The 115,343-nt window shown below is 63.1% G+C and carries 99 protein-coding genes, 1 pseudogene and 2 riboswitches (1 of these 102 running past the window's edge); of the genes and pseudogenes, 35 read left to right on the top strand and 65 right to left on the bottom strand.

Annotation, left to right across the window (positions count from 1 at the left end; all coding sequences use genetic code 11):
• On the top strand, positions 1 to 881 hold the final stretch of the coding sequence (locus BX592_RS23900; RefSeq protein WP_134195197.1) for a YadA family autotransporter adhesin. 949 nt of this gene lie to the left of the window's left edge; 881 of the gene's 1,830 nt are visible here — the last part of the coding sequence; its start codon lies beyond the left edge, outside the window; it ends in the stop codon at positions 879 to 881.
• A gap of 143 nt (positions 882 to 1,024) precedes the next feature.
• On the opposite strand, the gene hrpA is transcribed toward BX592_RS23900, so the two are convergent.
• Positions 1,025 to 5,398: an ATP-dependent RNA helicase HrpA gene (gene hrpA / locus BX592_RS23895; protein ID WP_134195196.1), complete on the bottom strand. Its 4,374-nt coding sequence runs from the start codon at positions 5,396 to 5,398 to the stop codon at positions 1,025 to 1,027.
• Between the two features lie 23 nt (positions 5,399 to 5,421).
• On the opposite strand from hrpA, the gene argA reads away from it, so the two are divergent.
• The 4 genes from argA (at position 5,422) to proP (ending at position 9,428) form a co-directional block, all read left to right on the top strand.
• On the top strand, positions 5,422 to 6,801 hold the full coding sequence (gene argA, locus BX592_RS23890; protein WP_134195195.1) for an amino-acid N-acetyltransferase: 1,380 nt from the start codon (positions 5,422 to 5,424) through the stop codon (positions 6,799 to 6,801).
• 45 nt (positions 6,802 to 6,846) lie between these two features.
• On the top strand, positions 6,847 to 7,122 hold the full coding sequence (locus BX592_RS23885; protein WP_134195193.1) for an oxidative damage protection protein: 276 nt from the start codon (positions 6,847 to 6,849) through the stop codon (positions 7,120 to 7,122).
• Positions 7,123 to 7,139: 17 nt separating this feature from the next.
• The gene (locus tag BX592_RS23880; protein WP_134195191.1) at positions 7,140 to 7,496 is read left to right on the top strand and encodes a hypothetical protein; all 357 of its coding nucleotides are present in this window, start codon (positions 7,140 to 7,142) and stop codon (positions 7,494 to 7,496) included.
• Positions 7,497 to 7,958: 462 nt separating this feature from the next.
• On the top strand, positions 7,959 to 9,428 hold the full coding sequence (gene proP / locus BX592_RS23875; protein WP_134195188.1) for a glycine betaine/L-proline transporter ProP: 1,470 nt from the start codon (positions 7,959 to 7,961) through the stop codon (positions 9,426 to 9,428).
• Between the two features lie 32 nt (positions 9,429 to 9,460).
• Here the strand turns inward: proP and BX592_RS23870 are convergent, their stop codons facing one another.
• The 7 genes from BX592_RS23870 to BX592_RS23840 all read right to left on the bottom strand — a co-directional run bounded on the left by BX592_RS23870 (position 9,461) and on the right by BX592_RS23840 (position 14,168).
• Positions 9,461 to 9,859: a PRC-barrel domain-containing protein gene (locus BX592_RS23870; protein WP_377681653.1), complete on the bottom strand. Its 399-nt coding sequence runs from the start codon at positions 9,857 to 9,859 to the stop codon at positions 9,461 to 9,463.
• A gap of 142 nt (positions 9,860 to 10,001) precedes the next feature.
• Entirely contained in the window at positions 10,002 to 10,502 is a 501-nt protein-coding gene (locus tag BX592_RS23865) for a metallophosphoesterase family protein (protein WP_134195184.1), read from the bottom strand.
• 6 nt (positions 10,503 to 10,508) lie between these two features.
• Positions 10,509 to 11,084 carry a TMEM175 family protein gene (locus tag BX592_RS23860; protein ID WP_134195181.1) on the bottom strand — a complete coding sequence of 192 codons (576 nt, stop codon included), beginning with the start codon at positions 11,082 to 11,084 and terminating at the stop codon, positions 10,509 to 10,511.
• Between the two features lie 76 nt (positions 11,085 to 11,160).
• Positions 11,161 to 11,541 carry a cupin domain-containing protein gene (locus BX592_RS23855; protein ID WP_243849702.1) on the bottom strand — a complete coding sequence of 127 codons (381 nt, stop codon included), beginning with the start codon at positions 11,539 to 11,541 and terminating at the stop codon, positions 11,161 to 11,163.
• Between the two features lie 17 nt (positions 11,542 to 11,558).
• Positions 11,559 to 12,959, bottom strand: a complete 1,401-nt coding sequence (locus BX592_RS23850) for an FAD-containing oxidoreductase (protein ID WP_134195179.1) — start codon at positions 12,957 to 12,959, stop codon at positions 11,559 to 11,561.
• A 201-nt stretch (positions 12,960 to 13,160) separates the two neighbouring features.
• Positions 13,161 to 13,364 carry a hypothetical protein gene (locus tag BX592_RS23845; protein ID WP_134195177.1) on the bottom strand — a complete coding sequence of 68 codons (204 nt, stop codon included), beginning with the start codon at positions 13,362 to 13,364 and terminating at the stop codon, positions 13,161 to 13,163.
• Positions 13,365 to 13,547: 183 nt separating this feature from the next.
• Positions 13,548 to 14,168: a glutathione S-transferase family protein gene (locus BX592_RS23840; RefSeq protein ID WP_134195175.1), complete on the bottom strand. Its 621-nt coding sequence runs from the start codon at positions 14,166 to 14,168 to the stop codon at positions 13,548 to 13,550.
• Positions 14,169 to 14,297: 129 nt separating this feature from the next.
• Here BX592_RS23840 and BX592_RS35270 point away from each other — a divergent pair.
• A pseudogene (locus tag BX592_RS35270) lies at positions 14,298 to 14,417 on the top strand (DUF4279 domain-containing protein); the annotation flags it as partial.
• A gap of 116 nt (positions 14,418 to 14,533) precedes the next feature.
• Here BX592_RS35270 and BX592_RS23830 read toward each other — a convergent pair.
• Together BX592_RS23830 and BX592_RS23825 are read right to left on the bottom strand one after the other, a co-directional pair.
• Positions 14,534 to 15,637: a hypothetical protein gene (locus BX592_RS23830; RefSeq protein ID WP_134195173.1), complete on the bottom strand. Its 1,104-nt coding sequence runs from the start codon at positions 15,635 to 15,637 to the stop codon at positions 14,534 to 14,536.
• Between the two features lie 292 nt (positions 15,638 to 15,929).
• On the bottom strand, positions 15,930 to 16,217 hold the full coding sequence (locus BX592_RS23825) for a DUF1330 domain-containing protein (protein WP_134195171.1): 288 nt from the start codon (positions 16,215 to 16,217) through the stop codon (positions 15,930 to 15,932).
• Between the two features lie 208 nt (positions 16,218 to 16,425).
• Here BX592_RS23825 and BX592_RS23820 point away from each other — a divergent pair, with 208 nt between their 5' ends.
• Positions 16,426 to 17,106 carry an aspartate/glutamate racemase family protein gene (locus BX592_RS23820; protein ID WP_134195169.1) on the top strand — a complete coding sequence of 227 codons (681 nt, stop codon included), beginning with the start codon at positions 16,426 to 16,428 and terminating at the stop codon, positions 17,104 to 17,106.
• Positions 17,107 to 17,160: 54 nt separating this feature from the next.
• Here BX592_RS23820 and dhaK read toward each other — a convergent pair whose 3' ends face one another.
• The 13 genes from dhaK to BX592_RS23755 form a co-directional block, all read right to left on the bottom strand.
• Complete coding sequence (gene dhaK / locus BX592_RS23815) at positions 17,161 to 18,150, bottom strand: dihydroxyacetone kinase subunit DhaK (protein WP_134195167.1); 990 nt, start codon at positions 18,148 to 18,150, stop codon at positions 17,161 to 17,163.
• 14 nt (positions 18,151 to 18,164) lie between these two features.
• A complete protein-coding gene (dhaL, locus tag BX592_RS23810; protein WP_134195165.1) occupies positions 18,165 to 18,803 on the bottom strand; it encodes a dihydroxyacetone kinase subunit DhaL in 639 nt (212 codons plus the stop codon).
• Complete coding sequence (locus tag BX592_RS23805; RefSeq protein WP_134195163.1) at positions 18,800 to 19,819, bottom strand: ABC transporter ATP-binding protein; 1,020 nt, start codon at positions 19,817 to 19,819, stop codon at positions 18,800 to 18,802. The genes dhaL and BX592_RS23805 overlap by 4 nt, the downstream gene beginning before the upstream one ends.
• A complete protein-coding gene (locus BX592_RS23800; protein WP_134195161.1) occupies positions 19,812 to 20,927 on the bottom strand; it encodes an ABC transporter ATP-binding protein in 1,116 nt (371 codons plus the stop codon). Before BX592_RS23800 ends, BX592_RS23805 begins: the two co-directional genes overlap by 8 nt.
• Before the next feature lie 3 nt (positions 20,928 to 20,930).
• Positions 20,931 to 21,125 carry a hypothetical protein gene (locus BX592_RS23795; RefSeq protein WP_134195159.1) on the bottom strand — a complete coding sequence of 65 codons (195 nt, stop codon included), beginning with the start codon at positions 21,123 to 21,125 and terminating at the stop codon, positions 20,931 to 20,933.
• A complete protein-coding gene (locus BX592_RS23790; protein WP_134195157.1) occupies positions 21,122 to 22,075 on the bottom strand; it encodes a carbohydrate ABC transporter permease in 954 nt (317 codons plus the stop codon). The genes BX592_RS23795 and BX592_RS23790 overlap by 4 nt, the downstream gene beginning before the upstream one ends.
• The gene (locus tag BX592_RS23785; RefSeq protein ID WP_134195155.1) at positions 22,072 to 23,028 is read right to left on the bottom strand and encodes a carbohydrate ABC transporter permease; all 957 of its coding nucleotides are present in this window, start codon (positions 23,026 to 23,028) and stop codon (positions 22,072 to 22,074) included. The genes BX592_RS23790 and BX592_RS23785 overlap by 4 nt, the downstream gene beginning before the upstream one ends.
• Positions 23,029 to 23,099: 71 nt before the next feature.
• Positions 23,100 to 24,431 (bottom strand): ABC transporter substrate-binding protein, encoded by a 1,332-nt coding sequence (locus BX592_RS23780; protein ID WP_134195153.1) that lies wholly within the window; start codon positions 24,429 to 24,431, stop codon positions 23,100 to 23,102.
• Between the two features lie 114 nt (positions 24,432 to 24,545).
• Positions 24,546 to 25,565 (bottom strand): LacI family DNA-binding transcriptional regulator, encoded by a 1,020-nt coding sequence (locus BX592_RS23775; RefSeq protein WP_208327967.1) that lies wholly within the window; start codon positions 25,563 to 25,565, stop codon positions 24,546 to 24,548.
• 221 nt (positions 25,566 to 25,786) lie between these two features.
• On the bottom strand, positions 25,787 to 27,127 hold the full coding sequence (locus tag BX592_RS23770; RefSeq protein WP_134195151.1) for an NAD(P)/FAD-dependent oxidoreductase: 1,341 nt from the start codon (positions 27,125 to 27,127) through the stop codon (positions 25,787 to 25,789).
• Positions 27,128 to 27,304: 177 nt separating this feature from the next.
• On the bottom strand, positions 27,305 to 28,333 hold the full coding sequence (locus tag BX592_RS23765) for a YeeE/YedE thiosulfate transporter family protein (RefSeq protein WP_134195149.1): 1,029 nt from the start codon (positions 28,331 to 28,333) through the stop codon (positions 27,305 to 27,307).
• Between the two features lie 102 nt (positions 28,334 to 28,435).
• Positions 28,436 to 28,891 (bottom strand): DoxX family protein, encoded by a 456-nt coding sequence (locus tag BX592_RS23760; protein WP_208327966.1) that lies wholly within the window; start codon positions 28,889 to 28,891, stop codon positions 28,436 to 28,438.
• Between the two features lie 143 nt (positions 28,892 to 29,034).
• A complete protein-coding gene (locus tag BX592_RS23755; RefSeq protein WP_134195145.1) occupies positions 29,035 to 29,358 on the bottom strand; it encodes a BufA1 family periplasmic bufferin-type metallophore in 324 nt (107 codons plus the stop codon).
• 229 nt (positions 29,359 to 29,587) lie between these two features.
• Between BX592_RS23755 and BX592_RS23750 the strand changes: the two genes are divergently transcribed.
• Positions 29,588 to 30,295: a response regulator transcription factor gene (locus BX592_RS23750; protein ID WP_134195143.1), complete on the top strand. Its 708-nt coding sequence runs from the start codon at positions 29,588 to 29,590 to the stop codon at positions 30,293 to 30,295.
• Positions 30,279 to 31,355: a sensor histidine kinase gene (locus BX592_RS23745; RefSeq protein ID WP_243849701.1), complete on the top strand. Its 1,077-nt coding sequence runs from the start codon at positions 30,279 to 30,281 to the stop codon at positions 31,353 to 31,355. Before BX592_RS23750 ends, BX592_RS23745 begins: the two co-directional genes overlap by 17 nt.
• Positions 31,356 to 31,378: 23 nt before the next feature.
• On the opposite strand, the gene BX592_RS23740 is transcribed toward BX592_RS23745, so the two are convergent.
• Both BX592_RS23740 and bufB read right to left on the bottom strand, forming a co-directional pair.
• A complete protein-coding gene (locus BX592_RS23740; RefSeq protein WP_134195141.1) occupies positions 31,379 to 32,143 on the bottom strand; it encodes an HvfC/BufC N-terminal domain-containing protein in 765 nt (254 codons plus the stop codon).
• A complete protein-coding gene (bufB, locus tag BX592_RS23735; protein WP_134195139.1) occupies positions 32,127 to 32,987 on the bottom strand; it encodes an MNIO family bufferin maturase in 861 nt (286 codons plus the stop codon). Before bufB ends, BX592_RS23740 begins: the two co-directional genes overlap by 17 nt.
• A gap of 205 nt (positions 32,988 to 33,192) precedes the next feature.
• Here bufB and BX592_RS23730 point away from each other — a divergent pair, with 205 nt between their 5' ends.
• The 8 genes from BX592_RS23730 (at position 33,193) to BX592_RS23690 (ending at position 42,743) form a co-directional block, all read left to right on the top strand.
• Positions 33,193 to 34,497, top strand: a complete 1,305-nt coding sequence (locus BX592_RS23730; RefSeq protein ID WP_134195137.1) for a PAS domain-containing protein — start codon at positions 33,193 to 33,195, stop codon at positions 34,495 to 34,497.
• A 715-nt stretch (positions 34,498 to 35,212) separates the two neighbouring features.
• Positions 35,213 to 36,313: a LacI family DNA-binding transcriptional regulator gene (locus BX592_RS23720; RefSeq protein ID WP_134195135.1), complete on the top strand. Its 1,101-nt coding sequence runs from the start codon at positions 35,213 to 35,215 to the stop codon at positions 36,311 to 36,313.
• A gap of 33 nt (positions 36,314 to 36,346) precedes the next feature.
• The gene (locus BX592_RS23715) at positions 36,347 to 37,474 is read left to right on the top strand and encodes an ABC transporter substrate-binding protein (RefSeq protein WP_377681650.1); all 1,128 of its coding nucleotides are present in this window, start codon (positions 36,347 to 36,349) and stop codon (positions 37,472 to 37,474) included.
• Positions 37,471 to 38,295 (top strand): ABC transporter permease, encoded by an 825-nt coding sequence (locus BX592_RS23710; RefSeq protein WP_134195133.1) that lies wholly within the window; start codon positions 37,471 to 37,473, stop codon positions 38,293 to 38,295. Before BX592_RS23715 ends, BX592_RS23710 begins: the two co-directional genes overlap by 4 nt.
• Positions 38,296 to 38,329: 34 nt before the next feature.
• Positions 38,330 to 39,259, top strand: coding sequence for an ABC transporter permease (locus BX592_RS23705; RefSeq protein WP_134195131.1), 930 nt, complete (start codon positions 38,330 to 38,332; stop codon positions 39,257 to 39,259).
• Entirely contained in the window at positions 39,256 to 40,326 is a 1,071-nt protein-coding gene (locus BX592_RS23700) for an ABC transporter ATP-binding protein (protein WP_134195129.1), read from the top strand. Before BX592_RS23705 ends, BX592_RS23700 begins: the two co-directional genes overlap by 4 nt.
• Before the next feature lie 79 nt (positions 40,327 to 40,405).
• Entirely contained in the window at positions 40,406 to 41,233 is an 828-nt protein-coding gene (locus BX592_RS23695) for a phosphodiesterase (RefSeq protein WP_134195127.1), read from the top strand.
• Between the two features lie 307 nt (positions 41,234 to 41,540).
• Positions 41,541 to 42,743: an MFS transporter gene (locus tag BX592_RS23690; RefSeq protein ID WP_134195125.1), complete on the top strand. Its 1,203-nt coding sequence runs from the start codon at positions 41,541 to 41,543 to the stop codon at positions 42,741 to 42,743.
• Positions 42,744 to 42,900: 157 nt separating this feature from the next.
• On the opposite strand, the gene BX592_RS23685 is transcribed toward BX592_RS23690, so the two are convergent.
• The 3 genes from BX592_RS23685 to BX592_RS23675 form a co-directional block, all read right to left on the bottom strand.
• Complete coding sequence (locus tag BX592_RS23685; RefSeq protein ID WP_134195123.1) at positions 42,901 to 43,464, bottom strand: ferritin-like domain-containing protein; 564 nt, start codon at positions 43,462 to 43,464, stop codon at positions 42,901 to 42,903.
• Between the two features lie 80 nt (positions 43,465 to 43,544).
• Entirely contained in the window at positions 43,545 to 43,727 is a 183-nt protein-coding gene (locus tag BX592_RS23680; protein WP_134195121.1) for a DUF1328 family protein, read from the bottom strand.
• A 31-nt stretch (positions 43,728 to 43,758) separates the two neighbouring features.
• Positions 43,759 to 43,935, bottom strand: a complete 177-nt coding sequence (locus BX592_RS23675; RefSeq protein WP_134195119.1) for a DUF1328 domain-containing protein — start codon at positions 43,933 to 43,935, stop codon at positions 43,759 to 43,761.
• A gap of 237 nt (positions 43,936 to 44,172) precedes the next feature.
• Between BX592_RS23675 and BX592_RS23670 the strand changes: the two genes are divergently transcribed.
• Positions 44,173 to 44,313, top strand: a complete 141-nt coding sequence (locus BX592_RS23670; protein ID WP_134195117.1) for an entericidin A/B family lipoprotein — start codon at positions 44,173 to 44,175, stop codon at positions 44,311 to 44,313.
• A gap of 85 nt (positions 44,314 to 44,398) precedes the next feature.
• Here BX592_RS23670 and BX592_RS23665 read toward each other — a convergent pair whose 3' ends face one another.
• The 5 genes from BX592_RS23665 to BX592_RS23645 form a co-directional block, all read right to left on the bottom strand.
• Positions 44,399 to 45,184 carry a DUF4397 domain-containing protein gene (locus BX592_RS23665; RefSeq protein ID WP_134195115.1) on the bottom strand — a complete coding sequence of 262 codons (786 nt, stop codon included), beginning with the start codon at positions 45,182 to 45,184 and terminating at the stop codon, positions 44,399 to 44,401.
• A gap of 450 nt (positions 45,185 to 45,634) precedes the next feature.
• Positions 45,635 to 46,552, bottom strand: coding sequence for an EamA family transporter (locus BX592_RS23660; RefSeq protein WP_134195113.1), 918 nt, complete (start codon positions 46,550 to 46,552; stop codon positions 45,635 to 45,637).
• 493 nt (positions 46,553 to 47,045) lie between these two features.
• Complete coding sequence (locus tag BX592_RS23655) at positions 47,046 to 47,294, bottom strand: pentapeptide MXKDX repeat protein (RefSeq protein ID WP_134195111.1); 249 nt, start codon at positions 47,292 to 47,294, stop codon at positions 47,046 to 47,048.
• A gap of 104 nt (positions 47,295 to 47,398) precedes the next feature.
• Positions 47,399 to 48,181, bottom strand: coding sequence for a molybdopterin-dependent oxidoreductase (locus BX592_RS23650; RefSeq protein ID WP_134195109.1), 783 nt, complete (start codon positions 48,179 to 48,181; stop codon positions 47,399 to 47,401).
• A 10-nt stretch (positions 48,182 to 48,191) separates the two neighbouring features.
• Positions 48,192 to 48,851: a cytochrome b/b6 domain-containing protein gene (locus tag BX592_RS23645; RefSeq protein WP_134195107.1), complete on the bottom strand. Its 660-nt coding sequence runs from the start codon at positions 48,849 to 48,851 to the stop codon at positions 48,192 to 48,194.
• Positions 48,852 to 49,600: 749 nt separating this feature from the next.
• Here BX592_RS23645 and thiC point away from each other — a divergent pair.
• The 5 genes from thiC to BX592_RS23620 all read left to right on the top strand — a co-directional run bounded on the left by thiC (position 49,601) and on the right by BX592_RS23620 (position 56,129).
• Positions 49,601 to 51,532 carry a phosphomethylpyrimidine synthase ThiC gene (gene thiC, locus BX592_RS23640; RefSeq protein ID WP_134195105.1) on the top strand — a complete coding sequence of 644 codons (1,932 nt, stop codon included), beginning with the start codon at positions 49,601 to 49,603 and terminating at the stop codon, positions 51,530 to 51,532.
• A gap of 281 nt (positions 51,533 to 51,813) precedes the next feature.
• A complete protein-coding gene (locus BX592_RS23635) occupies positions 51,814 to 52,026 on the top strand; it encodes a glycine zipper 2TM domain-containing protein (RefSeq protein ID WP_134195103.1) in 213 nt (70 codons plus the stop codon).
• Positions 52,027 to 52,368: 342 nt separating this feature from the next.
• Positions 52,369 to 52,899 carry a hypothetical protein gene (locus BX592_RS23630; protein WP_134195102.1) on the top strand — a complete coding sequence of 177 codons (531 nt, stop codon included), beginning with the start codon at positions 52,369 to 52,371 and terminating at the stop codon, positions 52,897 to 52,899.
• A 372-nt stretch (positions 52,900 to 53,271) separates the two neighbouring features.
• Positions 53,272 to 54,870: an L-lactate permease gene (locus BX592_RS23625; RefSeq protein ID WP_134195100.1), complete on the top strand. Its 1,599-nt coding sequence runs from the start codon at positions 53,272 to 53,274 to the stop codon at positions 54,868 to 54,870.
• 305 nt (positions 54,871 to 55,175) lie between these two features.
• A complete protein-coding gene (locus BX592_RS23620) occupies positions 55,176 to 56,129 on the top strand; it encodes a DMT family transporter (RefSeq protein WP_208327965.1) in 954 nt (317 codons plus the stop codon).
• Positions 56,130 to 56,253: 124 nt separating this feature from the next.
• Here the strand turns inward: BX592_RS23620 and bamC are convergent, their stop codons facing one another.
• Positions 56,254 to 57,525 (bottom strand): outer membrane protein assembly factor BamC, encoded by a 1,272-nt coding sequence (gene bamC, locus BX592_RS23615; RefSeq protein ID WP_134195096.1) that lies wholly within the window; start codon positions 57,523 to 57,525, stop codon positions 56,254 to 56,256.
• 480 nt (positions 57,526 to 58,005) lie between these two features.
• Between bamC and BX592_RS23610 the strand changes: the two genes are divergently transcribed.
• Entirely contained in the window at positions 58,006 to 58,473 is a 468-nt protein-coding gene (locus BX592_RS23610; protein WP_208327964.1) for a DUF2844 domain-containing protein, read from the top strand.
• A gap of 44 nt (positions 58,474 to 58,517) precedes the next feature.
• Here BX592_RS23610 and BX592_RS35045 read toward each other — a convergent pair whose 3' ends face one another.
• Complete coding sequence (locus BX592_RS35045; RefSeq protein ID WP_243849706.1) at positions 58,518 to 58,742, bottom strand: hypothetical protein; 225 nt, start codon at positions 58,740 to 58,742, stop codon at positions 58,518 to 58,520.
• A gap of 31 nt (positions 58,743 to 58,773) precedes the next feature.
• Between BX592_RS35045 and BX592_RS23605 the strand changes: the two genes are divergently transcribed.
• The gene (locus BX592_RS23605) at positions 58,774 to 59,859 is read left to right on the top strand and encodes a DUF3443 domain-containing protein (protein ID WP_341804899.1); all 1,086 of its coding nucleotides are present in this window, start codon (positions 58,774 to 58,776) and stop codon (positions 59,857 to 59,859) included.
• Positions 59,860 to 60,022: 163 nt separating this feature from the next.
• Here BX592_RS23605 and BX592_RS23600 read toward each other — a convergent pair whose 3' ends face one another.
• Complete coding sequence (locus tag BX592_RS23600; protein WP_134195093.1) at positions 60,023 to 61,096, bottom strand: OmpA family protein; 1,074 nt, start codon at positions 61,094 to 61,096, stop codon at positions 60,023 to 60,025.
• An 85-nt stretch (positions 61,097 to 61,181) separates the two neighbouring features.
• Complete coding sequence (locus BX592_RS23595; RefSeq protein WP_166676440.1) at positions 61,182 to 63,134, bottom strand: YadA family autotransporter adhesin; 1,953 nt, start codon at positions 63,132 to 63,134, stop codon at positions 61,182 to 61,184.
• A gap of 385 nt (positions 63,135 to 63,519) precedes the next feature.
• Between BX592_RS23595 and BX592_RS23590 the strand changes: the two genes are divergently transcribed.
• Positions 63,520 to 65,379 carry a glycosyl transferase family 1 gene (locus tag BX592_RS23590; RefSeq protein WP_134195091.1) on the top strand — a complete coding sequence of 620 codons (1,860 nt, stop codon included), beginning with the start codon at positions 63,520 to 63,522 and terminating at the stop codon, positions 65,377 to 65,379.
• Between the two features lie 32 nt (positions 65,380 to 65,411).
• Here BX592_RS23590 and BX592_RS23585 read toward each other — a convergent pair whose 3' ends face one another.
• The 5 genes from BX592_RS23585 to BX592_RS23565 form a co-directional block, all read right to left on the bottom strand.
• On the bottom strand, positions 65,412 to 65,642 hold the full coding sequence (locus BX592_RS23585) for a hypothetical protein (RefSeq protein WP_134195089.1): 231 nt from the start codon (positions 65,640 to 65,642) through the stop codon (positions 65,412 to 65,414).
• A 197-nt stretch (positions 65,643 to 65,839) separates the two neighbouring features.
• Positions 65,840 to 66,439 carry a hypothetical protein gene (locus BX592_RS23580; RefSeq protein ID WP_134195087.1) on the bottom strand — a complete coding sequence of 200 codons (600 nt, stop codon included), beginning with the start codon at positions 66,437 to 66,439 and terminating at the stop codon, positions 65,840 to 65,842.
• Positions 66,440 to 66,591: 152 nt separating this feature from the next.
• Positions 66,592 to 67,359: an amino acid ABC transporter ATP-binding protein gene (locus BX592_RS23575; protein ID WP_134195085.1), complete on the bottom strand. Its 768-nt coding sequence runs from the start codon at positions 67,357 to 67,359 to the stop codon at positions 66,592 to 66,594.
• Positions 67,359 to 68,036: an amino acid ABC transporter permease gene (locus BX592_RS23570; RefSeq protein ID WP_134195083.1), complete on the bottom strand. Its 678-nt coding sequence runs from the start codon at positions 68,034 to 68,036 to the stop codon at positions 67,359 to 67,361. The genes BX592_RS23575 and BX592_RS23570 overlap by 1 nt, the downstream gene beginning before the upstream one ends.
• A 62-nt stretch (positions 68,037 to 68,098) precedes the next feature.
• Positions 68,099 to 68,878, bottom strand: a complete 780-nt coding sequence (locus BX592_RS23565; protein WP_134195081.1) for an amino acid ABC transporter substrate-binding protein — start codon at positions 68,876 to 68,878, stop codon at positions 68,099 to 68,101.
• A 299-nt stretch (positions 68,879 to 69,177) separates the two neighbouring features.
• Here BX592_RS23565 and BX592_RS23560 point away from each other — a divergent pair, with 299 nt between their 5' ends.
• Positions 69,178 to 70,038: an alpha/beta fold hydrolase gene (locus tag BX592_RS23560; RefSeq protein ID WP_134195079.1), complete on the top strand. Its 861-nt coding sequence runs from the start codon at positions 69,178 to 69,180 to the stop codon at positions 70,036 to 70,038.
• Between the two features lie 149 nt (positions 70,039 to 70,187).
• Here BX592_RS23560 and BX592_RS23555 read toward each other — a convergent pair whose 3' ends face one another.
• On the bottom strand, positions 70,188 to 70,370 hold the full coding sequence (locus BX592_RS23555) for a hypothetical protein (RefSeq protein ID WP_377681649.1): 183 nt from the start codon (positions 70,368 to 70,370) through the stop codon (positions 70,188 to 70,190).
• 42 nt (positions 70,371 to 70,412) lie between these two features.
• Positions 70,413 to 71,117, bottom strand: coding sequence for a glutathione S-transferase N-terminal domain-containing protein (locus BX592_RS23550; protein WP_134195077.1), 705 nt, complete (start codon positions 71,115 to 71,117; stop codon positions 70,413 to 70,415).
• A gap of 373 nt (positions 71,118 to 71,490) precedes the next feature.
• Here BX592_RS23550 and BX592_RS23545 point away from each other — a divergent pair, with 373 nt between their 5' ends.
• From BX592_RS23545 to BX592_RS23530, 4 genes are read left to right on the top strand one after another with little or no spacing between them, the layout of a single operon-like run.
• Positions 71,491 to 73,842, top strand: coding sequence for a TonB-dependent receptor (locus BX592_RS23545; protein WP_134195075.1), 2,352 nt, complete (start codon positions 71,491 to 71,493; stop codon positions 73,840 to 73,842).
• Between the two features lie 28 nt (positions 73,843 to 73,870).
• Positions 73,871 to 74,536 (top strand): MotA/TolQ/ExbB proton channel family protein, encoded by a 666-nt coding sequence (locus BX592_RS23540; RefSeq protein WP_134195073.1) that lies wholly within the window; start codon positions 73,871 to 73,873, stop codon positions 74,534 to 74,536.
• Entirely contained in the window at positions 74,533 to 74,934 is a 402-nt protein-coding gene (locus BX592_RS23535) for an ExbD/TolR family protein (protein WP_134195071.1), read from the top strand. The genes BX592_RS23540 and BX592_RS23535 overlap by 4 nt, the downstream gene beginning before the upstream one ends.
• A gap of 51 nt (positions 74,935 to 74,985) precedes the next feature.
• The gene (locus BX592_RS23530; RefSeq protein WP_243849700.1) at positions 74,986 to 75,885 is read left to right on the top strand and encodes an energy transducer TonB; all 900 of its coding nucleotides are present in this window, start codon (positions 74,986 to 74,988) and stop codon (positions 75,883 to 75,885) included.
• Positions 75,886 to 75,902: 17 nt separating this feature from the next.
• Here BX592_RS23530 and uvrA read toward each other — a convergent pair whose 3' ends face one another.
• Positions 75,903 to 81,797 (bottom strand): excinuclease ABC subunit UvrA, encoded by a 5,895-nt coding sequence (uvrA, locus tag BX592_RS23525; protein ID WP_134195069.1) that lies wholly within the window; start codon positions 81,795 to 81,797, stop codon positions 75,903 to 75,905.
• A gap of 812 nt (positions 81,798 to 82,609) precedes the next feature.
• Between uvrA and BX592_RS23520 the strand changes: the two genes are divergently transcribed.
• Positions 82,610 to 82,855 (top strand): hypothetical protein, encoded by a 246-nt coding sequence (locus tag BX592_RS23520; protein WP_134195067.1) that lies wholly within the window; start codon positions 82,610 to 82,612, stop codon positions 82,853 to 82,855.
• 39 nt (positions 82,856 to 82,894) lie between these two features.
• On the opposite strand, the gene BX592_RS23515 is transcribed toward BX592_RS23520, so the two are convergent.
• The 15 genes from BX592_RS23515 to BX592_RS23445 form a co-directional block, all read right to left on the bottom strand.
• Positions 82,895 to 83,809 (bottom strand): ABC transporter ATP-binding protein, encoded by a 915-nt coding sequence (locus BX592_RS23515; RefSeq protein WP_134195065.1) that lies wholly within the window; start codon positions 83,807 to 83,809, stop codon positions 82,895 to 82,897.
• 76 nt (positions 83,810 to 83,885) lie between these two features.
• Positions 83,886 to 84,875 (bottom strand): ABC transporter permease, encoded by a 990-nt coding sequence (locus tag BX592_RS23510; protein ID WP_134195063.1) that lies wholly within the window; start codon positions 84,873 to 84,875, stop codon positions 83,886 to 83,888.
• A 117-nt stretch (positions 84,876 to 84,992) separates the two neighbouring features.
• Complete coding sequence (gene atzF, locus BX592_RS23505) at positions 84,993 to 86,840, bottom strand: allophanate hydrolase (RefSeq protein ID WP_134195061.1); 1,848 nt, start codon at positions 86,838 to 86,840, stop codon at positions 84,993 to 84,995.
• Positions 86,837 to 90,538 carry an urea carboxylase gene (gene uca / locus BX592_RS23500; RefSeq protein ID WP_134195059.1) on the bottom strand — a complete coding sequence of 1,234 codons (3,702 nt, stop codon included), beginning with the start codon at positions 90,536 to 90,538 and terminating at the stop codon, positions 86,837 to 86,839. The genes atzF and uca overlap by 4 nt, the downstream gene beginning before the upstream one ends.
• Positions 90,535 to 91,191: an urea amidolyase associated protein UAAP2 gene (locus BX592_RS23495; RefSeq protein WP_134195057.1), complete on the bottom strand. Its 657-nt coding sequence runs from the start codon at positions 91,189 to 91,191 to the stop codon at positions 90,535 to 90,537. Before BX592_RS23495 ends, uca begins: the two co-directional genes overlap by 4 nt.
• Positions 91,192 to 91,202: 11 nt before the next feature.
• Complete coding sequence (locus tag BX592_RS23490) at positions 91,203 to 91,958, bottom strand: urea amidolyase associated protein UAAP1 (RefSeq protein ID WP_134195055.1); 756 nt, start codon at positions 91,956 to 91,958, stop codon at positions 91,203 to 91,205.
• A gap of 57 nt (positions 91,959 to 92,015) precedes the next feature.
• Positions 92,016 to 92,147, bottom strand: a riboswitch (guanidine-I (ykkC/yxkD leader).
• 394 nt (positions 92,148 to 92,541) lie between these two features.
• Positions 92,542 to 93,444 carry a sugar phosphate isomerase/epimerase family protein gene (locus tag BX592_RS23485; RefSeq protein WP_243849699.1) on the bottom strand — a complete coding sequence of 301 codons (903 nt, stop codon included), beginning with the start codon at positions 93,442 to 93,444 and terminating at the stop codon, positions 92,542 to 92,544.
• 145 nt (positions 93,445 to 93,589) lie between these two features.
• Positions 93,590 to 94,930 (bottom strand): ArsB/NhaD family transporter, encoded by a 1,341-nt coding sequence (locus tag BX592_RS23480; RefSeq protein WP_134195053.1) that lies wholly within the window; start codon positions 94,928 to 94,930, stop codon positions 93,590 to 93,592.
• A gap of 17 nt (positions 94,931 to 94,947) precedes the next feature.
• Positions 94,948 to 95,985 (bottom strand): transporter substrate-binding domain-containing protein, encoded by a 1,038-nt coding sequence (locus tag BX592_RS23475; protein ID WP_243849698.1) that lies wholly within the window; start codon positions 95,983 to 95,985, stop codon positions 94,948 to 94,950.
• Between the two features lie 84 nt (positions 95,986 to 96,069).
• The gene (locus tag BX592_RS23470; RefSeq protein WP_134195051.1) at positions 96,070 to 96,831 is read right to left on the bottom strand and encodes a bestrophin-like domain; all 762 of its coding nucleotides are present in this window, start codon (positions 96,829 to 96,831) and stop codon (positions 96,070 to 96,072) included.
• 400 nt (positions 96,832 to 97,231) lie between these two features.
• Positions 97,232 to 98,155: a transporter gene (locus tag BX592_RS23465; RefSeq protein WP_243849697.1), complete on the bottom strand. Its 924-nt coding sequence runs from the start codon at positions 98,153 to 98,155 to the stop codon at positions 97,232 to 97,234.
• Positions 98,156 to 98,322: 167 nt separating this feature from the next.
• Positions 98,323 to 99,774, bottom strand: coding sequence for a DUF2252 domain-containing protein (locus tag BX592_RS23460; protein ID WP_134195049.1), 1,452 nt, complete (start codon positions 99,772 to 99,774; stop codon positions 98,323 to 98,325).
• A 38-nt stretch (positions 99,775 to 99,812) separates the two neighbouring features.
• Positions 99,813 to 101,543: a SulP family inorganic anion transporter gene (locus tag BX592_RS23455; protein WP_134195047.1), complete on the bottom strand. Its 1,731-nt coding sequence runs from the start codon at positions 101,541 to 101,543 to the stop codon at positions 99,813 to 99,815.
• A complete protein-coding gene (locus BX592_RS23450) occupies positions 101,540 to 102,340 on the bottom strand; it encodes a potassium channel family protein (RefSeq protein WP_208327963.1) in 801 nt (266 codons plus the stop codon). The genes BX592_RS23455 and BX592_RS23450 overlap by 4 nt, the downstream gene beginning before the upstream one ends.
• A gap of 67 nt (positions 102,341 to 102,407) precedes the next feature.
• Positions 102,408 to 103,166 carry a DUF3313 domain-containing protein gene (locus BX592_RS23445; protein ID WP_243849696.1) on the bottom strand — a complete coding sequence of 253 codons (759 nt, stop codon included), beginning with the start codon at positions 103,164 to 103,166 and terminating at the stop codon, positions 102,408 to 102,410.
• Between the two features lie 253 nt (positions 103,167 to 103,419).
• Here BX592_RS23445 and BX592_RS23440 point away from each other — a divergent pair, with 253 nt between their 5' ends.
• Together BX592_RS23440 and BX592_RS23435 are read left to right on the top strand one after the other, a co-directional pair.
• Positions 103,420 to 104,154, top strand: a complete 735-nt coding sequence (locus BX592_RS23440) for a PqiC family protein (RefSeq protein WP_243849695.1) — start codon at positions 103,420 to 103,422, stop codon at positions 104,152 to 104,154.
• Positions 104,155 to 104,298: 144 nt separating this feature from the next.
• Positions 104,299 to 104,417, top strand: a riboswitch (guanidine-I (ykkC/yxkD leader).
• 147 nt (positions 104,418 to 104,564) lie between these two features.
• Entirely contained in the window at positions 104,565 to 105,593 is a 1,029-nt protein-coding gene (locus BX592_RS23435) for an ABC transporter substrate-binding protein (protein WP_134195045.1), read from the top strand.
• A gap of 67 nt (positions 105,594 to 105,660) precedes the next feature.
• On the opposite strand, the gene BX592_RS23430 is transcribed toward BX592_RS23435, so the two are convergent.
• From BX592_RS23430 to BX592_RS23410, 5 genes are all read right to left on the bottom strand, one after another.
• Positions 105,661 to 108,768 carry a bifunctional diguanylate cyclase/phosphodiesterase gene (locus BX592_RS23430; RefSeq protein WP_134195043.1) on the bottom strand — a complete coding sequence of 1,036 codons (3,108 nt, stop codon included), beginning with the start codon at positions 108,766 to 108,768 and terminating at the stop codon, positions 105,661 to 105,663.
• On the bottom strand, positions 108,765 to 109,565 hold the full coding sequence (locus BX592_RS23425) for a substrate-binding periplasmic protein (RefSeq protein ID WP_134195041.1): 801 nt from the start codon (positions 109,563 to 109,565) through the stop codon (positions 108,765 to 108,767). The genes BX592_RS23430 and BX592_RS23425 overlap by 4 nt, the downstream gene beginning before the upstream one ends.
• Positions 109,566 to 109,872: 307 nt before the next feature.
• The gene (locus BX592_RS23420; protein WP_134195038.1) at positions 109,873 to 111,000 is read right to left on the bottom strand and encodes an alpha/beta fold hydrolase; all 1,128 of its coding nucleotides are present in this window, start codon (positions 110,998 to 111,000) and stop codon (positions 109,873 to 109,875) included.
• 213 nt (positions 111,001 to 111,213) lie between these two features.
• Complete coding sequence (locus tag BX592_RS23415; protein WP_134195036.1) at positions 111,214 to 112,836, bottom strand: AAA family ATPase; 1,623 nt, start codon at positions 112,834 to 112,836, stop codon at positions 111,214 to 111,216.
• Between the two features lie 115 nt (positions 112,837 to 112,951).
• Positions 112,952 to 113,638: an alpha/beta hydrolase gene (locus tag BX592_RS23410; protein WP_134195034.1), complete on the bottom strand. Its 687-nt coding sequence runs from the start codon at positions 113,636 to 113,638 to the stop codon at positions 112,952 to 112,954.
• 563 nt (positions 113,639 to 114,201) lie between these two features.
• On the opposite strand from BX592_RS23410, the gene BX592_RS23405 reads away from it, so the two are divergent.
• Positions 114,202 to 115,020 (top strand): hypothetical protein, encoded by an 819-nt coding sequence (locus BX592_RS23405; protein WP_134195032.1) that lies wholly within the window; start codon positions 114,202 to 114,204, stop codon positions 115,018 to 115,020.
• Positions 115,021 to 115,343: the final 323 nt, after the last annotated feature.

Below are 115,343 nucleotides of genomic sequence, written 5' to 3'. Positions count from 1 at the left end.
CGATGCTCGCCAGCGCAGTCGGCAATGTCGCGGCCAACGGAGCGAGCCCATTTTTCGGCGCGGCCGGAGATGCCGCGAGCGAAGCGGCGTTCGCCGGCGGCGCACACTCTATTGCCGCGGGTGCGAGCGCGCGCGCACGCGCGGAGCAAGCGGTCGCGCTCGGCGCCGACGCACAGGCGGATGGGACGAATGCCGTCGCACTAGGCGCGCATGCACAGGCCGCCGGGATGAACGCGGTTGCGCTCGGCGTCCATGCGCGCGCAAGCAACACGAACGCAATCGCAAGCGGCGTCAACGCGAACGCAAGTGGCGCGAACGCAATCGCAACCGGCGCCAACGCAAGCGCCACCAGCACGAACGCAATCGCAACCGGCGCCAACGCAAGCGCCAGCGGCAGCCACGCGCTGGCGCTTGGCGCATCGGCAACCGCAAGCGCCGACAATTCGGTCGCGCTTGGCTACGGTTCGGTCGCCGATCGCGCGAACAGCGTATCGATCGGCTCGCCCGGCAACGAGCGCCGCATCGCACACGTCGCGCCCGCCATCGACGGAACCGATGCGGTCAACCTGAACCAGCTGACCCAATCGATGAACGGCGCGCTCGGCGCCGCCAACCGCTACACCGACGACAAAATCCGTTCGCTACGCCGCGACGCATACGGCGGCACCGCCGCCGCACTCGCGGTCGCCGCGTTACCGCAGGCGATGATGCCCGGCCGCGGCATGGTCGCGCTGGCGGGCGGAACATACGGTGGACAGTCCGCACTGGCGATCGGCGTGTCGCAACTGTCGGACACCGGCCAGTGGGCGGTCAGGATGCAAGGGACCGCGAGCTCGCGCGGCGAAGCAGGTCTCGCGCTCGGCGCCGGCACGCACTGGTAAGCGCGTCCGCGCCCGCCAAAGCCTCGGAGGGATTGGCGGGACAGATGCAGGCATTCCCTCGCGCGCCTGCATCTTTTTGGCGCGATGCCGGCTTTCACGTCCGACGGCATCGCGTCCTTTTTGGCGTGCTTCGCGCCACCGCATCAGCGCTGCATCGATTCCCAGACCTTGTACAGCCGCTTCACCGAAACCGGCATCGGCGTACGCAATTCCTGGGCAAACAGCGACACGCGCAGCTCTTCGAGCAGCCAGCGAAATTCGGCAAGCCGCGCATCGGTGACGCCGCCGCGCTGCGCCAGCGCGCGCTGATAATGCTGCAACAGCGGATGAAACTCCGCGAACTGCCGCGCGTCGCGTGCCGGATCCGCCTTCAGCTTGTCGATGCGCAGACCGATCGCTTTCAGATAGCGCGGGAAATGGGTCAACTGCGAATACGGCGTATCGACGACAAAGCGCTTAACCATCAGCGCATCGAGCTGGCTCTGCAGATCCGCATAGGCAGCCGCGAACGACTTCGCCTGCGCAAGCTTTTTCAGCACGGTCGCGTACTCGTTAAGAATCTGTCCGACCAGCCGCGAGATTTCCTGCGCAAGCAGCGTCAACCGGCTGCGGCCTTCGTCGCGCCGCGCGTGAAAGCTCGCATCGTCGTCGGGCAGCAGGTCTTGCAGGCACGCGCGATCCAGCGCGGTGTCGATCAGTTGATCGCGCAATTCCTCCTGCGTCGCACGCGCGATAAATTGCATCGCCATTTCGCGCAGGCCCGGCAGATTCTTTTCGAGGTATTTGATCGGCTCGCGCAATTGCAGCGCGAACAGTCGCCGCAACCCGGCGCGATGAATCCGCGCGGCTTCGTCCGGCGAATCGAACACTTCGACGTCGCAATGCGTGCCGCGATCGACGAGCGCCGGATAGCCGAACAGCGTCTGCCCGCGACGGCGAATTTCAAGCAGCTCGGGCAGCTTGCCGAAATTCCAGGTCGTCAGGTTTTCATATAGCGCGGTGGCCGGCGCGCCGCTCGCGCCTTGCGGCGCCGTGTGCGGGACCGGCGCACCCGCGCCTGCGCGGCCACCGCCGCCGCGCGCCGCTCCTGATGCACTAGTCGCACCGGCTGCGCCCGGCCCGCTCGGCGAAGCGCCGTAGCCGGAGCCGGCGCCTGGCGCACTTGCCCCGCGCGCGGCACCTGCCGTCGCACCGCGGCTCAACGCATCGCCCGACTGATCGACGAGCGTCGCGTTCGCCGCCAGCTTCTGAAACTGCTGCTGCGCCTCGCCGCCCAACTCCGCGCGCAAGTGCGCAAGGTTGCGCCCCATCGCGAGTTGCCGCCCGTGCTCGTCGATCACCTTGAAGTTCATGAACAGGTGCGCGGGCAAGGTCTCGAGCTTGAAATCCGCCTGCTTCAACGCGACCTGCGTCTCGCCGCGCACGTCGGCAATCAGTGCGTCGACAAGGCCGCCCGCACCGAAGCGCGCGCCGTCGCTCGAACGTTCCGCGAAGCCCGCCGCGTATTGCGGCAACGGCACAACATGCCGGCGCAGCTTCTGGGGCAACGACTTCAGCAGCAGTTGCGCCTTCTCCTTCAGCATCCCGGGCACGAGCCATTCGGTGCGCCGCGCATCGACCTGATTGAGCGCATAAAGCGGCACGGCGAGCGTCACGCCGTCGCGCGGCGAGCCGGGCTCGAAATGATAGGTGAGCGCCATCTCGTTGCCGGCCATCGTCAGGCGCTTCGGGAACAGGTCCGTGGTCACGCCGGACGCTTCATGACGCATCAGGTCGTCGCGCGACAGATACAGCAAGCGCGGTTTGTCCTCCGGCTGACCGAGCTTCTTCAGCTCGTCGCGATACCAGCGCTCGAACGCGGCGCCGGTGTGGATGCCTTGCGGAATCGCGGCGTCGTAGAACGCGAAGATCAATTCGTCGTCGACCAGCACGTCCTGGCGGCGCGACTTGTGCTCGAGCTGTTCGATCTCCGCGAGCAGCTTGCGGTTGTGCGCAAAGAATGCAAGCTTCGTGTCGAACTCGCCTTCGACCAGCGCGCCGCGAATAAACAGCTCCCGCGCGCGCGCCGGGTCCTGCTTGCCGAAGCTGACGCGCCGCCGGTGGTAAATCGGCAAGCCGTACAACATCGCGCGCTCATACGCGCTCACCTGCGCAGCGCGCTTTTCCCAATGCGGCTCGGACAGCGACTTCTTCAGCAGATGCGCGCCGACCTTTTCGATCCATTCCGGCTCGATCTTCGCGATGCCGCGCGCGTACAGCCGGCTTGTCTCGACGAGCTCCGCGGCCATCACCCAGCGCCCGGCCTTCTTCGCAAGCGCCGACCCCGGCCACAGATAGAACTTGATGCTGCGCGCACCGAGGTAATACGGTTCGTCGTCCGCCTTCAGACCGAGGTTGCCGAGCAGGCCGGTCAACAGCGCGAGATGGATCTGCTCGAAGGTCGCGTCGGACTCGTTGAGCCGCCAGCCGTGTTCGCGCACCACCGTCAGCAATTGCGAGTGCACATCGCGCCATTCGCGCAGCCGCAGATGCGACAGGAAGTTCGCACGGCATGCGTCGGTGAGCTGCCGGTTCGATTTCTTATGGGCGATCGCTTCGTCGAACCATGCCCAGATCTTCGGCCACTGCAAGAACTCGGAGCGTTCGTCGGCAAACCGGCGATGGGCCTGATCGGCCTGCTCCTGCGCGTCGATCGGCCGATCGCGCGGGTCCTGCACCGACAGCGCGCTCGCGATGATCAGCACTTCCCGCAACGCCTGCTGATCGCGCGCGGCGAGAATCATCCGGCCGACGCGCGGATCGAGCGGCAGCCGCGCGAGTTCGCGGCCAAGCGGCGTCAGCGCATTGTCGTCGTCGACCGCGCCCAATTCGTTCAACAGTTGATAGCCGTCCGCGATCGCGCGTCCGGGCGGCGGCTCGATAAACGGGAACGTCTCGATCGCCGTCAGATGCAGCGACTTCATCCGCAAGATGACCGCCGCAAGCGACGAACGCAGAATTTCCGGGTCGGTGAAGCGCGCCCGCGCGGTGAAATCGGCTTCGTCATAGAGACGAATGCAAATACCATCGGCAACGCGCCCGCAGCGGCCCGCGCGCTGGTTCGCCGACGCTTGCGAGATCGACTCGACCTGCAGCTGCTCGACCTTGTTGCGATATGAATAGCGCTTCACGCGCGCAAGACCGGTGTCGATCACATAGCGGATGCCCGGCACCGTCAGCGAGGTTTCCGCAACGTTGGTCGCAAGCACGATGCGGCGCGCGTTCGACGGCCGGAACACGCGCTCCTGCTCGGCCGCCGAGAGCCGCGCAAACAGCGGCAGGATTTCGGTGTGCGGCGGATGATGCTTGCGTAGCGCTTGCGCGGCGTCGCGAATCTCGCGCTCGCCGGGCAGAAACACAAGCACATCGCCGGGGCCTTCGCGGCACAGTTCGTCGGCCGCATCGACGATTGCGTCGATCAGGTCGCGATCGGTCTCGCGCTGCGATCTCTGGCGCTCCGGCCGGTCCGGGCGCTCACGCGACAGCGTGCCCTGCGCGGATTTAACCGCCACGCTCTCCTCGGCGACCGGCCGGTAACGCAGTTCGACCGGATACAGCCGCCCGCTCACCTCGATCACCGGCGCGGGCTTGTCCTCGCTGCCGAAATGCCGCGCGAAGCGCTCCGCATCGATGGTCGCCGACGTGACGATCAGCTTCAGGTCCGGCCGCCTCGGCAAGATTTCCTTCAGATAGCCGAGCAGAAAATCGATATTGAGGCTGCGCTCATGCGCTTCGTCGATGATCAGCGTGTCGTACGCCTTGAGCAGCGGGTCAGTCTGCGTCTCGGCGAGCAGAATACCGTCGGTCATTAGCTTGACTGACGCGCCCGGCGCGAGATTGTCGGTGAAGCGCACCTTATAGCCGACTACTTCGCCGAACGGCGTGCCGAGTTCTTCGGCGATGCGCCGGCCGGTTGCGGACGCCGCGATCCGGCGCGGCTGCGTGTGGCCGATCAGCCCGCTGCCGCCCGCGCCAAGCCCGCGCCCAAGCGACAGACAGATTTTCGGCAGCTGCGTCGTCTTGCCGGAACCGGTCTCGCCGCTCACGATAACAACCTGGTGACCGGCGATCGCGCGCGCGATCTCGTCGCGCCGGGCGGACACCGGCAACGCTTCGGGGAACGTAATCGGCGGGACCGGATTCGGTTCGATCACGCGCGGCGCTCGCGCTGCACGCGGCGCTTGCGGTGGGCGCTGCGATTGTGGCTGCGCGCGCGGCTCGCGCGTCGCTTGCGTGTCGCCTGCCCGTTGCTGACCTTGTGGCGAGCTTGCCTCTTGCGGCGGGCGCTGCGCTCGTGGTTGGCGCGCCGCTTGCGCGTCGCGTGGCCCGGGCTGAACCTGTGGCGCACGCGCGTCTTTCGGCGCACGCGGCTGTTGCGGCGGACGTGGGTTGTCGCGCACGTCGCGCGACGGTTCGGGTCCCCGCTCAGGCGTGGTTTTCACGTCAGAAGCGGTGGGACTTTTGGGTACATTCGACATGGGGGCGCATTATAATCCCGGGCATGAATTCCCAAACCGACCTTCACCCCGCATCCGCGAGCGCTCCGGTCTCGTCCGGCGGCGCGATTGCCAGTCCCGCGCAGCATGCGCAATTCGTCGAGTGGATGCGCTCGGTCGCTCCGTACATCCACCGCTTCAACAACAAGACGTTCGTCGTCGGCTTCGGCGGCGAAGTGGTGCATGAGGGGCTCCTCAACGCATTGGTGTCCGATATCGCGCTGCTCCAGGCGATGGGCATCCAGATCGTTCTGGTGCACGGCTCGCGACCGCAGGTCGAAGAGCAGATGAGCCTGCACGGCGTGCAATCCGAATTCTCGCAGGGCATGCGCATTACCGATGCGCGCGCACTCGAATCGGCCAAGGAAGCCGCCGGCGAAGTGCGTCTGGACATCGAGGCCGCGATCAGTCAGGGCTTGCCGAACACGCCGATGGCGCACGCGCACATCAGCGTCGTGTCGGGCAACTTCGTGACCGCGCGGCCGGTCGGCATTCTGGACGGTGTCGATTTCCAGCATACCGGCGTGGTGCGCAAGATCGATGCCGAATCGATCCGCCACTCGCTGGCAAGCCGCAAGCTGGTGCTGCTGTCGCCGCTCGGCTTCTCGCCGACCGGCGAAGCGTTCAATCTGGCGATGGAAGACGTCGCATCGGCCGCGGCGATCGCGCTGCGCGCGGACAAGCTGGTGTTTCTGACCGAGACCGACGGGCTGGTCGAAGGCAGCGAACTGGTGCGCGAAATGTCGCTCGACGACGCGTACAAGCTGCAGGAAAGCGGCGAAGTGCAAGGCGACGCGGCGTTCTATCTGAAGCACTCTATTCGTGCATGCCGTGGCGGCGTCGCGCGCGCGCACATCATTCCTTACGCGCTCGACGGCAGCTTGCTGCTCGAACTGTTCCTGCACGACGGCGTCGGGACAATGATCTCTTACGAGAATCTCGAGAGCCTGCGCGAAGCGACGCCGGACGACGTCGGCGGCATTCTGACGCTGATCGAGCCGCTCGAAACCGACGGTACGCTGGTGCGCCGCGGCCGGCACCAGATCGAGCGCGATATCGACCACTTCTCGGTGATCGAGCACGATGGCGTGCTGTTCGGCTGCGCGGCGCTCTATCCGTACACGCAGGAAAGAATCGGCGAGATGGCGTGCCTGACCGTCGCGCCGGAAGCGCAGAACTCCGGCGACGGCGAACGGCTTTTGCGGCGCATCGAGCAACGCGCGCGCGCCCGCGGCCTGAATCGCATCTTCGTGCTGACGACCCGCACCGAACACTGGTTCCTCAAACGCGGCTTCGTGAAGGCAACGGTAGACGACCTGCCGGAAGACCGCCGCCGCCTCTATAACTGGCAACGCAAGTCGCTCGTGCTGATGAAGCAGCTGTGAGCGTTACCCGCGACCGCCCCCCCTATTTATCAGGAGAAGCACAGCATGGCTCGCATGGTTCAATGCACGAAGCTCGGCAAGGAAGCCGAAGGCCTCGATTTCCCGCCGCTGCCCGGCGAACTCGGCAAGCGGATTTACGAAAGCGTGTCGAAGGAAGCCTGGCAGGCATGGCTCAAGCAGCAGACGATGCTGATCAACGAGAACCGCCTGAACATGGCCGACCCTCGCGCGCGCCAGTATCTGATGAAGCAGACTGAAAAGTTCTTCTTCGGCGAAGGCGCCGATCAGGCGTCGGGGTACGTGCCGCCGTCGCAGGGCTGAGCGCTGCATCGCGTTGCATGGTCGCCGGCCTCTTCTGGCCGGCCGACGGCACCGCAATGGGCCGTGGAGTGTGGAACGCACCTCGCCCGGAAGCCAGCCGCAAACCACATCGAATCCGCGCTCAATGCGCGGATTTTTTTATTTTTTTAGGCCGATACCCCTATGCTGGGGTCGTTCGCGCCACGCCGCTGAAAAAAGCCGCATCCCCCGCCCAGCAACGGATGCAGCGCTTTCAGGCGATCCTTGCCGGACAAGGGGTTTGCGCGATCCTCCGTCATCGTGCTAACATGTTCATCGTTCTAACAGCAAGTCACCTGCATTTCGCCGTTCGCCCCGGAATCGGTGCGTTCTTTGCGCGCCCGCTCGCCGCATAGCCCGCCTCCGGTATCGAATCGTTTTCAACCAGAGGGCTTGTCGGACTTTTCGCCGGACGTCACCGTCCGCGCGCGTCGCAACCGCAATCTGCCGGTTCGGCAAACGGTCCAGCAGTCATTCAAGCCCTTCAAAACAGGCGCATCGCAATTCCGGCACCTGCCGTATTGCACGCGCCATCCTGTATCCGCCCCGCTTCGCGGGCTCTGGTCTCATCGCCAGGCGGATGCAAACCTGCAGCAGTACCTGACCGAGTGCAAGTTCGCGACGACCCGCGACCCACGCGCGCTGACTTTTTGCGCCGCGACCAATGCCGCGATGCGCATCCTGTAGACCGGATTTCCGTGAGATTTGCGCGGGAGTTCCGATGAAGCCGGCCGTCGACGAACACGCACTTCCCAGCAACCGTGGCTGACGCGCATACATGGACACGCGTCAGGCCGCAGTCATTGGAGAGTTTGACTTTGACCGCTTCCAGCAACGGCTTCTGGCGACACAACAACAGCAAAAACAGCCTGTCGCTCGACGACATCACGATCGTCGACAACAGCCTTCTTAAGCGCGCCGTCGGCGCCATGGCGCTTGGCAACGCGATGGAATGGTTCGACTTCGGCGTGTACAGCTATATCGCCGTCACGCTCGGCAAGGTGTTCTTCCCGTTGAGCAGCCCGTCCGCGCAACTGATCGCGACCTTCGGCACGTTCGCCGCCGCGTTCGTCGTGCGGCCGATCGGCGGCATGGTGTTCGGGCCGCTGGGCGACCGCATCGGCCGCCAGCGCGTACTCGCGATGACGATGATCATGATGGCCGTCGGCACGTTCGCGATCGGCCTGATACCGAGCTACACGTCGATCGGCATCCTCGCGCCGGCACTGCTGCTGCTCGCGCGTCTGGTTCAGGGCTTCTCGACCGGCGGCGAATACGGCGGCGCGGCCACCTTTATCGCGGAGTTTTCGACCGATCGCCGGCGCGGCTTTATGGGCAGCTTCCTCGAATTCGGCACGCTGGTCGGCTATATCCTCGGCGCGGGCACGGTTGCGATCCTGACCGCGACGCTGTCGCAGGATGCGCTGCTGTCGTGGGGCTGGCGCGTGCCGTTCATGATCGCCGGGCCGCTTGGCCTCGTTGGTCTGTATATCCGCCTGAAACTCGAAGAAACGCCGGCGTTCAGGAAGGAAGCGCAAGCGCGTGAAGCCGAAGAAAAAGCGCGGCCCAAGCAAACGCTGCGGGAGTTGCTTGCGCAACAATGGCGGCCGCTGCTGCTATGCGTCGGCCTCGTGCTGATCTTCAACGTGACGGACTATATGGCGCTGTCGTATTTGCCGAGCTACCTGTCGGCGACGCTGCACTTCAACGAAACGCACGGCCTGTTCCTCGTGCTGCTCGTGATGGTGCTGATGATGCCGATGACGCTCTACGCCGGCCGCCTGTCCGACACCATCGGCCGCAAGCCGGTGATGCTGTTCGGCTGCGTGGGCCTGTTCGTGCTGTCGGTGCCCGCGCTGCTGCTGATTCGCATGGGCACCGTGCTGCCGGTGTTCGCCGGCCTGATGATTCTCGGTGCGCTACTGTCGACGTTCACCGGCGTGATGCCATCCGCGTTGCCCGCGCTGTTTCCGACCAGGATCCGGTACGGTGCGCTCGCGATCGGCTTCAACGTCTCGGTGTCGCTGTTCGGCGGCACCACGCCGCTGGTGGCCGCGTGGCTCGTCGAGCACACCGGCAATCTGATGATGCCCGCGTACTATCTGATGGGCGCGTCGCTGATCGGCGTGGTGTCGGTGGTCGCGTTGCGCGAGACCGCGAAAAAGCCGCTGCTCGGCTCCGCGCCGTGCGTCGCGACCCGTGCGGAAGCGCATGCGGTGCTGCGCGGCCATCGCGAAGCGGCGGAACTCGAAGAAGCCTATGCGGCGACCGCCGCGGTGCGCGCCTGAGAGAGCATCCTGATGACGATGCACGCCGGAACCTAATCCGGCGTGTACTTGAATTCGGGCATCGCTTCGATCGACTGTTTCGTCGCGTCGGGCAACATCACCTGCTTGTCGCTGATCTGCAGACTGCTGAACGGCACCGCGACGTAGTGCTTGCCCATGCCAAGCACGCCGCCGACCGACAGAATCGCGAACGCATTGTGATCGGACGTCGACAGGATGACATCGTCGATTGTGCCGATGCGATCCTTATCGCGGTTATAGACGGTCGCGCCGGTCAACCTGGAGGCGCGGAACCCCGCGCCCATCTGAACCACGTCGACGCGTGTTTGCGTCACCGATTGCGGCGCGCCCTGCGCGGCGGCGCCCGCTGCCGCACCTATCGCACTCGCGGCGACAAGTGAAGCCACACATAGAGTAATGGGTCGCTGGATCACGGCTCCTCCCTTTGCGTCGGTGCGATCAACACCACGCAATGCTTCAATGACCACGCAACGCGCATCGGCATCGATGCGCGTTGCGTTTTCGATTGATGTCTTTCCAGCAGGGATAGCAATGCGCGTGCCGCGCTCACGCTCACGCGATCAGCGTATGCAGCGTCGCGTGGACCTGCGCGCCGTCGATCAGCAGAAGGCCCGCGGAGATCGGCAGTTTGAAACGCCGCGGCCCTGCGCTGCCCGGGTTCACGAATAGCACGCCATCGCGCTCGTCGATGCGCGGCTGGTGCGAATGTCCGGTGACGACCACACGCACCGGCTCGCGCCGCGCGCCGACATCGGCGATATCGTGCACGACGAGAATCGTGATGTCGTGCACCGTCAGCGTTGCGTGCGTGGGCAACCCGTCGGCCCACGGGCCGAAGTCGTTGTTGCCACGCACCGCGGTGACCGGCGCGATGTCACGCAATGCATCGAGCACCGCCGGCTCGCAAATATCGCCGGCGTGAATGATTGCATCGCAGCCGATGAGATGGCGCAGCGCTTCGGGCCGCACAAGGTTATGCGTATCGGAAATCAAACCGATCCGCGCGACTTTCGACGATGCGGAAAACGAAGCAGCGGAAGACGACGCAGCCATCGCAGGTCACTCCGTCAGCACGCGTTCGATGCGCCGGTCCGGCACCAGCCAGATCGCCGCCATCAATGCGTAGAGCGCGGCGGAAATCCACGGCGCGACGAACGCGAGCGCCGCGCCTGCCAGATACACCGCGACCGATAGCTTGCCTTTGCGGTCGGAGCCCAGCGCGCGCGCGAGCGTCGAATCGGGACCGTGGTGGCGCACCATCACATGTGCAAGAATGAAATACGCAATCGCGCACATCAACAGCACGACGCCGTACAGCGCGGTCGGCCACGCGGCCAGATGACTTTCGCCGAGCCAATGAGTCACCGCCGGCAGCAGCGACAGCCAGAACAGCAAATGCAGATTCGCCCAGAGCGTCGCGCCGTTAACCTTCTGCACGGTATGGAACATATGGTGATGGTTGTTCCAATAGATGCCGACATAGATAAAGCTCAGCACGTACGCGCAGAACACGGGCCCGACGGGCCGCAGCGATTCCAGATCGAATCCTTCGGGCACCTTGAGTTCGAGCACCATGATCGTGATGATGATCGCGATCACGCCGTCGCTGAACGCCTCGATTCGCCCTTTGCCCATCTGCCGGTTTCCTTTATCCCAGTTGGATGACGACGGTGCTGCCCGCACATGGGGCCAGCGCCCGCGCTGCGGCCGATTATCGGCGATCATCCGGGGCTTTGTCGACTTCGGCGGAATAGTGAACCGCAAGCCACACGGTCGGCTGGTCGGGATGCGTCCATGCGACGCGATGGCGACGATGCGCTTCGATCAGCAGATAGTCGCCGGCGCGCATTTCGTGCCGCGCGGCGTCGTGTTCGAATTCGAGCGCGGCGGCGCCCGTCAGCAGCACGACCCATTCGTCACGAGGACTGTCGTACCAGAAGCCGGCCGGGCTCGCATGCGCCATCGACACGATCCGCTCGATGGTCAGATCGCCCCGTTCGGCCAGCACATCGACATGCTCGTGCGGGCCATGTTCGACAGGGCTGAATAAATTGCCGGCGGCGCCGGGCGCAAATCTCGGAGCGAGTTTCACAACGCGCGGCCTCGTCGCTATTCGAGTGGCTTCAGGCCATCGAGTAGTGTCGGCACGAGCTCGCTGACCGTCGGGTGCACATGCATCGCGAATTGCAGCGTCGGATACGGCGCACGCGCGGTCATGATGTCGATAAACGTGTGAATCGCTTCGTCGCCATCCACGCCGTAAATGGTCGCACCGAGAATCTGCTTCGTTTGCGGGTCGACCAGCGCCTTCATGAAGCCGTCGGTTTCGCCTTTTTCGCGCGCGCGGCCGACGCGCGTCATCGGCATCGTCGCGATCAGCGCGGGGCGGCCGGATTGACGAACGTCCGTTTCCGATAGCCCGACGCGCGCGAGCGGCGGATCGATGAACACCGCGGACGCCATGATCCGGTCGTCGACACTGCGCGTGTCGCCATCGAGCAGATTCGCGGCGACGATCAGATAGTCGTCGTACGACGTATGCGTGAACGCGCCACGCCCGTTGATGTCACCGATCGCCCAGATGCCGGGCACATTCGTGCGCAATTGCCCGTCGACCGGAACCGTTCCGCGTGCGTCGACGTGCACGCCCGCCGTGTCGAGGCCGAGGTCGTCGGTATTCGGGCGGCGGCCGGTCGCAAACATCAGATGCGATGCATCGACCGGAATGCCGGACGCGCACGACACACGCGCAGCGGTCGAACCTTCGCCATTCAACGGCTCGATGCGCACGGGCTCCGAGTGGAAGCGACACGCGATGCCCTCGCGCGCGAGCACCTTTTCGACGGCTTGCGCGAAGTCCGCGTCTTCGCGCTGGAGCAACCGCTCGCTGCGCACCAGCACGGTCACGCGACTGCCAAAACGGCGGAACACCTGCGCAAATTCGAGCGCGATATAGCTACCACCGACGATGACCAGGTGCTCGGGCAGTTCGGTCAGATCGAGCAATGTCGAGTTCGTGTAATAGCGAATCCGTTCGAGGCCGTCAATCTTCGGAATGACCGGCCGCGTACCCGTGTTCAGGAAGACTTCATCCGCGCTCAGTTCGGCGCTGACGTTGCCGTCGGGGTCTGTGATCGAGATCGTGCGCGGGCCGGTGAAGCGGCCGTGGCCGGTGAACACCGACACGTTTTGCGCAGTACGCAGCCACTTTTCGACGCCGGTACGCGACTGGCCGATGATGCGATCCTTGCGTGCCTTCACCTCGGCGAGATCAACGGTGACTTCACCGGTCAGCTTCACGCCGTATTCGGACGCGTGGCGCGCGACGTGTGCGGCGCGCGCGCTTGCCACATAAGCTTTGGTCGGCGTACAGCCGACATTCACGCACGTGCCGCCGAACAGTTCGCGCTCGACGATGGCCGTCTTGCGGCCGCTCTTGCCGAGCCGGACGGCGAGCGGCGAGCCGCCCTGTCCTGTACCGATCACGATTGCGTCGAAGTGCTGTGGCATGGCAAATCTCCCAAAGCGCAGTCGAGAATCGGTCATCTTACGCCAGCACGACGAGAATGCCTTTTGAGCGTCGCAACGGCCCATGCCAAAGGCTTTCGCCAATAGAAAACCGGGCGTCGAGGGCCCGGTTTCCATCAGCGGCCGCGCGTTGCGGACGCGGGATGCGGATTTTCGGTTCGGTGTTTGGTCTGTTGGGGGCTCTTAGTGCGGCCGTTCTTCGCCGTGGCACACCATATGGCACATCAACTCGCGCGAGCGCTGCAGCGCCGCGCGTGCGCCGTTGGTTGCGACCAGCACGCCAACTTGCCCGAGGTTGAAGTCCGTCGACACCATCATTTGCATCAGCGACAGCATCGGCAGCACCACTGCCGGATGATAGATCTGCCGCTCGATCAAGGATTTCATGACTGCTCCCAGAGTGCGTCGCAGCCTGTCGGGGGCGCGCCGCTAACTTATTTCCAATGGAAGCAATTTTAGAGATTGGCCACCTGTGGATAAATGGCGCAAATCCGAAGTCACTTGTCGACGGAGGACAACAATCCCGGCACGCGCCCCCGGGCTCGCGTGCCGCAACGCGTTGATGGCTCGCTACTCGAGCGGCGTCTCGACGAACACCGGCAGCGCCTCGGCCCGCGCGGAAAATGCGGCGAGCGCCGGATATCGTGCCGGATCGATCTCGTTCAGCAACATAAACTGGGTGAAGCGCCACGCGACCGCGACCGTGATATCCGGCAGCATCAGGCGGTCGCCGAGCAGCCAGCCATTGCCTGGGTGCGCGGCGACTGCCGTTTCCAGCTGAGCATAAGCGGCATGCAGTTGAGTTCGAACGCGTTCGACCCATGGCTCATGGCGTTTTTCTCGCGGCCGCAGCATATCTTCATACACGTGCTGCATCGTCTTTTCGCATGCGGCAAGCGCGAAGCCGATCAGTTGTAGCGCTTTGGCCCGCGCGACGAGGTCTTCGGGCATCAGCCGCCGCTCGGGCGCGACCTTGTGCTCCAGATAGTCGAGGATCAACGACGAATCGACGAGCATCGTGCCGTCGTCGGTAATGAGCGTCGGCGCCTTGACGATCGGATTAGTCTTCGCGAATTCGTCGAAGTTACGGAAGACCGATAGCGCGCGGTGCTCGTAGGGAAGGCCATACATCGCGAGCGAGATCGCGACGCGACGGACGAACGGGGAATCCATCATGCCGATCAGTTGCATGTTTGCTCTGCTCCTCATCTGGTTGGTTTTCCGATGATTCGTTGTGCACGGGTTGGGCGACGCGGGCGCGGGCGCGGGTGCAGTTACTTTAGACGAATGGAACGCGGGTGGCGAGCGCTCGGATCGACGGTGAAAAGCGACAACCTGGAGCCCCATCTCCGATATCTCGTGCAGCGCTTGGGACTGCCTCGCGATGACCTGCGCGCACTCATCGATCGAACCGGCGCGCAGATGCGTTTCTTCTGCTATTGCGTCTGCATGAACCTACACCGTCCGTCGCCGCGCTGTTTGCGACGGCGAGTAAGCGCGTAAGCGCAGTTACAGAGGGCGCGCGGCGCGACCGCATCGCACCGCGCGTCTCACCCTCAAACCTCGACGTGCGTCGGCTCGAACGACATCGCGCCCGTGCTGCCATCCGGCCGTTTGAACAGCGTTGCGCCGTGGCCTTTCAGATCGCGCAGCGAGATCGACAACGTCTGCGTGAAGCCGATGGTTACGGAGAAACCGCCTGAGGAGGATTCGCCTTGCGTACCGTCCGCCGTTGCCGCACCGCCGTTCGCATCACCCGCTACGTTGCCGGGTTGCACGGCCTTGATCATCTGGCCTAGCAGATCCAGCGCTTCCTGCGTGCTGTGCAGCGTCGGTTGCGACAGACCGGCGAGCAGCGCGCTCAACGTGCTGTTCGCGTCGCTGGACGCCGTCTTGTCGTTGGCCGCGCCGGACTGCGCGGCAGCATTCTGATCCGTGCTTGCATCATTGCTGGCGCCGTTGCCGTTTTTGTTATGGCCTTGGCCGGGCAACAGACTCAAAATGCCGTCCTGCTGCGGTTGAGGCAGCGCCAGCATCGGCAGCGTGAATGCAGCCGGACCGCTGATCTGCGTCACCGTCGTAATTGCGCTGATCTGCTGTTCCTTCAGCGAGATCGATATCTTGCCGGTTGTCGCATCGAACTCGATTGCGACCGAGCCCGAGCGTTCATTCACCGCAACCGACGAAGCCGACATCGTCGTTGAACCGTAACTGGCGGACATCGACGATGCGACAGAAACGGACTCGTCGAAACTCGCGTTGAGATCGACCGGACCGCCTTTGGCCAACTCGGCAACGAAGTCTTTGGTCGCCGCGTCGGCCTGCTGCTGGCTAAAGCCGTTTTGCACGAGAAAGCCGTTGAGCGCGAAGCCCAACTGGGTGCTCGCGGCAGCCGACACCTCGCGCACGCCCGTCGACGGATCGACGGTCGTTGCGCTCTGCACCGCCTGCCCGAATGCCTGCATCAACTGACCGACACTGGCTACCTGCGCCTGCAGCGCAGCGGCGAGTGATGCGGCCAACTGGGAGCCGGGGTCGGCGAGCGTGCCCGCCTGGCTGGATCTGGTCCGATGCGCGTTGGCGGACGAGTCGCTGGGATTCGTCGGAATCAGGGAGCCCAGCAACCCGGTGAGACTACTGCCGCTAATTGGAGTCGACATATCTGGTGATCGGAGGGGGACGTGTCCGGATACCGCCAGCCGCCGCAGGTGGCGAACTATTGGCGTTTGTCTGAAGTTATCGGCAGATTGTTGTGCGTCTTGAGGAGGTTGCGTATTTTGCGGATGGCCGTGCGTCGCGCAACCATCGAGAAATGAGAAGGCCCGCCGAAGCGGGCCTCCGACGGCGATCGCCGACATTTTTGTGTATTGATGTGTATGGTTTTATGGCGAGATTCGGGGGCGGAGGTGCTCCGGCCTCGTCCGGAGAAAGGATTCGAACGCCCGGGCCAGGTCACACGCCTTCGACGAGAACGGCGCGATAGCGTGCGCCCCTGAACCGGTGCTGCGCAACCTGCTGATACGCCGGACTGTCGTACCACGCACGCGCCGCCTCCGTTGACGGAAACTCCACGATCACAACGCCCTCTGGCGCGTCCCCTTCCAGAACCTGCTGAGGACCGTAGGCCGCGAGAATTTTGACCGGATGACCTTTGAAAGTGTCACCTACCTTGCTTTGATAGACGTCCAGTTCAGCCTGATCCTGCGTGCTTTCCTTCGTAAAGACGATATAGGTCGCCATGACATACGCTCCTGCTGCGGGGTGAATGGTCGAACGATTATGCCGAATATCTGATTCCGGCAGGATGCGGGTTGCCGCGGGGTGCCCACACTATTATTGACAGACCTTGTCAACGCGATCTGGATGCTGGTTAATTCTGTCATGGGCGTCAAGCATGGCGCACCGGAAAGACGCGAAAAGGGATTATTCGACTTAAAGGGGTATTGCCATGCACATTGGCTTGATCGGCGGGATTGGCCCCGCGGCGACCGAGGTTTACTACCGCAGGCTGGTGCGCGCCCACGTTGACGCCCAACGTAGACTTTCTCTGACTATCGCTCACGCCGACACCACCGAGTTGGTCGCGAACCTGCAGGCAGGCCGTGCCGTCGAGCAAGCGGCCGTCTTCGCGAGGTACATCGAACAGTTGCGCGCAGGCGGCTGTGAAGCGGCGGCGGTCACATCCATGGGAGGACACTTCTGCATCCGGGAACTGGCGGCCCTCTCCAGCCTGCCGCTCATCAATGCGATCCCTGTGCTGGACGCATGGTTCGCTGATCGGGGTTTGTCTCGTGTCGGCGTTCTCGGAACGCGTGCCGTGATGGAGTCTGGTCTGTATGGCATATCGTCAGCCGAGGTCGTGACGGTCGACCCAGACGAACTCGACCGCGTCCAGGCTTACTACGTCGCGATCGCTGTTGCGGGATTCGCGACGCCGGAGCAGCTCGACTATTTTCACGAGACGGGTCGCAAGCTGTACCGGGATAAGGGAGCCGAGGTCGTTGTTCTCGGAGGGACTGACTTGTCGCTCGCATTTGACGGCAAGGACCCCGGCTACCCGACGGTCGACAGTGCGATCATCCATGCCGACGCCATCGCGCGTGTGGCGATGGACCTGGAGGCGCCCTGACCGGCGGCGCCGCGGGCCGCCGGGGGAATCCCCAGCGATCGGCAGGAGCCCCAGCTACACCCCCCATCGCAGCGACGGCGTATGCACCGGGCTATCCCAATGCTGCGTCATTTCGTCATCCAGCACGCACAACGTAATCGACGCACCGGCCATTTCCAGCGAGGTCGTCAGCGAACCGACCTGCGCGCGAGCGATTTTGAGGTCCCGTTGTTGCAGCCATAGGCGAGTCGAATTGAACAACAGATAGAGTTCACCGAGCGGCGTCCCCCCAAGGCCATTGATCAGCACCAGCAGGTCCGACCCGGCCTTCGGCTTCAGATCGGCGACGATCCCGGTAAGCAGTTCTCCCGCGATCACATCTGCCGCGGCAAAGCGGGCACGCCGCCGCCCTGGTTCGCCATGAATTCCGACGCCAACTTCGATTTCATCGTCGCCGATCTTGAACGTCGGCGTGCCCGCCGCGGGCACCGTGCAGCTCGAAAACGCGACGCCCATGGTCGCGGTCCGATTGTTGATCCGATCGCCAAACGCCTTGCACTGTTCGAGGTCCGCCCCGGCTTCAGCGAGGCTTCCCACCATTTTCTCGACGATCACGGCGCCCGCTACGCCGCGCCGCCCCGTTGTATAGCTGGAGTTTTCGACGGCAACGTCGTCGTTGATCAACACCATCGCATTCGGCAGATCTGACATCTCGGACGCCATTTCGAAGTTCATTAGATCGCCCGAATAGTTCTTCACGATAAACAGCGTGCCCGCGCCCATATCGACGGCCTTTGCCGCCGCCATCATCTGATCGGGCGTCGGCGAAGTGAAAACCTGGCCGGGGCATGCGGCATCGAGCATCCCGTAGCCGACGAAACCGCTGTGCAGCGGCTCGTGCCCCGACCCGCCGCCCGATACCAGCGCGACCTTGCCCGGCTTCAGCGTCTTGCGCCGCACGAATACCTGCTCCTGATTGAGGACCACAAGATCACTGTGCGCAGCGGCGAACCCCGCCAGGCTCTCGGCCAGAAAGTCGTCGACCTGATTGATGAATTTCTTCATGGCTTACGCTCCTTTCACTCTCTGTATTGCGCGAGCCGCGCACATATCGCGCCGATCATCAACTGGCTCGACCGCGCACCAGGATCGATGTGACCGCGCGAGCGCTCACCGAGAAAGGACGCGCGGCCCTTGGTCGCGAGCATGTCACGGGTGGCAAGCATGCCCGCTTCAGCGACCTGTGGTAGTGCATCGAGCACGGCTTCCGGCAAAGCGTTGCTGTCAGCCAGTTCCGCAAAGCGCGATGCGACGGGAATCAGCACGTCCATCATCGTCTTGCTGCCGATGCCCGCCTTGCCGCGCTGCGCAACGGCGTCCACCCCCGCCGCGAAGACCCGCGCGGCGTCCTTCAGGCTCGGAACATCCGCACGATCGGCCGACGCTTTCGCCATCCCATGCAACATCGAAAAGAGCAGCGGGCCCGACGATCCGCCCACCGTCGATAGCAGTTTGGACGCGGCAAGGTCTAACGCGGGGGCCAACGTCATCGCCTCGATTTCGGCACGCATCCCAAGCAATGCGTCGAATCCGCGTAGCAGGTTAAAAATATGATCGCCGTCGCCAATCTGCTGATCGAGCAAGGTGATTTCGTCGGTATGTTCCTTCAACGTCGCATTCGCAGCCTCGATGCACGCCATAACCGTTTTGCCGTTCATGCCGGAATCCTCCTGCCGTCGGAACCGAAGTAGAGAAGGCTGCGCGGCGGTAGCGATGCGCCGACCGTTTGCCCAGGCACAAAATTGCGCTCGGTCATCGTCGTCGCGGCGATCGCGGTGCCTTCGCGATCCAGAATCAGCAGATGTCGAAGCGGCGAATACTCGAGTACGCGGAAGTTGAGCACATCGCGCGCATCCAACGCGTGCAGAACGATATCTTCCGGACGGATCGCGACCGTCGACGTACCCTCCGGCAAAGCGGCGAAATCGAACAGCGTCGCGGGCAGCACATTGATCGGCGGAGAGCCAAGACGCTGTGCCGCGCCAAGGGATGCCGGATTGCCATACACTTCGCGCGGCGTGCCCATCTGCACAATGCAGCCATGTTCCAGGATGCCGATGCGATCGGCCAGCGTCGTCGCCTCGACCTGATCGTGCGTCACGTAGACGATCGTCGCGCCGATGGTCCGATGCAGCCGCTTCAGTTCGATGCGCATTTCCTCGCGCAATTTCGCGTCGAGCGACGACAACGGCTCGTCCATCAGAAAGACTTTGGGCTGGCGCACCAGCGCGCGCCCGATCGCCACCCGCTGCATCTCGCCGCCCGACAGATGCGTCGCCATGTTGCCGAGCTTCGACTCCATATGCAGCATCTGGGCCACCTCCTGCACGCGCGCGGTCACTTCCGCCTCGCGCAGGCGCCGTCGCGGCGAACGCAATGGAAAAGCGAGATTTCCAAAGACGGTCAGATGCGGATACAGCGAGTACTGCTGGAAGATAAACGCGACGTCGCGATCCGCGGGATGCGCATCGGTCGCCGCTTCGCCATCGATGAAGATCGCGCCTTCGTCGGGCCGTTCGAGTCCGGCAATCAGCCGCAGCGTCGTCGTCTTGCCGGCGCCGCTCGGCCCGAGCAATACGACGAATTCGCCCTCCTTCACGTCGATCGACATCCTGTCCACTGCGACGATATCGCCGAAACGCTTCGTCACCTGTTGCAAGCGGATCTCAGACATAAGCGCCTCCATTGCCGTTGCCATTGACGACCATCTGGCGCGCGGCACCCGGCAGCAGCTTGCCGCTGGCTGCGTCATAGACCAGCGTGTGTTCCTTGCGAAAGGACAACCCGACCTGCGACCCGGCCGCCCGCCCGTCGCTTTTGCCAACTCTCACGCGGACAATGCCAAGCGCCGTATCGACGACGAGAATCTGATGCGAGCCAAGATACTCGTCGGCAATCACGCAGCCACGCAAAGGACCCCGCTCGTCGAGCAGGATGTGCTCGGGCCGGATGCCCAATAGCGCCTTGGCTGCGGACGCGTCGACACGTGGTACCGGCACCCATGCGCCGCCTAGCGAGACCCGTTCCGCACCCGCTTCGACGCCGGTGTCAACGGCCAGAAAGTTCATCGGCGGACTGCCAATGAAATTGCCGACAAACACCGTGGCGGGAAAATGATAGATCTCGTGCGGCGCCGCGGACTGCAGGACTTCGCCCTGATTCATCACCACCACATCGTCGGCCATCGCCATCGCTTCGCTTTGATCGTGCGTCACGTAGACGGTCGTCGCGTTCAGCGCGTTATGCAGTTTTCGTAGTTCGAGGCACATCAGTTCGCGGAAATCGGCATCGAGTGTGCCGAGTGGTTCGTCCATCAGAAAGGCCTTCGGATGTCGCACGATTGCACGACCCAGCGCGACGCGTTGACGGTCGCCGCCGGACAGTCCGCCGGTTTTGCGGTCGAGGATCGATTCGATGCGTAGCATCCGGGCGGCGGATTCAACGCGCGCGGCGATCTCGCGACGCGAAATGCCTTCGTTTTTCAGCGGAAACGCGATGTTGTTGCGCACACTCATATGCGGATAGAGCGCGAACATCTGGAACACGAATGCGATGTCGCGCTGACGCGCGCGCAATGTGGTGACGTCTTCGCCGTCGATACGGATCTGCCCCGACGTCGGTAGCTCGAGTCCGGCGATCATGCGCAAGGTGGTGGTCTTGCCGCATCCGGACGGTCCGAGCAACACGACAAAGCGACCGGTGCTTACCGTCAGATTGGTATTGCGCACGGCCGTAAAGTCGCCGAAGCGCTTGTGCAGATTTGAAAGAACGATCGTCGACATGGCTCAGTCCGGAAAGTGACTTGTCACGACGAACGCCAGCGCGCCCACCAGGATGACGGGAAACGACCACGTATAGAGAGCGACGGTGAACGGTTGAACCAGCATCGCGATGCCGACGCCGATCAGCACCGTCGAAGCACCTTCGCAGTAGCGCCGGCGAAATAGACGCCGACGTGGCAGGGTCGATTGCACTTTCATTTGCGCACCGCTCCGAAAGTGATGCCGCGCAACAGGTGCTTACGTAGCACGACGGTAAAGAACAGGATCGGCAGAACAAACAAGGTCGTCGCGGCCGCGACGGCCGGCCAGTCCTGGCCGCCCTCGCCGATGATGAACGGAATGAATGGCGGCATCGTCTGCGCGTCGCCGCTCGTCAGCAGTAATGCAAACGCGTACTCGTTCCACGCGAAGATCAGACAGAAGATGGCGGTGGCCGCAATGCCGGTGATCGCTTGCGGCAGCACCACCTTGATAAACGCCTGCAGACGCGTGTAACCGTCGACCAGCGCGGCTTCCTCATACTCGCGCGGGATCTCGTCGATGAAGCCCTTGAGCAACCACACGGCCAGCGAAACGTTGACCGCCGTGTACAGCACGATCATGCCCAGATAGCTGTCCGCCAGACCAAGTGCGCGGTACATCAGATAGATTGGAATCGCGACGGCAATCGGCGGCATCATCCGTGTCGACAGAATGAAGAACAGCAGATCGTCGGCCATCGGTACTCTGAAGCGCGAGAATGCATACGCCGCGAGCGTGCCGAGAAATACCGCGAGAAACGTCGAGCCGAAGCCGATGACGAGCGAATTGATAAAACGAGGCACAACCTTCGACGGCCCGGCGATCACCAGATTGCGCTTGCGCACATCGCGGTCATACCAGGTCTGCGCGGGTGGCAGGCTCGCGATGAACTCCGGCGTCTGCCGCGAACGGATCGTGAACAGATTCACGTAGCCTTCCAGTGATGGCTGGAACATCACGACGGGTGGATAAGCAATTGCGTCCTCCTGAGTCTTGAAGCTCGTCAGGATGATCCACGCGATCGGCAATGCCGCGATCAGCGCATACGCGATCACGACGACAGCGGCGAAAGTCTTTCCGCGCGGCGAAGCCGCCACCACGGATTGTTGAAGGGCAAGGTCTGTCATCGCTGTTTCACCCTGTTCAGTGCCTTCACATAGATATTCGCGGCGCCGAATACGACGACGAACAGAATGATGGCGAGCGCGGACGAATAACCCGTTTGCCACTTCTCGAATGCGGCGCGTTTGAGTGTGATCGACACGGTTTCCGTCACGGAACCTGGACCGCCCGATGTCAACAGATTCACCATGTCGAACATCTTGAAGTTCTCGATGCCTCGAAACAGAATGGCGAGCATCAGGAACGGCAGCGTCATCGGCAGCGTGATCGACCAGAACTGGCGCCATGGCGAAGCCCGATCCACTTCGGCCGCTTCGTAGATGTAATCGGGAATCGAGCGTAGACCGGCGAGGCAGATCAGCATCACGTAAGGCGTCCACATCCATGTATCGACCATCACGATGGTCCACGGCGCGAGCGGTACATCACCGATCATCGAGAACGAGCCAGGCGGAATGCCCGTGAAAAAGCTGACGATGTCGTTGAAGAGGCCCGTTTGAGGTTGCAGTATGAATGTCCAGAAGTTGCCGACGACGGCGGGCGACAGCATCATCGGCAGCAGGATCAGTGTCGTCCAGAAGCTGTGGCCGCGGAACTGCCGGTTGATCAGCAACGCAAGCCCGAACCCAAGCAACACTTCGAGTCCGACCGACCAGAACACGAAGCGCGCGGTGACTTGCATCGCATACCAGATGTCTTCATCAGTCAGGATGTCCGTGTAGTTGTCGATGCCGACGGAACGCGCCGGCACACTAGGCATGTTCGACTTGAAGTTGGTAAACGACAACCGTAATGCCCAGATCAGCGGAAAGAGGTTGATCGCGAGCAGCAGAACGATGGTCGGGAGAATAAATAGCCAGGCGATGGTCCGATCGGACAGTCCGCGCAGGCGCGCCGCCGCGCGCGCGTGCGTTTTCGCCCCCAACCCTTCTGCAGGAAAAGGCTTGTTTGCCAACATGCCTGACTCCTTGATACGGAATCTGCCAGGCCATTCGGCCCGGCGTTCCGCACGTTAAGGTTGTTTCAGCTTCAGTTTTTTCCTTCTGCCTTGAAGACCTTGTTCCAGTCCTTGACTAGCAGATCGAGCGCTTCTTGCGCGGTGCCTTTGTCGGCTACCACATAGTCGTGCACGCGCTTTTGCATGTCGAGCAACAACTCGGCGTACGCGGGTTCCGCCCAGAAATCCTTGACGATCGACATGGACTTCAGGAAGGCCGGCGCGAACGGCGCGCTCTTTGGAAAGTCCGGTGCATCGACGACCGACCTGGCCGCCGAATAGCCGCCGAGTTGCCACCACTTCTTCTGCACGTCGGGTTGCGCAAACCACTTGATGTATTCGAGCGCGTCCGCTTTGTGGTCCGAATACGAGACGACCGATATGCCCTGTCCGCCAAGCTGCGTGAACTGCTTGACTTCCTTCGGATTGACAAAGAAACCGATCTTGTCACCGCCGACGTTCGGGTCTTTATACAGTCCAGGGAAAAACGCGAACCAGTTCATCTGCATCGCGACCTGACCGGACTTGAACGCGTCGAGCCCTTCCTGCATATACGCGTTGGTCATGCCGGGCGCGGTACAGCACTTGTAAAGCGCCTTATAGAATTCAAGCCCTTTGACTGCGCCAGGCGAATTGACGAAGCCCTCAAGGTGATAAGGCTTCCTGGGGTCCTGATATTCGAAGCCATAGTTGTAGAGCATGTTGGTCACGCCCATCGTGATGCCTTCCGAACCGCGCTCGGTGAAGATATAGACGCCGTACACGGTTTTTCCATCAATTTTTCTTCCCTGAAAGAATTCCGCTGTCTGCTTGAGTTCATCCATCGTGGTGGGCGGCTCGAGCTCGCGTTTGTACTTCTGTTTGAACTCGGCACGCAGTTCAGGTCTTGCAAACCAGTCTTTCCGATACGTCCACCCGACTGCGTCCGCCATCGCCGGTAACGCCCAGTAGTTCGGCGTATTTTTCGGCCACTCCGCGTAGCCGACCACGGTTGCCGGAACGAAATCGTTCATCGATATCTTGTTCTTCGCGAAGAAATCGTTGAGCTTCACATAGTGCCCATTGACGGCCGCTCCGCCAATCCATTGGCTGTCCCCTATGATCAGGTCGCACAGCTTGCCGTGCGAATTGAGCTCGTTGAGGAAGCGGTCCGCGTAGCTCGTCCACGGCACGAACTCGAACTTCATATTGATGCCGGTCTTGACTGTGAAGTCCTTTGACAATTCGACGAGTGCATTGGCCGGATCCCACGCGGCCCAACACAACGTCAACTGTTTGGCTTGCGCATGTGCGGCCGATGCGAAGCAAAGCCCCATCGACGCCAGGAGCGTCGAGATCACCCTTGCTGACGTAAGACGTAACATTTGTCTTCTCCTTGTCTTCCTCGGGTCTCCAACCTGATAACAGACAGTGCCCATGCGCCGGGCGCTGTATTCGGGCTTCGGCGGATTCAGCACATCGTCCGCGCGTCGCGAGTGTCAGGCACGCGCATTCTCACGAAGATAAATTCGGGTTTCGGGGGTTGGGATACCTGGCGTACCACGCACGTCGTTAAGCAGATTGATGGCTGCAAGGCCCGCCCAATGGACGATGCCTCGCACGTCCTGATCGAGGATCACGTCAATCGCGCGCTCGGCGAGTTGCGCACGGGTGTCGCTGGTGCATTCGTGGCCGATCAGAACGACGCGCGCCTTGCTGCCCAATTCCTGTAACGCGGATGCAATGCCGGAAATGCCGCCGCCCGTCGCATATACGCCGACCAGATCGCGGTGTCCGGCAATCAGCCCTTGCACAGCGAGGCCCGCGCTCTCGTCGTCTTCGGTGAAATCGGGTTCGGTGACCCAGCGCAGGTTGCGGAAATCCTCTTCGAGAACCTGCGAGAAGCCGATGCGACGCTCGAGTTGATCGTGTAGCCGCGACGACGCGGACAACACGGCCACAGTACCGATGCGCGAGCCGATGAAGCGCCCCATGAGCAGCGCGGCAATTCGTCCCGCGACGCGGTTATCGACACCGACGTATGCGGCGCGAGCACTCGACGGCAAGTCGGAGAACACCGTGACCACCGGCACGTTTGCATCGGCCATGTCCTGAATCATCCTCTCGACCCACGGATAATCGAGCGGCACCAGCACGAGCGCATCGTAGTCAATCAGTTGCCCGGCGAGGGAAGTTGCGTCGCGCTGGCTAGACTGGTCGCAACGATAGAACGACGGGACGATGCGATGCTCGCGAAAGAAGCTCGCCGACAGCGCGACATCACGCTCGACCTGGTTGAGAAAGCGGGAGTTGATTTGCGGCAGAACAAAGGCGACCCGGAATGAAGTCGTCTTCGCGGGCCGGCCGCGGCTTGCCCGCTCGTCACGCAGCGTCGCAAGCGCGAGATGGACGCGTTCAGCGGTTTCAGGGCGAACCCCATGGTCGTCGCGCAGCACACGGTCTACCGTGGCGACGCTAACGCCCGCGCGACGCGCAATCATCATACGGGTAGCCGGCATGGGTCTCCTCCGGTGCCGAGCCTGGAGTCGTTTTGTTAACTCAAGATAGTTTTCCGCCCGTGGAATGCAAGCTTTTTTATCGCGTTAAATTCATCATTTTTAATGAGCGAAGTGCAGCAGATTTCGTGACGGCCGCGTGGCTCCTTGCCACCGCGCCATCGACGTAAAGCTCGATGCCCGAGATAAACGCGCTGCGCTTATCATCTCGCGCGACCCAGCCGTTACAGCTTGCGTGCGCTCGCATCGGTCGGCATGCCGCGAGGCGGCACGTGGCCATTGATTTCATCGGCCTCGTTCGAGCGCGTGAAGCGCAGGTGGGTGATGTCTATCGGAAAGAACATACTCCAGCTCCATTCCACAAAGATCCTCAGCTTGCGGCCAAGCGTCGGAATCCGGGAGAGATAGAAGGCACGCCACAGTAGCCATGCGGGCAGGCCGGTCAAACGTATCCCGTAGATTGACGCGACACCCTTCATGTGGCCGATGGTCGCCATCGTGCCTTTGGCCACGAATGCGAACGGGCGGGTCTGTCTGCCCGCCAGACGGCGCACCAGGTTGTCCGCGAGTTGATGTGCCTGTGCGACCGCATGCTGGGCTGTCGGCGGCGACGGCTGATCGGTCGCCTCGTTGTGCACCAGCGCGCAGTCTCCTGCTGCCCAGAAGACGGGAAAGCCCGGCACGCTCATGTCGCCTTGCGTCGCGATCCGGCCGCGCTCGACAGGCAAGGCGATGCGCGCCGCCAGCCGCTCGATCAACGGGTTGGGTTTCGTGCCGATCGTGCAGATCACCGTTGAACCGCTCAGGAACTCGCCGTCCTGCAACGTAACGCCTTGCGCGCCGACACGCGATGCACGCGCGCCGAGCCGGACGTCGATGCCCCTTTCCGCCATTCGCTGCGCAGTCATCACGCCAAGCGCTTCCGGCATTTCGGGCAATAGCCGGTTTCCATCGTGAAGTATCGTGACGGCAAGTTCTTCGTCGCGTACGAGCTTGTAAAAGTGCCGCACGCTGTGGAGGTAGTCGGCCAGTTCGCCCGCTACCTCGACGCCGGAGAATCCGCCGCCCACCACGATGAAATGTCCAAGGCGCCGTCTGATCGCCGGGTCCGATTCCAGTTCGATACATGCGAGCCGTCGCAGAACCTGATTGCGGATAAACATCGCATCGCCGATCATCTTGAGCGGCAACGCGTGTTCTTTCATGCCCGATACGAGTTCCAGGTTTGCACGCGTGCCGAACGCGAAGATCAGGTGCTCGAAGGGGATCTCGCGAGTGCCGGCCAGCGTCGTGCCACGTATGGTCCGGCGCTCGTAGTCGATGTCCTCTACCGTTGCCATGATGAAGCGAGAGTGCTGGATCATCTGGCGAATCGGCACGATCACCTGCTCAGGAAAGACGGAGGCGCCGACGACTTCAGCTAGCATCGGATTGAAGGTGGTGAAGCTTTCGTCGCTGATGAGCACCACCCGATAGGGCGCAGGCAAGCGCCTTTCGAGGGCCTGTGCGAGCGTCGTACCGGCAAAGCCGCCGCCGACGATCACGATGTTTTTCCCGGTTTCCATGTCATCTCCTTACGCACCCATCGACCGGAGCGGCCTGGGTCTATCAGGTAGTATGCGAATCGCTCCTCACACACGCGTCGCCCGGAGTTCACTTTTCTGTCACAACAACCGGACCGCGAGCTCCATCTCATCGTTCAAGCTGTCGATCACAATGAGACTGCCGATGAGGCAGATGGCTTATGCAAGCTCCGTCATTTTGCGTTGCCGGCGCACGCACAACAGTCGGCGCGACAACGACGCCGCACCGATCGCGAAACCTGTCGCTGCAAACGCGACCCACGCATAAGGCCGCAAGAGAGGCATCGCCAGCAGCACGAGCGCATCGTTACCACCGGGAATCATCAGGCTTGCCCAGCCCATCAACGCACCGCCAGTCAAACAGCGCACCAGTTGCGATGGTGTGACGCGCGTCCCGCTGGCGTGTTCGCCGCGCATTGCGCGTTTGATCAGGGCTGACATGGCACCCACGATCAGTGCACCGAACAGCAGGCCACGCGAGGCCGTCGCGCCACCAGGGCGACCCTGTGCGAGATCGGCGAGCGTATCGGCAGATGTCCCGACGCTATCGAGCACGAACAGCAGCACGAACGTGATACCGATTGCGGCAGTTGCGCCGCGCGGCAACCACGAAACGCGATGCCCGTCATCCGGATTCGCGCATCGCATGCCCGTCGTCGATCCTGCGTGGCGCGAGTGCAGCGCACAGGCTGCAAGCATTGCGGATATCACACCGAGCAACACCACGATGGAAGCAGGCGCATATAGAGCCGGTGAATCATGCACGGGAAATGGGATCGCAATCGCAAGTCCACGCGCGGCGATGTGACAGCCCGCGTAATAGCCGATCGGTGTTGCGACGTAGCTCCACTGCCCCGCGCCAATACGCGCGATCGTGCCGAACGCGCACGCGCCGTTCACCGACGCGCCCAGTCCAAGGAGCAGGCCTCCCAAGACCGCCGCGTGAGTCACCGGCGCGCCAGCCGGAAGAGATGGCAGCGCATCGAGCGATTTCGCAATGAACAGACCGCCTGGCACGAGCATGAACGCCGTGAGGATAGCCAGCAGACGCCCGCATTTGCGCTCGTCGATGATCTCGTTGACGGCAGCCACGGCGCAGGACGCCCCGCGCCGGATCGCAACGCCCACGGCGAGCGCGCAGAGCGCGGCGAGTGTCGCTGTGGTCGCGCCAGGGATGACATTGCCCATGAGATTGCTCCGCAAGAGCCATTGCCCAAATGCGCTTCGGCGGATCGGACGCCGCCGGACGCGGCGCGCGCTGGCCGGCGCCCGCTGACAGCTGCGCCGTAGTTAGCAGCGCGACGACGTGTGACCGAGCCAGCGGCCGATCAGGTAGTCGAGCGACAGCTTGCCTGGGCCGTGCAGCAGCGTGACGAGCAGAAAGAGCCCCCAGTACTGGTGATCGCGCAGACCGACTTCCCCCAGCCCCGGGTAAGAGATCACGGCAATGATGTTGAAGATGAATAGCCCGAATGCCGCGAATCGCGAGCCGAGCCCGAGCACGAGAAAAATTGGCAAGCCCAGTTCGGCGGCCGTGCCCAGATAGGCAGCCAGCACGGGCGGCAGAAGCGGCACCGAATACTCGCTTTGAAAGAGTGCGAGCGTGGAAGACCAGCTCGCGAGCTTGGTGAGCCCAGACTGGAAGAACACCAGGCCGATGGCGATGCGAATGCCGAGGTCGAGCACAGGTGTGGCGAACTCCAGTGCGCGCAGCGCCGAACGGTACAGCGAAATTGCCTTGTGCATGACGTTCGGGGGTTCAACGTCGCGCGTCGCGGAAAGGGGCGATGAGATCTTCATTTTGGAACCTCGGGGTCGTGATGAACCCAGCCATGGGTCAGGAGGCGCCACATGCGACTGGTTGCGGCGCCGGGACGGGGCGGCCGATATCAACCTGCCGCGGCCGCTTTGGCGGCGGGACTGAGAACACCGCTTTTTCCGCCGGGTTTCGCGAATTCGGACATCTGAAGATGAGCGCCGGCGATCTTTTCGCACGTGCCCTTGGGAACGAGAATCCACGCTTCCGTGTCACGGTCCGTCTTTGCGGTCGCGGCGCATGAACTCTTGCTGGTGCCGCAGTCGTTCTTGCCGGCCTTCGCGATGCCTGCGCACTTCTCGAAGTCGCCGGCGGCAAACGAGACCGTGCTCGCTGTCGCGACGCCAATGGCGAGCAGACTCGCGATGGCGCCTTGAATGATGCGTTCGCTGTTCATGATGCTTCCTCCAGGGTGGTGATGAGGTCAGGCGCGATTGCCTGTGTCCCGGGATGAAGTGTGCGAAACGCTGCTCACGGCTTTATCGCCCGAAAGTCAAATTTTTGTCACGACGCGTGGGCGCGCTGGACAGACCGCGCTGGCGATCTAGAATGATCTAGACACAAACGCATTTGCCCGTTCTCGCAGGCAGTGCCGTGCGCCTGACAGTTCAGTGAGGATGGCCGTCATGTCTCGCAACGTTCTGGTGATCGAAGACGACAACGACATCGCCCAACTCGTGCGCATGCAACTCGCGGGGCTCGCCTGCGAGACGACGGTACTCAACGATGGGCGGGCGGGACTCGCGCAAGCGCTTGCCAGGCCGTACGAGCTGGTGGTGCTTGATCTGATGCTGCCAGGGGTCGATGGCCTCGAGATCTGCCGGCGTCTTCGCTCGGAACGCCGCTATACGCCTATCCTGATGCTGACGGCGCGATCGACCGAGCTCGATCGGGTGCTGGGCCTCGAAATGGGAGCGGACGACTATCTCGCGAAACCGTTCAGCGTGCTGGAGTTCGTTGCGCGTGTGAAGGCGATTTTCCGGCTCGTCGATATGCTCGCCAATACGACCGCCGGCGAGCACACGCTGCTCGAATGCAAAGATCTGAAGATCGACGTCGAAAAGCGCGACGTGATCGTGCGTGGTACGCCGATCCTGTTGACGGCCAAGGAGTTCCAGTTGCTGCTTCATTTCGCGCAGAACCCAGGTCGCGTCTTTACACGCGGGCAACTGCTCGATCAGGTGTGGGGCTATACCCATAGCGGCTATGAGCACACGGTGAATTCGCATATCAACCGGCTGCGCGCGAAGATTGAAATCGATCCGAACTCGCCCGAATACATCCAGACGGTATGGGGCGTCGGCTACAAGTTCCGCAATGCGCCCGAACACTGATTCCCGACTGTTCGCCACCCTGTATGGTCGTCTCGCGATTTCGCTGATGGTCGTATTCGTCGCGATCGGCGCCATCATGATTGTTACGTCGCAACGGATGTTCGAGACGCAGCGATTATTCGAACTGGTGGCCAATCTGGTGGTCGGCACGGTGGTATTCAGCCTGATCGCCGCGCTTGTCGTCTTCCGCTTTCTCACACTCAGGCTTCGCAGACTCGCGTGCGCGATTGAAGCATTCCGGGCCAGTGGTTTCGCGCACCCGATTCGAGTCGATACGCAAAACGGCAATGACGACGAGATCGGGCGCATCATTGGCGCGTTTCAGGAGATGTCGGAGCGAATCGCAACCCAACTCGCGCAGCTTGAGCAGGTGGACCGGCAGCGACGCGAACTGCTGGCCAACGTATCTCATGATCTTCGAACACCACTCGCATCCATGCAGGGGTATCTCGAGATGGTGCTGATCAGGGACGAAGGATTGTCCCAGGACGACCGCTACCGGTATCTGCAGATCGCGGTGAAGCATTGCGAGCGGCTCGCGAGGCTCGTGCGGGACCTGTTCGATCTCACCAAACTCGAGGCGAACGAGGTGAGGCTGCAGGTCGAGGCATTTCCAATCAGCGAACTTGCGCAGGACGTCGTCCAGAAGTTTGCGCTCAGTGCCCACAAACGGGACCTCAGGCTAAGCGCGAGCGTGTGCGCCGATTGTCCGCCCATCCGCGCCGACATTGGCATGATGGAACGCGTGCTTGAGAACCTGATTGAAAACGCGATGCGCTATACACCGGCCGGCGGTGAGATCAACGTCGGCGTCCGTCGGACCGGAGACCGGGTCGAGCTTCAGGTGAGCGATACAGGACGAGGCATCCATCACGACGATATCGGCAATGTTTTCGATCGCTACTATCGCGCGGATCGAGGCGAATCCAGCGACGCAGGCAACGCGGGCCTTGGGCTTGCGATCACGCGCCGCATCATCGAATTGCATGGCGGGCGGATTCGCGTCGAGAGCACGCCGGGTCTTGGCACTACCTTCACTGTCGACCTCGCGATGGCATAAGCACTGTGCTGGCGTGCTAGCGCTCAAAGAGCGAAGCCGACGATGGTCGAGTCGAGGATGCGGCGTTCGATAAATTCGCCGAGTGCAAAGGCCGGCGCCTGCCGCAGCGCGAGCTCATAGGCGTCGTCCACGGTTTGCCCTTCGCGCAGTGCCTGCAACATCGCGAACTCACCGGCCGCTAGCGCCTGGATATTCACAGCGAAGCCGGCACGTTGGACAAGAAGCCGATCACCGCCGGCGCTCGCGTCGATGCTTTCGTCGCTTTGCGATCCGGGCTGGTTGACTTGCCAGATCCTCAGCACCGGGAACGGCGATGCCAACAGACGGCATGCAGGATGTAGCCTGAAGCGTAGGGTTGAGCATTTCGCACTGGCGAGGCTCGACAATTCCGACAGCGGCAGCGGCGCGTGGTCGGCTGCATGGAAGACTTCGTGCACGAGCCATTCGAGTGTCGCTGTATCGGCGAGGTAGCTGAGCGACGCGACGGGCGGAAAATGATCGAGGAAAGCCGGGAAGCTGTCGCCGAAACGCTGGATATCACCGCTTTGCGATGGATGGTCGCGAATGTAGCGGTTCGCCGCGTAGTCAAAGAACGGCTCGCCGACGAGCCTGTCAACGACGGGATAGACGGCGCGCAGCGCTTCACGAAGATTGTGATGCGTGTTGCCGATATAGACCGCCAGCCGGTCTTGCCTGTCGTCACCGCAGACGGTCCAGTCGATTCCAGACGGATCCTGCTCAAGAACCGCGCGCGCAAAGGCGGCCTGTAAATCATGAAGCGAATGCATGGTGTGTCCTCATGACTGCCGCGGCGTGGCTGGATTCCTCGAGCAGCACTTCGAGCGGCGGGATGTCGGTGTCCCATTCAATCAGGGTGGGAACCGGGCCAAAGCGGTCGAGCGCCCGCGCATACAGTTCCCAGACCGGGGCCGCGACCCGCGCGCCATGGGTGTCGAGAAGCAGTCTGCCGACACGTTCATGGCCGGCAAGATGGATTTCGCAGATCGCGTCGACCGGCAACGCGTCCAGATACCCAACGGGATCGACGCCATTATTCGCTTGATTCACATAAAGGTTGTTGACGTCCAGCAATATGCCGCAACCCGTGCGCCGGGCGACGATCGCGATGAACTGGCATTCCGGGATAGTCGAATGGCAGAACTGAAGATAGCTCGAGATGTTTTCAACGAGAATCTGCCGGCGAAGACGTTCCTGCACTTCGTCGATGTGGTCGCACACGACATCGAGCGCCTCTTCCGTGTAGGGCAACGGCAAAAGGTCGTTGAGATGGTTCGATCCGACACGCCCCCAGCTCAGATGCTCGGACACGAGTCCGGGTTGAACCCGGGAGACCAGATCGCACAGATGCCGGAGGTGATCCGTGTCGAGCCGGCCTGTCGATCCGAGGCTGAGTCCGACGCCATGCAGACTCAGCGGATACGCGTCACGGATACGCTCCAGATAGTGAATGGGTTGACCGCCCGCGCCAAAGTAGTTTTCGCTATGAACCTCGAACCAACCGACGCACGGTCGTTCCCGCAGGATCTGCTGATAGTGAGGCGGGCGCAGGCCGATGCCCGGCAAGGCCGGCACGGACTGCGCTGCAGCGAATGATATGGCAGGGACACGCATCTGAGCGCCCTCGTCGCCGATACGAATGAACGTTACTGTGGTCGATAGTCATCACGAAACCGTCACGATTGCGTCGAATTTTTCTCCCGGCTTTTCTCGCCCATCAACAGGCCGCCCGGCGAGGCACGCTGGTGCAGCGCGGGATGTTCGCCTATCTTTGGGAACAGTGGCATTCTCTTCGGCGCAAGATATTGGGGCCCTTCGCATGAGTCTCAAATGGAAGCTGATCTGGCCGGCTACCGCGTGTGCGCTGCTCATACTCGTCGGGCTTGCTACCAGTCCCGTTCCCGCGTGGGTTGCCGGACATCTGCGATCGGGTCTTCTGGTTGTCGTTGCAGCGACGCTTGCAGTGGTGCTGGTTGTGCTCGCCGCGGCGGTTGAGCGCCGCTTGTGTCGTCCGCTCCGGGCAATTCTGCATACGGTTGGCGACGTCGCCGCCCGGGATGCGTCGGGTAACACAGCCGACGAACTGGTGGCCGTGCAGCGCGCCGTCGAACGACTTCGGAACAGGGAAAAGTCGCTAGGTAACGCACTGGACGCTGCCGAAGCCAGGCGCTCGGCGCTTGCGGTCGAGCTGCAATACAGCGAGGAGCGGTACGTACTCGCGATGCGTATCGCGGACGACGGCGCATGGGAGTGGAATCTCCAGACGAACGAGTTCATTCCATCCACACGCTGGAAATGCATGCTCGGCTATGGCGACGACGAGTTTCCGGATTCGATCGAGAACTGGCGCGGGCATATCCATCCGCTTGACCTCGCGGGCGTCGATGCGAGGCTGAAGCGCGGCATGGAAGGAAACGAGCGCCAGTTCGAACATCAGTTCCGACTCCTGCACCGGGACGGTCAGTATCGCTGGGTGAGCTCGCTTGGCACGGTGATTCGTCATGCAAGCGGGAAGCCGTTGCGTATCGTCGCGCTTGATACGGATATCACGCGGGTGAAGCATATCGAGCGCGTGCTGCAGCACATTGTGGAAGGTACGGCTGGCATGGGCGGGGAGGCCTTTTTCCGTGCACTGGTACGTCACTTTGCTGCCGCGCTCGATGTGCCGTGCGCCTTCATAACGGAGTGCATCGGCTGGCCGCCCAGAAGCGCCCAGACGCTCGCGTACTGGCTTCGCGACGATTTCCGCGAAAACATCGAATTCGAACTTGCGGGCACGCCATGCGAAGCCGTGTATAGCAATGGCCGTCCTGTATTTCATGCGTCGGGTGTCGGCAAGCTGTTTCCGCGGGACAAGGCATACGAGAGCTACTACGGCATACCTATCTTCGGCACCCGGGGCGAAGTGATCGGGCACATGGCCTTCTTCAATGACAAGGAAATGAAGGAGCAGGACGTCCTGATCGATGCGGTGTATCAGATCTTCACGACACGCGCGGCCGCCGAAATCGAACGCAAGGCGGCGCTCGATAGTCTCCGGCATGTCAGGCTGCCGGCGGACGCGCCTGATGTTTCCGGCATTGAAGACGCGCCGCGCTCCGCGTCGAATGCGACGAATCGGTGAATTCCAGTTTCGCACTCACCGTGCTACGCGCGATCGGCGCTCACCGCTATTTCGAGCGGTACGCAATACCCAGCTCCTGCTGAGGGTCGATGTCGATCTGATGCTGAAAGGATTTAGGCCCGCTTGACCTTGATGAGCCTTCCCCCCTGTATGACTGGGGAAAGTAGCGGGCTGATTAACCCTCTGATAAACCAGAAGTGGTGCCGGGGACCGGACTCGAACCGGCAAGCTGTTAAGCGGCGGATTTTCTTCACACCACGTCTTTCGACGCCGGGCAAGTACCGTTCGGCATTCCCGTTCGTGCGCTGGACTATGCCTTCGCCATCGCCGCACGCCGCGGCGCCGATTCCGCTAACACATCAATCGGCCACCACCACGCACCACCTTAGGCGCCCCCCGTCTAGTCTCTACACCTTCCGCACCTTCGCCTTGTGAGCGCCGGCGGGCTTGGCTCGGCGTTGCCGCGGCGGCTCAGGGCCGGCCAGGGGTTTCGCCGAATTTGAGGGGTTCTGCACTGGCCGTTTCCGACCAGGCACTCAATCATTTAAGTCCGCTATGTTTACCAATTTCATCACCCCGGCAGGGCGGACGGGATTCTACCATCGCACGGCAAGCCGCACCAAAACGGCGTATCAGCCCGTCGCACGTCACGCCTTCGTCATATTCCCTATCGATAATCGGCCAGTGAAAACGTTTACACGAACCTGCCGACACGATGACTCCGACCATCAAAGATGTCGCCGCGCACGCGGGATTCTCGATCGCGACGGTCTCGCGCGCCATCAACGCGCCGCACACCGTGAACCCGGTGACGCTCGAAAAAGTCCGCCAGTCGATCGAAGCGCTCGGCTTCCGGCCAAGCCCGCTCGGCCGCCAGCTACGCGGTGAACGCAGCCGCCTGATTGGCGTCGTACTGCCGACCATCGCGAACCCCGTATTCGCCGAATGCCTGCAGGGAATCGACGAGCTTGCCGCCGCGCAAGGCTTCCGGCTGATGCTGATGACCACCCAATACGACGCCGAGCGCGAACGCCACGCAATCGAGACGCTGCGCGAGCAGCGCGTCGAAGGTCTGATCCTGACCGTCGCGGACGCCGACACCCATCCGCTGCTCGACGAACTCGACCACGCTGGCATGCTCTACGTGCTGATGCACAACGACACCGTGCGCCGCCCATCGGTGTCGGTCGACAATCGCCTGGCCGCGTTCGAAGGCGTGCGTATGCTGATCGCGCACGGTCACCGGCGCATCCTGATGCTGGCCGGCACACTCGCCGCATCGGACCGCGCGCGGCTGCGCCACGTCGGCTACTCGCAGGCGATGCAACAGGCCGGACTCACGCCCGCCCCCGCGCTAGAAATCGATTTCAACGCGAACGAACTCGCGCCTTCGGTGCTCGCGCATCTGACCGGCAACCAGCGCCCGACCGCCCTCTTCTGCAGCAACGATCTGCTCGCGATGGTCGTGATGCGCGGGCTGCGCCGCGCGCGCTTCGACGTACCGCGCGACATGTCGATTCTCGGTTTCGACGGCCTCGCAATGGGCGAACTGCTCGCGCCACCGCTGGCGAGTATCGGTTCGCCGAATCGGGAGATCGGCTGCGCCGCATGGCGCCGGCTGATTTCGCGGATCGACGGCACCTACGCGGACGCTTCGCTGTCGCTGACCTTGCCGCACACGCTACGCGAAGGGGCGACGATCGCGGCCATTTCGAACCACGCCGATGCGGCGTCGGCGAGGCGCTCGCACGAAGCGACGCGAGCCGCCGCGCGATTGGACGCGCCGTCGTATAAGGCTGCGCATTCCGCCGGCTAGCGTGAGCGCCCGTTCTGCGCGTGTCGCACGCCGATGCCCTGGCGCTTCGTATTCGCCCTTTTCACACCGCCTTGGAGAAACGCTGTGAATCTGCCTCGCCCCACGAAAATCGACACGCTGTTACGCCGTCTTGCATCACGCACTGCCGCCGCCGCGTGTGCAGCGACGGTTGCAGCCGTCGCCGTGCTCGGCACCCTCGCCACCGCACCGCTTGCCCACGCGGAAGAATCCGCGATCTGCTACAACTGCCCGCCGGAATGGGCCGACTGGGCAAGCCAGATCAAAGCGATCCAGCAAAAGACCGGCATTCGCGTCCCGTTCGACAACAAGAACTCCGGCCAGGCGATCGCGCAGCTAATCGCCGAAGAAAAGAGCCCGGTCGCGGACGTGGTCTATCTTGGCGTGTCGTCGGCGTTCCAGGCGAAGGACAAGGGCGTGATCCAGCCGTACAAGCCCGCGCACTGGAACGACATCCCCGCGAATATGAAGGACCCGCAAGGCTACTGGTTCGCGATCCATTCGGGCACGCTCGGCTTCTTCGTCAACAAGGACGCGCTCGAAGGCAAACCCGTGCCGCGTTCATGGGCCGACCTGCTCAAGCCCGAGTACAAAGGGATGATCGGCTATCTCGATCCGTCGAGCTCATTCGTCGGTTATGCGGGCGCGGTCGCGGTCAATCAGGCGCTCGGCGGCAGCTTCGACAACTTCAAGCCCGGCCTCGACTGGTTCCGCAAGCTGAAGGCAAACGATCCGATCGTGCCGAAGCAGACCGCCTATGCACGCGTGCTGTCCGGCGAAATTCCGATCCTGCTCGACTACGACTTCGACGCGTACCGCGCAAAGTACAAGGATCACGCGAACGTCGAATTCGTGATTCCGCAGGAAGGCACGATCTCGGTCCCGTACGTGATGAGCCTCGTGAAGGGCGCGCCGCACGACGCGAACGGCAAGAAGGTGCTCGACTTCGTGCTGTCCGACGAAGGTCAGAAGCTGTGGGCGAATGCGTATCTGCGACCGGTGCGTGCGAACGAAATAAGCTCGGACGCGGCAAGCAGGTTCTTGCCGGCCACCGACTACGCGCGCGCGAAAGCCGTCGACTTCGCGAAGATGGCCGATAAGCAGCAAAGCTTCGGGGAGCAGTATCTGCAGGTGATGCATTGAACGACATCACGTTCCCGCAGCGCTGGCGCATCGCGTTTATCGCGCCGGCGCTGTCGGTGTTTATCGCGTTCTGGCTGCTGCCGATCGCGGTGCTCGTGCAGGTCAGCGGCGACGGTCATCCGTTCGCGACCTATGCGGCACTCGTGACCAACGCGAGCTATATGCGCAGCCTGGGCCAGACTGTCGTGCTGTCGGCGGCGGTGACCGTGACGACGCTCGTGCTGTCGGTGATCGCCGGGCTGCTGCTGGCGCGCCGCGAATTCGCCGGCAAGCGCACGCTGCTCGCCCTGCTCACCTTCCCGCTCGCGTTTCCGGGTGTGGTGGTCGGCTTCATGGTGATCATGCTAGCCGGCCGCCAGGGCCTGATCGGCTCGCTGTCGATGAAGCTGACCGGCGACCGCTGGGTCTTCGCGTACTCGATGGCCGGCCTTTTCATCGGCTATCTGTACTTTTCGATTCCGCGTGTGATCGTCACCGTGATGGCATCGGCGACCAGGCTCGATAAGTCGCTGGAGGAAGCCGCTCGCTCGCTCGGCGCGTCGCCGTGGCGGATCCTGTGCGACATCGTGCTGCCCGCGCTTGCGCCGGGACTGATCGCAGCGGGCGCCGTATGCTTCGCGACATCGATGGGCGCGTTCGGCACCGCCTTTACGCTGGCGACCGATATCGACGTGCTGCCGATGACGATCTACACGCAGTTCACGCTAAGCGCGAACATGGTGACGGCCGCCGGCCTGTCGATCATTCTCGGCATCGTCACGTGGACGGTGCTAGCGGTGGCGCGCAGCGCGACCGGCGCGGCCGTCGCCGCCACCGCATAGCGGCTGCCGCATGCACGAAGACCAGCCCGTTCGCATGAATACGATGCTCGATACGCGTCCGGATGCAACCACGCAGCGGCGCCGCCGCGCGCTCGCATTGCCGCCTGTGCGCGGCTGGCTGGCGGCCGGCCAATGGTTCGTCACGCTCGCGTTGTGCGCGTTTCTGATCGTGCCGATCGTGATGTCGATCGTCGCGGGTCTCACCGTCAACTACTTTCGCGGTGTCGCGAGCGGCCTCACACTGCGCTGGCTCGGCGAAGTGTGGACGCAGTATCACGCGTCGGTGTTCCTGTCGCTCGAAGTGGCCGCGGCCACGCTTGTCATCACGCTGCTCACCGGCGTGCCGGCCGGTTATGCACTCGCGCGCAGCAATACGCGCGTGGCGCGCGTGATCGAAGAGATGCTCGTGCTACCGGTCGCATTGCCGGGGCTCGCGTCCGCGCTCGCGCTACTGGTCGTCTATGGCGGCTTCACCGCGTTCCGGCTGAGCGCCGCGTTTATCGTCGTCGGCCATGTCGTGTTCACGCTGCCGTTCATGGTGCGCGCGGTCGCCGCGGTCTGCGCGAGCGCCGGACTGCGCACACTCGAAGAAGGCGCGGCAAGTCTCGGCGCGAGCTTCACGCAGCGTTTCGTGACGATCGTGCTACCCAATATCCGGCCGGGCATTGTCGCCGGCGCGCTCGCGGTCGTCACGCTATCGATCGGCGAATTCAACCTCACGTGGATGTTGCACACGCCCGACACCAAAACCCTGCCGGTCGGCCTCGCCGATACCTACGCGTCGATGCGCATCGAAGTGGGCAGCGCCTACACCATCGTGTTTTTTATCATCACGATGCCGCTGCTCGTCGCGATGCAATGGCTCGGCGTCGATGCAACCGGCCAGCGACGCGCCGCGCGCGCGCAAAAAGACACCGCTGTGGCGCACCCTTCCCGCTCCGACGCCAACGGACTGACATCATGAAGCTCGCCCCCGTGCCCATCACACTGTCGAATTGCGCGAAGACGTATCGCGGCGCGCGCGTGCTAGAACCGCTCGAACTGCGGATCGGCGCGGGCGAGACGCTCGTGCTGCTCGGACCGTCCGGCTGCGGCAAGACCACCACACTGCGTTTGATCGCCGGTCTCGAGACGCCCGATACGGGCGGCCGCGTGCACTTCGGCGACGAAGACGTGACCGCGCTGCCGATCGAGCGGCGCGCGGTCGGCATGGTGTTTCAGAACTATGCGCTGTTCCCGAACCTGACGGTGCGCGGCAATATCGGCTATGGATTGAAGATCCGCCGCGTGCCCGCACACGAGACGCGCCGCCGCGTCGATGAGCTGCTCGCGATGATGCGGCTCACCGAACACGCGGACAAGCCGGTCGATCAACTGTCGGGCGGTCAGCGTCAACGTGTCGCGCTGGCCCGCGCGATCGCTCCGCGGCCGCGCGTGCTGCTGCTCGACGAGCCGCTGACCGCACTCGATGCGCGGCTGCGCGACACATTGCGCGGCGAGATGAACGCGCTGCTGCGCGAGCTTGGCATCACGACCGTCTACGTGACGCACGACCAGGCCGAAGCGATGGAACTCGGCGACCGCATCGTCGTGATGAGCCACGGCCGCATCGAACAGATCGGCGCACCGCGCGACATCTACTACCGGCCGGCCAATCGCGCGGTCGCGCAATTTATCGGCACGATCAACCGGCTGGCCGGCGCATGGCGCGACGGCATGCTCACGACGCGCGGCGGCGCCGTGCCCGCGCCGCCGCCTCGCGCGGCGGCGGCCGATGATGCGCAAAACGGCGCCGACGCCGCGCACGAAGTGTTCTTCCGGCCCGAAGACGCGTGGCTCGCCGACCCGTCGAACGCGCAATTGCGCGGCACCATCGAGCATGCGGTGTTTCTCGGCGAACGCACGCGGCTCACGATCCGCGATGCGGCACCCGACGCGCTGATCGTCGACGTCGCGGGGCGGGTCGAGCTTGCGCGCGGCACCGCGGTCGGCATCTCGATCGCCGAGGATGCACTGATTGCGCTATCGTGACGCAAGACTTCGTGAAACGCGCCCCCACGTCCCATCCGACATCCGTCCCTTGCCCTTTCGTGAACAGTCAGAGGCTTTCATGCTGCTAGCCCAGATCAGCGACCTGCACATCAAACGTCCCGGCGCGCTCGCGTATCGCCGCGTCGATACCGCCGCGTACCTCAGCCGCTGCGTCGCGGCGCTCAACGCACTCGCGCCGCGCCCGGACGCCGTGATCGTGACCGGCGACCTCGTCGACCAGGGCGATGTCGAGCAATACGAGCATCTGAAAGCGCTGCTCGCGCCGTTGCAGATGCCTTTTTACCTGCTGGTCGGCAATCACGATGACCGCGCCGCGTTGCGCACGGTGTTCAGTGACCGGCAGGAACTGTTCGACGGCGGCGAATTCGTGCAATACGCGGTCGACGTCGGCCCGCTGCGTGTGCTCGCACTCGATTCGATGGTGCCCGGCGCAAGCGGCGGCACGCTGTGCGCGGCGCGCATCGAGTGGCTCGCCGCGCAGCTCGATGCGACGAAAGGCAAGCCGGTGATCGTCGCGCTGCACCACCCGCCGTTCGTCTCCGGCATCGGTCATATGGACCGCGTGCGCCTCGAGCCCAGCGCCACGCGCAATCTCGAAGCGCTGATCGCGCATCATCCGAATATCGAACGTGTGATCTGCGGACACGTGCACCGGCCGATGTTCGCGCGCTTCGGCGGCACGATCGCGTCGGCGGTGCCCGCGCCCGCGCATCAGGTGGCGCTCGACCTGCGCGACGACGCGCCGTCGGCGTTTCGCATGGAAGCACCTGCGTTCGCGCTGCATCGGTATGACGTGGCATCGGGTCTGGTCACGCACCACGCGTATGTCGATCAGGGCGACGGTCCGTACCCGTTCCATGAGCCCGCCGGCGCGCTGATCGATTGACCGCCAACCGACACGACGAGCAGATGCGACGAATCGACGCCACTCGCTGAACGCGTAGCGAACCAGCGGCAAGCTCGCCGCGCCGGTGCGAAATCGGCGCGCGTCCGGTATCATCGGGCACGCCCGGTGGGCGTCGCGATGGGTCTTTTGCGTGGCGCGCCGTGTCGCGCGCCGGCGCCCCATGCCCGGCCGACAGTCGCGCGCAACCACGTGTGCCTAACGGCCCCTTTCATATTCCCGCCGATCGGGGGCTCCGCACGAGGGCACTCCGCCGATCAGAGTTCGCCGTTCCAACCATCAGCCGCACATGTCCACTTCCGAAAGCTCCGTGCCGTCCGATCGCTCGTTGAGCAGCCTGCTGCTGCTGCTCGCGACGATCGCCGGTATCTCGGTCGCGAACATCTATTACAACCAGCCGCTGCTCGACGATTTGCGCAAGTCGTTTCCGCATGGCGCCGCGTGGGTCGGCATCGTTCCGGCCGCGACTCAACTCGGCTACGCGGGAGGCATGCTGCTGCTCGCGCCGCTCGGCGACCGCTTCGACCGCCGCGCGCTGATCCTTCTGCAAACCGCCGCGCTGTGCGTCGCACTGCTATTCGCGACCTTCGCGCCAACACTTGCGATACTCGCGGCCGCGAGCCTCGCGATCGGCATCCTCGCGACGATCGCGCAGCAGGCCGTGCCGTTCGCGGCCGAAATCGCGCCGTCGTCGCAACGCGGCCACGCGGTCGGCATCGTGATGAGCGGCCTGTTGCTCGGCATCCTGCTCGCCCGCACCGCGGCGGGCTTTGTCGCTGAATACTTCGGCTGGCGCGCGGTGTTCGGTGCGTCGATCGTGGTGCTGATTGCACTGTCGGTCGTGATCGTGTTGCGTCTGCCGCGCAGCAAGCCGACGTCGACGCTGCCATATGGCCAGTTGCTCGCGTCAATGTGGCATCTGACTACCGAATTGCGTGGGCTGCGCGAAGCATCGGTCACCGGCGGCGCGTTGTTCGCGGGGTTCAGCATCTTCTGGTCGACCCTCGCGCTGCTGCTCGCCGGCCCGCCGTTTCATCTCGGGCCGCAGGCGGCCGGGCTGTTCGGCATCGTCGGCGCGGCAGGCGCGCTCGCCGCGCCGCTTGCCGGCAAATCCGCGGACCGGCGCGGTCCGCGCGCGGTCGTGACGCTATCGATCGCGCTAAGCGCCGCATCGTTCGTGTTGTTCGCGCTGTCGGGATCGAGCCTGACGGGTCTCGTAATCGGCGTGATCGTGCTGGACATCGGCGTGCAAGCCGCGCAGATCTCGAACCAGTCGCGCATCTATGCGCTGAAGCCCGACGCGCGCAGCCGCGTGAATACGGTTTACATGGTCGCGTATTTCATTGGCGGCTCACTCGGCTCGCTGGTCGCGGCGCTAGTGTGGCCGCGCTTCGGCTGGGTCGGCGTGAGCATCGCCGGGCTGCTGTTCACGGGCATTGCCGCATGGAACCATCTGCGCACCGGGCGCGGTACGCTCGCCCCGTCGCAGTGATGGCGAGCGCCGCCGCGCACGAATGCGCTCGCGCGCGGCATCGCCCATCCGGTCTCACGCGCGGCCAACGTTGCGCCCGCAACCACCGTTAGCGCCCCGTGCGGCGCGCGTGCGCGTCCCCGGCCTTGATCCGCCTGTCCGCCGGGAACCCTCGTCGTCAACGGCTCGCGAGCAGATCCGCCATATCGTCCGCGTGCTCTTCCTCGACCGCCAGGATTTCCTCGAAAATGCGCCGGGTCGTCGTATCCGCGTCGCCCAGGTAGCGGACGATTTCGCGATAGGTATCGATCGCAATTCGCTCGGCGACAAGATTCTCGCGAATCATATCGGTCAGGTCGGTGCCCTCCTTGTATTCGGAATGCGAGCGTGCGCTCAGGCTGTCCGGCGCGAAATCCGGCGCGCCGCCCAGTTGCACGATACGCGCGGCCAGTTGGTCCGCATGCTGTTGCTCTTCGTTCGCATGCTCGAGAAACTCCTGCGCGACCGCTTCCGAGTTAATGCCCTTCGCCATAAAGTAATGACGCTTGTAGCGCAGCGTGCAGACCAGTTCGGTGGCAAGCGCGCCGTTCAGCAGCCTGAGCACCGTATCCCGGTCCGCCTTGTAGCTTTGCGTGACCGGACCGTCGTCCATATCCTTGCGCGCCTGTGCGCGAATCTTTTCGAGGTCCATCACGAACGGGCCTTTCATCGTAGTGCCCTGCGCTTCAGATGACTTCGACATTGACTGGCTCCTAACAGGATTGGTGGGGACCGCGGCGCACGCTTATCGCGTGACGCCGCGCGTACGGAAAGTTGAAATGGCTACGTCCGGAACACGCCCAGCAACAGCGTGACGACGAACACCACCAGAAAGATGTAGAACAGGATCTTCGCAATTTCAGCCGCGCCGGCCGCGATGCCGGTAAAACCGAAGACCGCGGCGATGATTGCGATCACAAAGAACACGAGTGCGTAGTGCAGCTTGACGACGCTCCTTTTTTCCATGATGCGTTGTTGTTGTTCGCGGCTAGCGCAGCTAGTCGACGATCTTCTTCGTCACGACAAAGCCGAGTATGAGAAACACGACGCACAGGATGACGAACACGATAAACAGAATCTTCGCAATCGCCGCGGCGCCCGCCGCCACGCCGGTAAAACCCAGCAATCCGGCGATCACGGCCACAATGGCGAAGAACAGCGCCCACTTCAGCATGATGGCTTCCTCCTCGTATCAAGCGATCGACATTCCCTGGCTAGCACGGAACGGACCCGCATGCCGACGCACGCGCGTGCCCGCTCCGGTCGCCCGCCGTTGGGCGGGAACGCCGCTTGCTGCGGACTGAAATCAGACCGGAATCGGCTGGCGTATTCGGCCGGGTCGAAACGATACGCAGCGTGCCCGATGCACACTTGCGAACTCAATCGTGGATCCTTCATAAGGGGAAGACTCATGACTCGACTCATCGCTCTGCTTTTGTTCGTGGCTGCCGGCACGGCCACGCTCTCTGCCTGCAATACGGTCTCCGGCGCCGGCCAGGATATCTCGAAGGGCGGCAATGCGATCACCAATTCGGCTGAGAAGAACAAGTGATCTACTGAATGCATTGACCATGCAGCAATAAAAAGCGGCCCGCCTATGCGGGCCGCTAGTACTGCTCCTCCCTGATGCACCGTCGTTATTGTCCGTTTATCGTATTAGACAGCTCGAGCGCTGGTTGCGACGTGTTGCCGCCTTGCGCGACCAGCAGGTGAATCTGGTTCGGCAACAGCTGGCTGAGCGTGCCGGCGATCGGCACCGTCGTAATGAGCCAGTCTGCGTTGTTCGCCAGCGAGAATGGATCGGACTGGAAAATAACTGTCTTCGTGCCGGCGGTCGTCGCGATCAGCACATAGGTGCCGCCGCTCAGATAGACCGAATCCTGTCCTGAAGCCGGCACCGCGTTCTTGAATGACACACCGGCCAACGTCGGGCTTACCGCGTTGACGTCGGTACCCGCCGGCACCAGATACAGGTCGACATTCGGCGCGTTCACCGACGCATTGAACGAACGCACGCGCGCGCTGTTCGACAATAGCCCCTTGTCGAACGGGTCGTCGATCAGGCCAATGTCGGGCGCGGTCAGTCCCGGCACCGCGATCACCGTGTATTCGTGGCCCTTCGCGACGTCGGAGAATGTGCCGCTTGCCAGCGCGGTCGTGCTGCCCGTCGGCGCATAGCCGACCACCGTCTGTCCGGTGTTGACGTTCGCGAAATTCGTCACCTGCTTGTAGCTGATATTCGACTGCAGCGCAGCGCCGTTCACGAGGAAGTCGACGCTTGGGCCGCCTGGAATGGCATGCACGAAGTGCATCACCGGGTTGGTCAGGCCGAGTTCCTTGCCGACGTCGTGGCCCCCGCCGCCACACGCCGCTACCAAAGACGCCGCTCCGACCAGCGTCGCAATCGTACGGATGAGCTTCATTTACCACCTCCCTGATAGCGGGCATCCGGGTGCCCGTTGATGTGGGGCGTACCGCAGGCGCCGCTGCGCGTCCGGTTGTTGTGGTCAGTTGCGCAGCGGACCTTCCAAACGGCGGCATGCCTTCCTGTCCCTGGTCGCCGAGTACGGCGAATCGATGCTCGTCGATCGTCGCGATCAGCGTCGTTTGGACGACCGCATTCAGCAAGCTGTGTGCCGCACCACAGCAGTACGCACTGCAAACATCAAAGGTGACCTGTCAGATAAAGGACCTGGACAGTTAGAAGACTTCATCGAAATGCGTAGCCGCCCTTGGCAATGCAAACGCGCTAGCACGCCGGACGAGCCGCGACGAGCCGTCGTTACACGGTTCGTGCAGCGGTTACCACATCGGGATCGTAGCGATCGTTGAACTGAACCGCGTCGCGTCGCGCGGTTCGGTGTGTGCGCCGCTTACGCTCGCGGACGTCGCCGGTAGTCGAACCAGAACGACAGCCCGACGCTCGACAGAATGACGACCGTCGCGATCACCGTCGAACGCGTGACCGGCTCGGCGAGCAGCAGCGCGCCCAGCGCGACCGCAACCAGCGGATTCACATACATGCAGCTGCTCGCGACGATCGGACTCGTGTGGCGAATCAGATAGCCGTACGCAACATACGCGGCCATCGTGCCGATCAGCATCAGATAGAGAAACGCGACCACGGGAAGAAAGTGCAGCTCGAGCATCCGTTCACCGGACACCCACGCGACCAGCGTCGAGATCGCACCGCCCAGCCCGATTTGCAATGCAGTCGACAGAAACAGATCGGACGGCAGCGAAAGCCGCCCGGCCAGGTGCGCGCCACCGGCCCAGAACAGCGCGCCGCACAGAATCGCGAGGCTGCCGCCCGCGGAGCCCTGCGACGTGCTGCCATGACTCAGGATCACGATGCCGACCAGCCCGAGGCAGACCGCGAACCATTCGCCACGTGCGATACGGCGGCCGGCCAACGCGGCGATCACGGTAGCGAAGAGCGGCACGGTCGCGACCATCACCGCCGCGGTGCCGGTGCCGACCGTGCGCATCCCGTACGCGAGCATCCCGCTCGACAGGCCGACCAGCATCGTGCCGACCACCGCGGCATTGCGTATCTGCTCGATACGCGGCCATGGCGGGCGGCGCCGCATGGCAAAGATAAAGAGGCCGATACCGGCGAAGAAATTGCGCAGGCCCGACATCAGAAGCGGCGGAAACGAGCCGAGCGCGACGTGCACACACAGGTACGTCGAACCCCAGACCAGGTAGACGACGGCAAGCGCGAGCGCGATGCGGCCGCCCGTCGATTCGGGCAGGCGGAACGGAAACCGCCCGGCACGCGTCACGCGCATGAGCCGCACCCGCCGGTGCCGGTCGGCGCACCATCCGGACGGCGGCGACCGGGCGGCAACACGACAACGATCGCTGCGCGAACGGGCGCGGCGGCGGCGACGCGGGTAAGGCTGAAACGCATGGCAGTAGTACGGTAGAACAAGGCGGGGGGACGGTGCGGCTCACGCCCGATCGAGCGAATCGCAAATCGATCACAGGATGATTGCAAGCGACGCGCAACCGGTTGCGCAAGCGGCGCCCCCGCATTATGCAGTAACCGTTTTGACCGCCGGAGACAGAATCGTAACGAAACGTGCAGGCGACGCAGTGCTTGCGGCCATTTTCACTGCGCTTTTCACTGCGCTTTTCACCGCGGTCCCATCCGAAAGCACGCTTCGGAAAACAGAAAGCCGGCGCACGCCTGTCTACGTGCCCGGCTTCCCGTGCACCGCCGAGATCGCCCCGGCGGCCTGATGCAGCTCTAAACCGAACGGCGCATCGGCGCCGTCGCGCTTACTGCCCCATTGCGCCCGACGCCTCGTGGCCCATGCCCATCGCGTCGCCGCCCTTCTTCATCTTGTCGTGCTTCATCTTGTCTTTCGACATGCCGTCCTTCGACATGCTGTCGTGAGACATCTTGTCGTTCGACATCGCGCCATGCGACATCGAATCGTTCGACATCGCGCCGCTTGCCTGCGCAAACGCTGCCGTCCCGGTCGCGAGGAATGCTGCTGCCGCTGCGATCATGGCGAGTTTTTTCATGATTGACTCCGTGTGTGTATCCAGTCTGATTTGATATGAACCGGCGGTGCCGGGTGCCTTCCGAAGCTGCTGCTGCGCGTTTATCGCAACTACGCTAACGCGCATCAGGAGCCTCCGAACCAGTTGTACCCCTGGTCGCTCCAGTAACCGCCGGGGTACGTATTCGTGACGAAAATTTCGACGATGTGCTTCGGATTCTTGTAGCCGAGCTTGGTCGGCATCCGCAGCTTCATCGGGAAGCCGTACTGCGCGGGTAGACGCTGGCCGTCGTAATCGAACGCGAGCAGCGTCTGCGGATGCAGCGCGGTCGGCATATCGATGCTTTCGTAATAGTTGTCCGCGCATTTGAAGCCCACGTACTTCGCGCTGGTGTCCGCGCCGACGCGCTTCAGAAAGTCGCCGAACGGCGTGCCGCCCCAACGCCCGACCGCGCTCCACCCTTCGACGCAGATATGCCGCGTGATCTGCTCCGCGTGCGGCAACGCGACCAGTTCGGGCAGCGTCCACGTGCGCTTGCCGGTCACGAGGCCACTCAATTGCAAACGGTAAGTCGACGCGTCGACCTGCGGCACCTGGTCGATGTCGTAATACGCGTTGAACGGAAACGGTCGCGTGATCTGTGCTTCGGTGTACGTTGGCGCGAGCTGTTTCGAATCGAACAGGAAAGCTTGCGCACGATCGTTGAGGCGCGATACCGCGGTCAGAAATTTGTTGACGGAGTCGTCGTCGGTCAGCGAGCAGCCGGTCAGCATCGACAGTCCGCCGAGCGTCAGCAACTGCTTGCCGAACAGGCGGCGCGCCGGCATCGCCAGTTCGCGCTTCGCGTCCTGCAAAATCAGGCTGCGGTCGAGTTTGCGGATTTGTCCGCGAGGATTCTGGTCGTTCATCACGTTCTCCTTACCGGCCGCGCAGCATCGCGAGCAGCGAGCGGGGCACGAGCGCGACCATCGCCAGATGCACGACGAGAAAGCCCGCCATTAACGCCATCGCGCAGAAGTGCACGATGCGCGCGTTGTCGTAGCCGCCCATCAACTCGCGCAACAGCGGAAACTGCACTGACTTCCAGATGGCCAGGCCCGACAACACGAGCACGAGCAGGTCGACCATCACAAACAGATACGCAAACTTCTGTACCGCGTTGTAGTGGCTCAGATCGGCGTGCGACAGCTTGCCGGTCAGCGCAGCGATCAGATCGCGCAGCACCGCGCGCGGCGACACCGGCATGAACTTGCGAACGAGCCGGCCGGTCGCGAGATTCAGCGCGACATACACGATGCCGTTGAACACCAGCAGCCACATCGCCGCGAAGTGCCATTGCAGGGCACCGCCGAGCCATCCGCCGAGCGTCAGGTTCGGCGGAATCGAGAAGTTGTGAAAGACCGGCGACGCGTCGTAGATTCGCCAGCCCGACAGCATCATCACGATCGCGGCGAGGGCATTGAGCCAGTGGCCAATGCGCACCCATAGCGGGTGAACCGGACGCGAACCGGCAGCAGGCGGCGGCGCGGTACGCGCCTGCGCGGGGCGTTGCGGCGCGTCGGCGTGGGGGGTTGCCATCATACGTTCCTCTTACGTTGTGCCTTCTGTTGTGCGTTGCATTGCGAGCGACGATCGAGCGCGCAGCCAGGCTTCGATCATTGCGTTCAATCCGCTTACAGACCTCGCCATACAGCGCGGCTGACATCGCCACGCGTGCCTGCATGCGATGAAACCCGCCTCTCAGAAGCTCGTTGAAAGGCCTCATCGCGCGGTCCGCTGACCGGATCCGAACGTTTGTCGAAGCGCCATCGCCGATATGACACCGGCAGTCGAAAATTTTTATCAGGTGATGGGTGAACGGCCGGTTCGAATCGTATGAGCGGCGACACCGGTGCGCGGCACTGAATTTTTCGACGTTGATGTCGACCCTAACGAGAGCCTCGACAGGCTAGCAGGCCGTGCGGTCGCGCGCAGTCACGAATAGGTATACTCCGGCACGCGAAACGTTTAGTCGTGATCCCACGTCGGCACGGGTTGCCAAGCACCGCCAAGCCAGGGTATCTTGTTCGCTGCTAACGCGGGGGTCCTGCGTTACGCATCGTTGTCCGCCGTTTTCCGCAGGTCGCGCATTGTGCCGATCTGCCGGGCCGGCTGCCAATATCGCGTAGCGTGGGTGAGAAATACCCTTTGAACCTGATCTGGATAATGCCAGCGCAGGGAAGCGTTCGGGTCTCGCCGCTTCAGTCTGCAACCTCTCGCGAACCCGTCCCACTTCCTCTCGTCTCCCGTGTAGCTCTAACAGAAGCGGTCCGCCACAGGAGAGCCACGTGAACGCCAATCCGAAATTCATTTCCGCCGACGCGCATGTCGATGCGGCCGCCGTCGCGCCGCTGCCGAATTCGCGCAAGATCTACGTCACCGGGTCGCAGCCCGATATTCGCGTGCCGATGCGCGAAATCAGCCAGGCCGATACGCCGACCGGCTTCGGCGGCGAGAAAAATCCGCCGGTCTATGTGTATGACACGTCGGGCCCGTACACCGACCCCGACGCGCGCATCGACATCCGCGCCGGCCTGCCCGCGCTGCGCCAGCGCTGGATCGAAGCGCGTAACGACACCGAGTCGCTGCCCGGCCTCACCAGCGAATACGGCCGCGAGCGCGCCGCCGATGCGGCCACCGCGCAACTGCGCTTCCCGGGCCTGCATCGCACGCCGCGCCGCGCGGTCGCGGGGGCAAACGTGTCGCAAATGCACTACGCGAAGAAAGGCATCGTTACGCCCGAAATGGAGTACATCGCGATTCGCGAGAACCAGCGGCGCGCCGAATATCTCGCGAGTCTGCGCGCAAGCGGACCGAATGGCGCGAAGCTCGCGGACATGATGGGCCGTCAGCATCCCGGCCAGGCATTCGGCGCCGCCGCGTTTGGCGCGAATGCGTTGAAGGAAATCACGCCCGAGTTCGTGCGCGACGAAGTCGCACGCGGCCGCGCGATCATTCCGGCGAACATCAATCACCCGGAAACGGAGCCGATGATCATCGGCCGCAACTTCCTTGTGAAGATCAACGCGAATATCGGCAACTCGGCGGTCACGTCGTCGATCGGCGAGGAAGTCGACAAGATGACCTGGGCGATCCGCTGGGGCGGCGACACGGTGATGGACCTGTCGACCGGCAAGCATATTCATGAAACGCGCGAATGGATCATCCGCAACAGCCCGGTGCCGATCGGCACGGTGCCGATCTATCAGGCGCTCGAAAAGGTCAACGGCAAGGCCGAAGACCTGACATGGGAGATCTTCCGCGACACACTGATCGAACAGGCCGAACAAGGCGTCGACTACTTCACGATTCACGCGGGCGTGCGCCTGCAATACGTGCCGCTCACCGCGAACCGGATGACCGGCATCGTGTCGCGCGGCGGCTCGATTATGGCGAAGTGGTGTCTTGCGCACCATCGCGAGTCGTTCCTCTATGAGCACTTCGAGGACATCTGCGAAATCATGAAGGCGTACGACGTGAGCTTCTCGCTCGGCGACGGCCTGCGCCCCGGCTCGATCTACGACGCGAACGACGAAGCGCAACTCGGCGAACTGAAGACGCTCGGCGAGCTCACGCAGATCGCGTGGAAGCACGACGTGCAGGTGATGATCGAAGGTCCGGGCCACGTGCCGATGCAGCTGATCAAGGAGAACATGGACCTGCAGCTCGAATGGTGCGACGAGGCGCCGTTCTACACGCTCGGGCCGCTGACGACCGATATCGCGCCGGGTTACGACCACATTACGTCGGGTATCGGCGCCGCGATGATCGGCTGGTTCGGCACCGCGATGCTGTGCTACGTAACGCCGAAGGAACACCTCGGCCTACCGAACAAGGACGACGTGAAGGAAGGCATCATCACGTACAAGCTCGCCGCGCACGCCGCCGATCTCGCGAAGGGCCATCCGGGCGCGCAGGTGCGCGATAACGCGCTATCGAAGGCGCGCTTCGAGTTCCGCTGGGAGGACCAGTTCAATCTCGGTCTCGATCCGGATAAAGCACGTGAATTCCACGACGAAACGCTGCCGAAGGACTCCGCAAAGGTCGCGCACTTCTGCTCGATGTGCGGTCCGCACTTCTGCTCAATGAAGATCACGCAGGACGTACGCGAATTCGCCGCGCAACAGGGCGTCAGCGACGACGAAGCGCTGCGTAAAGGCATGGAAGTGAAAGCGGTCGAATTCGTGAAGAGCGGCGCGGAGATTTATCAGCGCCAGTAAAAACACCGCATCGACACACGCGTCGCGCAAACTTTGCGTGACGCAGTGCAATGCGAAGCCCGCGTGCCAATCGACACGCGGGTTTTTTTACGCGTTCAGCAAACGCGCAGACGGTAGCTTTGCATTAGACCCAGCGGTAACGAAACATTTGATTACCGAACCGACAATTTGCTGACAAGCCCACACAAATCGAAACGGCACCCGGCGATAACATCGAACACAAGGGTCAAAGGGTCGCGGACGACTCGCGGCTTGCCCGTTCAAGAATAAGGAGTGACATCATGAAATCGATCAAGCGAATTGGAGCGTGGACCGCCATTGCGATGGTCGTCGCAAGTCTGAGCGCATGCGAAGGGATGTCGCGCCAGGGGCGTGATACGGCGGTCGGCGCGGGTCTTGGTGCGGCAGCAGGCGCGGCGATCGGCGGCAACGCGCTGTCGACGGTGGGCGGCGCAGCGGCCGGCGGTGTAATCGGTCACGAAGTCGGCAAGTAATCGCGCAGACACGCGTCACCATTTGACGCCACCACCTGGAGCGGCACGATAACGGTCACTGTGTAACCGGGTGGCTGGGTGACTGGGTCAGTTGCACTTCGAGGGCCGTCTGATCTGGCGATGTGCGGCCACTGCTTACGATTTACCGACAACACTTCTCCTTACGCTACGCAGCGGCATTGCTAGCGTCGCGCGTATCGTCCAGCGATGTTTTGCAATGCTGTGAAATATGCGGTTACCACTTTGCAACGCCGGTGTGCAACTGCTGACGTATGCTCGTCGCATCCCATATTCATGCACGCCACGCGGCGCGGCGTCGCGACCTCGAAGCAGGAGTAAGTGATGAACCCGTTTCCCACGGCGGCGCGCGTCAGCGGTGCCGCCGTTGTGCTCGCGCTATCCGGCTGCTATTACGTCGGCCCGTATCCATACGGCGGCTACTACAGCGGTTCGCCGTATCCTGCTGCTTACTCGACCACCCCGACCACCACGACGGGCGCGCCGATTGCACCACCATCGCCGATCCCGCCCGCCGCGGCACAGCGTGGCCAGGCGCTCGGCCCAGACAATGCAGGCCCCGAGGCCGAACCGGAAGAAGCCGATCCGGATGCGGGCGTCGACGCCAATAGCGATGGCGCAGCACCGCCGCCGTCAATCGCGCAATCACCGTTGCCGCCGCAAGCGCCCGCGCCTTCCACGATTTATGCATCGCCCCCGGTCGCCGTCGCACCCGCCTACTATCCCCCCTATCCGGCCTATCCAGCCTACTATCCGTATCCCGCGTACTACGGATATGGCGGACCCGGCTGGTACGGTCCGTCCGTCTCGTTGGGCTTCGGCTTCGGATTCCACGGTCATGGTCACCACCATTAGGCATAGGCGCGGCGAGTCGCAAGTGGATAACGCGCGTCGTGCATTAATCCATTAACCCTTCATTTATTCACTTACCCTTCATTTGCTTTACACCGGAATAGAAGACCGTCCAGATACGTTTGCCTCATCGGGCAATGTCGTGCATTAGTCGTGCGGATCAGAAATAGAGCATTTACGTTTCAAGGTAGTTTCCCTATTGACTGCATCAGCGCGCGCTCTATGCTTGCGGTTGCCACTGCTACGCCCGCTTAAAAACGAGACTCGCGTTCGCGCGATGTCACCGCCATCCGTACTGCTCGCTCTCGACTCTTCATGTCATGCGCGATATGGCGCAGAACCATGGCGATTCGAAACAACAAAGAAGGAGACGTGATGTTTCACCAGCTGTTGACGCCTATCGGCAATTCGCTTTTCCCATCGTTTATCGTTGCCGCTTTACCCATCTTCGTCGTACTCGTGCTACTCGGCTGGGCTCGGCGGCCTGCATGGCAGGCCTCGCTCGCCGGCTTGATCGTCGGCCTGATCGTCGCGATCTTCGGCTGGCATTTTCCGGTCGGCCTTGCGCTGAACTCGGTCTTTGCCGGCGCGGTGTTCGCGATATGGCCGGTGATGTGGATCGTGGTCACCGCGATCCTGCTGTACAACATCGCCGTGCGCTCAGGCCGCTTCGCCGCGTTCCGCATGTGGATGATCGATCACCTTCCGAATGACCGGCGCATCGTGCTGGTCGTGATCGGCTTCTCGTTCGGTGCGCTGCTCGAAGGCATCTCGGGCTTCGGCACGCCGATTGCGATCACGAGTTCGCTACTGATCATGATGGGCTTCCCGACGCTCGAAGCACTGACCTTCACGCTGATCTTCAACACCGCGCCGGTCGCGTTCGGTGCGCTCGGCGTGCCGATCACAGTGCTCGGCGCGGTCACGCACCTGCCTTCGGATACGCTGGGCAAGATGGTCGGCCGTCAGTTGCCGTTCTTCGCGTTCCTGTTGCCGTTCTACGTGATGATCGTCTACTCGGGCTTTCGCAAGATGCTGGCCATCTGGCCGGTGCTGCTCGTGGCGGGCGGCAGCTTCGCGCTCACGCAGTTCGTCACGTCGAACTTCATCAACTACAGCCTGACCGACGTGCTGTCGTCGCTCGTGTCGCTCGTGCTGACCATTCTCTTCCTGCGTGTCTGGCGTCCCGCGCCCGATCCGGAGTTTGCGATCAACGTGGATCGCGCGTCCGAAGTGCGCACCGAAGTGAGCGGCGTGCAAGGCTGGTACCCGTGGCTGATCGTGTCGGCAGTCGTGATTATCTGGACGGTCGCGCGGATCTACCTGATCGGCGACGTGAAGGTGCCGTGGCCCGGCCTCGACAAAGCGGTGTTCATCACGCTGTACAACCAGCCGTATGGCGCCGTGTGGGACTTCCAGCCGCTCGCGACCGGTACCGCGATTCTCGTCGCGGCGATCATCACGTCGTTTGTCGTCGGCCTCAAACCGTCTGAATTCGGCCGCGCCGTCGTCGACACGTGGGTGCAGACGCGTATCGCGATCTTCACGGTCGCGACGATCGTCGGGCTTGCCTACCTGATGAACTACTCCGGCCTGAACTACACGCTCGGTCTCGGTGTCGCATCGGTCGGCGCGTTCTTCCCGCTGGTATCGGCGTTCCTCGGCTGGGTTGCGGTGTTCCTGTCGGGCAGCGATACGTCGGGTAATGCGCTGTTCGGTAATCTGCAGGTGGTGGCCGCGAATCAGCTGAATCTGCATCCGGTGCTGATGGCCGCGACCAACTCGTCGGGCGGTGTGATGGGCAAGATGATCTCGCCGCAAAACATCTCGACGGGTGTCGCGACGACCGAACTCAAGGGCAAGGAAGGGGTCGTGTTCGCGAAGACCTTCAAGCACTCGATCTTCCTCACGGTCGTGCTCGGTATCATCGTTTGGCTGCAGCAGAATTATCTGCAGGGGATGATTCCACATTGAACGTTCGCGTTCGGTGACGACTGCCGCGCGTCGGGAATGACGGCGCGCGGTGGTTCACCCATAGAAACGGGCGGCGCCGTCAACGGGCCGCCCGTTTTTTTGCGAATTCTATAGACGCTTTAACACGGCCGCGCCTCGGTTTCGGGTTTGTCGTGCCGCGCGCCCAGCTTCTTGCGGTTACCTTGGTGTTGCATTGAAATTACCTTCCCGCTTCTTGCTATTTCATTCCAGCGTGAACTGTTTGGCCGATTACGGGTGCTAACATTCGTGCGCGTTCCGACTCAACCGCGCGCGACGCCCCGCCCATGACCCCGACCAACATCGTTCAACTATTGATCCTCGCCGCGCTTTGGGGCGCGTCGTTTCTGTTTATCCGCATCGGTGTCGCCGATTTCGGCGTCGCGCCGTTGATGGCGCTGCGCGTCGGCATCGGCGCGCTGTTTCTCATCGTCGTGCTGATTGCACGGCGGCCGCTGCGCGCGTCGCTGCAAACACTCGGGCAGCGCGCATGGCCGCTCGTTATCGTCGGCGTGCTGAACTCGGCGGCGCCCTTCTGCCTGTTCGCCTACGCGGAACTTACGCTGTCGGCCGGCGTGACATCGGTGATCAATGCGACCACGCCGTTGTGGGGCGCGGTCGTTGCGTTCCTGTGGCTGAAGGACCGTTTGAGCACGCTGCGCACGATCGGCCTAGCGATCGGCTTTGCCGGCGTGCTGATGCTCGTATGGGACCAGATCGTCGCGCCGGCCGCGAACGGCCTGAGCGCCACGCCGGCGACCACCGCGCTCGCCGCCGCCGCGGCGCTGGGCGCGACGCTGCTGTACGGCATCGCGGCCAGCTACACGAAACGGCATCTGATGGGCGTCGATGCACTGACGGTTGCGACCGGCACGATGATCGGCGCGACCATCGTGCTGCTGCCGCTCGCCATCGCGCAATGGCCCGCGGCACCGATTACGCTGCGCGCGTGGGGCTCGGTGCTGTGCCTGGGCATCGCTTGCACCGGCATCGCGTACATGCTGTTCTTCCATCTGATCGCGGTCGCCGGCCCTGCGCGGGCGATTACCGTCACGTTCGTCATTCCGGTATTCGGCATTCTTTGGGGCGCGCTGTTTCTTGGCGAAACGGTGTCCGCCGGCATGCTCGCGGGCTGCGCCGTGATTCTCGTCGGCACGTCGCTCGCAACCGGTGTCGTCAAGCGGATTCCCGGCTTTGGCGCGCGCGGTAGCGTATCGCCCGCAGCGGCTGAAAAGCGTTGAAGCTGCCGATCGGAATTGCCGCGGCCGGCTAAAAAACGCTTCATCAAACGAAAAAGCCGCGAGACATTCCCGTCTCGCGGCTTTTGCATTTCTGGCCACCGTGCGCGGTGGCCTTTGGCGCCTGTCAATGCAGTTGATCGACCATCAACGACATGATCTGCTTCGCCTGCGACGACGAATCGATTCCGCCCTTGTCGTCCACCACCGCGACGCGCGTCTGGTTCGGCGTAATCGCACGCACGTTCACGCGATACTGTTTCGCGACCTTTTCCTTGCGGCCATGGAACACCTGGCTCCAGAAACCTTGCTCGGCCGAACTCATATCTTTCGGGTCGACGTAGCGCACGAAATAAATACCCCGCGTACGGTCGCGGTCGTCGACCGTGAAGTTGCTGCGATCGAGCGCGAGACCGACGCGCAGCCACGCGCGATCATACGGTTCGCCCAGCATCAGCTCCGACCCCGAGACTTGCGCGAAGGTGTCGGTACCGCTGCTGTCCGTCGAATTCGTTGCAGGTTCCGGCGCTTGTGCGGAAAGCACGACGTTTTGCGCGGCGGTGGCCGCGGCGGCCGAATTCGCGGCCGACGACGAGGTGCCCGCTGCCGCGCCCGGCGCGGTCTGCGCACCGGCCGGCGACAGCGCGACATTCTGCATGTCGCCGCCCTTCGCCGACCCGGAAGCCTGAGCGCGCGCCTGCGCCTGGACAAGCGACGCCATCAGGCGCTTCAGATATTCGGCTTCGAGTGCCGGATCGTTCGGCTTCGCGACCCACGTGCTCGAATCGTTGTTCGCGCCGGTCAGCTGTTCGCGCAACCCTTTCTGGCTGACGAACACATACGTTCCGCCGTTCGGCGCCGGCTCGAGACGCGTGCGGTATTTGTTACGCTCGGACGTCACGTACGAGTTGCCCATCGCTTTCGACAGCGTATTGCGGATCAGACCGTCGTTGATCGACGGATGGGTTTCATTCCAGTCCGTTTCCATCACGCTCTTCTTGCGATCGTCGACGACCAGCAAAAAGCCCTGTTCCTGCCAGAACCGGCGGACCTGCGGCCATACCTGATCGGGCGATTCGCTGTCGACGACGAGCCAGCTCTCGGTGCCGTCGCGCTGGATATGCATGCCCGTTACTGTCGGCACCACCGCGGTTTCCGGCGGCGCCGAGCTTTGCACCTGCTGCAGCGTGGAAAGAGACGTCTGCCCGCCCTGCGGCGGCAGCGAACGCTGATCGGCCGTCTCGTCGATCATGTTCGGCGGAACGGCGAGCGATGCTTCCTTCGATTTCTGGTCACTCTTGTAGTCGATTTTGGTCGGCGACGACGTGCCGCAGCCGGCGACCAGTCCGCCTGCCATCAGCAATGCTGCAACCCGCTTGGTGAGACGAAGATCAGTCATGTTCTGGGAATCCTTCCGCTACGCCACGGCAGTATCCGTGGATCAACCCGCTATTTTACCGGTCCGGCGACCGCGATGGCAAAAACCGGGATTTCCCGGACCTTTTTTCGCCGCGTATGCGCGGCAACGCCGGCGTTCCGCCATCGTCGCGCTGACCGCAATGCGACGCGCCCACGCCCCATTGCTCAACCCCTTTGTTCCGACCCCGACGGCACAGTTTTATGCGACTACGTGTGCAATCGGCCTGTGCTTCGGCGACCCGAAATTTAACACTCTTCAACGTTCCCGGCACATTTCGAGCAATCCGTCGAATTCGCGATAAGTCCTTTGTTTTTCCTCGGAATTCCAGGCTTTCCGCAGCGTCACTTTTCGACTTCGCGGCGTCACGCATCCCGCCCGGTTGATGGGTCAAAAAGATCGGATGCTATCTTGAATTAGCGATCTCAAAAAAGTTAGGAAACCTTCACAATGAAATTCGCGATGAACTGCCCCGCCATGCGCGCTGCCGCAGCAGCGGGAATAAGCGCGGCGCTGTTGTTGACGGTATCGCCGGTGCGCGCGCAGCTCGGCGGCACGATGTCCACGACGCCGAGCGCCGCGAGCGAAGCCATCGTGAACGACCTGGCCGATGCCAGCATACGGATACGCGGCTGGACCGACGAAGGCGGCACGACCATCCGCGAATACGCGACTGGCGACGGGTTGATCTTCGCGTACACCTGGCAAGGCCCCACGATGCCCAACCTGGACCGTCTGCTCGGCGAGTACAAGGCGTCGTATCGCGCTAAAGCCACAGCGCTGCTCGCCACGGCCGGCAGCCTGCATGCGTCGCGCGTCGCGCAGCCTGATGTGATCGTCGATTCCGGTGGTCAGATGCGCAGCTATGTGGGCCGTGCGTGGCTACCTGCCGTTATCCCGCCAGGCATCTCGCCTGCCGACCTTCAATGACCAACCTGCAATGACGGAGGAGTCGTGTGTACACGAAGCGCTCTTTACCCTGCTGCCGCGCTCCCCGTATTGCGGATGACGCGCGCGAGATGGGCCGCCGCGGCGACGCGTTGCTCGCGCGCCGCGGCGGCGGCAATCGCTGTGGCTTCACTCGCTGTGCTTGCCGCATGCGGCGGTGGTGGTGGCAGCGGCACTGACGCCGGCGCCGCCCAGCCTCCCGTTGCCGCCGTGCCGCCCGCGACGCCCGCTAACAGTCCGCCGGCCGTCATGCCGTCGGTTCCTCAATCGAGTTCGCCAAATGTGCAACCAATCAAGGTCGACGCATTGCCGAACCGCTTGCGCAACATACTGACGACGAGCGTCATCGTCTGCACGCCCGGGACCGCTGACTGCACCACGATCGACAACGTCCAGGTCGATACCGGATCGCAAGGGTTGCGCCTTTTCGCAAGCGCGTTGCCCGCGACACTCGCGTTGCCGGCCATGGCCGGCGCAGGCGGCGCAGCAGGCACTGGCACCGTGAGCGGCGCCTGCGCGGTGTTCGGCACCGGTTACACGTGGGGTGCCGTGCGTACCGCGGATGTGCGGATCGCCGGACAGCTCGCCGCCGGTTTGCCGATTCAGGTGATCGCCGATCCGACTTTGCCGACGGTGCCCGCGGACTGCGCGAGTTCCGGCCCGCCGATGATGACGCAGGCGGTGCTGCCCGTGAACGGCATTCTCGGCATCGGCCTGTTCGCCGCCGACTGCGGCAGCGTGTGCACGCGCAACGCGTTGCCGCGCTGGTATTACGTGTGCGACGCGGGGGGCGGTGCGTGCGCGTCGAGTTCGCAACCGCTCGCGTCGCAAGTAACTAACCCGGTGGCGGGTTTCCTGGAGAACAACAACGGCGTGATCATCGAGTTGCCGTCGGTGCCCGACGCCGGTGCGCGGACCCTCACCGGCCAGCTGATTTTCGGCATCGGCACGCAGGCCAATAACACGCTTGGCGGCGCCACCGTGCTCAGGGTCAATGCGCAGACCGGGTATCTGGCCACCACGGCCGACGGACAGACATGGCCGCGCAGCTTCATCGACAGCGGCTCGAACGGCATGTTCTTCGCAAGCGCGACGCTCGCGCAATGCGGACTCTGGTACTGTCCACCCGCGCAAGCGACGCAAACCGCTACGATGACCGGCGTCGACGGCGCTGCCGTGACACTATCGTTTTCGATTGCCAACGCGCAGGCGCTGTTCGCCAGTTCGAATAACGCATTCGACAACCTCGCAGGTGTATCGACCACGATGTTCGACTGGGGCCTGCCGTTCTTTTTCGGAAGACGCATCTATACCGCGATCGAAGCGCGGCCGACGGCCGCCGGCAATGGGCCGTTTTACGCGTTTTGAGCTGCGGCATCCGGGTGGGCGTCGCGGGCGACTACGCGGCCATGTCGCGATTCAAGAGGCGACAACAGCGGCGTAGTCGCTGGCTCGGCAACCCGGCGCGACCGTGCGACTGAGCGCCAGGCCGGATTAGTCAGCGCGGGTGCGTGGCTGTGTTATGCACGCTCTATGCACGCTTGCGCTGTGCACCCACGACACGGATCTCGACGCGCCGGTCACGCGCGAGGCAATCGATCAACTCAGCGCGTTCGCGCATTGCGCATGCGCTGCCCGGCTGCGCTTTGCCCAACGCACGCACGTCGATCGGCACGTTCACCCCGTTGTCCGCCAGATAGCGGCGCACGGTATCCGCGCGCAGCCACGACAAATGCAGGTTGTATTCAGCGGAGCCGAGCCGGTCCGTATAGCCCGATACGACCAGCCGGTCGATCGCATCGAGCGCGCGCAGGCGCACCGCGATCTGATCGAGCTGCCGACGTCCTTCATCGCGGATCGCGGTCAGATCGCCGCGGCCAAATTCGAACAACGCATCGGCGTACAGCGAAATCACTTCAGGTTCCGCCGCTAACGGTGGCACGACGGCACACGCGGTCAGCGCCTGAGACGCATCGCGCACTTGTGCTTGCAACGAATCGACGCGCTGCTGCGCGGCAACGAATGCGTGCGTCCACGCGTCATGTCCGGCGCGCGTCAGCTCCACCTCGGCGCAGGCGACCGGTTTCTGCGCTGGCGCGCACCCCGCGAAACGCGCATCGGCACGCAGTGCGGCCAGTTGCGCCCATAAGTCCGGACGCACCTGCGCGGCCGTTCGCAGCGGCCGCGTAGCCGTCGTCCGGAAATTGCCCGAATTCGCGCCGGACGTGCGGCCAGACTCGAGACCTTCGATCAGCTCCGTCGCCTCGCCGATCGATTCCTCGACGAAACCCCATTCGTCGCGTGCGGCGAACGATGCATTGCCGGTCTCGATCCAGCATTGCGCCTTCGCGCCCGCATACGAATCTTTCTTCTCCCCCAACCGATCCAGCCTTTTCTGCAACGCGTCGAGCGCCGCGCGTCGGCGCTTGATCGGCGTGTAGGTGTCGGTCCACGCTTTGACCGCCGCGCCCGCGGCGGTGTCCTGCGGCGTGCCGAATCCACCGTGCGCGACGGATGGATTGCGAATATCGAGTTGTTCGCGCGCTGCGTGCCCCGTACAACCGGACAATGCAATTGCCGCCGCGGCGATAACCAGTTGTTTCATGTCATTTCCTCTCGCGTGCGCCGCGCGTGTGCACTTGCCGTGTCATGCGCGGCGGTAACCCCTTCTTTTACGATCGACCGGCGCCTTAGTCTCCGATCACGATGCCGACGCCCGCTTTGACGATCGTGCTGTTGCTGCCTGCTGAAGCGACGCCCGCGTTGAAATTGAACGTGCCCTTCTCGCTCCAGCGCGACACGCCGATTGCCAGCGCCGCTTGTCCGCGATACGCGGCGACGCTCGCATTGAGCGTGGTGCGTCCCGGCAGATACGGCGTCACGATCTGCAAAGCGGAAGCCGACGCAATACCCTTGCGCGTGCTTCTGTCGAGATCGTTGAGCGCCTGGTTCGTCTGGTTGACGGCCGCATTCAACTGGTTGAGGTTGACGGCGTCGGTGCCGCGCGTGCCCGGCGCGATATTCGCGATCTGCCGTTCGGCACCCGCGCTGCCGACCGACACCGTATTCGCACGGTCAGCGACCGAACCGGCGCCGAGCGCAACCGCGCCATCGGCGGACGCGACGCTATTCCAGCCAAACGCGGATGCCTGGTTGCCTTTCGCGACTGCTTGCGCGCCGACCGCGCTGGCCGTGTCGCCGTTCGCGCTCGCATTCGCGCCGAGCGCGAGCGCCGCCGCGCCGTTCGCCGCAGCATTGGCGCCGAGCGCCGCAGCACGCGTGCCGCTCGCTTGCGCAGCCTCGCTGGCTGCATTGCCGTTCACGGTCACGAACGGATTCGCGGTGCGCGGCTGCTCGTTGATAATCTGACTCAGCGCGCTGTTCAACTGGCCGAGATTGACGGCATCGGTCTCCGCGGTACCCGCGGCGACATTCGCGATCTGACGTTCGCGCCCGACCGAACCGATCGACACGACGTTGTCGCGATCCGCAATCGAGTCCGCGCCCAGCGCGACCGAACGCTCCGCCGATGCCCGCGCGTTGCCGCCGATCGCGACGGCTTCGTCGCCCGTCGCGGACGCATCGCTCAGCACCGAGTTCGCATTGAAGTACCGGATCGGGCCCGTGCTCGCGCCGCTGATGTTGTTCACCACGTTGGTCAGATCGTCGAGCCGGCCCGTATTCGCATTCACACGGCCATCGAGATTCGCAAGCGCGTCGCCAACGTTGTGATACACGTTGCCGCCGACACCATAGGTGGGCAGCAGCACGGTACCGTCCGCTTTCACCGATGCGCCGCCGCCGAACGCCGCCGCGAGTTGCTTCAATTGCGCGAGGTTGACGACATCGGTATCGGACGTGCCGGCCGCTACGTTGATGATCTGCCGTTGCAGCCCCGCCTTGCCGACCGATACCGCGTTCTGCCGGTCCGCCAGCGAGTTCGCACCGAGCGCGACGCTCCCCGCGCCGGTCGCGAACGTGTTCGTGCCTAGCGCAAGCGAACCGTCCGCGTCCATCGCAGTGGCCGCGTTCGAACCCATCGCGACCGAGTGTGCACCCACCGCTTGCGATGAGCTACCGAGCGCCAGCGTCCCGTCACGATCGCCTCGCGCCAGATAGCCGATAGCGACCGCGCCGTCCGCTTCGAAGCCCGTTGTCGCGGCCGTGCCGATGGTGGTCGTGCGCAGACCCAATGCGCCCGCGCCCGCGCCCACCGCGGTCGACTCGCTGCGCGCAGCAAACGCACCCGCGCCGACCGCGGTGGCTTTGATGCCCGTGGCTGCCGATGTCGGCCCGACCGCCATCGCGTTGAGATCGTCGGATGCGTGCGTGGACACGCCCGGAGTGATGTTCGGGCTCACCGCGATATAGTCGGTGACCGGCGCCGCGGCCAGCAGACTCGCGCCGAGCGGCCGCACAGATTGAACCGCTAAAAGTTGCCGCATTACCGGAAGCGGCACAAGGTCCGCTTGCGGCACGTCATCCGCGCTCGCGGCGTGAGCCAGCGTCGCCGCACCGATGCCCATCGCAATCGCCGCCAGCCGCGTCTTTCCCGCTGACATTCGCCGACGCGCACTACGCTGCGACGCCACCACCGATGCATATTTTTCGCGCGCACGCGTGACATATCGTTTGTTCTTCATCTCTAGCCCTGCAACATGTAAATACCCGACCAATTCGAGCCAACGCCGCGCCGCCACCCGGATCCGGCGGAACGACCCGCTCTCACTTCTGTTTATTTGGATACCGAATCAACACTAACAAACAATCGACATTCAAAACCTCCGTACCCGATGACCGCGCCGCGATCACATCGATCCGCATAAAACCGTCGACGTATGGCTGCATCGACGGAATCACCGTGTCGATCGACAAGTTTGCTTACATCGACGACAGGCGCATCCTACAAACATTGCGGATCTTTCGATACAAGAAAACTCCCAAAATGATGGCCGCGCACGCAATGACGGCTTCCGCAATACAACGCCTCCCATACAATTAGCGATCCATATTTTTCACCGAACCTGGATGGACACTTCATTTGTGCTCGACGACTTCGAGCAATCTGTCTATGCTCGCGAGCACGACAACGCGGCCAAACAATTGACCGTGCTGCTTGCCTTGCTCCAGCACAAGCGTGGCGAACTGGACCACGACTTTCGTGCATCGGATATCGACGGCCTGCCGGCCGACCTGCAGCGGGAACGCTTTTACGCGCGGGCCGCCGCGGCAGTCACCGCGCTCTTCGCCGACCCGGCATTTCGCCCGCAAACGTCTGTGTTCACCGCACTGATGTCAGTGCACGCGTCGCTTGGCGCGCTGTTCGCCGCCACGGCGCTCGGCAACGCCGATCACATCGCGCGTTGTTTTGCATCTGATTCGCACCGCGGCGCGCCGTCTGACGCCGCGGACGGATCGTTATACAAACGATGTCTTCTGTATTCGAGCGAATCGAACCTGACACTCGAACTGAGCGAGCTTTGGGCACGCGCACCGGTCACCGCCGCGAATCTCGCGCTCGCGCTGCTGTCCACCGAGTTCCATGGTTCGCGAGGCGCGCACGGCAAACGCGAGGCGCTGCTCGAATGGCTACCGGGCAAGCTCGAGCGGATCGACAGCCTCGACAGGCTGCCGACCGGTGTGCTGCATAACGCGTACATGTTCTGCAGCTACGCGGATACGCCGCGCCGGCATGCGATCAAGGACGACATCAACGTGCTCGTGCGCCGCAAGCTGGACGAGTTGGGACTGGACGATCTCGAGTTCGAGCGGGCACCCGCGGTGACGCAACGCAAGCGCAGGCCAAAGCCGCTGATGATCGTCGTGCTCGAGTGGTTCGGCAGTGCCCATTCGATCTATCGAACCCACTCGCGTACGCTCGCCGCCGCGCGTGCGCATTTCGAGGTGGTCGGGTTCGGCTTCGGCTACGCGGTCGATGAGGTTGGTCGCGCGTTGTTCGACCGCTTCATCGAGCTCAAGGAACCGGACTACGTCGGCGAATGCCTGAAGACCGTTCGCGATTTCGCGCAGGCGGAGCATCCTGATGTGCTCTATATGCCGAGCGTCGGTATGTTCGTGCTGACCATTTTCATGTCGAACCTGCGCGTCGCGCCGTTGCAGATCGCGGCGCTCGGTCATCCGGCCACGACACGTTCGGCGCGGATCGACTACGTCAGTGTCGAGGAGGATTTTGTCGGCGACCCCGCGTGCTTCAGCGAAAACCTGTTGGTGCTGCCACGCGGCGGCCAGCCGTATGTGGCGTCCAGCGCGCTCCCGCCGCTCACGCCTGTCATGCCCGCGCGACGCGACACGCTGCAGATCGTCGTCACCGCAAGCCCCATGAAGCTCAATCCGCGCTTCTTCGACGCGTGCGCGCGAGTTCGCGATGCCGCCCGGACGCCCGTGCAGTTCCACCTGATGACCGGCGCGCGGCATGGCCTGCTGCTCGAGCATATGCGACGCGTGAGCGCGCTCGCGCTGCCCGGCGCGACCGTGCACGGCTTTTATCCATACGCGGATTACCTCGCGCGCGTCCAGCACGCGGATCTGTTTCTCAGTCCGTTCCCGTTCGGCAATACGAACGGTATCGTCGACGCGTTCACGGCTGGCGTGCCGGGAGTCTGCAAAACGGGAGCTGAAGTGTTCGAGCGCATCGACGGCGCGCTGTTCGAGCGCGCGGGCATGCCGGCATGGACCGTCGCGTCGTCTGTCGACGACTATGTGAGCGCAGCGGTCAGACTGATCGACCGGCACGACGAGCGCGAAGCGCTACGTACCCGGCTGATTGAAACCCGCGCGGCCCAGCGCTTTTTCGAAGGCCGGCCCGAAGTATTCGGCGAACGCGTGCTGCAACGGGTCGAGCGGACGATGGCAGTCACCGGCGCTTGACCATCGCGATACCGCACGGACGACGCGCCTGACTACTCGGCGCCGCGCGCCAGCACCTTCTCGAGCGCCATCGACCGTGCGGCCTCTTCGGCGGCCGCGGCCGTGTCGAACACGCTGCCGGACACGTGCACGCGATGCCATTCGGGCTCGTCGGCGGTATCGCGGAAAATCCGGAAACGGGCGCAGAAACCGCGCGGCGCGACAGGTATCACGTCGATATCGACCAACGCGCCTTCTATCTGGTGTCTGATGTAGCCGTCCATGCTGAACTCCTGCTTTGAGGCACAGGAAATCGTAGCACCGCGGGTGCGGCGTGTACGCAAGCGATGCGACGCCGATGTTGCGACGCCGATGTTGCGACCCGGAGGTGCCGTCGCGGAGGTTGCGTCGGCCTTGCCGATGTTGCATCGCGACAGCTGACGGCAAGCAGCATACCCGCCGCCGTTCCGGACGGGACGGGTTACTGCGGAGACGCGTCAGCGCCGCTATCGGCACGCTGGACCAGTCTGCCTGGCGCAAGCCAGCGGTATGACTTCAGACTCAAGCCATCGAATTCGCATTCCATTGCGGCGGGAATAGCGAGCCTGACCGGCCTGTTCGAATTTCGCGTGGTGGTTTTCGGCGCGACCGCGTTGCTACCGGCTGGCGCGGCCTCGAACACAGGCGACTGAACGCCCGCCACCCCGATCGCCGACGACGGCGGCCAGGCCCGCGTCGTCGGAGTCGCCGGTGGCATCGGACTCGCCACCGCCAGCGGTACTGACGGCGCCGATGCGGCGTGCGCCCCCGCACCCGCGGGTCTCGCCCACGCCGCTGTAGCCGCCGCGACCGACGACGCCGGCACCATGCTGACAATTGCGCCCTCGACCACCACGCGGCTGCCGCGAATGGCCGCGCCGGTATGACTGATCGTCAACGTCTCCGACGCCGCCATTTCGCCGCCCGCCACGCTGCGCATCTGGTCTCGACAGGTGACGGAATTCTTGTAGACGGCCGTACATCCCGTGACCAGCGCAAGCGCGACGGCAGAGGAAGCGAGGGTGAAGACGCGGGTGTTCATAAATCGTCCGTTCTTGATCTGCCGGGCATTGTAGCCTGGAGTCCCGGAACGCTCGCCGGGGCGGCGCGCCGCATGCAACACGCCGAGCGTCGTCGTGCAGACCGATTGCCGGTGTGCCGGGTGCGCACGTGCTTGGCCTGCCGTCCCGCCAGTCAGTCCGCCCACGCGTCGGGCAGACTTTGGGTCAGCGTCGACACGAAGTTCGCGGTTTCTTGCTCGCGCGGCCGAGTGAAGATGTCGCGCGACGGACCGGCTTCGACCACCACGCCGTTGCTGAGAAACAGCACGTCGCGTGAAATCGACGCGGCAAGGCGCAGATCGTGCGTCGCCATCAGCATCGTCATGCCCTCCTGCGCGAGCTGACGCAGCACCTCGACAACCTCTGCCGCGAGACCGGGATCGAGCGCCGACGTGGGTTCGTCGCACAGCAGCACGTCCGGCGACGGCGCGAGTGCGCGAGCGATCGCAACCCGTTGCTGCTGGCCACCTGAAAGCGTCGTGGGCCACGCGTCGGACTTGTGCGCGATACCGACTTTCTCGAGCAACTCCAGCGCACGCGATCGGGCTCGGTCCTGATCCCATTTCTGCACGGTCGTCAGCCCTTCCATCACATTTTCGAGCACCGTGCGGTGCGGAAACAGCTGGAAGTTCTGAAACACCATGCCGGTGCGGCGGCGAATCGCGAGCACCGTGTCGCGCGGCGGCTTGCTCGTGCGGCTGAACTCGACGCGCAAATCACCCAGTTCCAGCGTGCCCGCCTCCGGAATTTCCAGCAGGTTCACGCAGCGCAGCAGCGTGCTCTTGCCACTGCCGGACGGCCCGATCAACGCGGTGACACTGCCCGGCTCGAGCGCGAGGTCAACCTCGCTCAGCACACGATGGCTGCCGAAGTACTTGTCGATTTTCTCGAGACGAATCATCAGCTGCTCGACTGGAAAAGCGCGTGCCGCCCAAACCGGCGCTCGAGCCGCACTTGCGCGGAAGACAGCACCGAACTGAACAGCAGGTAGATCAGCGCGGCTTCGGTATAGAGAATCAGCGGCTCATAGGTCACTGACGCGATCCGCTGCGCAGCCTGAAAGATTTCCGGCACCGTCAGCACGGCCGCCAGCGATGTATCTTTGACGAGCGAGATAAACGAATTGGACAGCGGCGGCAACGCAACGCGTGCCGCCTGCGGCAGCACGACACGCCACAGCGCCTGCCCGCGCGTCATGCCGATCGAGTACGAAGCTTCCCACTGACCCTTCGGAATCGATTCGATGACGCCGCGAATCACTTCCGAATTGTACGCGCCGACATTCAGCGAAAAGCCGATGATCGCCGCTGTCAGCGGATCGAGCACGATACCGACGTTCGGCAAGCCATAGAAGATCACGAACAGCTGCACGAGGAGCGGCGATCCGCGGATCAGCCACACGTAAAAGCGCACGACAGCAACCGCCCATGGCGGGCCGAACAGCCTCAGCAATGCGACGACGAACGCAAGCGTCAACCCGAGCGCGAACGACACGAGCGTCAGCGGAACGGTGAAGACGAGGCCCGCGTACAGCAGGGGCCACAAGGACTGCCCCATCAAATGTAGCCAGGCAGGCATGATTCAGGCTCGCGTGATGCGTGTTTTATTGGCGGCTCGCGCGCGCTCCGGCACAGTCACGCTCATTGCGATACGTCTTTGCCGAAGTACTTGTCCGAGATCTTCGCGTAGGTGCCGTCCGCCTTCATGTCGTGAAGCGCCTTGTCGATCGCGGCCTTCAATTCCGGGTTGCCCTTGCGAATCAGCACTGCCGACTTGTCGCTCTGTTCGCCCGTATCGATGGCGGCGATCTTCACCTTCGCGTCCGGCTTGTGCTTCTTGAAGTCGAGGAACGACAGCGAATCGTTGACGGTCGCGTCGACGCGGCCCGACGTCAACAGGTCGATCGATTCGTTGAAACCCTGCACCGGCACGACCTCCGCGCCATGCGCGGCCGCCAGCTTGCCGAAGTTGCTCGTAAGCGTGTTCGCCGACTTCTTGCCCTTCAGGTCATCGAACGACTTGATCGACGTATTATCCGAGCGCACGATCAGCGCCGCATGCGACACAATATACGGATCGGAGAAATCGTATTTGACCTTGCGCGCATCGGTAATGGCGACTTCGTTGATCACCGCGTCATAGCGGTTCACATCGAGGCCGGCAATCAGCCCATCCCACTTTCCCTCGACGAACTCCGGCTTCACGCCGATACGTTTCGCGATTTCGCGCGCAATATCGACGTCGAAGCCCGTTAGCTGACCGGACGCGTCGTGAAACGAAAATGGCGCGTACGTGCCTTCCGTACCAATCTTCAATACGCCGGCGGATTTGACCTGGGCGAGACCATCCGCGGCGAACGCCGCCGTCGCGGTCGCAACCTGCAACAGGCCGATCAGAAGGAGAGATCGAATCGACTTCATCTGTGAACTCCGTAAATTTGTTTTTTCCGTCAATACGATGCCTGCAGCATCGTGCGTGCCGCAGAGTGCGCGGACTGTAGCAAACGGACTCTATTTCGGCAACGCATTTTGAGCTTTAAACATATGCGGTGGCGGAATAAGCTAGACCGAAACCGGCAGTTTGGCAATGCGCACGTCTACTGGGCTCGCTTTTTCGCTCTCGCGTGGCGGAACAGACGCACGAGAGGAGCGCCAATGAACTCCGGACAGGCAAGACGGGACGCCTTGCCGGACTAGCGCCCATCAAGGCCATTGATACGATGCACACCCCAACCGATCCGACACGGCCCGCCCGCGACATCGCAGCGGACGCCCACAGCGCTTTTGCCACGCTGCCCGCGTGCGCGACGCGGCCCGCGCTTGTCATCGAGTACCGATGGCTCAACCCGCATTGGCGCGATGCACCGCTGGCCGTATTTCTGCATGAAGGGCTGGGCTCCGTCGCGATGTGGAAGGATTGGCCACAATCGCTGTGCGATCGGCTCGGCATGCGTGGGCTCGTCTATTCACGGCCCGGCTATGGCCGCTCGACACCGCGTCCGCACGACTTGAAGCTACCCGTCGATTATCTGTCGATACAGGCTCGGGAGATACTGCCCGCGCTGCTGGACGCGCTTGACTTCGCCGCGGCCGAACGCGCGCGGATGTGGATGATCGGTCACAGCGACGGCGGCTCGATTGCACTGCTCTATGCCAGCGCCTTTCCAGACGCCCTCGCCGGAGCCGTCGTGATCGCGCCGCATATTTTCGTCGAAGACCTGTCGGTCGCGGGCATCGTCGAAACCCGTATTGCCTACGAGCACAAGGGCCTGCGTGGCAAGCTCGCGCGCTATCACGCCGACGTCGATTCGGCGTTTTATGGCTGGTGCGATATCTGGTTGAGCGCGCCGTTCAAAACATGGAACATCGTTGACTCACTGCGCGCAATTCGTTGTCCTTTGCTCGCTGTGCAAGGCTTCGACGACCACTACGGAACGATGGCGCAAATTGACGGAATCGCTGCACAGGTGCCGCATGCGCGGTGCGCGAAGCTGGCAGGCTGTGGGCACTCGCCCCATGCGGAGGCGCCGAACGCGCTCAATGACGCGATTGCCGCGTTCGTCGCCGCATCGATGCGTTGATCCGCGCATTGACGCGCGCTTTGTTCCAGCCTTTTATCCGCACTTGATCCGCTATGCCAACGGACGACCGTTTGACGGCTGCAGCGTCGCCCGAGCGCCGCCGCTATGCCGAATGCTTTTCGCACTTCCGCATAGCGCGGCGCATCAGCTCACGCGACCGCCTGTAACGCTTCAGGCATCGGTGCTGGCTTGACCTTTTTTGGCGCATGCTTGCGCGCATGCCACAAGTCGTAGTCGGTCTGCAGACCGAGCCATAGATCCGCGCTTCCGCCGCGCTCGACGCCGGGCCACGCTTCGATGCGGCCAGTTTCCGCGAGCGGGTCAGTCTGCACGTAACGACACGCGATTGCACGATTGCCAACGCGCGCCGATGATCATTTCGGCGCAGGAATGTTCAATCCGCGAGCGACCGCCGAACGTGTGACGAACGCATCGAGCGCACGTGTCACATGGCCAAAATCTGCAATGCCGACCAGTTCGCCCGCTTCGTAGAACCCGGTCAGATTGCGCACCCACGGAAATACCGCGATATCGGCAATCGTATAGACGTCGCCCATGATCCACTCGCGGCTCGCGAGCCGGTCATTCAGTACGGCAAGCAGGCGCCTCGCCTCGCCGACATAACGATCGCGCGGTCGTTTGTCTTCAAAGTCCTTGCCGGCGAACTTGTTGAAAAACCCGACTTGCCCGAACATCGGCCCGATGCCGGCCATCTGAAACATCAGCCACTGAATGGTTTGATAGCGACCCGCGGCGTTTTGCGGAATAAACCGGCCGGTCTTGTCCGCGAGATAAAGCAGAATCGCACCCGATTCAAACAACGCGAGTGGCTGCCCTTCTGGTCCGTTCGGGTCGATGATCGCCGGGATTTTCGCGTAGGGATTCAGCGAGCGAAATTCCGGTGTCTTCTGATCGGCGGTGTCGAAGCTCACACGATGCGGCTCGTAAGGCAGCCCGGTCTCCTCCAGCATGATCGAAACCTTGACGCCGTTCGGCGTCGGCAGTGCATAGAGCTGCAGCCGGTGCGGATATTGCGCGGGCCACCGGCTCGTGATTGGAAATGCGGAAAGATCGGCCATCGCGAATCTCCTGTTTGAACGAGCACGGCATCACATCGCACACCTTCCTCGTGCGATAACGGCCCGCCATGCTACGGGTCGGCGGAGCGAACAAACAATATAAACATTCCGATTGCGCGTGTCTCGCGCGACGGCCGGCTGGATGACCGGCAAACATCGGATCAAGGACATCAATCGACGCTCACGCCACTCAACCCCGGCAAATATTTAATGCCATCTGGAAATGTTATGTTATATCATTCGACACGCTGCACTTTGACGACGAGCCGGGCTCACCTGGCCGCGATAACGGGCGCACCTCAACAGGAGTCCGCTGGCGAACAGCCAGAGCGGACCCGCAAGAAGACCAACAATCCGATTCACTTTGTCCGGAATGAAATCTCGCACACACATTGCGCAAGCCACCGTGCTGCTGTTCACGGCGCTTGCCGGCAGTCACACATGGGCCGCCGCTTCGGCCACGACGCTGAGCGGTACCGTTGAAGACGCACACGGCAAGCCGATCCCCCATGCGCAGGTCCGTCTCAAGACCGCGAGCGGTGACGATGCAGGCCACGCGAGCACCGACACATCGGGTCATTTCGAACTGAAGGACGTGGCACCCGGCACGTACGCGGTTGCGGTCGCCGCCACCGGCTTCGAGGCGACCACGAAGCTCGCCGACACGACCAGCGGCACGGCCGTCCCGCTCGCATTGACGCTCAAAAAGGACGACACGCTCGACGTCAACGTAGCGGCGAAGCGGCTCGATCAGGCGCGCAACGGACTGTCTCCGGAAACGGGCAGCAGCATCTACCGGATCACGAACGCGGACATCCGCGCAATGCCGCTTGGCGAGAACACGCCGCTGAATCAGGTGCTGTTGCAAGCGCCAGGAGTGGCTAACGACTCGTTCGGTCAGGTGCACGTGCGCGGCGATCATGCGGACCTGCAATACCGGATCAACGGCATTCAGATTCCCGAACCGATCAGCGGCTTTGGCCAATCGCTCGACACACGCATCATCGACCAGGTGAATCTGCTGACCGGCGCGCTGCCCGCGCAATACGGCGACCGCACGGCCGGCATCGTCGACATCCACACGAAGAACGGCGATTCCGGCGACGGCGGCGCAATCGATGTATTCGGCGGCAGCCATCAGACGCTGCGCACGAGTGCGGACGTGTACGGCAGCAAAGGCGACTTCAGCTACTTCTTCACCGGCTCGCTCGGTGTGAACAATCTCGGCATCGAGGCGCCGACCGCCAGTCCATCGCCGATTCACGACCATACGCGCCAGGGCAGCGGGTTCGGTTACATGTCGTATCTGATCAATCCGCTCACGCGCGTCTCCGTGATGCTCGGCACCGCGGCCAACCAGTTCGAGATCCCGAACACGCCGGGTCTTGCACCCGTATTCACGCTCGCCGGCACGCCGACCTTCAACTCGGCGAATCTCAACGAAACGCAGTCGGAACTGAACAATTATGCGGTGATCGCGCTGCAAGGCACGAACGGCGGCGACTTCGACTATCAGGTCGCGCTTTCCACGCGCTATACGCGCACACAGTTCAATCCCGACCCGGTCGGCGATCTGATCTTCAACGGCGTCGCGTCGAACGACTTCCACAACGACACGGCGAACACGCTGCAAGCCGACACCACCTGGCGCCTGAACAGTTCGCACACGCTGCGCGGCGGCGTGCAATTGCAGCAGGAACACGCGCAATTCAGCGACACGGTGTCGGTGTTTCCGACCGACGCCGATGGCAATCAGGCGTCCGACGTACCGATCACGCTACAGGATTCGAGCAGCAAGACCGGCTACCTGTACAGCGCGTACCTGCAGGATGAGTGGAAAATAACCGGCAAGCTGACGCTGAACTACGGTCTACGCTACGACGGCATGAACGAGTTCGTGTCCGCGCATCAACTGAGTCCGCGCATCGGCGCCGTCTATCAGTTGACGCCCGCAACGACGCTGCACGCCGGCTACGCGCGCTACTTCACGCCGCCGTCGTTCGAACTGGTGTCGAGCGGTACGATCGGCCGCTTCGCCGGCACGACCAACGCGCCGGAGGTCACGCAGAACGACCCGGTGCAGCCCGAGCGCGACGACTATTACGATATCGGCGTCACGCAACGGCTTGGGTCCGATGTGACGGTCGGGCTCGATGCGTACTACAAGAAGGCGCACAACCTGCTCGACGAAGGCCAGTTCGGCACCGCACTGATCTTCGCGCCGTTCAACTACCGGTATGGGCGCGTCTACGGTGTCGAGTTCACCGCGAACTATAAGCACGAGAACGTCGCCGCATATCTGAACGTTGCGTATAGCCGCGCGCAGGGCAAGGACATCGATTCCGCGCAGTTCAACTTTGGCGCCGACGAACTCGCGTTCATCTCGAATCACTTCGTGTTCCTCGATCACGACCAACGCGTCACAGCGTCATTCGGCGGCTCGTACACGTGGCACACGACGACGTTTACCGCGGACGGCACGGTCGGCAGCGGCCTGCGCTCGGGCTTCGCGAACACCGACAAACTGCCGCTGTACGCGCAGGTCAATCTCGGCGTGATCGAACACATCAATGCGCCGATGGTCGGCAAAGTGGATATTCGCGGCGCGGTGGTGAATGCGTTCGGCCGCGTGTACGAATTGCGCGATGGTTCCGGGATCGGTGTCGGCGCGCCGCAGTTCGGCCCGTATCGCGCGTTCTACGCCGGCGTCACGAAGTATTTCTGATCCCGCTTAACGTCTTCGGGAATTTTCGATGGAAGACTGGTTCGGTATTGTCGAAGCAGCGCGGGTCGCGGGGTGGATTGTTTATCCGCTGACGCTGCTCGCGCTCGTCGCGCTGTTTATTATCCTCGATCGGCTGGTCGTGTTCTTCCGCTTCGCGAAGGTGCCCGGCATTGCGTCATACGGCGGCGACGTCAGCGCGCTGCTCGCTACGCTACCGCCTCAGCACGCGCTGCGCCGGTTGATGGCGCCGCTCGTCGGCGAATTCACGAAGCCGGTGTGGTGGATCGAAGAGCGCGCGAGTGCGGTTGCGCTCGACGTGCAACGCGACATGTCGCGCGGCTTGTGGGTGCTCGAGACGATCGTGACGGCCGCGCCGCTCGTCGGGCTGCTCGGCACGATCGTCGGCATGATGCACGCGTTCAGGCTGATCGGCGGCAGCGGCCTCGTGAATCCGACGGGCGTGACCGGCGGCGTCGCACAGGCACTGATCGCGACCGCCCTCGGTCTCGTGATCGCGCTCGTTGCGCTGTTCGCGTTCAACTACTTTTCGCGGCGCATCGACCGGCTCGTCGAAGAGCTCGAGACGTTCACCAGCACATGGCTCGCCGATATCCGGCTAACGCGCGAACAGGCGCTGATCGGCGCCGGTGCTGCCAGCACTGCGGACGACGCGCGTGCGATCGGCGTCGTATGAAACTGCGACGCTCTCGCACCGCGAAACGCGGCCGCATCGAGATCATTCCGATGATTGATGTGATGTTTTTCCTGCTGGCGACGTTTATGCTGACATCCCTATCGATGCAGCGGCTCGACGCGATCCGGCTGAATCTGCCGCAAGGGCACGCGCAAGCGCTAGCGCAACAACAGCCGCTGACGCTCGCGGTTGCACGCGACGGTCATATCGAAATCGATCGGCAACGGGTCACGCTCGATCAGGTCGCGGCAACGATCAAACGCCTGGTCGGTCCAGATGGCAATGTCGTGATCGCAGCGGATACGGCGGCGTCGAACGGGATCGTCGTCGAGGCGATGTTGCGTGCACGCGAAGGCGGCGCGGAGCATTTCCTGGTGGCCGTCCAGCGTGATCAATAGCGTGATCAATAAGGTGACCCGCGACGCGGTCGACAACGCGTGGACTGCGACGTGACCGACAACGTGCGCCATAACTCGCGCCATAACTTGCGCGATAGCGTGCACCGCATGCCGCTGCACGTGGGAAACCTGCTGGATGCGCACGCTCCACGAGCGTTGGTCTGCGTGCTCGCGGCGGTCGCGATCTGGCTCGGCTTTGCAGCAGGCTTCGTGCGCGGGTTGTGGCTTGCCGATAACAATAAGAACGCGCCGAAGCCGGTTGCACTCGACGTGAAGATGGTGCGTTTGTCGCCACCTGAGCCGCCACCTGAGCCGCCTCCCCAACCGCAGCAGCAGCCGGCTTCGCGCGCGGCTCGGACAGCGCGCACGCCACAACCGGCAACGCCTGCGCCAGCCGCGCAGCCGAAGCCTGCGCACGCCGGGCGGCACAGTGTTGCGCCCGCGCCGCATGCGCTCGAGAAGCCGACGCCTTCGCACGACGTATCGCAGCAAGCGACAACCGCCACTGCCGCGCCGAGCATCGCACGGCCTACGCAACCGACGCTTGCGCCGCCCTCCACACCGTCCGCAAACTCACCCCCGCCAGCGACGCCCGCCGCACCAGCGACGCAGGCAAACGGACCGCAGCAGGAAGCCAAGGGCCCCGCAACGGCATCCTCGCCAAGCGCGTCGGCCAGCGCCGGCAATGGTCCCGCGCATGCGATCCTGCAACCGCTGCCATCCATACCCGACGACTTGCGCGAAGACGCATTTCAGGCGATCGCGACGGCTCGTTTTTCGGTTCATCGCGACGGCTCGGTCGACGTCGAGCTAATCAAGCCGACTCATAACCCGCGGCTTAACCAGCTATTACTCGACGCATTGAAGAAGTGGCGCTTTTTCCCCGCGATGAAAGACGGCGAGCCGATCGACAGCACGCAGGACGTGCGAGTGCACTTCAACGTCGATTGAGCGCGGCGGCGAAACACCTACCCCACCTTCCGCGCGTCGTCCGCTTCCTGTGGCGCCACGCCTCCCCGCGCCAGCACGGGCGCAAGCGCCTGCCCGGTATGGCTCGCCCGCACCTTGACGAGGCCTTCAGGATCAGTCGCGGCGACGATCGTGCCTCCGCCGACGCCGCCTTCCGGCCCGAGATCGATAATCCAGTCGGCTTCGGCGATCACATCGAGATCGTGCTCGATCACGACGACGCTGTGTCCGCCATCCGCGAGCCGGTGCAACACGCGGATCAGCTTCGCGACATCGGCCATATGCAGCCCGACCGTCGGTTCATCGAGCACGTACAGCGTATGCGGCGCCTTCTGCCCGCGCCGCGTGATGTCGTCGCGCACCTTCGATAGCTCGGTGACGAGCTTGATACGCTGCGCTTCGCCGCCGGACAGCGTCGGCGACGGCTGACCGAGCGTCAGATAGCCGAGCCCGACATCCTTCATCAATTGCAGCGGGTGCCCGATATTCGACATCGATGCGAAAAATCCGACCGCTTCGTCGATTTCCATGGTCAACACGTCGCCGATGTTCTTGCCACGCCAGGTGACCGCGAGCGTCTCCGGATTGAAGCGTTGCCCATGACACACATCGCACGGCACTTTCACGTCCGGCAGGAAGCTCATGCCGATCGTGCGCACGCCCTGCCCTTCACAAGCGGGGCAGCGTCCGTCACCGGTATTGAACGAGAAGCGCGACGCGGTGTAGCCGCGCGCCCGCGCCTCGAGCGTATCGGCAAACAGCCGGCGGATCGCATCCCAAACGCCGATATAGGTCGCCGGGCATGAGCGCGGCGTCTTGCCGATCGGTGTCTGATCGACTTCGAGCACGCGATCGATCGCTTCCCAGCCGCTGATCGATGCACATCCTTGCCACATGTGCGTGACATTCAGTGCCGGCCGCGGCGCACTGCGGGCGAGCACGCTCGAGCGCCGGTCGGCGCGCGGCTCGTCCGCTTGCGCGGCCTTGCGCGCACGCCGCGTCGCGGGTGACGACAGCACCGAGCGGCCGACCGCGTCGAGCAGGTTGGTCATCAGCACGTCGCGCGCGAGCGTCGACTTGCCGGAACCACTGACGCCCGTCACCGCGACAAGACGTCCAAGCGGAATGCCGACCGTCACGTCGCGCAGATTGTGTAGTTTGCCGCCGTGCACGGTGAGCCACTGCTCGGGCACGGCCGCCGCGCGCTTGCCCGGCGCAATGACCGGCCGCCGCGCCTGCAGCGGATGCGGGATTGGCTGCGCGAGGAACCGGCCGGTCAGCGAGTCGGGCCGCGCGGACAGATCGTCGACGCCGCCCTGCGCGACTAGCGTGCCACCACGCTTACCCGCGCCCGGACCGATATCGATGATGTGATCGGCACGCCGGATCGTATCTTCGTCGTGCTCGACAACGACAAGCGTATTGCCTTTATCGCCGAGCTTGCGCAGTGCGTTCAGCAGAATCTGGTTGTCGCGCGGATGCAGACCGATGGTCGGCTCGTCGAGCACGTAGCAGACGCCCTGCAGGTTGCTGCCGAGTTGCGCCGCGAGGCGGATACGCTGCGCTTCGCCGCCCGACAGGCTCGGCGCCGCGCGATCGAGGCTCAGATAACCGAGCCCGACTTCCTCGAGAAACTGCAACCGGCTCGCAATCTCGCTGACGACGTCGCGCGCAATCCCCGCTTCACGGCCCTTGAGCCGCAGCCCGTCGATCCAGCGACGCGTCTCGGACACGGTCCATTGCGCGACATCGACGATGGGCTGCGCGTCGAACGTCACCGCGCGTGCGGTCGGGTTCAGCCGCGTGCCGTGACAATCCGGGCATGGCTCATCACCCACCCCTTCCGGCTCCTGCTCGTCCGACGGCAGCGTCTGCTCGCGGCCGCGATTGTCGTCGGCGAGCACGGTGTCGTCATACGCGGCGCGCTGCTCGCGCGTCAGCGCGAGGCCGGTACCGACGCAGGTCGTGCACCAGCCGTGCTTGCTGTTGTACGAGAACATCCGCGGATCGAGTTCCGGGTAGCTGGTGCCGCACACCGGGCACGCACGCTTGACCGACAGCACCTTGATCTCGCCGACTTTCGAGGTCCCGCCGTTGCCCATTGCGCGCTGCAACCCGTTGAGCGGTGCAAGCAGGTGCATCACGCCTTTGCCGGCTTCCAGCGTTTGCTCGAGCAGACGCCGCAACTGCGCTTCGTTGTCCGCCGACACGACCAGATCGCCGACCGGCAGTTCGATCGTATGTTCGCGGAAGCGGTCGAGCTTCGGCCACGGGTCGACCGGCACGAACTCGCCGTCGACGCGCAAGTGCGTATTGCCGCGCGCTTTCGCCCATTTCGCGAGATCGGTATAGACACCTTTGCGATTCACAACGAGCGGCGCCAGCATGCCGACGTGCTCGCCCTTGTGATCGCGCAGCACCTGCGCGGCGATCGACTCGATGCTTTGCGACGTGACCGGCGTGCCGTCGTGAATGCAATGTTGCAGCCCGAGCTTCACATACAGCAGCCGCAGGAAATGCCAGACTTCGGAGGTGGTCGCGACGGTACTCTTGCGGCCGCCGCGCGAAAGCCGCTGCTCGATCGCGACGGTCGGCGGAATGCCATACACGGCATCCACTTCCGGACGGCCGGCCGGCTGCACGATCGAGCGCGCGTACGCGTTCAGCGATTCGAGATAGCGGCGCTGGCCCTCATGAAACAGGATGTCGAATGCAAGCGTCGATTTGCCGGAACCGGACACGCCGGTTATCACGTTGAAACGCCCATGCGGAATGTCGACGTCCAGCGCTTTGAGGTTATGCTCGCGCGCGTTCACGATGCGCACCACGTTTTCGCCTTCGACGGCTCGCCGCGCACGCGCGGCGGCGAGCGTCGCCTGCAGCGGCACACCGTCGGATGCCGCCTCGGCGGGCTCGACCGCGAGGCCCATTGCGTTGTCGTATTGCACGAGCGCGACGCCCGTATGCGAGCCCGCGCACTGCTTCACCTGTTCAGGCGTGCCCGCACAGAGCACCAGCCCGCCACCGTCGCCGCCTTCGGGGCCGAGATCGATCAGCCAGTCCGCCGCGCGGATCACGTCGAGGTTGTGCTCGATCACGATCAGCGAATGGCCGCCCGCGAGCAGCTTGCCGAACGCCTGCATCAGCTTCGCGATATCGTCGAAATGCAGGCCCGTGGTCGGTTCGTCGAACATGAAAAGACGCGCCGCGCCCGCTTCCTTCCGGTTGCGCGCGCTGCCCGCCTGCGCGGTTTCCGCGAGAAAGCCGGCGAGCTTGAGCCGCTGCGCTTCGCCGCCCGACAAGGTCGGCACCGGCTGGCCGAGCTTCACGTATTCGAGACCGACGTCGACGATCGGTTGCAATACGCGCAGCACCTCCGCGTCGCCGGAGAAACACTCGACCGCTTCATTGACCGTCAGCTCGAGCACATCCGCGATGCTCAGTGCCCGCGTGCCGCGCTCGATCTTCACTTCGAGTATCTCGGCCCGGTAACGCCGTCCGTCGCAGTCCGGGCAGCGCAAATAGACATCGCTCAGGAACTGCATCTCGATATGCTCGAAGCCCGAGCCGCCGCACGTTGGGCAGCGCCCGTCGCCCGAGTTGAAGCTGAATACCCCGGCGCCGTAACCGCGCTGCGCGGCGAGCGGCGCTTTGGCGAACAGCTTGCGGATTTCATCGAATGCGCCGACATAGCTGGCCGGATTCGAACGCGTGGTCTTGCCGATCGGCGATTGATCGACGAACACCGCGTCGCTGATCTGTTCCACGCCGGACAGCGAACGATGCGCGCCTGGCGTTTCGGTCGCCTTGCCGAGATGGCGCGCAAGCGCCGGATACAACACATCCTGCACGAGCGTCGACTTGCCGGAGCCGGATACGCCCGTCACGCAGACGAGCCGCTGCAGCGGTATCTCGACGTCGACGTCGCGCAAGTTATGTTCGCGCGCGCCTTCGAGCTTGATACGCGGCGTGCTTGCATCGACCGGACGGCGCGACCAGTGCGCGGCGTCGGCCACGTGCTTGCGGCCACCGAGATATTCGCCGGTTAGCGTGCCGGCCGTGCGGATCGCCTGCGGCGCGCCATCGAAGATGATCGTGCCGCCGCGCTCGCCGGGCCCCGGCCCCATGTCGATCAGACGGTCCGCCGCCAGCATCACCGAGGGATCGTGCTCGACGACGACCAGCGTATTGCCCGCGTCGCGCAAGCGCTGCATCGCTTCGACAATCCGGTTCAGGTCGCGCGGATGCAGGCCGATGCTCGGCTCGTCGAGCACGAACAGCGTTTTCGTCAGCGATGTGCCGAGCGCGGTGGTCAGGTTGATCCGCTGCACTTCGCCGCCTGACAAGGTGCGGCTTTGCCGGTCGAGCGTCAGATACCCGAGGCCGACGTCGCACAGGTACTTCAGGCGCGTGCGCACTTCGGCGAGCAGCAGCTTCAATGCATCGTCGAGCAATGCGCTGGCCAGCGTAATCTCGTCGAAGAAGCGGCGGATGCGCTCGATGGGCAGCAGCATCAGATCATGCACGGTCAGCCCCGGCACCGCTTCGAGCTGCGCGCGTGTCCAGTCGACGCCACGCGGCATGAAGCGCTGCGCCGGATCGAGCACCGCGTCCGCATTGGCCTTCGTGCCGAGGCGCCACAACAGCGACTCGAGCTTCAGACGCGCACCGCCACAGGTTTCGCACGGTGTGTAGCTACGATATTTCGACAGCAGCACGCGAATGTGCATCTTGTACGCCTTCGATTCGAGGTAACCGAAGAAGCGTTTGACGCCATACCACTGCCGCTGCCAGTCACCGCCCCAGTCAGGCGAGCCGTTGATCACCCAGTCGCGCTCCGCGTCGGTCAGTTCCGACCACCGCGTATCGCGACGGATATTCGCTTTGCCCGCGTAACGCATCAGGTCGTCCTGACACTCTTTCCACGCGGGCGTTTGCATCGGCTTGATCGCGCCGCCGCGCAGCGTCTTGCGTTCGTCGGGAATCACGAGGCCGAGGTCGACGCCGATCACGCGGCCAAAGCCGCGGCATGTATCGCATGCGCCATACGCGGAATTGAACGAGAACAGCGCGGGCTGCGGGTCCGCGTAGCGCAGATCGCTATCCGGATTGTGCAGGCCCGTCGAGAAGCGCCACACCTGCGGCGCCGCAGCCGCGACCGCGTCGCCTTGCGCATCTTTCGCTTCGTTGAGCACATAGACGTTCACACGGCCGCCGCCGCGTTTCAGCGACGCTTCGATCGCCTCGACGACGCGCGCCTTGTCGACCTGATGCAGCCGGAACCGGTCCGCGACGACATCGAGCACCTTGCGCGGACCAGTCGGCGACGCGACCTCGCGCTGCGCCTGCACGCGCGTGTAGCCGCTCGCGGACAGCCATTGTTCGACTTCGGTATCGCTCGTGCTTTCCGGCAATTCGACCGGAAACGTGATCGCGACGCGTGGATCGTCTGCTTCGGTGCGCGCGGCAAGGTCCGCGAAAATCGTTTCGGGCGTGTCGTGCCGCACCGGCTGAGCGGTCTTGCGGTCGAACAATTCGGCCGCGCGCGCATACAACAGCTTCAAATGGTCGTTCAGTTCGGTCATCGTGCCGACCGTCGAACGCGAACTGCGCACCGGGTTCGTCTGATCGATCGCGATCGCGGGCGGCACGCCGTCGACGCGGTCGACTTGCGGCCGGTCCATCCGGTCGAGGAACTGGCGCGCATACGCGCTAAAGGTTTCGACGTAGCGGCGCTGCCCTTCCGCATAGAGCGTGTCGAACACGAGGCTCGATTTACCGGACCCCGATGGCCCGGTGACGACTGTCATTTCGCCGGTGCGCAAGTCGAGGTCGACGTTCTTCAGATTGTGCTGGCGGGCTCCGCGGATGCGGATCGTTCCATGAGATGCCAATTTGCCATCCGTCAATTTGAGCGTGAAATAACGCGTGAAAACCGGTAGAAGCGCGAAGATAGCGCATTCGCAGTGCACGCCGGTGCGCTGCGCGTCGGGGCACCGGGGGGCGCCGGTTGGGAGCGCGGCCGGCGGTGCACAAGCGCAGGCGACACACGAAGCAGTGAATGTACGCCTGATCGGAGCAGTCGGTTGACCGCCGCGGAAAAGCTGGAATTCGACGGATACTATACTGTATGTTTATACAGTTTTCCATGCCAGCTGATCGGGCATGCGACGCGCACGGTGTGCACGGGCAAGAAAAAACCCGGCTAGGAGCCGGGTCCTTAAGGTCGCCGCCGGCCCGTTGCAAGCCGGATAGCAGCCGGTACCGCCGCCATCTTCGCCTTGCGGCAGTCGACGAGGAGTCGACGATGGTCTTCGTTCACCACCCCCCGGTAGTTCACGAAAGCGGTCGCCGAGGCGGGCGCGATGGCCCGCGACTCGCGCGGCGGTATCAATGTAGAAGCGAACTCTTAACCGGAACTTAAGTCCGGCAAACTTACGATTTGAAACGCGGAAATGCGCTCGGGCCGGAAAAAAGGGGGTTATCGCGTGTCGCGATGCTGCGCGGATGGGTCGAGGGGCCCGGCATGGGTCACAACGTGCGCACACGTGCCTATCATGTGAGAGCGACGACCGGTGCGCGTTAGCACGCGTCACGGCCGAAGCGGCCGCCTGCAACGCAACGCGTGCCGGGCCCGCGCCGTCAATCCCGGGCGCCGCCGCATTCATTCACCCGACGATCGGCAGAAAGGGACCGGAGGACATCGATGCAAAATCCCGCTCTGTTTCACGTGCTGCTCGACCACCTCGAGGCGATCGGCGCGCCGCCACACGACATGGAGCGCTACGTCGATCGCTGGCACCGCCTGAGGTCGCATGAAGCGTTTCCGTGCCCGGTCTGCTTTCTCGCCGGCGAAGAGCAGCCACTCGTGTTGCGTGCGGCGCAGGGCGAATTCACGCCGGTCGAGTGCCCGAGTTGCCGGACACGTTTCGAAGTGCCGCTCGATGACTAAAGCGGCTCGCTGAGCGCTCAACGCTAACCGCAACCACCATCACTCGACGTTATCCGACACGTCAGTCATCCGGATCATATGCGGCTTTACGCCGTCGTCGTGATCGTCGCCCACGGCCGTCGGCGGATGGATCAGCGCTTCGAGCCGCGCCTTGGTCGCGATGAATTCTGGCGACGTCACCTGTGCGTAGTCGCGCGGCCGCGGCACCGGCACTTCGATCAGTTCCTGAACTTCGCCGGGGTTCGCCTTCAGCACGAGGATGCGGTCGGCGAGAAAAATCGCTTCATCCAGATCGTGCGTAATGAACAGCACCGTCACATCGATATTGCGCCAGATGTCGAGCAGATGCGTCTGCATCTTCGCGCGCGTTTGCGCGTCGAGCGCGCCGAACGGCTCATCCATCAGCAGGATGCGCGGCCGGTTCGCGAGCGCGCGCGCAATCGCAACGCGCTGCTTCATGCCGCCCGACAACTGGTGCGGATAGACATCGGCGAATTTCGCGAGCCCGACCAGATCGAGCCATTGGAGTGCCTCGCGCTCGGCCTGCGTGCGACCCATGCCGTTCATCTTCAGCCCGAACATCACGTTCTTCTTCACCGTGAGCCACGGAAACAGCGTGTAGCCCTGAAATACCATGCCGCGCTCGGCGCCCGGCCCATCGACCGGTTGACCGTCGATCAGCACCTCGCCGCTGGTTTGCCGCTCGAGCCCCGCAAGGATGCGGATCAACGTCGACTTGCCGCAACCGGACGGCCCGATCACGCAGACGAACTCGCGCCGGTGCGTCTGGAAACGGATGCCATCGAGCGCGACGTGCTCGCCGCGCGGCGTCGGGAAACGCTTTCCGAGGTCCTGCACGTCGAGAATCACTTCGCGCGCTTTCAGACGCTCGAAGCGTGCGCGCACCGCGTCGGACTGCAGCAGATAGGACGGAACCGGTTGCGGATTCAACATGATGAATTCCTGTGAATAGGCGTGGAAACAGACGGGTCGCGAGTCGGGTTGACGAGTCAGATCAACGCTCGCGCGCCTACGCTTTCAGCGTACGGTCCCATGGAAAAAGCTTGCGGCCAAAGAACGCGAGCACGATATCCGTGCCCAGACCGATGATGCCGATCATCATGATCGCCGCGTACACGTTGTCGAAATGCTCATAGCGCGCCTGCTGCGTGATGTACCACGTGATGCCCGAACTCGTGCCGACCAGTTCCGCGACGATCAGATAGGTCCACGCCCAGCCGAGCAGAATCCGCTGATCGCGATACAGATCCGGCAGCACGCCCGGAATCACCACATGCGTGAGCAGCTTCAGCTTCTTCGTGCCAAGCGTCATCGCGGCTTCGAAGAGTCCGTAGTCGAGCTTGCGCGTCGTGTTCGCGACGATCAGCACCTGCTGGAAGAACGTGCCGATCACGATAATCGCGATCTTCGGCCCATCATAGATGCCGAGAATCGCGACCATCAGCGCGCCGAACGCGGGCGCCGGCAAATAGCGGAAGAACTCGATAAACGGCTCCTGCAGACGCGCGAGCGCGCTATACGTGCCGCACACGATGCCCAGCGGCACGCCGATCGCCGACGAGATCACGAAGCCCCAGAAGATCACCTGGATGCTGTGCCACAGGCTCTGATGCAGCCACGGCCCGTCGCGTGTCGCGGGCGGCGTCGTGAACGCGGTATAGAACGCGCGCAGCACTTCATGCGGCGCCGGCAGATAGACCGGATTGGCGGGTACGCCGGTTGGCAGCGCCGCGTGCTTCGCGCGCGCCTGCGCAAGTTCATCATTGAAGGTCGCCTTGTCGATGCGCATACCCGGCTGGAAATAGTCGACGCTGCCGGGGTTCCCGATCAGCATTTGCGGATGCCAGACGAACGGTACGTAGCTGAGCACGCACCAGATGAGAACGGGCAGCAGGAACGAGCCGATCCCGAGCGTCCAGCGGCTTTTTGTCGACAGTTCGCGGCGCACCGCGAGCCAGTCGTTGCGGCTGCGGCTACTTGCGCGTGCTTGTGCGGTCATTCAAATCTCCCTGCGGGTTCGTTGCATTGCTCGCACGCGCGAGCCCAATCTGGGCGAGGCCGGTCTGCGCGAGCACATCGGAGCCGGCACAACCCGCGCGCATCGTGCGACCCCGGTTCATCGCGCGGCGCGGCTCGCGCGATACGCGCGCCAGCCGCCGAACGACGTAATGTCGGCCGCGCCATCGAGCGCGCTCGTCTCGCACAGAAAGCCTTGCACCGCGCTGCCGTCGGCAAGCGTCAGCGTACCGATGCCAAGCGGTGCGGGGACTTGCGCGACGAAACTGCCATACGCGGCAAGCGGCATCTCCCACACTTCAACTGCGATCGGTGCGCCGTCCGCCGGCACGCGCACCAGCCCTGGCTTTGCGACACCGCCGCTTGCCACGGCAGGCAACGCATAGAGTCGATACGTCGACGCGGTGGTGGTCGCTTCGATCAGGCGCGCGCCGCGTTCGGTCAATTGCCCGTTGAGCGGTTCGCCTTGCAGATGCGCGCCGACCACCGCGACGCGAATCGATGCGCTGGTCGACGCCGGCCGCTCCACCGCACGCGTCTGCGTCTGCGTCTCGACGGCTTCGCCGAGCCAAGCATACGCAAGCTGCAGCAGCGCGGCGTCCTGATGCGCGCGTCCGACGAATGTGACGCCGAACGGCAGCCCGCTATGCGCGCCGGTCGTGCAAAAGCCCGCCGGCACCGCAAGCGCGGACAGATCGAGCAGATTCACAAAGTTCGTGTAATAACCAAAGCGTGCGTTCACGCGAATCGGGTCGGCTTCGAGTTCGTCGACCGTCGCGGTGGTTGCGGAGGTCGGCATCAGGACCGCGTCGATGTGCTGCCATACCGGTTCGGCCCGCATGCGCAATTCAGCGAGTCTGTGTTGCGCGGCGAACAGGTCGGCGGCGCTCCACTTCGCCGCGCCGCCGATGATCGTGCGAATCACCGGATGCAGCGCGTCCGCGTTCTGCTCGAAGAATGGCCGGATCGCCGCGAGCCGTTCGGCGACGAACGGTCCTTCGTAAAGCAGGCGTGCGGTATCGAGAAACGGTTCGAAGTCGATTTCCACGAGTTCAGCGCCGGCTTCGCGCAAGCGCGCTTGCGCCACGTCGAACGCCTGCGCGTACGACGTATCGCCGAAGAATTCGAGTTGCGTCGCGCGCGGCACGCCGAAGCGCACGCCGCGCAAGGCCGGTGCGTCCGCGCGATCGCCAGCAACGCCGGATTGCGCGGGCGTCCATGCGCGCGCGTACGGGTCACCGTCGGCGATCCCGCGCGCGACGTCGAAGACCTGCTGGGCGTCATGCGCGGTGTGCGCGAAGATCGACACGCAATCGAGCGACTTGCAGGCCGGCACCACACCGAGCGTGCTCAGCACACCCTTAGTCGGTTTCAAGCCGACGAGCCCATGAAACGCCGCGGGCACGCGGCCCGACCCGGCGGTATCGGTACCAAGCGAAAACGCGGCGAGACCGAGCGCGACCGCGACCGCCGAGCCGGAGCTCGAACCACCCGACGCATAGCGCGGATCGAGCGCGTTGCGACATGCGCCGTGCGGCGAACGCTGGCCGGACAGTCCCGTCGCGAACTGATCGAGATTGGTCTTGCCGACCGGAATCGCACCCGCCGCAATCAGGCGTTCGACGACAGCCGCGCTCTTTTGCGGCGTGTACGCGTACGCCGGGCAACCCGCCGTGGTCGGCACACCGGCCAGATCGATGTTGTCCTTGATCGCGAACGGCACGCCGTAAAGCGGCAGCGTCTCCGGGTCGTTGCCTTCGAGAGCATCGACGTAGCGCATCATCTCGTCGCGCGTGAGCGCACGGATCCACACGTGATGCGGATCGTCGCCGGCGGTGCGCGCGGCGATCATGTCGACCAGTTGGGCAGGCGACAGCGTGCGCGCGCGATAGCGTGCGCGCAGTGTCGCAATCGTCAGCGCTTGCGGCGCTGTGTTGTCTGGCTTCATTTGTACACGACCTCCTGTGCAGCCTCCGCGGCAACGTCACTGCGCACCGTCATCAGCCGCTGTCCGGCGACGATCGCCGCCCCTTCCACGCAATCGATCGTTTCGATCACGCCGTCGTCGGCGGCTTCGATCGACACTTCCATCTTCATCGACTCGACGATCGCCACGACTTGCCCGGCCGCGACGCGCTCGCCCGCGCGGACCTGCAGTTTCCAGACGCTGCCCGATACATCGGCGACGATGCCGCGCATGCCTTCCGCGAGCGCAGCCGCATCGGCCGAACCGGCCAGGCCACCCGCTGCGCTTGCGCGCTGCGTATCGGTATCGCCTGCTGGCTCACCGGCATATTCGGCGGTGCCCGCCGCGCGCCAACGTTCACGCTCGGCTTCGAACGCCGCCTGCTGCGATGTCTTGAATGCGCCGATCGACGGCGCTTGGTCGCGAAGGAAGCGGTTATACGCGCCGAGATCGAACGTCGACGCTTCGATCTTCAGGCTCGCGCGTCCGGCGACGAAATCCGCGCGCAGTTCAGCAAGCTCCGCTTCGCTGACTTCGTAAAAGCGGATCTCGTCGAAGAAGCGCAGCAGCCACGGCTTGCCTGCGGTGAATTCGCGCGTGGTCCGATAGCGATTCCACATCTGCACCGTGCGGCCGACAAACTGATAGCCGCCTGGCCCTTCCATCCCGTACACGCATAGATAGGCGCCGCCGATACCGACCGCGTTTTCCGGCGTCCATGTGCGCGCGGGGTTGTACTTGGTCGTGACAAGCCGATGGCGCGGATCGAGCGGCGTCGCAACCGGTGCGCCGAGATACACATCGCCGAGACCCAGCACCAGATAACGCGCGTCGAACACGATGCGCTTCACGTCGTCGATACTCGCGAGTCCGTTGATGCGGCGAATGAATTCGATATTGCTCGGACACCACGGCGCATCGGGCCGCACCGACTGCATGTAACGCTCGATCGCGATGCGTGTCGACGGGTCGTCCCACGACAGCGGCAGATGCACGACGCGGTTCGGCACACGCATTCCGTCGACCGCCGGCAGCTCCGCTTCCGCACGCTGCAGATGATCGAGCAGCGCATTGCGCGACAACACGCGCGGATCGAAATGCACCTGCAGCGAGCGGATGCCCGGCGTCAGATCGACGATGCCAGGCAGGCTGTGCGCGTCGAGCCAGTTCATCAGCGCGTGAACGCGAAACCGCAAGTTCAGGTCGAGCACCAGCGGACCGTACTCGATCAGCACATTGCGATCGCCCGATTGCCGGTAGACGACGCCGATGCCGTCGCCTGCCGATGGATCGCGATACAGCACGCAGGCATCCTCGTGGAGGGCGATCTGCGGCGCCGATGGGCGGCTTGCACGCTCCACCGGTCGACCGGCGTCGGCCCGCATCGGCGCGGCACCCGCTTGCGCGCGCTGATCCGCGACTTGCGCAGGCGCGAACCGCACCGTATCGCCAGGCCTCAGTTGCCCGAGCTTCCACAGCTCGTCGGCCACCACGGTCACCGGACAGACGAAGCCGCCAAGACTCGGGCCGTCGGGGCCGAGAATCACCGGCATATCGCCGGTGAAATCGACCGCGCCGATTGCGTACGCGTTGTCGTGAATATTCGACGGATGCAGTCCCGCTTCGCCGCCATCCGTGCGCGCCCACTTCGGCGCCGGACCGATCAGCCGGACGCCCGTGCGGCTCGAGTTGTAGTGTACGGTCCAGCTCGTGCCGTACAGCATCGCGATGTCGTCGGGCGTGAAGAAATCGGGCGCACCGTGCGGGCCGTTCAGGACGCGCAACGTCCAGTCATGCGTGAGGGCTGGAATGCGTGCTGTGTCGAGCACGGCGCCCGCTTCGCCGGTATTCGCATCAGCGGCCAGATGCAGCACATCGCCCTTGCGCAACGCGCGGCCCGCATGTCCGCCGAACTGCCCGAGCGTGAACGTGGCCTTGCTGCCGAGATAATTGGGCACCTGAAGCCCGCCTTTGATCGCCACGCACGCGCGTACACCGGCGCCGGTCACGCCGCCGAGTTTCAGCACCGTACCGGGCACCGCACGCAGCACCTGCCAGAACGGTACGGGTTTGCCGTCGAGCGTCGCGGCAAGCGATGCGCCGCCGAGCACGAACAGCGCGCCGGTATTGAAACGCAGCGTCGCACCGACCATCGTGAACTCGAGGCCCGCCGCATCCGGCGCGTTACCGACCAGTTGGTTCGCCAGCGAGAACGATAGATCGTCCATCGGTCCCGACGGCGGCACGCCGATGTCCCAATAGCCGAGCCGCCCCGGCAACTGCTGGACGGTCGTTTGCACGCCGCCGTCGAGGACGTCGATCGTATGCGGCGCGAACACGAACCGCGACAGGAACGCGGTGGTCTGCGCGCCGCGCGTGAATGTATCGGAGCCGACCACTGCGCGCAGATAGTCGAGATTCGTTTCGATGCCGTAAAGCTCCGACTGCTCCAGCGCGGCGGACAGCGCCGCGAGCGCGGCCTCTCGCGTCGCGCCCTTGACGATCAGCTTCGCGAGCAGCGGATCATAAAACGCGCTGACTTCCGTGCCGGCTTCGACCCACGTATCGACCCGCGCGTCTTGCGCGAACGTCACATGGGTGAGCGTCCCCGCGCTCGGCTGAAACTGCTTGTGCGGATCTTCCGCATACACGCGCACCTGAATACTCGCGCCGCTTGCGGACGGCACAAGCGAATCAAGCGGCGGCAACGCACGTTCAGCCTGGCGAATCATCCATTCGACGAGGTCGATGCCCGTGACCTCCTCGGTCACGCAATGCTCGACCTGCAGACGCGTGTTCACTTCGAGGAAATAGAAACGGCGCGCCTGCGCGTCGAACACGAACTCGACCGTGCCGGCCGATTCATAGTTCACCGCCTGCGCGAGTCGAACCGCGCTCGCGTGCAGCGTCGCGCGCTCGTCGGCGCTCAGGCCAGGCGCCGGCGTCTCTTCGATCACTTTCTGATTGCGCCGCTGCACCGAGCAGTCACGCTCGCCCAACGCAATGACCTCGCCTCGGCCGTCGCCGAAAATCTGCACTTCAATATGTCGCGCGTGTTCGACGAACTTCTCGATGTAGACGCCCGCGTTCGCAAAGTTCGCTTCGCCCAGACGCACGACCGAAGCGAACGCCGCTTCCAGTTCCTGCGCGCTACGGCACAGCGACATGCCGATCCCGCCGCCGCCCGCGGTGCTTTTCAACATCACCGGGTAGCCGATCGATGTCGCTTCGCGCAGCGCCGTGCCGACATCGGGCAATAATCCTGTGCCGGGCAGCAGCGCGACATCGTTCGCCTGCGCGAGTTCGCGCGCGGTATGCTTCAGGCCGAACGCGCGCATCTGTTCCGGCCGCGGACCGATAAAGCGCACGCCCGCGTCCTCGCACGCTTGCGCGAACGCGGCGTTTTCAGACAGAAACCCATAGCCGGGATGCACCGCCTGCGCACCGGTCGCGCGCACCGCATCGAGGATCGCGGCAACGTTCAGATAGCTCGACGCGGCCGCCGCGGGTCCAATGCAAACGGCTTCGTCGGCCAGCGTCACATGCATCGCGTGACGGTCGGCTTCCGAATACACGGCGACCGATGCAATGCCAAGGCGCTTCAACGTCCGGATCACGCGGCACGCGATCTCCCCACGGTTTGCAACGAGCACCTTGGAGAAGCGCCGCGGCCCGCTCATTGCGCCTCCCAGATCGACAGCCGCACAGGGGTCGGGTTATAGCCGTTGCAAGGGTTATTCAGTTGCGGGCAGTTCGAGATCAGCACCGTGACATCCATCTCGGCGCGCATCTCGACATACTTGCCCGGCGCGGAAATACCGTCTTCAAAGGTCAGCTTCCCGAGCGGCGTGACCGGCACGTTCATGAAGAAGTTGATGTTGCTGACGATGTCGCGCTTCGTCAGATGCGTGCCGACGCCGCACGTGCAGTGTGTGATCGCATGCAGGAAGGTGTCGCGGCAGTTATGCATGTGGCGCTTGTCGAGCGAATAACGGACCGTGTTGCTTTCCGCCGCGCAGGCGCCGCCGAGCGTGTCGTGCCGGCCGCAGGTGTCGGCGACGATGGTCAGCATCGGGTTGCCGAGGTTCGACATCAGCACACTGCCCGCGCTCAGATACAGGTTCAACTGCTTGCGGATCGTATCCTGCGCGCTATAGCGTTCGAGCGGATCGGCACTGCTATAGAACAGCGTATCGACGGCCTGGTTGCCTTCGAGATCGAGAATCCGGAAGACCTGTCCGCGCTTCACTTCATGCAGCCACGGTTCGCCGGACGGCAGCGTGAAATCGTAAACCGCGTCGCGCGTGTCCAGCTTGCTTTCGATGATGGTCATGGCGACGCTCCTTAGACGAACAGACGGTCAGTGTTGATGAAGCCCCGCTCGTTTTCCGCGCAGTGCGCGCGGCACGGGTCATCGGACGGCACGGCACCGTCGCTCGGGTAAGCGCGATACGCGACGAGCTTGACCGGCTTCGGCTGATACGCATCGGTTGGATCCAGCGGATGCGGCGCGGTCGAAAACGCGGCCAGCGTATTCATCTCGAAGCGCAGATCGACCGCGTCACCCGCGCGCGAATGGTTCGCAACAAATGCCAGCGAACCGTCGTCTCCGGGCGCCAGCTTGCTGAAGAAATTGACGTTCGCGACGAGATCGCGCGTGCCGAGCCCGTGCTTCGCGAGTTCGAGCAGCAGGCTGTCGCGTCCGTTGCGGAGCATCGCGTTGCGATGCGCCTGATAACGTGCGACACCATATTTCCGCTCGAATAGCCGCGCGTCGCCGACGCCGCCGAACGCATCGTGCCAGCCGACCGTATCGGCGGTAATGGACGCGAACACGCGGCCCATGTCCGAGTACAGCACATGGCCGCGCGTCAGGTGCGCGGTGTGTTGCGCCTTCAGCGTATCGGCCATGTTGTAGCGCTCGAGCGGGTCTTCCTGACGGTAGAACACGGCCGCCAGATTCGCACCGCCTTCGAGATCGACGATACGCAAAGCGACGCCGCGGCGCAGTACACCGGACCAGTGCGTGCCGGCTGGGATCACCGTTTCCCACAGCGGATGCGGGACCGGCGCGAGGTCGACGGGGGGATTCGACGGCATGGGGAGGCTCCTGTTAATCGGGGATTGAGCGTGAGAGGAGCGACAAACGACATCGCGACCTCCCGGGCTTTTATCCCTCCGTGGAGCCTCGCCGGCGCCTTCGTACAAGGTGGGCGGCAAGACCGGATTGCTCTCGGACCAGACATTGCGCGGCGCTGCCGCACAACCGGAACCCTAGCGACCCTGAAGATGATGCAAATTGCTTCGCACCTCTCGCCGCGTGTTAAAGCGAGTACTGTGCCAGCGCTTCAGTACATTGTGCACGGCGCGGGTTGATCCAGTGTTTGCAGTGCCAGGCGCGAGTCGACTGCATTCACGCAGCGTGTGCGCTCAACGTGCAATCCGCCCTCGCACGGGGCGAGCTCGCACCATTCAAAGGCGTGCAAGCGCCATCATCGTGCGAAAGACGTCCGCGTCTGGTCGACGGGCCGCGCTTTTCGGCGCGCTTACGCGATGGCATGGGCGTTGCTCTTAAACCGGGCCCTCCTCTCTCTGTCGCGACCCATGCCTCTTCTGACTACTGTTCGCCGCGCGCTTTATGTCTTGCTTTCAGCGCGCTTCATCGAACTGCAAATGAAGCGCGTCACGCCGCGTTAGGCGTACGCAACACCGATGTGTCGCGCGATACCGGATCGCCCGCATCGCGCTGCTGGAGAAATGCGGCGAAATGGCGCCGCTCCTGTTGCCCCATCCATGTATTGACTTCCCATAGGTCAGCCACCGGCGCGTTCGTGAATGGCAATGTATGCAGATAGCCGTCGGGGCCGAACTCCGGTGTCATCGTCGTCGTCGCGTAGCCGTTCGCGAGCTGCGCGTCCCACAGCAACTCCCAGATGCGTCGATGCGACGCGAGACAGTCCGCGTACTCGGGCGCGGCCGGATGCGGTACCTGGGGACCTTGCGGATAGCCGACGCGCCCGTGCACATGGTGCGCGCGCGGCGCGAGTTCGGCGAGCGTCTCCCATTCGCCATCGAGCAGCCGCTCGCAGACGACCACCCAGTGGCTGAAGTCGCAGGTCAGCTTCAGTTGAGGCACCGCACGCACGACATCGCGCGTGATCCATGGATTGAATAACGAGCGGCTGCGGTGCGTCTCGAAGCTGCAGACCATGCCGTGCTTTGCCTCGAGTTCGACCGCACGCGCAAAAAAATCGAATTGCCAGGCCGCCGGCCACGCGTCGCAACCGGCGATCACAGTGCAAAAGCGCGGCCGCAACGGCTTCGCCCAGATCAGCTTCGCCTCCAGATCGCGCAGGTGGTCGTCCGGCGTCGCGCCGCGCTCAGGCACGTAGCTGCCCGCGGTCGTGATCTCCGCGATGAATTCCAGCTGCTCGTCAGCCAGCGCCGCGGCGAAGCGGTCGCGCTCCGCTTCGCCGGCCGGCACCTGCGCTTCCATGCCGTCGAATCCGGCAGCGCGGACCTGAGCGCCTGCGTCGCGCAGGCTACCGGTAAAACCCCAGAACGTCTTGAACAGCTCGAAGCGCATTGCAATCCCTTTTCTATTCGAAATTCGATGCAATGCTACATGTGAAACGCAACGCTTCGACAACCGGACGCGGACTCAGTGTTGTGTCGATATGCTGCGCATCGAGACTCTGATGGGGCTCATCAGGCCTCAGGCCAGGTCTCGTTCAACGCATGAACCGAGCAAGTATCAATACGTAGACAGCGGACACCGCGAGCTGCGCAATCGTCACCGGCAACCCGTAGCGCAGGAACCGGGCAAATGTGACGGGCTTGCCTTCGCGGGAACAAATTCCCGCTGTGACGATGTTCGCCGCGGATCCGACAAGGGTCGCGTTACCACCGAGCGTCGCGCCGAACATCATCGCGATAAACACCGGCAGCGTGACCGCGGGCCACGCGGAAAACCGGTCTGATAGCGCGATATCGGGCACGAATTCCGCCGCTACCAGGTACCCTTTCACCATGACGATGGACGCCGCGGCGACAGGTACGTTTGCAAGCAGTGACGACAGCACGCCGATCCCGACGATCAGCGCTAACGCGACAAGAGGTAACCGCGCACCGAAAAGCTGGTAGAGACTCGCCGACATCACCTGCAGGAGTCCGGTCTTCACCATCGCCTGGACCACGCAGAAGATGCACGCAAGGAACAGGAGCGTCTTCCAGTCGACGTCACGTAGCACACTTTCAGTCGGCTCGATCCTGGACACATACCCGACGAGCAGCGCCAGCGCACTCGCGATAAGTGCAACCACCGGCGGCACGATGCGGCCAGGCAGATCTTCGCCGAACACGAACAGCGCCATCATCGCCACCAGCACCGCAAGCGAAAGACCGGCGTACACCGGCCGGGTGATCCGCGCACGGTGCGCGAAAGCGGGTAAAGTCCGCCGTACATTCCAGATGTCACGCATCAGGAACGGCAGCAACGGCGGCACGACGACCAGCGTGAGGATCGCGCCCGCACTCACGCGCCTCAGATACTCGACGAACGTCATGCCGATCGAGCTACCGACGAGGAACGTCGCTGGATCGCCAACCAGCGTCAGCAGCCCGGCCGCATTGCTGACGATCGCGCTCAAAATCAGAGGTGGCACGATGTCCACCTCGAGCGCGGTCGCCACGCGAACGATGATGGGCGCAAGCAGGATCACCGTCGTGGCGTTTGGCAAAAACGCACACAAAGGCGCCACGATAACGATCAGGAGCAGCAGAAAGCGTCTGCCGCTGCCGCCGGTCGCCCGCAAGTAAAGATCGCCGATCAGATCGAAAAGACCCGTCGTCGCCAGGATGCGCGCGACCACCATGCCGCCGAACAACAGGCTGATTGGGCCCGCGGCCGTTCGTGCCGCTGCGGCAAGATCCTGCTCGTCGAGAATGTTGAGCGCGATCAGCGCGCACATGCCGACGAGCGCCGCTACAGCCATGTCGACCGCATTGAACGCGATCACGACGATGACCGCTGAAAACACACCCACGACGAGATAGATCTGCAGTTCGCTCATGCGATCCCTCACACGCTTCAACGAAATGGAGGCGCATACATCAGGCCGCCGCGAGTCCACAGGCCATTCACCCCGCGCTCGAGGCCAAGTGGACTGTGAGCACCGACATTGCGGTCGAACACTTCTCCGTAGTTGCCCGCACTTTGCAATGCCCGCAATGTCCATCCAGGTTCCGCGCCGATCGCGCGGGTGACCGTATCGTCCGGAACGAGCGCCTGCCGGATCGATGGATCTTGTATCCGCGTCTGCAGATTGTCGCGCGTCACGCCAAGCTCTTCGGCTTCGATCAGCGTCAGCAGTACCCACCGCACGAGGATTAGCCATGAAACGTCATCGCCTCGTACCACGGGTCCAAGCGGCTCTTTGGCGATCCGCTCTGGAAGAACCGTAAATGCCGCGGCTGCGCGTGGCGCGCGCAGGCGCAGCGCATTGAGGTAAGACGAGTCCGCCGCAAATGCGGCACAGCGGCCCGCGAAGAACGCATCGCTCGCGTCGTTCGCGGACTCCAGCACGAGTGGCATGATTCCCAGACCGGTCGCGTCCGAGTAAGCGGTCAGATGGTTAATGGTGGACGTGTCCTTCTGCACGCATACGGTGGCGCCTTTGAGCGAAGCAGCCGACTGTAGCCCGCTTTTTTCCGACACCATGAAAGCCAGGCTATCGTAGAAAAGCACACCTGCGAACTGCACCTTGAGCGCTCCCTCCCGAAGCAGTGTCCACGTGGTGCTACGGGACAGGACATCGATCCCGCGCGTCGCCAGCGCGGGAAACCGCGCGGACGTCCTGAGCGGGATGAACTCGACCTTGCTCGCGTCGCCCAGCGCCGCGGCGGCCAGTGCGCGGCAGAAGTCGGCATCGATGCCCGTCCACTGTCCGGCAGCATCCCTGGAAGAGAAACCTGCGATCCCCTCGCTCACGCCGCAGCGCAGGACACCGCGAGCCCTCACGTTGGCCAGCGTTTCGCCGTCCGCAGCTTGCGCGCCCGAAGCAAAGCCTGCTAACGCGAGCATGACGACGAGCAGTGTCGTGCCAACGAGTCCGATCCTATCCATCATGAACCCGCTCCGTCGTGCGGCATCCTGTTAAAGAGGTTAGGATCGCTGCGGGCTCGCGAGTTGATCCTGATCAGCGAAGTCTTTCTAGTGCCCGAGAACCGCAAGCGCTTCGCGCATCGGCGCCAGCGATACCGTCACCATCCCGTCGAGTGGCGTATTCATTTCGAGGATCAGGAAGACTGCGACGGAAGTGCACAGCGCGCCTAGCAATAGCGCGGCGGTGACCGTCGCATTCGCGGGTGTGAATAGGCCGAACGCGCCGAAGATGATACATAGCCACAACACGAGGGCAATCAGTAGCGCGGCGGGAATCGAGCCAGCTGCCTGCAGCAGGCCGAGCTCGCGCACGGCTAACGCATCCTCCGCCAATTCGAGCGCGCGCGCCTGCAAACGCCGCTGATTGTCGTTTTGCGGCGAGAGTTCCTCGATGCGGTGCACGAGATATTCCACGCGGTCGATGCCCTGGGCGCTGTGCAATTTTTCAAGCTGTCGAGGGTCGCCTGACGCCACCTCGCTGACCGCCACGGAGACAATCTGCTTCAGCATGGTCCGGATATCCTGAGTCTGCGGGCCATAGCGCGCGAGCATGCGATCGAGGAGGATGACACTGGCGGCGTCGTGCGTCACGCTAGCATTCACCGTATCGAACGAGCTCTTCGCCGACGAAATCAGCAAGCCAAGCACAAGCGCGGCCATCGTAGCGATCAGGCCGGTCGCCAGTTTGACCACGCCGATCGAGTCTTCGCCAAGATGATGCTCGGGCAGCAATGTGCGCAAATACAAACCCAACAGAGCACTGCAGAAGACAGCAGCAAATATGATCAGCGCGATGCTCAGATGATGCATCGTTCACTCCTGCGTCGCGACGCGTCCGCGGTGCGTTGAATAACACGCCCACGTCCTCGTTCGATCAACGCGAGATTGAGAACCGGTTAGCCCCTTTCGCGAGGGCGGGTCGATGCATGCGCAACCAGGCGTTGCGTGGTCTATCGCGGCGTTAGCGAATTGCTCGACGGTTGTGGAAACGCAGCCGCACGGAGCCGTACCTTAACTCGTTCAGTTCTCCTGCTTCGCATGCTACATACGCTATGCCGCCGGAATCGATCACAGCTTGACCTATGTCAACGACGTCCTATGCCGCAGACACCGGTCGATGCAGCAAACCGGCCCGATGTTTTTCCATACGTCAATTTGCTGTACCAGGAGACAGGCGCAGCCGTCACGAGTCCGTCAATCGCGCATTGGATCAGCGATCAAACCAGTGGTATTGCAACGTGACGGAGACCTGCTTGTAATTGCCGCCCGCTCGCGTGATGTATCCATTCGACAATGCGAGCTTCGTGGACCAACTGTGGGACAGCGGCACGGAAAAGGTCAGCCCGTACCGCAAATTGGACTGCCGGTCATCGGCAGCCACGCCGTTTACGCTCGTACCGCCACCGGCGGCATAGCCGAGATCGACGGCAATCCATAATCCCGTGCGAAAACTGTATCCGCCGTGCAACTGCAATGTCATAAGCGGGTCCTGACTACGCGTGTTCCCGCGGAAGAAATTGTTGTTGCTGGTGAAGAACCATGTACCTGCGGTGGCTTCAAAGAACCAGTTTCCCCACGGTTGCGACAGGCCGATTTCCGGTTTGAACGCCCACCGGTTAGTGCCCACATTGACAAGCCGGGATGGAACGTATTGCCCGGTCGGGGCGGACATCGTAAGGCTAAGGCCTACTGACGTCGTGGGCGTACGCCGCGCAAACTCCTCCGGACGCAGTGCCGGGCCACCGAAAACATCGAAGGCAAAGCGCACACGGATATCTCCGACACCCGCCCGGTACACCTCCGTCGGAGCGTCTATGACGTTGCCGCTGAGATTGCCGCGTGTATAGGGCATTGAGAACGCGATAGACGCGGTGTGATCGGCCAGTCCGAAAGTATGCTCATAGCCGAGCGACAGAACGTTGATGCTGGCCTTGACGTTGGAGACCGGCAGCGAAGGGTCCGTGAGAACGTTGCCCGTCAGATACGTGTAGTTGAGAACGGCGAAATTGGTTCCGACGGGCGACGCCGAATAGGTTCGCGGCTCCAGCTCCTGTGCGCTTGCGGTGGCCGCCGACATCAGAAGCCCGACGGTCATTGCATTTAATAGCGCGGAGCTGAACGTGGGACGGCGCATTGTCGGTTAGCTCAGTCGGAAGCGCTCGGCGATGCTCGTCAGCTGGTCCACCGCGGTACGACCCGATTCATCGTAACGCGGCGAGCTGAATCATTGACCGGATGCTCACGAATGCATCCTTTCCAGTGATCTTCACCGCGCAAAACGATGGACAGACCCGGGGGTAACTACTCACGTATCGCGCGTATGCGTCCGGCCTTGACTGCTGATTTGAGCACCATCCAGTCGCGTTCGTTACGATCGGCATATGTTGTGGAAAACCGTGTAAGCGCGTCGTCAAATGCTTCGGATGACCCCGCATATCCCGCTATCAGCGCTGGGTCGCCCGACTTCGCCATCGCATGCGCGAGCGCATGCCCGCACAAAGCGGCGTATTCGCTCAGATCGCGCTCATCGAAGACGGCGAGGTCGAATGCACCCTTCATATCGCGCAACTGCCGGACGTAGAAGTCCGTGCCGTTGATCCGGGACGTCGCCCATCCGAGGAAGATATCGCTAGCCGACTGCAGCAGACGCTGGCCTGTCACTACACGTTGTCCGTGATTTGCGTAGCGGCTTGGCGGCAGATAGCGTTCGAGCACCGAAGCGCGAGCCTCTTTTATCTGTAGAAATAGCGGATATTTTCCCTCGGCCATGAACAACGCAACCCAACAGCGCGTGCCGACCGATCCGACGCCGACGACCCGCACCGCAATATCGACCAGTTCGTAGCGATCGAATAGCGCGCGTCGTTCGTCGGGCAATGTGTCGCGGAAATCGGCAATGAAGTGGCGAACCGTGTCGTCGAACAACGCGGCGTTCCGGCGGTTCGTCACCGGGTAGTGGTAGACGAGAGGAGGGTCGTCCTTGATCCGCAGACGCCCGCCGACCCTCGCCGTCGAATGCTCCATCTCGGTGTGCGACGTGCGATTCCGCGCGCGCGTGACGACAGCTCGCTCCATCCTTCTCTCTTTAGGCGAGTCTGCGTGTGCGAGCATGCTGTCCGCGGTGAATTGGTGGTACCAGACATCAAGCACGTCCATTTCGCTGAACGCATCGATATAGTGGCGAAAGGTCGCGCAAAAACGCCGCACGACGTCGCTCTGGACCGGGGCACCGAATCCTCGTTCCCGTGCCGCGACGACAAACGACACCGCCAGCCGGCGTACATCCCAGTCGAATGGTCCAGGCAGTGTTTCGTCGAAATCATTCGGCCCGAACAGCACACGCCGTTCCGGACTGGCAAACAGGCCGAAGTTCGCAAGGTGCGCGTCACCGGTCAGTTGAACAAAAATGTCGGTATGGGGCAGTTGTGCAAGATCGAACGCCATCAGTGCCGCGGCGCCGCGATAAAAACCGAACGGGCTCGCGACCATACGTCCATATCGTATGGGTATCAGCTCGGCGAGCCGCCCTTCGTTGGATGCTTCGAGCAGCGCGATGCCATCCCGGTGCGGAAGTTCGCAGTCCGCGAGACGGGATCGGGGCACGCGGCGGCGGGCCGCTTTTCCCGCGTCGATGCGCGACGCGCGCGGGCCGCGACCATGGAAGACGGGTAGCGGATGTGCTTGCGCATCGATCGAGGTTTCGCGTTCGGTGGTCAGCGGCACGCCGCCCGACTGCCCATTGATCGCCGCCACGTTTTTTCTCCATTTGTCCGCGATGGCTGAGGCTCGCGCTACGTGTTCGCAGCCGGCGCTGACGTTGCGACCGGTGCGCTCGCGTCGCGCAGCGCGTCGATCGCGGCATCGACCGTCGGGTAGATCGGACGCGCATCGGTCAGCTTCCCGAGTTGCCGATAGCGCTCGAGTTCGCTGCTCACACCTTCCGGCATGGCGACCGAGGCAATACCGACGCCTCGTCGCGTCAACTCATCGTGCAACTGCAACAACGTCTTGCCCGCTGTGTAGTCGACATTGCTGATTTGCGACGCGTCGACGACGATCCAGCGCGGCGAAGGTTGGGATTGCTCCACGAGCTTCAGAATTTCGTCCATGAAGCGGCCGGCATTCGCGTAGAAAAGATCCGCTTCGAAACGATAGACGATGATCCCCGGCGCGGCGAACAGACCAGGCGCCACCGCATGCGGAACCCAGTGCCCGGTTTCGCTGCGAGTGAGCACGCGCGTGCGCAGCCGGTAGCTGTGACGCGTGTTGTCGATGATCGATAACAGGACGGCGGCGATAATGCCATGCATCACGTCGACGAACACCACGACGCACGCGGTGATAAGCGCAACAACGAATTCGTCGCGTTGCACGCGAAAGAGCTCCGCCATGCCCTTTGTGTCGACGAGTTTCAGGCCGATCATGAAGACGATCGCGGACAGCACCGCCGTCGGCAGATAACTTAATGGCTTCGTCATGAAAAGCAGGACGAGCAGCACGATGACCGCCGTTGTCAGGTGCGCGATCTGGCTGCGCCCGCCGGCATCGTCCACCATCTCGGTTTTGGTCGGGCTGCCGTTGACGACGAAGGTCCCGGTGAACGCCGCTGCTGCATTTGCAACTGCGAGACCGATGATGTCCAGATTGTCGTCGCCGCGCTCGTTATACCGGTTCGCATAGGCGCGCGCGGTCGCGGCGCTCTGCGCGATGATCACGATGAAGCATGACGCCGCCGTGGCCAGCACCTGATTCAACTCGGCCAAACGGACGGTCGGAAACGTCAGCGATGGCATCCCGCCCGGCACTTCGCCGATTACACCGATTCCATGCTGAGCAAAGCCGAGGAACGCGCTCGCCGCGATTGCACCGATCACCGCGATGAGCGCGCCGGGCGCACGCGGCGACAGGCGCTTGCAGCCGACGATGATAACCAGCACCGCCGCCGAGAGGCCTGCCGTCGCGTAGCTTGCGCTGCCGAGCCGCTGAAACACCGACACCACTTGCAAAATGGGGCCATGCCCTTGCTTCGCCAGTCCGATCAACCCCGCCAGTTCGCCGGCCGCAACCTGGATGCCGACGCCGGTCAAAAATCCGATCAATGCGCTGCGCGACAGGAAATCAGCGAGGAATCCGAGCCGGAAGATTCGCGCCAGCACGAGCATCGCGGCGACAGCGAGCGCCACCGTGCCCGTCAGGCCGACATATTGACTGCTGCCCAGTGCGGCAACGCTCACGAGCATGCCTGCGAGAATCGCCGCAGTCGCAGAGTCCGCCGCGACGACGAGGTGTTTGGATGCGCCGAAGAAGGCAAACGCGACCAGCGGCAACAGGATCGTATAAAGACCGGTCACCGCGGGCGTGCCCGCGATCTTCGTATACCCCATCACCTCCGGAATACCCAACGCGGCCAGCGTAATGCCCGCGACGACATCGCCCGGCAACTGCGCGCGCGAAAAAGGGAACACGCCTTGCAGCAGCGGAATCCGGTGCGACGGGGTTCCGCTCGGAGTAAGCGCCTTCATGATGTAGCCTCCGCGTGAGCGGCGAGCTTGCCGATCAGCGCATCGGCGACAATCTCGTCGCTGATCACCACTTCGGCTGCGCCGGCGTTTTCCAGCAAGGTCTTTCTCAAGTCGTTTTCGCCCGGCACGACGATCGGCAGCGACCTGTTCAAGGAACTCGCGAGCAGCGTAGCCGCCAGGTTCGCGTCGCTATCAGGCGTCGTCACGACGAGCGCCTTTGCGCTGTCGAGCCGGGCGCGCCGAAGTGCATCGTCGAATGTTTCAAGTGAGCCGAGGATGACCAGATGACCATGTTCGGCGGCCAGATCGGCCAGCGCATCATCCGAGACGAGCACCATTACCGTTTCGCCTGCCTGCCGCAGCTTCGCCGCGATGCGCTGCCCAAGTGACCGGTAACCGACCACTACGACATGATTCTCAAGACGTTCGAATTTGTGCTCCATTGCGCGGTTCTCCCTGAACACCATCACGTCATCCCCGGACAGGATGCCGGTCAGTCTGGATATCGCGTACGCAGCCACCAGCATCGTCACGAACATCGCCGCGAGCATGAATACTTTCTGGCGCTCGTCGAAGTCGGAGAAGTCGCCGAGCGTGGTCGTCAGATTGACCGCGTCCCACATGGCCGTGAAAAGCCGCTTGCCGAACGGCGCGTTCGACTCGTCGAGCAACACGAGCCCGGTAGTGGATACAACCAGCGATAGAAGCAGCAGCGCAACCGCGTGACGCGCACGGCGTCGCCATTCGCGCACCCGAACCGCGCCGAGGCGCGGTTCATTCACACGATAAATCCACATAGGTGCTCCCCGCCGTTTGATCGCACGCAGCGATCGGTGACACCGAAATCGGTTTGCGGTTCGCCGGCTACCGGGGTCTTACATACTGCGAAACCGTTTTGGAAACGGAATCGCACCACTGATCCATGATCGGTTTGACCGACTCGAATGTAATGACAGGCTCGTTTGATGCGACCCGCTGCAAACGCTCGCCTGTGTGCGTGCGCACGACCTTCGACAAGACTTCGCCTGACACGCTGTCCGTGCCCAACGCCTCGACCAGCAGCTTCGCCTTCTGCGGCGCACCCGCCACAGTGTCGATGGCCATCGTTGCCACGAACGCCATCGGCAAGACCTGGTACGGCTGCAGTCCCTCCGCCGAACTGGCGACTCCGGTGATCGCGACCCGCAGGTTGACAACGCCAGGACCGGGCGTCTCCGTGACCTTCACTCGTGAGCCGATCGCCTGTTTCAGGCAAGCCGTGCTGTAGTTGCGCACCTGGTCGATCGTCGCCTGGCTCAGCTGGTCTGTCGGCTCGGCTTTCGGATACATGGTTACCGGTTCGACGATTACCGCACTGTAGTTCGTCGGGTTCAGCTTCGGATTGACGTATCGCAGGAAGGTTTCGCCATCCGGGTCTGTGGTTTCATGAAGATTTGAATAATCCTTAAGGAAACCGGAATACTCCGATTGTGTCGGCGTATTGCTACTCGCGCATCCAGCGACAAATACCACTGCTATCGCAATCGAAGCCGCTCTGAAAAAGATGGTCTTTCGCATCATTACACCCTTCACTAAATATTCAATGGGGAATTGCGCCCCGCGCCTGCAAGCGCAATCAGTCAAGGTTTCACATTTATCTGCTCGCGGATTCGCATGGCGCGTGAAACTTGTATGAAAGGCTAGTGCGCACGACGATGATCGGATTGACCTGTATCAACGCGATGGCACTTGGGCACATAATCTGCGACACGATAAAGTCGATGCCAAAATGATTCGTTTTCCGAATCTAATTGTCAGATTAGCGTGGATGCCCATATCGCGAATGCGCCCCCGCTCCGACGTACTTCAAAAGTCACTCGCAGGATGGAGGTCGAAGGTGAAGCGCTCAAGCTGGTTAATTATGTCGACGTTGTCATTGCTATTGGCAGGTGGGTGCGCGCATGGCCCTTCTGGAGGCGTCTATACGCTGAACTCGGAGCAACTACGTCAAAAGCGGGACCTCGGCATCCCGCTGTCGATCGTCGTCGACTATGTAGCTGTTCCCGAAGTAGTCGACCGGCCGGAACTCGTGCTGCGCATCAACCCTGAACAGGTTCGGGTCGTGGAAAGTGCCCGGTGGAGCGAGCCGCTGAAAGCGCAGATTGCAACCGTTCTAGCGATCGACCTGAAACGGCTGTTGCGAAGCGCTCCCGCGTCCGACGCGCATACCGCTGACAGGCCAACGGTTCGAATCGCGCTCAATGTACGGGCCTTTGATGCTACGCCCGGCAAAGGCGCAGTGCTTTCGGTTGGATGGTCAATACTGACACCCGACTTCAAGCGGGTGCTTAACGGCAGGTCCATCGTGATCCAGCGCGTTGACCGGAATAATTACGATGCGCTTGTGGATGCGCAGAGCCGTGCGCTCGCGGAGGTAAGCGCCGATATAGCAGACGCGATCATGTCGGCATTCGAAAAGAAGCCGCGCGCAACCGGCCGTATTTTCAATGTGAGGAGCAACCGCTTTGCGCCGTCATTGCCCGACAGTGGCGCTGATACGCTGACTACGTTTTGCGCGCTGCCGGCGCATGCGCACGCGGCACGCTCGTTTTACGAGCCTGCTCGCACATAAAAAGTGCATCGGTCCTCGTGCTGGTGAATCGATGAAGCCGAAAATCGCCCGGACCCGGCTCTGACTGCCGCACCCGCAATCCCGTCTTGTCAGTTGGCATGCTTCTGGCTTCGCGCAACCGTCGAGAGGTGCGGCAGCGTCGCATCTTAGGGATGCTAGGGTTCCGGTTCAAGCGAACGTCTGGTCCGAGAGCAGCCCGGTGCGGCCGTGAAGCGTCGATGCTTCGCGGCCGCACTACACGGCGGGACAAAAGCCCGGGAGATCCGCGATAGCGAATGCTGTCGTGCCTCTCCGTGGCTGGCTCCCGTGCAGCGCAGGAAACCGGTCATGACGCCGGCATGCGCACACGATGCGCGCGCCACGGCGATCCAATTCGATAACACTTCACCCGGTCTCCTGGAGCACACACAATGAAAGCATTTGAATACGCACGCGCTCAACTCGTCGCATCCCGCACGCTGCGCCGTGGCCTTGCCGGCGCGGCGGCCGCACTTGCGGTCGGCTTCACGTCGGCATCCGTGCATGCGGCCGCGCCGCTGAAAATCGGCTATAGCGACTGGCCGGGCTGGGTTCTGTTCCAGGTTGCGATCGACAAGGGCTGGTTCAAGCAGGAGAACGTCGCGGTTGACTTTGAATGGTTCGATTACTCGGCATCGCTCGACGCGTTTTCGGCCGGCAAACTCGACGGCGTCGCCGCGACCAACGGCGACGCGCTCGTCACCGGCGCGAGTGGTGCAAAGAACGTAATGATCTTGCTGACCGACTATTCGAGCGGCAACGACATGATCGTCGCGAAGCCGTCAATGAAATCGATCGAGGCGTTAAAGGGCAAGAAGGTCGGCGTCGAAGTCGGGCTCGTCGACCACCTGCTGCTCGATACCGCGCTGGAAAAGCACGGGATGAAGGAATCGGACCTGACGCTCGTCAATGCGAAGACCAACGAGTTGCCGCAAGTGCTGGCGTCGTCGCAGGACATCGCGGCGGTCGGCGCATGGGAGCCGAATGCCGGCGAAGCGTTGAAACGCGTGCCGGGCGCGCATCCGGTCTTCACGTCGGCGGACGCGCCGGGACTGATCTACGACGCGATCACCGTCAATCCGGCTAGCCTCGCAACGCGCAAAGCAGACTGGGAAAAGGTGATCAAGGTCTGGTACCGCTGCGTCTCGTATGTGAACGATCCGAAGACGCAGGCGGACGCGGTCAAGATCATGGCGGGGCGAGTCGGCCTGTCGCCCGAGCAGTATTTGCCGCTGCTGAAGGGCACCCATCTGCTCGACGCGGCCGCGGCGAAGAAGGCGTTCGTCAAGGGTGACGGACTTGATTCGATCTACGGGTCGAGCGCCAATGCGGACAAGTTCAATGTTCGCAACGCGGTGTACAAGCAGTCGCAGGACGTGAGCGCTTATATCGATCCGTCGCTGGTCAACGCTGTCAAATAACGCACGTTTCGCAGCCGTGCGGGCGGCGGCCTGTCGAGCCGCCGCCCTTCCCCGGCTACACGAGCGGCTACGCGAGCGGCTGCGCGTCGAAGGTGCCCGCGAAGGCCTCGAACCCTTCGACCGGCAGCGGCCGGCAGAAGTAATACCCCTGATACGCGTGACACCCGGCGCCCGCGAGAAAATCGCGCTGCGCTTCCGTCTCCACGCCTTCCGCGATCACCCCAAGGCCAAGGCTCTGCGCAAGCGCGACGATAGTCCGCGCGATCACCGCGTCGTTCGCATCGATCAGGATGTCGCGCACAAACGAGCGGTCGATCTTCAACTGGTCGAGCGGCAAACGCTTCAGATACGACAGCGACGAGTAGCCGATGCCGAAGTCGTCGAGCGAGAACACGACGCCTTTGGCCTTCAACGCGGCCATCTTCTCGATGATGTCCTGCACGTTGTCGACCAGCACGCTCTCGGTCAGTTCGAGCTTGAGCTGATACGGGTTGGCGCCAGTTCGTTCGAGTACCGCGAGCACCTTTTCGACAAAGCGCGGCTCGCGGAACTGCTGCGCGCTGACGTTTACCGCGATCGTCAGGTGTGCCATGCCCGGCTGCTTCGCCCATTGCGCGAGCTGCACGCACGCGGTTTCGAGCACCTTGTCGCCGAGCGCGAGAATCAGACCTGTCTCTTCCGCGAGCGGAATAAAATCCGCCGGTGCGACGATGCCACGCTCCGGATGCTGCCAGCGCACGAGCGCCTCGGCACCGGTCACGCGGTCGCCGTCGCTGACCTGCGCCTGGTAGTGCACGAGAAACTGGTCTTCATCGATTGCGCGGCGCAGCGCGGCCTCAAGCGCCGCGCGTTCGACCACCACCGTCTGCATCGTCGGATCGAAGAAGCACAGCGCGTTGCGGCCGCGCTCCTTGCACTTGTACATCGCGAGATCGGCCTGCTTCAGCAGTTCGTCGATCGATGCTTCATGCCCCAGGAAGACTGTTGCGCCGATGCTCGCGCTGGTCCGGTAATCGACGCCGTCGAGCTGATACGCGTCGCCGAGCACCGCGAGAATCTTTTCGCCGATCGCTTCCGTCTGGTTCGCTGCTTCGCCGCGCGCGCCGCTCAGGCTGCCCAGCACGACCACGAATTCGTCGCCGCCGACCCGTGCCACTGTATCGCCCTCGCGCACGCAGCCGGACAGGCGCTGCGCGACCTGCTGCAGCAGCAGATCGCCCTTGTCGTGGCCGAGCGTGTCGTTGAGCGTCTTGAAGTTGTCGAGATCGATAAACAGCAGCGCGCCGCAGGTGCCGGTCTGCGCGCTGACCGCGATGGCCTGCCTGAGCCGGTCCCACAACAGCGTGCGATTTGGCAGCCGCGTCAACGCGTCGAAGAACGCGAGTTCCTTGATCCGCTCCTCGGCAATCTTCCGTTCTGTGATGTCGTGATGTGTACCGACGTAATGCGTAACCGCGCCGTTCTCGCCGGTCACCGCGGTGATGGTCAGCCACTTCGGATAGATCTCGCCGTTCTTGCGGCGATCCCAGATTTCGCCCTGCCAGCCGCCTTCGCGATGAATGGTTTCCCACATGTCGCGATAGAACGCCCGGTCGTGCCGGCCCGACTGCAAGATGCGCGGCGTGCGGCCCACGACCTCTTCCGACGTATAGCCGGTGCATACGGTGAAGGCCGAGTTCACGCGCAGGATCGTACCGTCCGCATCGGTGACCATCATGCCTTCGAGCGACTCGAACGCGACCGCCGCGATACGCAGCTCCTCTTCGAAGCGCTTGCGCTCGGTAATATCGCGACCGCTCATCCGGAAGCCGGTCAGCAAGCCCCTCGCGTCGTAGATCGGCACCCATGACGCCGATAGCCAGATCAGCGCGCCATCCTTGCGGATGCAACGGAATTCGAGGTCGCCGCCGCGCAGCCCCTGGCGTCCTTTCAGCAGTTCGGGCGCGACGCGCGGCATGTCGTCCGGGTGAATCAGCGTGCCGGCGAAGTCGGGCATCGCCATGCATTCGTCGACGCTGTAACCGGTGTATTCGAGCACCGATGGATTGATCCAGCGTGGCTTGCCGTCGGGTCCCCACCAGACTTCCAGGTTCACCGTGCAGTCCGCGATCGCGCGAAATTTCTCTTCGCTTTCGCGCAGCTCCCGCGTCATCGTCGACGCGAGCCGCATCGCACGGCTGCGACCGGTCACCATGATCCACGCGAGCAGCGCGAGCAGTACCGACAGGCCGCCGCCGGTGCCCGCGATCAGCCATTCGGCATTGCGACCGAACCGCTTCATGAAGCGGTCCTGCGCGGACATCGACAATACCCAGTCGTGCCCGTCGACCACCAGATATTCATGCGCCGACAGGTCCGACGGCACGTGCTGCGCCGGCTGATCGGCCGAGCGGTACAGCAGCGCCGCGGCTGACGGTTCGACGCCGTCATAGATCGCGAGCGACAGGCCAGGCGGATCCTCGCCGTACAGGCTCGCGATCACATCGTGCATCCGGAACGCCGCGTAGACCCAGCCGAGCAGATGCGCGCGACGTTGCTCGACCGTGTCGAGCGGCCGGCCTTGCTGATAGACCGGCAGATACATCACGAAACCCGGCTGATCCAGCTGGCCGAGATCCGACGCGAGCTGCACCTTGCCGGAAATCGTCGCGAGCCCGGAGTCGCGCGCCTTCTCCATCGCGTCGCGGCGCTTCGGACTCGCCCATGCATCGAAGCCCAGCACCGTGTGCCGGTCGGTGGCGAACGGCAGCCGTTCGATGACCGGCGCATAGCTGTCGCGCGAGCCTGCCGGTTCGATCGCGTAGTCCGCGCCGACCTGCGCGCGCATCTTCTCGACATGCCGCGCGATACCCGCCTGCGGCACCCACTCGATCAGCCCGATCGCCTGGATACCGGCCAGATTCGCGTCTGCATTGACCGCGCCGACGTAATCGCGGAAATGCTCGCGCTCGAGCGTGCCGGTCGCGACGAACAGCGCCTGTACGCCGCGCAGCATCTGCTCGTACGACGCCATCCGCTGCTCGATGCGGCTCACCGCGTCGCCCAGCGCGTAGCTGAACTGCGAGCGCAGTTCGTGCTGCGAAGCGTGGCGCTCGTGATCCCAGACCGTCCACGTCAACGTCAACGCGGAGCATAGGACCAGCATCGGGATCAGGATAAGGCGCGCCCGGTTCACGGCGACTTCTGGAAATCGACCATGGAATCGGCCAGGTCGGGTTTGAAGTATTTGCGGAAAATCCGCCGCACCGTGCCGTCCGCGCGCATCTCGTCGACGAGCGCGCGCCATTTGTCGCGCTGCTCTACGGAGAGCGCCTTCTTCGACATGATCAGGCCGTGCGGCACCGCGGGATCGTTGAATTCAATGATCGTCGTGACATCGCGGATGCTTTTGTCGTCGATGGCCGGATAGTCGAACGGCTCGATGATCATCCCCTGGATGCGCTTGAGCAGCAGCGCCTGGTACAACGGCTCAAGGCCGCCCGCGAGGCTTACGCGGTTTTCGGCGGTAAGCGTGTCAACCAGATGGTTGGCCGAATCGCTATAGCGGAAGCTACGGATCACGCCGAGCTGGAAGCGGTCGTCGTGCTCGAAATCGGACAGTGCGTGAATGCCGGCGTCCTTGCGTACCAGTAGATAGTATTTGTCGCTGAAGTACCACGCGAACGACGCGTACCGGTCGCGCTCTTCGTTCGTGATGCCGGACAGGCTGAAGTCGAGCGCGCCGGATTCGATCAGCTTCCAGATGCGCGCGCGTGACATCAGGCTGACGCGGATCTCGCAGCCGCTGCGGCGCGCGAGTTCGTCGGCGAAGTCCTTGTCGATGCCGGAGTCGGTATCGAGCGAATAAAGCAGCCCATGATCGTGCAGCGCGAGCGTGAACGGCCGCGAGCAGTCGGGACCGCCGGCCGCGGCGCTGGCATCGCCGATACAACATAGCGTCAGAAGCAGGCTACCTAGTACTTGCCGTATCACTGGGCCTCCGGCGCGGAAAATCGGTCAGTTACCGCGATTGTGTGGACGTTTCATGACAGCCTTGCTGGCGTCTGCGGTCATCGGGTCACGTTCGCGACGAATACGAACAACATCGGGCCTGCGCGGGCCGTATCCGTCAATCATGCGAATCGTTGTACAGGAACGCGAATTGTGCGGACGCACTACTGTCGGGATAACGGCAAGCGTTCGCGAATCCTGAAGAGCCGGCCCTCTAATTTTCTGCCCGGCTCCCCGCCTGTTGCCACGCCCATTCACGCTTGCCGCCTGCGTCGTCGGCCCGGCTTGCTCAATCGAGATGCTTTTGCGCCGCCACTTTCGTCAGGAACGCGCCGATTTCGCGGTTCTGAAAGTCGACCTCCGGCTGCGTGACGCCGGCTGCCGAAAAGTGCCCGGACGGCCAGCGCGGCTCGATCGACTCGTATTGCGCGCCGTGCACGTAGCGTGCGACTTCGAGCGCCTCCGGCTCCGGATTCAGCAGGTCGCCGACACCGGCCAGCACGAGCATGCGCGCGCGGATCGAGCGCAGCGCCTGATAGTAGTCGCCGTTGAAGCCGGGCGTCGTGCCGAGATCGTGCGCGTCGTACGCCCACGTCTGGTAAATCCAGTTATTCGCGTCGAAATTCTTCCACGCGCCGTCCTGCGTCTTGCGCAGCCATGCCGCCGAATCGTCGGCATTGGGCAGCGTGTTTTTCATCAGCTCCGGCGTGCGGGTGATCAACGCGAGCGTGCCGGCCCATAGCCGCATGCCTTTTTCCGGTTCATGGCCCTGCTTGTAATGGCCGCCGTCCCACGCCGGATCGCTCATGATTTCCTGCCGCGTGAGTTCGAGTACTGTCTGCGTCCATGCGGGCGTGCGGCCAAGCGGCACGATCGGCACCAGGGCATCCATCATGTCCGGATGGCTCACGCCCCACTGCAGTGTCTGCATGCCGCCCATCGACGCGCCGACCACTGCGAACAGATGCGTAATGCCGAACTTGTTTGTGACGAGACGATACTGCGACTCGACCATATCGCGAATCACGAAGCGCGGGAACGCCATGCCCGGCTGTTTGGTGCTGTTCGACGGCGACGTGGTCAGGCCGTTGCCGATCGCATCGGTGGTGATGATGAAGTAGCGGTTCGTATCGAGCGCCTTGCCCGGTCCGATCAGATAGTCGAGGCGGTGATGATTGCCGCTGATCGCGGTCACCATCAGGATTGCATTCGATTTGTCCGCGTTCAGCGTGCCGTAGGTTTCATAGCTGATCGAGAAGTCCTTGATCGACTGGCCGCTTTCAAGCGGTAAATCACCTTCTGCGAAACTACCGGTGTCGCCGCCGGCCGGCTGCGGCATCTGCGCATGTGCCGCGCCGGCGAAGCTCGCCGTGGTTGCGATGGTTGCGATAACGAATAACTGACGAACAAACCGCATGTGGGTGTCTCCGTTCCTGTGGGCTAATTGACATCGAAGTCAGATGATCGAAAGCCGTCGTGTCGACGGGCTCGCGGATTGTCCCATTCGATGCGTTTGCGTGCAGGTTCGCGGGCAACGTGCGGTGTGGTGTGTGTCCGGTGTGTGAGTGGCCAGGTGCGTGACAGCGCGCGTGCTCCGTGCCGGGATGCGCGTAGGCGTGCGTTGCGGTCGTTACGCGTGTCCGCGGAACAACGCGCACAAACGGAATACGTCTTCGCTCAGCGGCAACTGCTTTGCCTTGCAGTAACGTGTCGCGAGCTTTAACAACTCCTTGATATCGCGCCCGCTTGCTTTCGGATAGCGAACGGTCAGCTCCTCGATCAGCGCATCGTCGAGGTCCGCGCCGAACTGCTCGGCAAGCAGTTTCCACAAGCGCGTCGAATCCGCCTTCGACGGCAGCTCGTAGTGGATCGTCGCAATGCAGCGCGACAGGATCGCATCGTCGACGTCGCCGATCCGGTTGGTCGTCATGAACATGAGGCCGTTGAAGTACTCGAGCGTGCGCAGAAACTCCGCGACGATTGCGTTGTGCTCGAGATCGTTGTCGCGCCGCCGGATATAGACGTCCGCTTCGTCGAGCAGCAGAATCGCGTCCCAGCGCATCGCGCGGCGCAGCACGCCGGTCAGCGCCGCACCGACTGACGCAGCCGTCGTGCCGAGCTGCCCCGAATGCACGCGATACAGCGGCTTGCCGACCACTTCGGAATAGATCTCCGCGGTCAGCGTCTTGCCGAGCCCCGGTGCGCCCTGACAGAGGATCGTCGTGCCGCCCGATTTGCCTTGCACGAAATCTTGCACGAATACTTCCCTATTCGACGTCAGGATATCGATCAGGTCACGATGATTGCCGGGCAACACCAGCTTGTCGCGCAGTTCGGGCTGGTAGCGATACTCGGTCAGATGCTGCACGTGCGCCCAGATATTCTTGTGCCATTCGAGGTGGAACAGATGCACATAGCAATGCAACGGGATACTGTCGAAGCCGGCTTCGATGCCGGCATTGCGCCAGAAGCTCGGGTCGCAGGTCATCTCGAAGCGGCGCTCGAGTCTTTCTTCGTCGTTCACGCACTTCGCGGTCACGCCGTCGACGATGCGCGCCAGTTCGGGCGCGCCCTTCGCATCGATCGTGAAGGCCGCCCGCGTGACGAGAAACTGCGCGCCGAAGCGCCGCTGCAGCTTGAGAAATCGCTGCGCGTGCTGTTCGTACTCTTTCCTGAATTCCGCGCATTCCTTGTAGAAGCCGAATTCGGCGAGCAGTTCGGGAATCGTGCGATCGACGATGTCGCTGCGGTTGAACATCAGCGATGTGGTCATGCCGGAGCGCCGCTTGCTGTAGTCGGTCTGTTCGGAATTCGCCGACTGCATCGTGTTCGCGATCATATCGACCACGACATACGGCATGCCCTGCTCCGGCTCGACATAGCGCATCCGGTTCACGAGCCATGGCAGCAGCGTGCCGTCCTTGTTGCGGCGGTACAGCCAGCCGTCGATCGCGTCGCGCGACAGATACGCGATCAGGCCCGGCACCAGTTGATCCAGTGACGGAATCACACGGGCGTGTGGCGCGTTGAAGATGCCGTCGAGCGCGAGCATCTGGAACATCAGCCCGCGATCGTCCTGCGTCTTGCTGAGCATGTACAGCGAGTTCAATGACTGCGCATCGAACAGTTTGCTCGATATGACCATGTTGCCGTGGCAGATACCGTGTGCTTCCAGTTGTCTTGCGAGCGGCGAACTGGTGCCGATCATCCCAAGCAGCGGGTGGATCAGTGATTCCGGTATTTCAAAATCCATTGACTCGTCTCCGGCGGTAGGCGCTGTTGAGCGCTGCGTATCGCTGATGGTTCGGCGTTGCGTTGTCTGATCGTCGGCTTGCTTGCAGCTTTCCCATGCCTTTCTCAGGCCGGTTTCATTGACGTTCTTTCAGAAAGAACTCGACCGCGAGGTCGACGATCGACGGTTGAATGGCATGCGGGCCGTTGAATTCGACATATTGCACATCGTAGCCCGCGGCCTTGAGTTTTGCCGCATTCACGCGGCCGCTGGTGGCGATCGGCAGTTGCTCGTCCGCGAGGCCGTGTGCGATGAAAACCTTCGGCGTCCCTTCCTGCATGAAGACTGAAAAGAAGCCACCTGAAAACGCGATCACGTGACTCGCGATATCGCCGTTGGTCACGCCGATCGACAGCGCGTAACTTGCGCCGTCCGAAAAGCCCGCGAAGGCGAGGTGGCGACGGTCGACCTGGTAACGCGAAGTAACTTCGGTCAATGCCCGGCCGAGGCGTTCGAGGTCCGGGCCGTTGCCGCCGATCACGATGTCCCAGGTTGGAAAAGTCGAATGCGGCGCGAGCACGAGGAAACGATGCTGCTGCGCGTGGCCTTCGATGTACGGCAGCACTTTTTCCGGGAAGCCGCCGGCACCGTGGAACATGACAAGCAGCGGCGCCGCCGTGTCTTCGCTGATGCCGTCGGGCACGAACAGGATGGCGTCGCGGTCGTCCGCGATGCCGAGCCGGTGGCGTCCCGGTGGCAGCGGACCTTTAGACGGCTCAGCGTGCGTGAAGGACAAACGGCCGAGCAACGACGGATCGAACATGGCGGGTATGGGTGGGGACTGACCTTGATATATGATATATCAGGCGTTTGACGTGTGGGTGTGAAAATACCGGGATGCTGGTGTTTACGCGAACGATGGCAAGGCGCACATACTGTTCCCCTGACGAAAACCGGTCCCCGTGACGAACGCACCACGGCATACCGATTTTTCTTCATCTCAAATCCGATCCATCTGATGGATTGCAAAACGCCTGCGATATAACCTCTCGGTCGGTTTTGGGCGTTCACGCGCTTTCCTTGTGCAACGCGCCGAAACTTATGTCCTCGTGGTCGCTGAACAGGCAACCGCGAAAACTACAGAATCCGGAATCGATAGCTCGCGTGGAGCAGTCAGATGCGCGTGAATGAATTTTCGAATTCCTAACTAGTCGTCAATAACTCGAACTTCCGGCTTCAGGAGAAAGCTGGAGCGCGCAATGTCACCCGACCGTCGTCTGTCATCTCGCAGTGGATGTGCGTGCACCGCGCATTGCGCTGTCGGATTGTCATTTCAAAACAAAATCTTGCTCGCATTGCGAGCATCTTCTAAAGGGAGTTTCACAGATGAAAAAACGTCTCCTGCTTTCTGTCATGCTCGCCAGTTCGTTCGGCATCGCCGGCTGTGGTGGTGGCCACGACGCCCCTTCGAATAGCGCGGGCGACCAGACGGCACAAACGAATACCGATACGACGCCGACTCCAACCGCAGCGACCGCGCCCTTCGCAAAAGCACAAGCTGCTCGCTACATCTGGATCGGCAACGGCGCGAGCGTCGTGGGGACACTTGCGAGTCTGAGTCAGACGGCCAGCGGGGCGGTCACGGTGATCAACAATATAAGCTTGACGGGCGAAGTCGCGGTCAACGACGTCTACGGTGACACGTTCTTTGCGATGGGGCGCTGGGCAAAGGGGACCGTGACTTCCGGTGATAAAACCTCGGTACTGGACGGCGTTTCGAACGCTGCCGCTCACTATGTGCTCGTAAACGACCTTGCGATGCTGCCGACCAGTGGGTCTTATCACTGTGATTCGGGCAAGTACACCGCGCCAACCTACATAGCCGGCAGCAAAGTGCCATCGTCAGCCTATGCCGGTGCCAGCACCGGGTCAGCCACGCTGGCCTTCGACACCACCGGTGCGACTGCCGCGATCTCGCTGCAGACATCCGCGGGAGGCAGCGCCGGTGCCGCAAATAGCACCGCGACTATTAAATCGCCTTCCGCCACGTCGGTTGGGAGTTTTATCAGTTCACAACCCGCCGGCATCGAGATTACGCTGGGCGACGGCGGGGATGGCAAGGTTCTGATCGTCGCTGCGTATAAGACGACGTTGAATAACGGTGCGCAGTATCAAGGCGTCGGTGTGTTCAACTGCTCGATGTAGGGTAGGCTTGGCATTCGTGTCTTAACGAACGGCGGGCTATATTTGTAGTCCGCTGTTATTCTTTGATCAATTCAAATTCGATGTTTGCTAGTAGCAGGATGCTCGGCCGTATAGCAATCGAATGTGAAAAACCTCTGTAGGTGGAGGGTCCACTCGGCTTGGTGTAGACGGTGTGATTCGGAGTCGCCTTTCAGGCGACTCCGGTGCCTCTTATATTTCCCGGGCGGCGAACCTGTCCGCATTTTTGTGGGTGAGGCGGTTAAAGGAATCGTTAGCCGCGCGCCTGCGTGAATCGATCGCCAAACAGAATAGCAAACTGATTC

This window comes from Paraburkholderia rhizosphaerae, from assembly GCF_004366595.1.
Lineage (GTDB): Bacteria > Pseudomonadota > Gammaproteobacteria > Burkholderiales > Burkholderiaceae > Paraburkholderia > Paraburkholderia rhizosphaerae.
This window is presented reverse-complemented; position numbering and strand designations above follow the sequence as displayed.

What these genes read in the sequence shown, in the direction of transcription:
- BX592_RS23840 (WP_134195175.1), bottom strand. Translation starts at nt 14,168, where the DNA reads ATGCAACTGATCGGCATGATGGATTCCCCGTTCGTCCGTCGCGTCGCG.
- BX592_RS23795 (WP_134195159.1), bottom strand. Translation starts at nt 21,125, where the DNA reads ATGAAAGTGCAATCGACCCTGCCACGTCGGCGTCTATTTCGCCGGCGC.
- BX592_RS23790 (WP_134195157.1), bottom strand. Translation starts at nt 22,075, where the DNA reads ATGACAGACCTTGCCCTTCAACAATCCGTGGTGGCGGCTTCGCCGCGC.
- BX592_RS23590 (WP_134195091.1), top strand. Translation starts at nt 63,520, where the DNA reads ATGGACACTTCATTTGTGCTCGACGACTTCGAGCAATCTGTCTATGCT.
- BX592_RS23670 (WP_134195117.1), top strand. Translation starts at nt 44,173, where the DNA reads ATGACTCGACTCATCGCTCTGCTTTTGTTCGTGGCTGCCGGCACGGCC.
- argA (WP_134195195.1), top strand. Translation starts at nt 5,422, where the DNA reads ATGAATTCCCAAACCGACCTTCACCCCGCATCCGCGAGCGCTCCGGTC.
- BX592_RS23450 (WP_208327963.1), bottom strand. Translation starts at nt 102,340, where the DNA reads ATGTGGATTTATCGTGTGAATGAACCGCGCCTCGGCGCGGTTCGGGTG.
- BX592_RS23660 (WP_134195113.1), bottom strand. Translation starts at nt 46,552, where the DNA reads ATGCGCGTGACGCGTGCCGGGCGGTTTCCGTTCCGCCTGCCCGAATCG.
- BX592_RS23420 (WP_134195038.1), bottom strand. Translation starts at nt 111,000, where the DNA reads ATGCGGTTTGTTCGTCAGTTATTCGTTATCGCAACCATCGCAACCACG.
- BX592_RS23775 (WP_208327967.1), bottom strand. Translation starts at nt 25,565, where the DNA reads ATGCCGGCTACCCGTATGATGATTGCGCGTCGCGCGGGCGTTAGCGTC.
- BX592_RS23650 (WP_134195109.1), bottom strand. Translation starts at nt 48,181, where the DNA reads ATGAACGACCAGAATCCTCGCGGACAAATCCGCAAACTCGACCGCAGC.
- dhaK (WP_134195167.1), bottom strand. Translation starts at nt 18,150, where the DNA reads ATGAAGAAATTCATCAATCAGGTCGACGACTTTCTGGCCGAGAGCCTG.
- BX592_RS23645 (WP_134195107.1), bottom strand. Translation starts at nt 48,851, where the DNA reads ATGGCAACCCCCCACGCCGACGCGCCGCAACGCCCCGCGCAGGCGCGT.
- BX592_RS23745 (WP_243849701.1), top strand. Translation starts at nt 30,279, where the DNA reads ATGCGCCCGAACACTGATTCCCGACTGTTCGCCACCCTGTATGGTCGT.
- BX592_RS23410 (WP_134195034.1), bottom strand. Translation starts at nt 113,638, where the DNA reads ATGTTCGATCCGTCGTTGCTCGGCCGTTTGTCCTTCACGCACGCTGAG.
- BX592_RS23415 (WP_134195036.1), bottom strand. Translation starts at nt 112,836, where the DNA reads ATGGATTTTGAAATACCGGAATCACTGATCCACCCGCTGCTTGGGATG.
- dhaL (WP_134195165.1), bottom strand. Translation starts at nt 18,803, where the DNA reads ATGAACGGCAAAACGGTTATGGCGTGCATCGAGGCTGCGAATGCGACG.
- BX592_RS23610 (WP_208327964.1), top strand. Translation starts at nt 58,006, where the DNA reads ATGAACTGCCCCGCCATGCGCGCTGCCGCAGCAGCGGGAATAAGCGCG.
- BX592_RS23785 (WP_134195155.1), bottom strand. Translation starts at nt 23,028, where the DNA reads ATGTTGGCAAACAAGCCTTTTCCTGCAGAAGGGTTGGGGGCGAAAACG.
- BX592_RS23760 (WP_208327966.1), bottom strand. Translation starts at nt 28,891, where the DNA reads ATGCACAAGGCAATTTCGCTGTACCGTTCGGCGCTGCGCGCACTGGAG.
- BX592_RS23550 (WP_134195077.1), bottom strand. Translation starts at nt 71,117, where the DNA reads ATGGCCGATCTTTCCGCATTTCCAATCACGAGCCGGTGGCCCGCGCAA.
- BX592_RS23495 (WP_134195057.1), bottom strand. Translation starts at nt 91,191, where the DNA reads ATGACCATCATCGAAAGCAAGCTGGACACGCGCGACGCGGTTTACGAT.
- hrpA (WP_134195196.1), bottom strand. Translation starts at nt 5,398, where the DNA reads ATGTCGAATGTACCCAAAAGTCCCACCGCTTCTGACGTGAAAACCACG.
- BX592_RS23560 (WP_134195079.1), top strand. Translation starts at nt 69,178, where the DNA reads ATGCACACCCCAACCGATCCGACACGGCCCGCCCGCGACATCGCAGCG.
- BX592_RS23520 (WP_134195067.1), top strand. Translation starts at nt 82,610, where the DNA reads ATGCAAAATCCCGCTCTGTTTCACGTGCTGCTCGACCACCTCGAGGCG.
- BX592_RS23540 (WP_134195073.1), top strand. Translation starts at nt 73,871, where the DNA reads ATGGAAGACTGGTTCGGTATTGTCGAAGCAGCGCGGGTCGCGGGGTGG.
- BX592_RS23570 (WP_134195083.1), bottom strand. Translation starts at nt 68,036, where the DNA reads ATGCCTGCCTGGCTACATTTGATGGGGCAGTCCTTGTGGCCCCTGCTG.
- BX592_RS23755 (WP_134195145.1), bottom strand. Translation starts at nt 29,358, where the DNA reads ATGAACAGCGAACGCATCATTCAAGGCGCCATCGCGAGTCTGCTCGCC.
- BX592_RS23455 (WP_134195047.1), bottom strand. Translation starts at nt 101,543, where the DNA reads ATGAAGGCGCTTACTCCGAGCGGAACCCCGTCGCACCGGATTCCGCTG.
- BX592_RS23545 (WP_134195075.1), top strand. Translation starts at nt 71,491, where the DNA reads ATGAAATCTCGCACACACATTGCGCAAGCCACCGTGCTGCTGTTCACG.
- BX592_RS23780 (WP_134195153.1), bottom strand. Translation starts at nt 24,431, where the DNA reads ATGTTACGTCTTACGTCAGCAAGGGTGATCTCGACGCTCCTGGCGTCG.
- BX592_RS23480 (WP_134195053.1), bottom strand. Translation starts at nt 94,930, where the DNA reads ATGAGCGAACTGCAGATCTATCTCGTCGTGGGTGTGTTTTCAGCGGTC.
- atzF (WP_134195061.1), bottom strand. Translation starts at nt 86,840, where the DNA reads ATGAAGCCAGACAACACAGCGCCGCAAGCGCTGACGATTGCGACACTG.
- BX592_RS23825 (WP_134195171.1), bottom strand. Translation starts at nt 16,217, where the DNA reads ATGGCGACCTATATCGTCTTTACGAAGGAAAGCACGCAGGATCAGGCT.
- BX592_RS23575 (WP_134195085.1), bottom strand. Translation starts at nt 67,359, where the DNA reads ATGATTCGTCTCGAGAAAATCGACAAGTACTTCGGCAGCCATCGTGTG.
- BX592_RS23485 (WP_243849699.1), bottom strand. Translation starts at nt 93,444, where the DNA reads ATGCGCTTCGAGCTGTTCAAGACGTTCTGGGGTTTTACCGGTAGCCTG.
- BX592_RS23860 (WP_134195181.1), bottom strand. Translation starts at nt 11,084, where the DNA reads ATGGGCAAAGGGCGAATCGAGGCGTTCAGCGACGGCGTGATCGCGATC.
- BX592_RS23765 (WP_134195149.1), bottom strand. Translation starts at nt 28,333, where the DNA reads ATGGGCAATGTCATCCCTGGCGCGACCACAGCGACACTCGCCGCGCTC.
- BX592_RS23770 (WP_134195151.1), bottom strand. Translation starts at nt 27,127, where the DNA reads ATGGAAACCGGGAAAAACATCGTGATCGTCGGCGGCGGCTTTGCCGGT.
- BX592_RS23845 (WP_134195177.1), bottom strand. Translation starts at nt 13,364, where the DNA reads ATGAAATCCTTGATCGAGCGGCAGATCTATCATCCGGCAGTGGTGCTG.
- BX592_RS23820 (WP_134195169.1), top strand. Translation starts at nt 16,426, where the DNA reads ATGCACATTGGCTTGATCGGCGGGATTGGCCCCGCGGCGACCGAGGTT.
- BX592_RS23515 (WP_134195065.1), bottom strand. Translation starts at nt 83,809, where the DNA reads ATGTTGAATCCGCAACCGGTTCCGTCCTATCTGCTGCAGTCCGACGCG.
- BX592_RS23630 (WP_134195102.1), top strand. Translation starts at nt 52,369, where the DNA reads ATGAACCCGTTTCCCACGGCGGCGCGCGTCAGCGGTGCCGCCGTTGTG.
- BX592_RS23675 (WP_134195119.1), bottom strand. Translation starts at nt 43,935, where the DNA reads ATGCTGAAGTGGGCGCTGTTCTTCGCCATTGTGGCCGTGATCGCCGGA.
- BX592_RS23665 (WP_134195115.1), bottom strand. Translation starts at nt 45,184, where the DNA reads ATGAAGCTCATCCGTACGATTGCGACGCTGGTCGGAGCGGCGTCTTTG.
- BX592_RS23750 (WP_134195143.1), top strand. Translation starts at nt 29,588, where the DNA reads ATGTCTCGCAACGTTCTGGTGATCGAAGACGACAACGACATCGCCCAA.
- BX592_RS23620 (WP_208327965.1), top strand. Translation starts at nt 55,176, where the DNA reads ATGACCCCGACCAACATCGTTCAACTATTGATCCTCGCCGCGCTTTGG.
- BX592_RS23535 (WP_134195071.1), top strand. Translation starts at nt 74,533, where the DNA reads ATGAAACTGCGACGCTCTCGCACCGCGAAACGCGGCCGCATCGAGATC.
- BX592_RS35045 (WP_243849706.1), bottom strand. Translation starts at nt 58,742, where the DNA reads ATGACGGCCGGCGGACTGTTAGCGGGCGTCGCGGGCGGCACGGCGGCA.
- BX592_RS23685 (WP_134195123.1), bottom strand. Translation starts at nt 43,464, where the DNA reads ATGTCGAAGTCATCTGAAGCGCAGGGCACTACGATGAAAGGCCCGTTC.
- uca (WP_134195059.1), bottom strand. Translation starts at nt 90,538, where the DNA reads ATGAGCGGGCCGCGGCGCTTCTCCAAGGTGCTCGTTGCAAACCGTGGG.
- BX592_RS23435 (WP_134195045.1), top strand. Translation starts at nt 104,565, where the DNA reads ATGAAAGCATTTGAATACGCACGCGCTCAACTCGTCGCATCCCGCACG.
- BX592_RS23470 (WP_134195051.1), bottom strand. Translation starts at nt 96,831, where the DNA reads ATGCATCATCTGAGCATCGCGCTGATCATATTTGCTGCTGTCTTCTGC.
- BX592_RS23585 (WP_134195089.1), bottom strand. Translation starts at nt 65,642, where the DNA reads ATGGACGGCTACATCAGACACCAGATAGAAGGCGCGTTGGTCGATATC.
- BX592_RS23805 (WP_134195163.1), bottom strand. Translation starts at nt 19,819, where the DNA reads ATGTCTGAGATCCGCTTGCAACAGGTGACGAAGCGTTTCGGCGATATC.
- BX592_RS23625 (WP_134195100.1), top strand. Translation starts at nt 53,272, where the DNA reads ATGTTTCACCAGCTGTTGACGCCTATCGGCAATTCGCTTTTCCCATCG.
- BX592_RS23490 (WP_134195055.1), bottom strand. Translation starts at nt 91,958, where the DNA reads ATGCCGTCGAATCCCCCCGTCGACCTCGCGCCGGTCCCGCATCCGCTG.
- BX592_RS23850 (WP_134195179.1), bottom strand. Translation starts at nt 12,959, where the DNA reads ATGCCACAGCACTTCGACGCAATCGTGATCGGTACAGGACAGGGCGGC.
- BX592_RS23700 (WP_134195129.1), top strand. Translation starts at nt 39,256, where the DNA reads ATGAAGCTCGCCCCCGTGCCCATCACACTGTCGAATTGCGCGAAGACG.
- BX592_RS23730 (WP_134195137.1), top strand. Translation starts at nt 33,193, where the DNA reads ATGAGTCTCAAATGGAAGCTGATCTGGCCGGCTACCGCGTGTGCGCTG.
- BX592_RS23695 (WP_134195127.1), top strand. Translation starts at nt 40,406, where the DNA reads ATGCTGCTAGCCCAGATCAGCGACCTGCACATCAAACGTCCCGGCGCG.
- BX592_RS23580 (WP_134195087.1), bottom strand. Translation starts at nt 66,439, where the DNA reads ATGAACACCCGCGTCTTCACCCTCGCTTCCTCTGCCGTCGCGCTTGCG.
- BX592_RS23465 (WP_243849697.1), bottom strand. Translation starts at nt 98,155, where the DNA reads ATGCGCCGTCCCACGTTCAGCTCCGCGCTATTAAATGCAATGACCGTC.
- bamC (WP_134195096.1), bottom strand. Translation starts at nt 57,525, where the DNA reads ATGACTGATCTTCGTCTCACCAAGCGGGTTGCAGCATTGCTGATGGCA.
- BX592_RS23705 (WP_134195131.1), top strand. Translation starts at nt 38,330, where the DNA reads ATGAATACGATGCTCGATACGCGTCCGGATGCAACCACGCAGCGGCGC.
- BX592_RS23880 (WP_134195191.1), top strand. Translation starts at nt 7,140, where the DNA reads ATGGTCGCCGGCCTCTTCTGGCCGGCCGACGGCACCGCAATGGGCCGT.
- BX592_RS23510 (WP_134195063.1), bottom strand. Translation starts at nt 84,875, where the DNA reads ATGACCGCACAAGCACGCGCAAGTAGCCGCAGCCGCAACGACTGGCTC.
- BX592_RS23405 (WP_134195032.1), top strand. Translation starts at nt 114,202, where the DNA reads ATGAAAAAACGTCTCCTGCTTTCTGTCATGCTCGCCAGTTCGTTCGGC.
- BX592_RS23565 (WP_134195081.1), bottom strand. Translation starts at nt 68,878, where the DNA reads ATGAAGTCGATTCGATCTCTCCTTCTGATCGGCCTGTTGCAGGTTGCG.
- BX592_RS23865 (WP_134195184.1), bottom strand. Translation starts at nt 10,502, where the DNA reads ATGGCTGCGTCGTCTTCCGCTGCTTCGTTTTCCGCATCGTCGAAAGTC.
- BX592_RS23595 (WP_166676440.1), bottom strand. Translation starts at nt 63,134, where the DNA reads ATGAAGAACAAACGATATGTCACGCGTGCGCGCGAAAAATATGCATCG.
- BX592_RS23690 (WP_134195125.1), top strand. Translation starts at nt 41,541, where the DNA reads ATGTCCACTTCCGAAAGCTCCGTGCCGTCCGATCGCTCGTTGAGCAGC.
- BX592_RS23680 (WP_134195121.1), bottom strand. Translation starts at nt 43,727, where the DNA reads ATGGAAAAAAGGAGCGTCGTCAAGCTGCACTACGCACTCGTGTTCTTT.
- BX592_RS23600 (WP_134195093.1), bottom strand. Translation starts at nt 61,096, where the DNA reads ATGAAACAACTGGTTATCGCCGCGGCGGCAATTGCATTGTCCGGTTGT.
- BX592_RS23800 (WP_134195161.1), bottom strand. Translation starts at nt 20,927, where the DNA reads ATGTCGACGATCGTTCTTTCAAATCTGCACAAGCGCTTCGGCGACTTT.
- BX592_RS23475 (WP_243849698.1), bottom strand. Translation starts at nt 95,985, where the DNA reads ATGATGGATAGGATCGGACTCGTTGGCACGACACTGCTCGTCGTCATG.
- BX592_RS23635 (WP_134195103.1), top strand. Translation starts at nt 51,814, where the DNA reads ATGAAATCGATCAAGCGAATTGGAGCGTGGACCGCCATTGCGATGGTC.
- BX592_RS23830 (WP_134195173.1), bottom strand. Translation starts at nt 15,637, where the DNA reads ATGTCGACTCCAATTAGCGGCAGTAGTCTCACCGGGTTGCTGGGCTCC.
- BX592_RS23715 (WP_377681650.1), top strand. Translation starts at nt 36,347, where the DNA reads ATGCCCTGGCGCTTCGTATTCGCCCTTTTCACACCGCCTTGGAGAAAC.
- BX592_RS23720 (WP_134195135.1), top strand. Translation starts at nt 35,213, where the DNA reads ATGACTCCGACCATCAAAGATGTCGCCGCGCACGCGGGATTCTCGATC.
- bufB (WP_134195139.1), bottom strand. Translation starts at nt 32,987, where the DNA reads ATGCGTGTCCCTGCCATATCATTCGCTGCAGCGCAGTCCGTGCCGGCC.
- BX592_RS23740 (WP_134195141.1), bottom strand. Translation starts at nt 32,143, where the DNA reads ATGCATTCGCTTCATGATTTACAGGCCGCCTTTGCGCGCGCGGTTCTT.
- BX592_RS23885 (WP_134195193.1), top strand. Translation starts at nt 6,847, where the DNA reads ATGGCTCGCATGGTTCAATGCACGAAGCTCGGCAAGGAAGCCGAAGGC.
- BX592_RS23655 (WP_134195111.1), bottom strand. Translation starts at nt 47,294, where the DNA reads ATGAAAAAACTCGCCATGATCGCAGCGGCAGCAGCATTCCTCGCGACC.